Origin of the sequence: Rhodanobacter sp. OR92 (genome assembly GCF_000427545.1) — a bacterium.
Lineage (GTDB): Bacteria > Pseudomonadota > Gammaproteobacteria > Xanthomonadales > Rhodanobacteraceae > Rhodanobacter > Rhodanobacter denitrificans.
In genome coordinates, this window is record NZ_KE386556.1 from 473,100 (window position 1) to 560,754 (window position 87,655).

An 87,655-nucleotide genomic window follows, 5' to 3' on the forward strand; every position below is an offset into this window, starting at 1 on the left:
TGGTGCTGCGCGGCTGGACCCTCGTCAGCGACGGTTGGGACGCGCAGACCGATCTGCTGCACGCGATCAAGCGGCGGATCGACGCGCAGCAGATCAGCGTTCCGGCAGGGCCGCAGCAGGTCACCCTGGTGCGCGGCACCCCCGGGCCCGACGGAGTCTAAGGCAGCGTGACCGCGCGGCGATTGTCGCTGGAGACCTTGTCGATCAGCTCGTTGTAGGGATCGATGCCGGCCACGGCGGGCCTGCCATCGACGGTGACGGTGAGTGTGCTGTCGCCGTCGGGCAGCAGACGCTTTTCCAGGTACAGCGGCTTGCCGTCCATGCCGTCGCCCTTTGATGCGGCAAACACGCCCACCTCGATCGGGATGTCCGGCTTCGCCGCGGTTTCCTTGCCGGTGCCGTCGACGTGGACCTTGCCGGCGTGCACCTGCAGGGTCACCTCGTACTTGCCGTTCGGCAGCTTCTTCGCGGTGGCGTCGGTGAGGCGGTTGTCGAACAGGGTGATCTTCCAGAAGAAATCGTCCAGCAGCGGCTGCCACTTCGGGTCGAGCGCCTTGCCCAGCGCGTCCATGAATTCCTGCGAGGTGGTGTACGGCGGCTGCTGGAAACCCTTGTCGAGCAGGAACTGCTTCAGCACCGCGTTCAGCGTGCCCTCGCCGACGTAGTCCTGCAATGCGTAGAACACCAGCGAGCCTTTCTTGTAGTGGATGTATTGCTGGTTCTCCACCTTCGCCAGCGGTTCCTCGGCCAGCTTCTCGGTGGCACGCCCCGCCAGATAGCCGTCCAGTTCGTACTTCAGGAACTTGTGCATCTGGTCGGCGCCGTACTTGTGCTTCATCACCATCAGCGCGGAGTACTGCGCCAGCGATTCGCTGAGCATGGTCGAGCCCTGCATGTTCGCGCCGATCACCCGGTGCGCCCACCACTGGTGCGCCACTTCGTGCGCGGTGACGTAGTAGACGTAGTCAATCTTTGTCTTGTCGCGCAGGTCGGCGATGAAACCGATCGACTCGGAGTACGGGATGGTGTTGGCGAACGACTGCGCGAAGCTGGCGTAGTTCGGGAATTCCAGGATGCGCAGCTGCTTGAACTGGTAGGGCGTGAAGTTCGCGTCGTAGTAGTCCAGCGCATCCTTCGCGCCCTGGATCATGCGGTCCACGTTCCACGCATGCGCCGGGTTGTAGTACACCGCGATGTCCACGCCCTTCCAGGTCTCGTGCTTCACCGCGTAGCGCGCCGACAGGTACGAGAAGAACGGCAGCATCGGCTGCTCCATCCCGTCCTGCGTCATGGTGTAGTGGAAATAGCGCCTGCCATTGGCGGTCCATTCCTTCTGCAGCGTGCCCGGCGCGATGGCGATCTGGTCGGGCGCGGTGGACACGGTGGTGTCGAAGCTGATCCAGTCCGCGTCGTTGCTGATGTAGGTGTTCGCGCGCGCTTTCTCGTCGCCCAGCTTCGGCATCCGCGGCACCTCGGCGGAAAGCCCGTACTTGCGCCGGTCGTTGCGGTCGGTGAGCTGCGTCTGGGTCTGGTAGCCGAACTGCGGCATCACGCTGTTGTTGAAGAACGTGCCGTTGTGCACGAGGAACTCGCCTTCCGGTCTGTTGGCGAAACCCTTCGGCGCGTATACCAGGTCGAAATCGAATGCCATCGACGCGCCCGGCGCCAGCGGCGTCTTCAGCCGGTAGATGGTGTAGCCGAGCTCCTTGTCTGCGCTGACCGTATCGTGCGGCGCGAAGTCCAGCGACTTCACGGCGAACTTGTCGTCGAAGTTCACGTGCAGCTCGCTGATCGGCGCCGTGTGCTTGTTCACCAGGGTGTAGTGGCCGCGGATCTCCAGCCGGCGCCGGTACGGGAAGATGTCCACGTCAGCCTTCACCGCGGTGATGCGCGGCTGCGGCAGGTTCTTGTACTTCGCGTATTTCTTCTCGTAGTCGGCGCGCTGGATCGTCTTCGTGGTGCTGCTCTGGTAGTGGTTCAGCACGTTGGTGTTGTAGTAGATCCACGCGCCGCTGCCGACGAACGCGAACAGCGCCGCCGCCAACGCGAGCTTCGCCGGCGCGTGCAGCCGCGCGCGCGCCTCGCGCAGGCGCTCGCGCCATGACGGCTCGGTGCCGCGTACCCAGAACAGCGCCGCCAGCACCAGCAGCGCCACCGCGGCGCAGGCCCAGTAGAAGTCGAACCACAGCACGGCTCGGAGGAAATGCCCGAAGCCGTTCATGTCCGAATACGGCAGCTCCGGCGCGTTGCCATAGTTGTACAGGTTCTGTTCCCAGTGCAGCAGGTCGAAGCCGATCGTGCTCAGCACCAGCCACACGATGGTCAGCAGGTAACCGAGGAACTTGTTGTTCGACAGCACCTGCAGGAACAGCGCCAGCACTGCCAGCAGCACGAACGGGAGCGCATTCAATGCCAGCGTGGCTAGGTACAGCCCGGGCTCCAGGTGCGTATAGCCGTGGCCCAGCTGCCAGCCGAGGCCCACGATCGCGCCGATCAGCAGGAAGCTCGCGATCACCGCCAGCAAGGCACCCAGCTTGGCGGTCAGCGGCACCCAGTCCGGTACCGGGAACGCGTCGCTGACTTCGGCCGAGCGCTGGCTGCGTTCGCGCCACACCAGCTCGCCGGCGTAGAACGTGACGATGATGTAGAGCAGCCACTGGAAGCCGCCGCGCACGTTTTCCAGCACCTGGTGCGTCACCGGCCAGGTGGCGGTGCCGTAGATCTGGCTGGACAGCGCGAGCGCGAAGATCAGGTTGAACAGCCCGAGCGCCAGCATGATCAGGAACGGCACGCCGCGCAGCACGCCCAGGGCGTCGAACACGAACTGCGTGCGCAGTTGCAGCAGGTGCGCGCGCAGGTCGTCGGCCAGGCGCACCTTCGGCAGGGCCAGCGTGGCGGCGCCGGCCTGCGGGCGCAGCAGCGGCGGCTCCGCCCGCTTCCTGCGCCGCGGCAGCCGCAGGCCCTCGCGATTCGGGCGGAACAGCGCTACGGCGGCGCCCAGCATGACCGCGCCGACCGCGCTCCACAGCACCCGGTTGAACAGCAGCACGCCCGTCAGCGCGGGCAGCTCGTGGTTGGCCTGGTCCGCCGACCAGTAGCGGGTGACCAGGGCCAGGGTGCGACCGCCGAACGGATCGAGCATGGCGGCGATGAAATGATTGTTGACGTCGCGGGTCAGCAGGCCGACGACGGAGTTCAGCACGAAGTAGACGATCAGGCCGATGTAAGTGGCCAGCAGCGAACGCGTGGTGGTGGCGAGCAGGAACAGCAGCGCGGCGATGAACAGCAGGTCCGGCACCACCATCACGCCGAACGCCCATGCGTAGCCATGCCAGCTGGCCGGGCCCAGCCGCGTCGCATCGATCCACGGCATCAGGCCGCCGACGGCGACGCCCAGCGCGCAGGCCAGCATGACCGCCAGCGCGGCGAGATAGCCGGCGGCGAAGCGGCCGCCGAGATAGGCGCCGCGGCTCAGCGGCGTGGTGAAGAACAGCTCCGCGGTGCGATTGTCGAAATCACGCAGCGCCGCGCCGGCCACGAACACCGTCACCAGGAAGATGCTGAGCACGGTGAGCACGCCGAGCAGCCGCGCGATCACCAGCGGCGCGTTGCGCAACACGTTGCCGCTGGCGCCGCCGACGATCACCGCGTCGGTGCTGGCCAGCGCGAACGCCAGCGCGCCGAACACCGCCGCGACGATCCAGAACAGCGGCGCCTTCAGTTGCTGGCGCAGTTCGAAGCGAAGTATCTCGAAGAACATCGGTATTCCCGTCCGTGTTTCGGCAGCTGGTGTCAGGCGGCGCGGGCGGTGGCCTGCGCGCGCAGGCGGCCGAAGTAGACGTCTTCCAGGTCGGGCGCGACGGGTTCGAAGCCGTCTTCCGGCAGCGCATCGGCCAGCACGTGCAGCAGGGTGCGGCCGCCGGCGAGGCGGGTGGACAGGATGTTCATGCGGGCGCGGTAGCCGTCCAGTGCGGCCTTGTCGATCGTGCGCCGCCACACGCGGCCTTCCAGCGAGCGGATCGCCTCGGCCGGCTCGCCGCTGAGCAGCACCTGGCCCTGGCCGATGATCGCCATGTGCGAGCACAGGTCGGTGACGTCCGCCACGATGTGGGTGGACAGGATCACCACCACGCGTTCGCCGATTTCGGCCAGCAGGTTGAGGAAGCGGTTGCGCTCTTCCGGGTCGAGCCCGGCGGTGGGCTCGTCCACGATCACCAGCCGCGGGTCGCCGATCAGCGCCTGCGCGATGCCGAAGCGCTGGCGCATGCCGCCGGAGTAGGTGCCGAGCTTGCGCTTGCGCACGTCCCACAGGTTCACCTGGCGCAGCAGCGATTCCACCAGCTCGCGCCGCTCGGCCTTGACGGTGACGCCCTTGAGCACGGCGAAGTGCTCAAGCATCGCCTCGGCCGACACCTTCGGGTACACGCCGAACTCCTGCGGCAGGTAGCCGAGCAGGCGGCGGGTGGCCTGCTTGTCGGCGAGCAGATCCATCCCGTCCAGCCGGATCGCGCCTTCGTCCGGGTCCTGCAGCGTGGCGATCGTGCGCATCAGCGACGACTTGCCGGCGCCGTTCGGGCCGAGCAGGCCGAACATGCCGCTGGGGATGTCCAGCGACACGCTGCGCAGCGCCTTGACGCCGTTGGCATAGGTTTTCGACAGGTCGCGTATCGTCAGCATGGGTGTCTTCCGGCGCCGCGCGCGCGGCATGGTCATGCGGCTCAGACTACGGTAAGGGCCGGGGGCGCGCGTGCGCTCAAGGTCATGCATACGCTTGCGCATGGTGGCCGGAAAATCGGCGGAATCGCTTGATCCGGGCATACGGAATGGGCGTGCCTTCGTTATGATTGAGGTCTTGTATGCGACCGCCATCCCCGAGCGGCACGCCATCGCCAGCAGGAGTCACCATGGCCGACCTCAAAGAAGCCCGCGTTCCCGATATCGGCCACGCGGACGTTCCCGTCATCGAAGTGCTGGTCAAGGCCGGCGACCGGGTGGAGAAGGAGCAGAGCCTGATCACGCTGGAGTCGGACAAGGCGACCATGGAAGTACCCGCGCCGTTCGCCGGCACGGTGAAGGAAGTGAGGCTGAAGGTGGGTGACGAGGTTTCCGAGGGCGCGGTGATCGCCATCATCGAAACCGACGGCGCCGCCGCCGAGCCGGCCGCGGCCAAGCCCGCGGCGGCGCCGGCGCCGGCAGCTCCCGCCCCGGCGTCTGTACCCGCGCCTCCCGCAACGGCGCCCGCGTCGGCCGAGCCGAAGCCCGCGCCGATCGCCGGCCAGGGCGTGCACAACGCACCCGAGGGCGACGTGCCGCCGCAGGCGCGCCCGCCGTTCGACGCCAACATCGTGATGCCCGGCGACGCGCCGTACGCGAGTCCGGCGGTGCGCGCCTTCGCGCGCGAGCTGGGCGTGGACATCCAGCAGGTGAAGGGCAGCGGCCGCGGCGGTCGCATCCAGCGCGAGGATGTCAGTGCCTACGTCAAGCACGCGCTCGCTTCCGGCGCGCGCCCGGTGGTCGGCGCCGCCGCCTCGGTGGGCGGCCTGAACCTGCTGCCGTGGCCGAAGGTCGACTTCGCCAAGTTCGGCGAGATCGAGGAGAGGCCGCTGTCGCGCATCCAGAAGATCTCCGGCGCGAACCTGGCGCGCAACTGGGCGATGATCCCGCACGTCACCCAGCACGAGGACGCCGACATCACCGAGATGGAGGCGTTCCGCAAGCAGCTCGGCGCCGAGCAAAAGTCCGATAAGGGCGGGGACCTGAAGATCAGCCCGCTGGTGTTCCAGATCAAGGCGGTGGTGGCCGCGCTGAAGCAGTTCCCGCAATTCAATGCCTCGCTCGACGAGTCGGGCGAGAAGCTGATCCTGAAGAAGTACTTCCACATCGGCATCGCGGTGGACACGCCCGATGGCCTGGTGGTGCCGGTGATCCGCGACTGCGACAAGAAGGGCCTGCTCGACCTGGCGCGCGACCTGGCCGAGATCTCGAAGAAGGCGCGCGACAAGAAGCTCGGCCCGGCCGAGATGTCCGGTGGCTGCTTCTCGATCAGCTCGCTCGGCGGCATCGGCGGCACCTACTTCACGCCGATCGTCAACGCGCCGGAAGTCGCCATCCTCGGCGTCTCCAAGTCGGTGATGAAGCCCGTGTGGAACGGCAAGGAATTCGCGCCGCGGCTGCTGCTTCCCCTGTCGCTCAGCTATGACCATCGGGTGATCGACGGCGCGCTCGCCGCGCGCTTCGCCAGCTTCCTCGCCAACCAGCTCGGCGACATCCGCCGGCTGCTGCTCTGACGGAGGCGATGACCATGGCGAACACGATCGAGATCAAGGTTCCCGACATCGGCGGCCACGACAACGTGCCGGTGATCGAAGTGCTGGTGAAAGCCGGCGACACGGTGGCGAAGGAACAAAGCCTGATCACGCTGGAGTCGGACAAGGCGACCATGGAGATTCCCTCCAGCGCCGCCGGCGTGATCAGGGAGCTGAAGCTCAAGGTGGGCGATGAAGTGTCCGAAGGCGCGGTGATCGCCGTATTGGAAACCGTCGGCACAGCCGACTCATCGTCCCCCTCTCCCCTTCCGGGAGAGGGCAGGGGTGAGGGTGCGGGGTCACCGGGCAGCTCCAACGAAGAAGCGACCAAGAGCAACCAGCCCCCCGCAAGCCCCGTCCCCTCACCTCAATCCTCTCCCCGGGGGGGAGAGGAGGCGAAGGTGCCGCAAGCGGCAGCTTCATCTGGGAAGAAGCCCGACATCGAATGCCAGCTGGTGGTGCTCGGCTCCGGCCCCGGCGGTTACTCGGCCGCGTTCCGCGCCGCCGACCTCGGCGTCGACACCGTGCTGGTGGAGCGCTACGGCACGCTCGGCGGCGTCTGCCTCAACGTGGGCTGCATCCCGTCCAAGGCGCTGCTGCATGCTGCTGCGGTGATTGACGAAGCCGCAGCGATGGCCGCGCACGGTGTCGCATTCGGCGCACCGAAAATCGACCTCGACAAGCTGCGCAGCTTCAAGAGCAAGGTGGTCGGCCAGCTCACCGGCGGCCTCGCCACGATGGCGAAGCAGCGCAAGGTGCGCACGCTGGTGGGCAACGGCATGTTCGTGTCGCCGCATGAGATGGAAGTCCAGACGGCCGATGGCGTGAAGCTGCTGCGCTTCGAGCACGCGATCATCGCGGCCGGTTCGCAGTCGGTGAAGCTGCCGGCGTTCCCCTGGGACGACGAGCGCGTGATGGATTCCACCGGCGCGCTGGAACTGAAGGACGTGCCGAAGAACCTGCTGGTCGTCGGCGGCGGCATCATCGGCCTGGAAATGGCCACGGTGTACTCGGCGCTGGGCAGTGCGGTGACCGTGGTCGAGTTCATGGACCAGCTGATCCCCGGCGCCGACACCGACCTGATCAGGCCACTGGCCAAGCGTCTGGGCAACAAGCTCAAGGGCGTGCACCTGAAGACCAAGGTGGTCAGCGCCAAGGCCACCAAGAAGGGCATCGAGGTCGGCTACGAAGGCGACAGCATCCCCGAGACCACGCTGTTCGACCGCGTGCTGGTCGCGGTGGGCCGCTCGCCGAACGGCAACAAGATCGGCGCGGACAAGGCCGGCGTGGCGGTGACCGAGCGCGGCTTCATCAACGTCGACACGCAGATGCGCACCAACGTGCCGCACATCTTCGCCATCGGCGACCTGGTCGGCCAGCCGATGCTGGCGCACAAGGCCACCCACGAGGCGCACGTCGCGGCGCAGGCTGTGGCCGGGCAGAAGAGCCATTTCGACGCACGGGTGATCCCGTCGGTCGCCTACACCGATCCGGAAATCGCCTGGGTCGGCGTGACCGAACGCGAGGCGAAGGAGAAGGGCTTGAAGGTCGGCGTGGGCAAGTTCCCGTGGGCGGCCTCGGGCCGCGCCATCGGCATCGACCGCACCGAGGGTTTCACCAAGCTGATCTTCGACGAAGAAACCCACCGCATCGTCGGCGCCGGCATCGTCGGCGTGCATGCCGGCGACCTGATTTCCGAACTGGCGCTGGCGATCGAGATGGGCAGCGAGGCGGCCGACATCGCGCTGACCATCCACCCGCACCCGACCCTGGGCGAGTCGGTCGGCATGGCCGCGGAAGTCTACGAAGGCACCATCACCGATCTGTATCTGCCGAAGAAGAAGTGAGCGTCGCGCCGCGCTTCGGCGCGGCGTGCGCCTGACCCGCGAGGTGCCCATGTCGCTGAGGATATGTCTCGCCGGCGCCACCGGCTGGGCCGGTTCGGAGCTGGCGCGCGGCATTGCCGCCGCCGATGACCTTGTACTGGTCAGTGCCGTGGCGCGCCGGCATGCCGGGCAGAAACTCGGCGACGTGCTGAGCGAAGACGGGCTCGATGCAACGATCTTCGGCAGTGCCGCCGAGGCGCTGACGCAAGCCTGCGACGTGTTCGTCGAGTACACCCATCCGGACAGCGCCAAGGCGAACATCCTCGCCGCACTGGAACACGGCGCGCACGTGGTGGTCGGCACCTCGGGCCTCACCGACGCGGACTACGCGCAGATCGACGCACTGGCGCGCGAGCGGCGGCGTGGCGTGCTGGCCTGCGGCAACTTCGCGCTCACCGCGGTGCTGCTGATCAAGTTCGCCGAGATGGCGGCCAAGCTGATCCCGCAGTGGGAGCTCGTCGACTACGCCAGCGCGGGCAAGCCGGATGCGCCCAGCGGCACCGTGCGCGAACTGGCCACGCGCATGGGCAAGGTGCGCCAGCCGCAACTGGAGGTGCCGCTGGAGCAGACGGTCGGCCTGCGCGAGACGCGCGGCGGCACGCTGGCCGGCAGCCAGGTGCATGCGCTGCGCCTGCCCGGTTTCGTGATCGGTGCCGAGGCGATCTTCGGCATGCCGGACCAGACCCTGACGATTCGCCACAACGCCGGCAGCAGCGCCAAGCCCTACGTGGACGGTGCGTTGCTGGCGATCCGCAAGGTGTCCATGCTGACCGGCCTGCACCGCGGTCTGGATGCGGTGCTGGAGCTGTAACGGGGGTTTCCCGGCTCAGGGGCGGCTCGCCGCACTGCCGCCAGTCTGTCCGGGCAGCGCGTCCCGCAAGTGCTGCTGCAGCGTCTGCAGATTCTGCCGGGCCTGATCCAGCATCGTCGCCATCTGGCTGATCACGTGCAGGAACTCGCGTGGCTGCACGTTGCCGGCTTCGAGATCGGTCATCGCGTCGATCATCTGGGGGCCGTCCATCACCAGCGTGAGGTTCGCGCCCAGGCCGGCACCGACGTCGCGCTGGCTGGCATAGGCGGCGGAGTAGCGTTGCATGCGCTGCTTGTCGATCCAACTGGCGGACTGGTCAGCCACGGCCACGTCCCAGGCCTCGTGGCGCAGGGTCGGCCAGTTCAGGTTGAGGTTGAAGTGCCTGGCCGCCACCAGCGTCTGGATGTGCTGCGCGATCGCCGCTTCCGGCACGTGCGTCTTGAAGTCCTGCAGCAGGTTGTCGCGGATGGCGGCAAGCCGCTTCGCCTGCCGTTCGTCCTGCGCCAGCGAGGAATCGACGGCATCCAGGTTGGAGCGGATCTCCGCGTCGATCCGCACGCCGGCCGCTTCGGCCGCGTGGGCGTGGTGCGTGTACTCGATCCATGCCTCCAATCCGAGCGCGGTGAGAATGCTGAGCACGATCATCAGGTAGTGCTTGGCGAAGTCCTTGAAGGACTCCAGCCGAACCTTCGGCAGTTCGAGGTGCATGCGGTCTCCGGGGATGGCAGGCGAGGTGCGAAGGGTAGCGGATTGGCCGGCTCCGGCTTGGGCCGGGTGTCGGGCCGGTTCGGGAATTCAGGCGGTCGGGCCGTGAATATGCCGCTGCCACCGTCCCAGCAGCCACGACGCGCCGAGACAACCGGCAAGCATCAGCAACCAGTGGGTGGCCGGTGCGTGCGGGGTCGGCAGCAGTGCGGCGAACGACGGCAACCACGTGCTGCCGTAGATCGCCACCACGACGCCCGTGGCCACCACCAGCACGGCCGCCAGCGCCAGCATCAGCACGAATTCGAAACGCGTACCGGATGCCGCCCGGGCCGGACTGGCGGCAACCCGTGCGGCCAGCTGCCGTGCGAAATCTGCCGGCAACGCTTCCGGTGACGGCTCACGCAAGGCCCGTGCGATCAGGCGGTAGCGCCGGCCGCGCGCGTCGTCGCCGGCGGGGTCGAGCTGCAGGCGTTCGCGCTGCATGGCGCGTTCCTGCGCCAGCCATTCGCGCTCGTGCGCTGGGTCGTCGAAAGGAGGAATGGGGTCGTCGGTGTGCTGGGTCATGCTGCAACTCCGGTCCGCGTTTCGAGCGCGCCGCGCAGGCGCAGACGTGAGCGGAACAAGTGGCTCTTGATGGTGCCGCTGGCCAGGCCGGTGATCCGGGCGATCTCCGGGATGGTCGTTTCTTCGAGGTAGTACAGCGTCAGCAGCGTGCGCTGCAACGGCGGCAACGCTTCGATCGCCTCATGCAGGTGCCGCGCGGTTTCCTCGTCCGCGCAGGCCGCCTCCAGGTCGAAGCCGTCGCCGAGATTCTCCACCAGTGCGTAGCCGTCGTCGGCGCCATGGTCGACCAGCGCAATGCGCTTGTGCTGCAGGTGGCGCAGCGCGATGGTGTACGCCACGCGGCCGATCCAGGATTTCAGCGCGCTCTCGCCGCGGTACTGGTGCAGGCACTGGTGCACGCGCAGGAAGGTGTCCTGGCATAGCTCGCGCGCGTCTTCCGGGTTGCGCACCATGCGCTGGATGATGTGCCAGCACAGCCCCTGGTACTCGTGCACGAGCCGTTCGAACGCGCCCGGCCGCTTGGCCAGCACGGCGTCGACCAGTTCGCGGTCGGGGCTGCTGCGGATGTCATCCATGGCGCCAAGGGATACGCGCAGGCGCCCGGCGGTTGCAAGTGCGCGGCTGCAACCACCCCGGGGGCGGCTGTATCTATCTTCCCGACAGCCACCACACTCCCAAGGAGAGCACCATGAGCTTCGGCGAACTCATCCCGATCAGCCTGTTTGTCTGCATCGCCTATTCGATCAAGGTCTGCGTCGACGCCATGGTGCGCCGGCACATGGTCAATGCCGGCGGTTCGGAGCAGCTGGTCAATTCGATCCTGCGCGAGGAGGACCAGCGCCGCCGCCATTCCTCGCTGCGCTGGGGCGTCGTGCTGGTGGCGCTGGCGATCGGCTTCGGCCTGATCCAGTGGTTCGACTGGCACGAGATCACCCCCGGCCTGATCGCGGTGCTGGCCGGCACGACCGGGCTGGGCAACCTGGCGTTCTTCGCGATTTCGCGGCGGATCGGCTAGATTCGGCGGCGGAACCGCCGCCCTGTCGGCGCGCCATGAAGGAAGCGAGTCGGCGGCATGAACGAGCAACTGCTGTTCAACCTGGTGGACCTGGCCGGCACGTTCGCGTTCGCGATCAGCGGCGCGACCGCGGCCCGGCGCTGCAACCTCGACCTGTTCGGCATCCTGGCGATCGCCTTCATCACCGCCTGCGGCGGCGGCATCGTGCGCGACCTGTGCATCGGCGCGGTCCCGCCGGCGGGCTTGTCCGACTGGCGCTACCTGCTCACCGCGGTGGTCGCCGCGCTGCTTACCGTGGTGGCCTATCGCTGGGTGGAGCGGCTGACCTATCCGGTGCGCCTGTTCGACGCGATGGGGCTGGGCCTGTTCGCGGTGTACGGCGCGCACAAGGCGCTGCTGTTCGGCCACAACGCGGAGGTGGCGATCCTGCTCGGCATGGTCACCGCGATCGGCGGCGGCATGGCGCGCGACGTGCTGCTGGCGCGCGTGTCGATCGTGTTGCAGCAGGAGATTTACGCGCTGGCCGCGCTCGCCGGCGCCGCGCTGGCGGTGCTCGGCGAATACTTGCACTGGCCCGCGGTGTGGGCGACCTGGCTGCCGATCCTGTTCTGTTTCGGGCTGCGCTTCGCGTCGCTGCGCTACCACTGGAACCTGCCGCGCTTCGGCCGCGAACGCCAGGCGTGATGCGCTACGCGCTTCTTCCGGGCGAACCCGCGGCGGCCGATGCATGACGGACAAGACAGAGGGGCCGGATCCTGCAATCCGGCCCCTCGCCGCGCATGGGTGTGCGGAATGCTCAGTGCTGCTGGTGGGTCTTGGAATGCCCCTTGGCCTTATGCTCGCCCTTGTTCTTGCTGTTGGCGACCGGGCTGACGGTCTTGCCGACATTGGCGTCGTCGGCCTTTGCCGTGTGCACGGCGTCGGATACGGCGTCGCCATGCGCGTCCTGGTTCGTGTGCATGGACGGAGCGCTGGGGGGAGTGTGGCCACCCGCACCGTGTTGCGGAGCGGCGATGGCGAACGAAATCGGCAGGGCAAACGCGGCGGCAATCAGGACGGCGTTGATGGTCTTGGTCATGACGTACGTAACCTCGGTTGGGATGGGCCATGCGGCGCATGGCCTGGTTACGATAGGGCCGTGCCCGAGCGGCAGGATGAATGGCGGATATTCGCAAGAAATTGCGTGTGGATCGCGTCACGGGGCTGCCCGTTCGTACATCGACTCAGGCCTCGAACAGATCCGCCTGCGCCTGGTAGCTGTCGCGGTCGACGAAGCCGGCCAGGCCGACGCCGACCAGGCGGTAGCGGCTGTCGGCGGGGCGCTCGACACGCTCGCGCAACGCGCAGGCGATGTCGGCCAGCTCGGCGGCTGACATCGGCCGCGTTGGCGGGGTGAGGCTGCGGGTCAGCGTGTGGAAGTCGGCGGTCTTCAGCTTCAGCACCACGGTGCGCGCCACCCGGCCGTGCTCGCGCTGGTGGCCGGCCCAGGCCTTTTCGGCGAGCTGGCGGATGTGCGGTTCCAGTTCGTCGAGCCGCAGGTCGTGTTCGAACGTATCCTCGGCCGAAACCTGCAAGGTGGGGCGCTGCGGCTGTACCGGATGCTCGTCGATGCCCTGCGCCAGCTCGTGCAGGCGCCGGCCCCAGCGGCCGAAGCGCTGCTCCAGCTCGGCCTGCGCGAACGCGCGCAGCTCGCCCACGGTGGCGATGCCGAGCGCGGCCAGCTTCGCCTCCATCACCTTGCCCACGCCGGGCAGGCGGCCGACCGGCAGGGGAGTGAGGAACGCCTCGACCTGCTGCGGGCGGATCACGAACAGGCCGTCGGGCTTGCGGAAATCCGAGGCGATCTTGGCCAGGAACTTGTTCGGTGCCACGCCGGCCGACGCGGTCAGCCGGGTTTCCTCGCGGATCGCCTCGCGGATCGCCTCGGCGGTGGCGGTGGCCGAACCCAGGCCGCTTTTCGTCGTGGTGACGTCGAGGTAGGCCTCGTCCAGCGACAGCGGTTCGATCAGCTCGGTATGCCGCGCGAAGATTTCGCGCACCTGCCGCGACACCGCCTTGTAGCGCACGAAATCCGGCGGCACGAAGATCAGCTGCGGGCACAGCCGCTCGGCGCGGATCGCCGGCATCGCCGAGCGCACGCCGAACACGCGCGCCTCGTAGCTGGCCGCGCACACCACCGAGCGCGCGCCGCGCCAGGCCACCGCCACCGGCTTGCCGCGCAGCGAAGGGTCGTCGCGCTGCTCCACCGACGCGTAGAACGCGTCCATGTCGACGTGGAGGATCTTGCGCGACGGAGCGGGCACGCGGACGACCGTGGTGGGATGCATGGATTCTAGAACCCGCGGCCGCCGGAAAGTGTCAGCAGCGATGCCGCGCCGAGCGCCGCAGGCGCCACTCGAACACCGCCAGCGCGACGCTGCCCAGCACGAACGGCAGCGCGGTGTAGGTAAGCCGATAGCACAGGATCGCGGCGAGCAGGTCGGCGCGCGCCGCGGGCGGAAACGAGGCCAGCATGATCGTCTCGAACACGCCCAGCCCACCCGGTGCATGGCTGGCGATGCCGGCCAGCACGGCGGCCACGTAGATCGGCAGGAAGTCCACCAGCGGCGGCGCGCTCGCCGCCGGCAGCAGCACGTACAGCGCGCCGAGCGCGGCCAGCATCTCCACGCCGCCGACCAGCATCTGCATGGAGGCGATGCGCGCGTTCGGCAAGGCCAGCGTCAGTCGCCCCAGCGCGAGCGTGCGCGGGCGGGCCAGCCAGGCGAGCAGTGCGAGCAGCGCCAGCAGCAGCGCCGCGCCCGGCCAGCGGCCCCAGCCGCGGGTGATCTCCGGCTGCCAGCACAGCGCGCCGGTGGTCACCACGGTGAAGCCCAGCCCCACGCCGAACCCGGCCAGCGCCACGATGCGCGCGATGTCGCCGGCGCCGAGTCCGGCCGTGGCGTAGATGCGGTAGCGCAGCGCGGCGCCGGTGATCGCATGGAAGCCCAGCGTGTTCGAGATGCCCTGGGTGACCGCGCCGGCGAACGCGGCCAGCTGCGCCGGGATGCGCTCGCGCACCACGGTGCGCGCAGCAAGCACGTCGAACATCGCCAGCATCGCCAAACTGAGCAGCGCCGCCCCGGCGGAACACGCGATGCGCCAACCCGGCAACTGCGACCAGGCCGCTGCCACGTCGTGCCAGCTGAGGTGGGTGAGGTAGCGATGCAGCAGCCACAGCGCCAGGGCGAACGCCGCCAGCGAGCCCGACCACGACAGCAGGCGCAGCCAGCGCGCGGACGACCCGGCGGGAGCGTGCGGGTCAGCCATGCTCAGCGGGCGTCCGCCAGCGCGGCCGGCGACAGCCGGGCGGCCACGTCCCGGGCCAGCCGCTCGGCGGCGGCAGGGTGTGCGGCCAGGTGCAGGAACGGCTCGATCAGCTCCAGCTCCATCACCAGGAAACGCCCGCCGCTGACTACGCCGTCGACGCGCACGTAGGCATGGTCGCCATGGCCGATCGCGGCCACTGCCGCCAGTGCGCGGTCGGCCGCGGCCAGGATCGCGGCATCGGGCTGCGCCGGCTCGGCGCTGCCGCCGTACTCGCCCTGCACGCGGTAGTCGCCGGCGGCCGGGCGCTTGATCACCGCGTGGCTGAATGCGCCGGCGAAATACAGCAGCGACCATTCGCCGTCGCTGACCACTTCCGGCACGAACGGCTGCACCAGGTAGTCGTGGCCGCGCGGCAGTTGCGCCACCGCGGCGGCGAACGCCGCGTCGCCGGCGGTGCCGCGCAGCGTGCGCCAGGCGCTGCCGCTGATGTTGGGCTTGACCACCACCGACTGCCCGCTCATTGCCGCCAGCGCCCCGGGCAGCGCACTGGCCGTTGCGAGTCGCGTGGGAATGATCGCCACGCCGTGCCGCGCCAGTTCGAGCAGGTAGCGCTTGTCACTGTTCCAGCGCAGCAGCGCGCTGTCGTTGATGGTAGGAATGCCGAGGCGGTCGAGCCGATCCAGCCAGTCGAGGAACGCCGCGTGGTGCTTGAAGTAATCCCAGATGGTGCGGATCAGCACCGCGTCGAACGCCGACCAGTCCAGCGCCGGGTCGTTCCACACGCAGACCACCGGCCGGACGCCGAGCTGCTCCAGCGACGCCGCCAGATGGGCATCGTCGGGCTGGATGGCGGGATGGTCGGCGGACGTGGCGACGGCGAGCCGGCGCGTGACAGCGTGAGTGGACATGGCGACACCTCCAATAGCGGAAAGGGCGCCCTTGCCATGGAGTCGCCGGCCGAGCGTGGCGGGCATGGCCCGCTGCAGCACCCCTCGGCGGCGACGGCGCGGCTGAAATCGCCGCGCCACGAACCGGCACAGTCTTCCGGCGCGGCGGCGACTTGTCAATTTGCCGCATGGCATGTCGCCAGGCCCGAGGGCATGCCGCGCGGGACTGGTGGAAACGGCATCGACAATGGCAAGGTAGCCGGATGCTGACCGAACCTGCCAATGCCTATGCCCGTCGCCTGAACACCTGGGACGCCGCGATGATCGTCATCGGCGGCGTGATCGGGGCAGGCATCTTCCTCACTCCGGCCACGGTGGCGCGCCACACGTCGTCCGGCGCGGAGGTGCTGCTGCTGTGGGCGATCGGCGGCCTGCTGACTCTGGCCGGCGTGCTGTGCTACGCCGAACTGGGCGCGCGGCGGCCGCAGGCCGGCGGCATCTACGTCTACCTGCGCGAGGCGTTCGGCCTGCTGCCGGCGTTCCTGTTCGGCTGGACCATGGCGCTCATCAACTACCCCGGCAGCGTGGCCGCGGTGGCCACCATGTTCGCCGACTACTTCTGCACCGCGATCGGGCTGCCGCCGCTGCTTTACGTCAAGCCGGTGGCGGTCGGCGCGATCGTGTTCATCGTCGGCATCAACCTGTTCGGCATCCGCGCCGGCGCGTGGATGCAGAACATCTTCACCGTGCTGAAGCTGACTGCGGTCGCGCTGCTGGTGGTCAGCGGGCTGGTGCTGGCGCAGGGCCACCTGGGCCTGGCGCTGGCGCGCGACACCACCTACCCGGTGTCGTCGTGGGCATTTGCCGGCGCGCTGCTGCCGGTGCTGTTCACCTATGGCGGCTTCCACTACCTCAACGACCTCGCCGGCGAAGTGCGCAACCCGCAGCGCACGTTGCCGCGCGCGCTGGGCATGGGCATGGCCGGCGTGGTGATCTGCTACGTGCTGGCCAACTACGCCTACCTGGCGGGCCTGGGCCACGCCGGCCTGGCCGCCAGCGAGGCACCGGCGGCGGACCTGATGCGGCGGATGTTCGGCGAGTCCGGCGCCACCGTGATCGCGGTCGGCATCGCCTGCTCCACCTTCGGCTACTGCGCCATCGCCATCGCCGGCGGCGCGCGCGTGCTGCAGACGATGGGCGCGGACGGGGTGTTCTTCCGGGCCGCCGGCCGCGTCGATCTGCGCACGCGCGCGCCGCAGATCGCGCTGGCCCTGCTCGGCGCCTGGGCGGTGGTGCTGACCCTGTCCGGCAGCTTCAACCAGCTGCTCAACTACACCACCGTGGGCGAGTGGCTGGGCCACGTGTTCGGCATCGGCACGCTGTTCTGGTACCGCAAGCATTTCATCGACGACCCGGCGCCGTACCGGGTGCCGTTCTACCCGCTGCTGCCGCTGATCTTCGTGATCACCGTGTTCGGCGTGATCGTGACCAGCGCGATCCACGCGCCGGGCGACGCCGGCATGAGCCTGGCGATCATCGCGCTGGGCGTGCCGGTGTACTACGGTTGGCAGCGCTGGATGCACCGCCAGTCGGCGTGAAGCCCCCGCCTTGCAGGGCGGGCGGCGCCTGCCCTGCAAGACCGGTTCGCAAGAGGATGCCTTTGATGAAACGCCATGCGTGGATCTGGCTGTGCCTGGGCGGCCTCGGCACCTGCCACGCCTCGGCCATGCCGGGCGTGGCCGACCTGGCGGCACCTGATGCCGGAGCCCGCATCAGCCTCGACCACGTGCAACGTGCCGGCGGCACCGAACACGCCGGCGACGGCGTGGCGCAGCAGCGCTACGTGTTCCAGCCGGCGCCACGCCCGCAGATCGCGATCGCGCCGGCAGGCGGTGCATGGGACTGGTCGGGGCAGGGCGAGCTGCGCCTGCGCGTGCAGAACGCGATGCCGTGGGCGGTGACGCTCGAGGTGGCGGTCGACGGCGCGGCGAACCAGCGCCTGCAGGCGACCGTCGGCGTGCCGGCCGGGCCGGCGCAGACGCTGGTGGTGCCGCTGCCGGCGACCTCGCCGCGCGGCGAAGGCATGCAGGCAGGGCCGCCGATGCCGTTCGACGACCACGGCCGGCCGACCCTGCTGGCGACCACGGTGCAGGGTGCGCTGGATCTGCGCGATGTCCGCGCGATCCGGCTCGGCGTGCCCACGCCGCAGACCGCGCAGACCCTGCTGTTCGGTCGCCTCGACGTGGCGCCGGGTTCGGCCAGCGGGCACGAAGCCTACGCTGGCATCGTCGACCGCTACGGCCAGTTCACTCGCGCCGACTGGCCGGAGAAGATCGATACCGACGCCGCGCTGCGTGCGGCGGTGCAGGCGCGGCCGGCTACGGTGCGGAGCGCGGAACGGGACGCCTACGGCGGACGTCTGGACGTCCATGGCTGCGATCGCACCGGCTGGTTCCGCACGCAGAAGCGCAATGGCCGCTGGCAGCTGGTGACGCCCGACGGCCATGCGTTCTTCTCGCTCGGCGTCAACGCAGTGATCACCGACGGCGGGCGCAGCTACGTCGAGGGCCGCGAGTTCATGTTCCGCGATCTGCCGCCGAGCCGCGGCGAATGGGCGGCGTTCTACGGTCATGACGACAGCCGCAGCAGTGAGCAGGGCGCCAGCCGCGGCATCGACTACAACCACGGCCGCTGGTTCGACTTCTACGCGGCGAACCTGTATCGCGTCGACGGCCGCGACTGGCTGGCCGCATGGCGCCGTCGCGCGCTGGATCGGCTGCAGGCGTGGGGCTTCAACACCCTCGGCAACTGGAGCGACGACGCGCTGGGCCAGGCGCATCGGCTGCCATACACGCGCTCGATCGAGATCGCCGGCGACTACGCCAACGTTTCGAGCGGATACGACTACTGGGGCCGCATGCCCGACCCGTTCGACCCGCGCTTCGCGCAGGCCGCGGAGCGGGCGGCGGCGACAGCGAGCGCCGGCGTGCGCGACGATCCGTGGCTGCTCGGCTACTTCGCCGACAACGAACTGGCCTGGGCCGGCAGCGGTCCGCAAGGCCGTTGGGGCCTGGCGCTGGGCACGCTGGCTGGCACGGTGAGCAGCCCCGCCAAGCGGGCCTTCATCGCCGACCTCAAGGCGAAGTACCGCACGCCGGCGCAACTGGCCGCGGCGTGGGGCATCGCGCTCGCCTCCTGGGACACGCTCGACGCCACCGGCTTCGCCGCGCCCGCGCCGGATGAAGCGCATCCGGCGATCGCGCGCGACTACAGCGCGTGGCTACGCCGCTACGCCGACGCCTATTTCCGCACGGTAGCCGAAGCGATCCGCCACCACGACCCACACCACCTGTTCCTCGGCGGCCGCTTCGCGGTGCGCACGCCCGAGGCTGTCGCCGCCTGCGCGCAGTACTGCGACGTGGTCAGCTTCAACGTCTACGCCGACCTGCCGCAGCACGGCCTCGACCTCGCCGTGCTCCGCGCGCTGGACAAGCCGGTGCTGATCGGCGAATTCGCCTTCGGTTCCACCGACCGCGGCCCGTTCGGCGCCGGGCCGGTGGCGGTGTGGAACGAGCAGCAGCGCGGCGAGGCCTACGCGAAGTTCGTCGCCGCCGCCGCGAGTGATCCGAACATCGTCGGCGCGCACTGGTTCGACTACGCCGACCAACCGGTCACCGGCCGCCTGCTCGACGGCGAGAACAGTCACTTCGGGCTGGTAGGGATCACCGATATTCCGTTCGGCGGGTTCGTGCAGGCGGTGCGTGCGGCAAACGAGCAGGTGCGGGATCGGCGCTGAACGCAGGCACCGCGGCAGACGCCGGCGCGGCTATCGGTTAGGCTGGCGCCACCGCCGGGGAGAGCGGACGGCACGGGGGTGCCGCCGGGCGGTTTTCCTTCCACTGACTAGGGGGTTGTATGGGTACTTCGACGTTGGCCGCGCTGGCCGGCATGGGCTTGTTCGCGATCGTGGTGATGGCCGTCGTGGGTATCCTGCTGGCGGCGCTGGTGCTGAGCGTGGCGTTCCGGCTGGTGGTCGGCTACATGCCGTCCTACCTGCGCGCGCTGGGCGCGGTGGTGCTGACCTGGATCGCGGCGGCCGTGGCGATGGTGCTCGTGGGCATGGTCACGCACGGCAGCGCGGGCGGGCTGCTGTCGCTGCTGGTGCAGTTCCTGGTCGGCGCCGCGGTGGTGAACTACCTGCTGCTGGCGCAGAACGGCAGCCAGATCGGCTACGGCAAGGCCTGCGTGGTGCAGCTGATCTACCTGGTGATCTTCATCGTGCTGGCGGTGATCCTTGCTGCGCTGGCGGCGGTGTTCTTCGGCGGCATGCTGGCCCACGCGTGAGCTTGCGCGGGGGCGGAGCGATCCGCCCCCCGCGCCTCGAGCCGGCGCTCAGGCCAGGCTGGTGGCCACGCCAAAGCCGAGCGCCATGATCACCGCGGCCGCCATGCAGGCGCTGCCGGGACGGATGCGACGGGCGTCGACGCGCGGCACCAGCCGCCACAGCAAAATGGCGCCGAGCAGCATGTCCAGCACCAGCGCGACGCGCAGCAAGCCAGAGCTCAGCAACGCAGGGTAGGGCGGATGCAGGCGGCCTTCGTACGCGGCCACGCCGACCACCAGCAGCAGACTGGCCATGGCCCACAGCAGGCAGGCCAGGTAGATGCGGTTGAACACCACCGCGCAGCGTTCGGTCCAGCGCAGGACGGACCAGCCGAGCAGGGCGAACACCAGCGCAGCCATGCTGCTGTACAGCACCCACCACAGCAGGGTGCTGATCACGGTAAGCACGGTGGTCATGTGACTTGCTTGAACCCCAGTTTGCGCAGCAGCTTGGCCATCAGCCAGGCCGGGCCGATCAGCAGGTAGGAAAGATCGGTGAGGAAGCTCGGCTTGCGGCCCTCGAACTGGTGCCCGATGAACTGGCCGATCCAGGCCACCACGAACACGCCGAGCGCGAGCCAGCACAATGGCGCGGCGCCGAGCCGCCAGTACAGATAATTGGTGAACAGGCCGAGCAAGGCGAACACGAGCAGCAGGCCGAGCGCCAGCCGGTGCGAGCGCCGCCAGTACCAGTAGAACGCCAGCACCATCACCAGCACGGCCCAGGAACCGGGGCGCAGCCGGCTGAGCGGCACCGGCACGGCCCACAGCAGCGCGATCACCGACCACACGATCGGCGGCACGCAGCACCAGTGGAACACCTGGTTGGTCGGGTTCTGGTGGTCGCCGCTGTAGCTGTCGAGCCAGTCCTGCATGCTGCGCATGGCGTTCCCCCGGTGGAAGCTTCAGTCGAGCCGGATGCCGGCGAGCCGCTGCAGCGCCTCGGCGTACTTGGCGGCGGTGCGCGCGATCACCTCGTCCGGAATCACCGGGCCGGGCGCGGTCTTGTTCCAGCCCTGCGCCTCCAGCCAGTCGCGCACGAACTGCTTGTCGTAGCTGGGCGGGCTGATGCCCACCTGGTATTGATCGGCCGGCCAGTAGCGGGTGGAGTCGGGCGTCAGCATTTCATCCATCACGTACAGCTTGCCGTTCGCATCAGTGCCGAACTCGAACTTGGTGTCGGCGAGGATGATGCCGCGCTCGGCGGCATAGGCGGCGGCCCAGCGGTAGATCGCCAGGGTGGCGTCGCGGACCTGGTGGGCCAGATCGGCGCCGACGGCATCCACCACCGCGTCGAAGCTGACGTTCTCGTCGTGGTCGCCGACCGCGGCCTTGGTCGACGGCGTGAAGATCGGCTCGGGCAGCTGCTGCGCCTGCTTCAGGCCGGCCGGCAGCGCGATGCCGCATACCGCGCCGGTCTTCTGATAGTCCTTCCAGCCCGAGCCGATCAGGTAGCCGCGGGCGATGCATTCCACCGGCACCGGCTTCAGCCGCCGCGTCACCACCGTGCGCTTCTCGTACAGCTTCAGGTCGGTGCCGGGCGGCAGCACCTCGGCCAGTGGCACGTCGAGCAGGTGGTTCGGTACCAGGTGCGCGGTCTTGCCGAACCAGAAGTTGGAGATCTGGGTGAGCATCTCGCCCTTGCCCGGGATCGGGTTGGGCATCACCACGTCGAACGCCGACAACCGGTCGGTGGCGACCATCAGCAGCCGCTCGCCGGACAACGCGTACACGTCGCGCACCTTGCCGCGGTGGATCAGCTCGAGGCCGGGCAGGTTCGATTGCGGCAGGGTGGTGGGCACGGCGGCGGGTTCCACGTGGTGGCGAAGTGCCCATTCTAGCCGCTGCGGCCGTGGCGCCGGAAACGCCGTCTCGGGAAATCCGGGCGCGCTGCTAGAATTGGCGATCCTTGGCCCCATCTGTTGCCGATGCGCATTCCATTGATCGCGGCGCTGTGCCTGCTCGCTGCCCTCCCGCTCCGCGCCCAAGCACCGGCCCAGCCCGCCCGCCTGGGTCTGTGCGCGGCCTGTCACGGTGCCAACGGCCACGCCGGCATGCCGGGCGTGCCGCACCTGGCCGGGCAGCGGCTGGACTATCTGCGCGATGCGCTGAAGCAGTACCGCGACGGCCGCCGCAACATTCCGGTGATGCGTGCCGCGATCGGCCCGGTCAGCGATGTCGAACTCGATGCACTGGCGCGCTGGTACAGCGCACAAGCGCCGCAGGGGAACCCATGAGCTACACCTACACGCTGTGGTTCGCCTTCTTCGGCTTGCTGGTCGGCCACTTGCCCGGCGCGATCACCGGCGCGGTGATCGGCTTCATCTTCGACAACATGCGCTACAGCCAGCGCAAGCACGCCACGCCGGAAGCCGGCGGCTTCGTCGGCCCGCTGTTCACCCTGCTCGGCGCGGTGGCGAAGTCCGATGGCCGCGTGTCGGAGCAGGAGATTGCGATCGCCGAGCGGCTGATGACGCGGATGGGCCTGGACGCCGAGCAGCGTCGGCAGGCGGTGGCCAGCTTCAACGCCGGCAAGCAGCCGGAGTTCGACGTCACCCAGACCATCGCCGCGCTGCGCAACTGGGTCGGCCTGCGCCGCGACCACGCCTTCCCGGTGCTCGACGTGGTGATCGAGACGGTGCTGGCCGAGGGCAACCCGCCGCCGGAGAAGATGTCGATCCTGCGCCAGCTGGCGTTCGCGCTGCGCATCAGCGACATGGAGCTGATGGCGCTGATGGCGATGAAGGGCTACGCGTGGAACGCCGGCCCCGGCGGGTCGCGCGGCCACGCCTACGGCACCGGCGGCGGCTACGTGCCGCCGCAGCGCGCGCCGCAGGGGCCGGACCCGTACGCGGTGCTCGGCATCGACCGCAACGCCGACGAGCGCGCGATCAAGCGCGCCTACCGCAAGCTGATCTCCGAACACCACCCCGATCGCCTCGGCGACCTGCCCGAAGACATGCGCAAACGCGCCGAGTCGCGCGCCAGCGAGATCAACGCCGCGTACGACCGCATCAAGGAAGCACGCGGCTTCAAGTAGGAGCCCGCTGGCGGGCGATGCTTTTTCGCCTTGACGTCCCCCGTTGCACCAGAGCAGGAGCATCGCCCGCCAGCGGGCTCCTACAATCACGTCTCCGACATACCGGATTGCCGCCATGAGCAAGCAAAGCCCCGTCATTGCTCCGTCCATCCTCGCCGCCGATTTCGCGCGGCTCGGCGAAGACACCGCCGCGGCGCTCGCCGCCGGTGCCGACTGGGTGCACTTCGACGTGATGGACAACCATTACGTGCCGAACCTCACGATCGGGCCGATGGTGCTGCAGTCGCTGCGCAAGTACGGCATCACCGCGTCGATCGACGTGCACCTGATGGTCAAGCCGGTCGACCGCATCGTGCCGGATTTTGCCAAGGCCGGCGCCAGCCTGATCAGCTTCCATCCGGAGGCGAGCGAGCACATCGACCGCACGCTGGGCCTGATCAGGGAATCGGGCTGCCAGGCCGGCCTGGTGTTCAACCCGGCCACGCCGCTGGACTATCTCGACTACGTGATGGACAAGCTCGACCTGATCCTGATCATGTCGGTGAACCCGGGCTTTGGTGGACAGAAGTTCATCCCCGGTGCGCTGGAGAAGCTGCGTCAGGCACGCGCGCGCATCGACGCCAGCGGCCGCGCGATCCGCCTGGAGATCGACGGCGGCGTCACCGCGCAGAACATCGGCGCGATCGCCGCGGCCGGCGCGGACACCTTCGTGGCCGGCTCGGCGATCTTCCACGCGCCGGACTACCGCGCCGAGATCGCCGCCATGCGCAAGGCGATCGCCTGAGCATTCCCGCCGCCATGCGCAAGGCGATCGCTTGAGCATTCCCGCCGCCATGCGCAAGGCGCTCGGCTGAGCACTCCCTCGTCGTGCGCAAGGCGGCCGGCTGAGCGTCAACCGTCGGCGGCGCTCGCCGCGGGGCACGTGGGCATAAAAATCCCGACGCAGTGAACGGCTGCGTCGGGACAAAACGTCATCGGAGACGTGAGAGGGAACACCATTGATTGGTGTGCCGGCACGACCGCTTCACAGGGAGGATCGGCCATCGTGCCGGCACGTTCCACGGCAAGGGGAACGGTACCAATCAGTAATGTTGACCGGGGTGTTCCGGTTTGGTTCCCGGGAGATTCCTGAACGGCCCGAAGCCCGCTGCGACGCGGTTCCGGTCGAAAAAATCCCCTCGCGGGGAGGGGAAGGCAGCCACCATGCGGGACGGAATGCGTGTGGCGCGGCAGCTACAGCGGCAGCCAGTCGGGATCGGCCGGCTCTTGCCCCGCATCCGGCACGACTCCCTTCGTGCCGGATGCACGGTCGCCTTCCACGGAGAAGGGATTGAACGAGGATGGGTCGCGACCGGGTTGGTCCATGGCGTTCACCTCAAAGACTGAGCAGCAGCCCGAGCAGCAGCGCGCCGATCGCCAGCACGGCGCGCAGCGGCTCGAAGCCGTGCAATTCGGCGTTGGGATCGTGGTCGGGGGATGGGAGCTGCGGCATCGTTGAACGTCCTGCGGATGGCTTGAGGCACATCAAACCGCCGGCGCGGGCGCTGGCGCCGGCACAATCGGGCCGAGCGGCTGTCGCCGTATGGCAAAACGCGGGCAGCCGTGCCGCGCGGCTTGCGTACGCGCGATTCGCATAGCACGCTGCGCGCACCACCACAGGGAGCGCGCCATGGGCCGCAGCATTGCCATCGTCGAAGACGAACCGCTGATCCGCGCCAACTACGTCGAGGCACTGAACCGCTTCGGCTACGACGCGCGCGGCTACGGTTCGCGGCGGGAAGCGTCCAGCGCGTTCGCGATGCGCCTGCCGGAGCTGGTGATCATCGACATCGGCCTGGGCGACGAGCCGGAAGGCGGCTTCGACCTGTGCCGCGAGCTGCGCGCGAAGTCGGCCACGCTGCCGATCATCTTCCTCACCGCGCGCGATTCGGATTTCGACGTGATTTCGGGGCTGAGACTGGGCGCCGACGACTACCTCAGCAAGGACACCAGCCTGCACCAGCTGGCCGCGCGCATCGCTGCGCTGTTCCGCCGCATCGAATCACTGAAGGTGCCGGCGTCCAGCGAGACGGTGATCGAGCACGGGCCGCTGAAGCTGGAGTCCGAGCGCATGCGGATCAGCTGGAACGGCGAGGAGGTGCCGCTCACCGTCACCGAGTTCTGGATGGTGCACACGCTGATCCGCTTCCCCGGCCACGTGAAGAACCGCGACCAGCTGATGCGCGAGGCGGAACTCGTCGTGGACGACGCCACCATCACCTCGCACATCAAGCGCATCCGCAAGAAGTTCATCGCGGTGGCGCCGGAGTTCGACGCGATCGAGACCGTGCACGGCGTCGGCTACCGGTGGAAACCGTGAGCCGGCGCATCGGGCTGGCCTTGCTGCTGTGCGCGTTCGCCACGCTGGCGCAGGCGGCCGGCAAGGATGACGACGTGCTGGCGCGCGGCGCCCGCGACGGCAACGCACCGGCCTGGGCGGTCAGCGTCGCCACGCCGGCCGGCTGGACGCGCGACTGCTGCACCTATGCGCGCGCGATCGGCGTCAACGCCGTGCTGTACCAGGGCGAATGGAGCGGCAAGCCGCAGCGGGTGATGGTGCTCAACGTGTGGCCGCGCCAGCTGCCCGCGCTGGCCGACGAGGTGCAGGCCGACCGCCAGCGCTACCTGCAGCACGACCCGGCCGGCAAGGTATCCGGCTTCGCCGTGCGGCACCCGGCCATGCCGTGCGAGGCCTCGGTCTACCAGGGCAGCGACCATGTCGACGACGTGCTGGTGTTCTGCGATCCGGGCGCGGCTAGTGGCGTGCGGCTGAGCTGGTCGATGGCGTTCGACGACGCCGACCCGTCGCGCCGCGCGCTGCTCGACGACTTCATGCGCGTGGTGGTGGCCTCGCGCTGGATGAAGGATGTCGGGGCGCCGCCCGCGCATGGCCACTGACCGCCGGTTCCGATGACCCTGCGCCGCAAGCTGCTGCTGGTCGCGCTGTGCACGCTGGCGCTGCCGGTCGCCGGCTGGCTGTACGTGCGGCAGATGGAAACCCTGCTGCGCGAAGGCCAGGCACAGGCGCTGCTGGCGTCGGCGAATGCGGTGGCGCGCAGCCTGGTGGTGACCGGTGCGGTGGCGCCGACATCGGGCCGGGGCTGGTACGTGCAGCCGGCGCCCTCACCGATCACCATCGATGGTTACGGCGACGACTGGGCGCCGCTGACGCCGTGGAGCCAGTCGCTGGGCGCGCGCGGCAAGCTGCTGCTGGCCGCGGACGACGACGGGCTGTGCCTGTACGCCGACGTGCGCGCCACCCGGCGCACGCGCGCCGACGCCGACGACGCGAACGCGCTGGCCGCCGACCACCTGATCCTCGCGCTGGGCAATGCGGAGGGCCGGCGCCGCTACCTGCTGGCCAGCGCGGCACCGGGGCCGCTCACGGCGCGGCCGCTGGATCCGCCGGTCGACGGCCTGCCCGAGCTGATCACCGCGCAATGGCAGGAGGACGGCAGCGGCTATCGCGTCGAGTTGCGCCTGCCGCGCGGGCTGCATCTGCGCACGCTCGGCGTCGGCGTGTACGACGCGGCGGCCGGCGGCGACCGGCTGGCCGCCGATGCGCGGCCGCTGCTCAGCTACTCGGACAAGCTTTCCGGCGAACTGGCGCAGCTGGTGCCCGACCGCGTGCAGGCCCGCGTGCTGGCGCCGCAAGGCTGGTTGCTGGCGCGCAGCGGCCGCCTGAACACGGCGCCCGGCAGCGACGGCCAGCCGGGCTGGTTCGCCGCGCTGGTCTACCGTTCGCTGCTGGCGACCCGGCTGGAGGATGCGAACCTGTGGGCGCAGGACGTGCCGCGGCTGGATACCCGCGAAGTCGCCGCGGCAGGCATCGGCAAGCCGGTGTCGGTCTGGCGCAGCGGCGAGGAGCGCGGCAGCGTGGTGCTGGCCGCCGCGGTGCCAATCGAACATGCCGGCCAGGTCGACGGCGTGCTGCTGCTGGAGCAGGCCAGCCGCACGGTGCCGCTGCTGGCCAACCGCGCACTGTTCGGTCTGCTGCTGACCAGCTTCGGCGTGCTGCTGGTGGCCGGCGGCATCCTGCTGCTGTTCGCTACCCGGCTCAGTCTGCGGCTGGGTCGCCTGCGCAACGCGGCCGAGCACGCGCAGCTCAACGACGGACGTCTGGACGGCTTGTTCGAGCGCGGGAAATTCCCGATGACCGACGCGCCGGACGAAATCGGCGACCTGGCGCGCAGCTTCGAGCGGCTGTTCGAGGTGGTCGGCAGCTACACCGACTACCTGCGCACGCTGGCCTCGAAGCTCTCGCATGAACTCAACACGCCACTGGCGATCGTGAAATCCTCGCTGGACAACCTCGAACATGCCGCGTTGCCGGCCGAGGCGCAGCCGTACCTGGCCCGCGCCCGTGACGGCGTGGCACGGCTCGGCGCGCTGGTGCGCGCGATGAGCGAGTCGAGCCGGATGGAGCGCGCGATCGCCGCGGCCGAACCCGAGGACGTCGACCTGCGCGAAGTGGTGCGCGGCTGCGCCGACGCCTACCGCCCGCTGATCGGCGCGCGCCGGCTCGACTGCATGCTGCCCGACGCGCCACTGCACCTGCACTGCGCGCCCGAGCTGGTCGCGCAGGCGCTGGACAAGCTGCTCGACAACGCGCTGTCGTTCACCCCGCCCGACGGCTGGCTGCGGCTCACCCTGCGCGGCGCGCCGGACGGCGCCGAGATCGAGCTGGCCAACCAGGGCCCGCCGTTGCCCGCGGCGATGCAGGGCCGCTTGTTCGATTCGCTGGTCAGCCTGCGTGACAAGACCACCCCCGGCGGCGCCCCGCACCTGGGCCTGGGCCTGTACGTGGTGCGGCTGGTGGCCGAACGCCACGCCGGCGTGGCCAGTGCACGCAACCTCGACGACGGCAGCGGCGTGGCGTTCTCGCTGGTGCTGTGCAGCATGCCGCGCAGCAGGTTATGCAGCTGATCAAGCAGACTGCTTCATGAAGGGATCCGCTTAAGTTGGCCGGCAGAAGTTTTTTCCGGGCAACGAAAAAAATTTTAAGCAGAAAAGATTTTGAAAAACGGTACGAAAGTATTGGCAATATTTATTGCCATGCAGGCGAAGAACATCCTTGAGGCGATCACGTTTACAGTTGTCGTCGATAGCTTTTTGCATCGCTTGGCCATCAGGTAACTTACGACAAAAAGTGAACAAAAAAACAGTCCCGCAAGGGTGGCGTGCAAAAGATCCAGCTTGCCGGATGATGATAACCATCCAAAGCTCACGATTGATAATGCGAAAAAGAAAATAGCCCTAATTATCACCATGTTCTCCAGCTCAGCCATTTATGGCGTTGATGCTTTTAAGCTCTCGGCGATACCATCCGGTTTCTTTTGCCCATGAAATAGCTAGCCTTTACGGCCAGCTGCAAACGCCCTCAGAGAGGCCATGCCTCGCAGCGTGGGAGCTCATTGGAGACATTGCTGCATGCCAGCGTCCAGCCGGAGTGATATATGGCAACGGGAGTCCTGATCCCCATTCTTTCCAGATTTGTTAGCTGCGCAGATCCAGCAGCTGCTCCATTAGGACCCGCGGGGAAAATGTAAGTCTTGCTCCCTCCGCCCGAAACCTCTTGTGGCGTTTCTGGAATGGGGTTGCCGACGCCGTCTTTGGAGGATCCCTCAATGTACTCGAATTTCTGTTCATTGAAATTATATCGTATCACCGAGGTGCTGTGATCGGGAAATTCGAGGGTTATATCCATAATAATTGGGACTTTAACGAAGGGTACAACATTTACCACATTCAAAACAGTGCCTGCGGCAGCACGAACGACATTCGGGTAAGCGTCAAGGTGTGAAAAACTGGTCTGTGTGTCAATTGCCATTTGCCGATATACCGGCACTTGAACCATATCAAAGGCAGTCATGGGGCGTGTGCCACTCATTGCGGTAAGCCTCGAGTGCCGTGCATTCAAACCGAACTGTGTCTGGTTAATGCTGACGCTAACCTGTTCCTTGGCGGTTGCGTACACGCTATCATGATTTGACACATAAAAATTCTGAACGGCATTAAATACCGATTGTGTCGCCGAGTCGATGGGCACTATCGTAATATAGGTCGACGTTGCAGTCAAAGTCATGCCGGTAGAAGTTAATCTTGGTGTCAGGCCAGATATATTGTAATGTGTTATTTTTTGATTTACGAAGTCATATAAATAGTGATCTCCGTTGCCTTCATCGAGTGCCTCCTGACGAAGATCGGCTGGGCCGCATGCATTGCATACTGTTGCTGTAACGCTCGCGTTTGCTGAGAGGGGAAGTATGGATAGTGCGAAAAGTCCTGTGAAAAATATGGTTTTTCCCATTCCTTTGTTCTCCCGCATTAAGTTTTGAGAGGTTTGTTGTCGGATGCCGACATGACCTATCCTACATGATAGGCGCGGAAAATTTGGCTCGTTGATATGTAGGCAAGTGCTTACAAAATTCAAGTGGCGCGGATTAACAGACAAACTTCAGATTGAATTTTTCGGTAAGCGCAAGACAGCCGGTGACCACCCTGCTATCGTTTACGCTTCCATTTGACAGTACGGGTCCCACGTGATCTCCCGAGACGAATTCGACGCGCTGGTTGCCCAGGGCCACACGCGCATCCCGCTGGTGCGCGAGGTGTTTTCCGACCTCGATACGCCGTTGTCGGTGTACCTGAAACTCGCTGACGGCCCGTACACCTTCCTGTTCGAATCGGTCGAGGGCGGCGCCACCTGGGGGCGCTATTCGATCATCGGCCTCCCGGCGAAACGCGTATACCGCTTGCGCGGGCATGAGCTCGAAGTGGAGGACTCCGGCGAGGTCACCGAGCGCCGCCATCTCGACGACCCACTCGCGGAAATCGAAAACCTGCGCGCGCAGTACGACGTGCCGCGCTTGCCGCAGCTGCCCGCATTTAGCGGCGGCCTGGTCGGCTACTTCGGCTTCGAGACGATTGGCTACATCGAGCCGCGGCTGGCGCAGTGGGATCGCGCCGACGAGCTGGGCACGCCCGACGTGCTGCTGATGCTGGCCGAGGAAGTGGCGGTATTCGACAACCTCAAGGGCCGGCTGTACCTGATCGTGCACGCCGATCCTTCGCAGCCGCAGGCTTACGCCGAGGCGCAGCGGCGGCTCGACGCGCTGGTCTACCGGCTGCGTCAGGGCGGTGCCTCGTATCCGCAGCTCACCCAGTCGATCGCGCTGGACGAGGACGACTTCAAGTCCTCGTTCACGAAGGACGAGTTCGAGGCGATGGTGGAGAAGGCGAAGGAATACATCCGCGCCGGCGACATCTTCCAGGTGGTGCCGTCGCAGCGGCTCAGCGTGGGTTTCAACGCGCGGCCGGTCGATGTGTACCGCGCGCTGCGCGCGCTGAACCCCTCGCCGTACATGTACTTCGTCGACCTCGGCGAAACGCAGATCGTCGGTTCGTCGCCGGAAATCCTCGCGCGGCTGAAGGACGGCAAGGTGGTGGTGCGCCCGCTCGCCGGCACGCGCAAGCGCGGCGCCACGGAAGAAGAAGACCAGGCGCTGGAAGCCGAGCTGCTGGCCGACCCGAAGGAGCGCGCCGAGCACGTGATGCTGATCGATCTCGGTCGCAACGACCTGGGCCGGATCAGCGAGACCGGCAGCGTCGAAGTGAGCGACTCGTTCGCGATCGAGCGCTACTCGCACGTGATGCACATCGTGTCGCAGGTGCAGGGCACCGTGCGCGACGGGCTCAGCTACATGGACGTGCTGAAGGCCACTTTCCCGGCCGGTACGCTCAGCGGTGCGCCGAAGGTGCGCGCGCTGGAGATCATCCAGGAGCTGGAGCCGTACAAGCGCAACATCTACGGCGGCGCGATCGGCTGGATCGGCTGGTGGGGCGACGCCGACACCGCCATCGCGATCCGCACCGCGGTGATCCACGGCGGCCGCCTGCACGTGCAGGCCGGCGCCGGCATCGTCTACGACTCCGACCCCGCCGCCGAGTGGGAAGAGACCATGAACAAGGGCCGCGCGCTGTTCCGCGCGGTGGCGCAGGCGGCGAAGGGGCTGTAGCTCCCCCAGGCCGACCTCGATCAAGGGGCAGTGGAAACCCCGTGCGCTGCGTGCACCGGATGGTGCGCGAGCATGGCCGCATAGAGTGCGGCGCCGTAGTGAGGTACGTGCTGCGGGGGCCGCATGTCGAAATGCGGGCTGGCGGCGGAAAGCGCATCGCGCAGCGGCGCCAGCAGCAGTTCGCCGGCATTGAACGCGCCGCCGGACCAGGAAACCGGCACGGGTTCGTCCGCTTCGAAGCGCAGCGCCAGGCGCAGCGTGTCGCAGATTCGAGCCAGTTCCTGGCCGGCGTCGCGGAAAATGTTCGCGGCGACGGCATCGCCGGCTCGCGCGGCCTCCGCCACCTGGCACGACAGTTGAGCCAGTTCGCCGCGGGCGTAGGCCTTGCCGCCGTAAACATGGGCGCAGATGTCCAGGTCGTTGTCGAGCTGGAAATGTGCATTGAGGATGGCGTGCAGCGGACCCTTGGGCAGGCGTCCGTCGCTCATGCGCGAGTAGGCGTTGAGCCCGCGCATGGCGATCCAGTAAGCCGAGCCTTCATCGGAAAACGCCTCGCCCCAGCCGCCGGCGCGCGCCGCGATGCCGCGGCGCTGGCCGTAGCCGATCGAGCCGGTGCCGGCCACGATGTTGATGCCGTCGGTACAGGCCAGCGAGCCGGCCCAGCCGCAGACCATGTCGTTGTCGCAAGCGTAGCGATGGTGGCCCAGGACCGCCGCGGGACATGCTTGCAGCTGTGCCGTGGCGCGGCTGTCCTCGCCGTAGGCGGGCAGTCCGAAGAAGGCGTAACCGATGTCGGCCAGCGTCAGGCCGGCTGCGCCGAGCACGCTGGCCACGCCTTCAGCCAGGACGGCATGCACGCCATCCAGGCCGACATGGGGATGGTAAGTCGTGCCGAGCTCCGCCTCGCCAAGCAAGCGGCCGTCGCCGTCGATCAGGGCAAAGCGGGTCCTCGTTCCGCCGCCGTCCACGCCAAGGTAAGCCACCGGATTCATGCGTTCGTCACGTACAGGCGTACGCCCTGGACGACGCGGTTCACCACGCCCGCGGGGTTGGGATTGTCGGGGGCCACGCCCATGGCGCGTGCGCGGAGGAAGGCATGGATCTGCGCGATGGCGACGCAGGGCCACAGCAGGTCCAGATCGACGGCGCCGGCCATCGCGGGCACCGTGATGCCGTCGGCGCCCGACGCCGTGCGCGGCCGTGCGCTCACCTCGACGATGCGCGTCGCGCACCCGTCGCGCCGCAGTTCGTCCACCAGATCCAGATCGTAGCGGCGGGTAAGTTCGTCGTTGGACACGAAAACCATCACCAGGGTGCGCCCGGTGATGAAGGTCTTGGGGCCGTGGCGGAAGCCCAGCGGCGAGTCGAAGCAGGTCGCCACCGCGCCGTTGGTCAACTCGCCCAGTTTCAGCGACGCCTCGCGGGCCAAACCCTGCAATACGCCGCTGCCCAGATAGACGACACGATCGTACCGGCCGAGCGCCAGTTCGTGCAGCAGCGGCAGTGATTCCCCGATGACCCGTCCGGTGGCGCCGGCGATGGCGCCGATGCGCCCATCCATGGTGCCGGCCGGCAGTAGCGCGGCCACGACGGCGTACATCATGCAGCTGAAGCTGGAGGTCATGGCGAAGCCGGTGTCGTGGGTCTCGGCCGGCAGCAGCAGGGTCATTGCGTTGGCCGCTGGCACTTTGCCCAGCGCACCGTCGGCGTTGCAGACAATCAGCAGGTGGCGCACCTCGCGCACCAGCGATTCGGCGAGCTCCACCGCCGCCAGGCTTTCGGGGCTGTTGCCGGAACGGCCGAAGGAAACCAGCAGCAGCGGCTGCTCCGGGTCCAGGTACAACGACGGGGCACACACGATGTCGGTGGTCGGCACCGCGTCCACGCGCGCGGCCAGCATACGGTTCAGCAGCGGCGCCACGCACTGGCCGATATAGGAGGAACTGCCGGCGCCGGTCAGGATCACCCGTGCGGCAGGGTTGTCGATCAGCGGTGCGGCAAAGGCCCGGATCTTCGCGTGCAGCCTGGCCACCAGGGCATGGGTCCGCTGCAGCATCTGCGGTTGCTGCTCGATTTCGCGCGCGGTCCAGATCGCGCCGGTGGCGATCAGGTCGGGCTCGGTCAGGCCCAGGTACTCAGTGGGTGTCATGGTCATGGCATGCATGGTGGTAGTCGTCGAGTGCGGCACTGACGTGTGCCATGGTCAGGGACAGCGGGTCGCGCGTCGCGCTGCCGATGCGCAGGGCGTGCAGCGCATGCGGCAGGAACTGGCTGATCAGCGGGATCGGCGGCGGGTTCGCGCGCAGGTTGTCGAACAGGCGCTGGCGGGCCTGCTCGATCGCCGGGTCGGGCCAGTAGTAGCGGATGCGGTCGCTGAGGCTGTACTGCAGGTCCACGGTCAGCGCATGGTCCCGGCTGTGGTAGTAGCGCTGCCAGTAACCGGGCTGCTCGCGCATGCGCGCCAGCACCACCTCGCGCAGGCGCGCGCGGCGGGCATCCTCGATCCACTCCTGCTCGATCGCATCCAGTGCCCAGAATGCCTCGCGCAGGGCGAAGGTCAGGCCAGGCCCGACCTTGAGGATGGCGAAGTGGTCGCGCACCAGCGATCCCAAGGCATCGCGGGTCTGGTAGTCGGTCGAATGCGCCTCGAACACCATGCCCGGTGCGCCGGTGATGGCTTCGCTCAGCTCATGCGCTTTCTGCGGCTGGTAGTCCACCACGTCGTGGTGGTCGAACTCCACGCCGGGTTGCACCACCGAGGCAATCACCCGCTGCCAGGCCGATGCCAGTCCCGCGGCGATGAACGCCTGGCGATGCGCCTCGATCGTGGCCAGCGCGGCCTGCGGCTTAGTCACGGCCAGGCCATCGATGGACTCGGTCGCACCGCCCGGTACCGGCACCTCGGTGCCGATCACGTACACCGGCGCCTCGTCGCCCGCCCCGGCGTGGGCGGCTTCGGCGGCCCGGCACAGGCGCACCGCGCGGCGCACGATCTCGGCTTCCGGCAGCGGCTCGGGATCGCCGCGGCAGGCCATCGAGCAGTCCAGGTGGATCTTGCGGAAACCGGCGGCCACATAGGCGCCCACCATCACCTCGGCCTTGTCCATCGCTGCTGCGGCGTCCAGCGACGTCCACGGGTTGGGCCCCAGGTGGTCGCCGCCCAAAGCGATGCGCGCATGGTCGAAGCCGACGCGGTCGGCGATGGCGTGGACGAAGGCGACGAAGTCGGCGGGCGTCATGCCGGTGTAGCCGCCGTCCTGGTTGACCTGGTTGCAGGTCGCCTCGAACAGCACGAACGCCTGCCCGCTGCGTTGCGCGTGGCGCAGGCTGGCTTCGATGACGATGGGATGCGCCGAGCAGATCGAGGTCACGCCGCTGGCGTGTCCCTGCTTGTGTCGCGCGATGAGGTCGAGCAGAACATCCATGGGGACGAATCCATTCAGGGGAGTGGAGCGGGTGAGTCGCGCTCGGGCTCGGGTTCGAGCACCAGCAGCAGCGAGGCGATCAGGGCCAGCACCAGGCCAACCATTTTCAGCGGGCCCGGCACGACGCTGGCGAACAGCAATGCCAGCACGGCAGTCACCAGTGGGGCGCCGGCATTGGTCAGTGGCGCGATCACGATCGCCTTGCCGTAGCGGAAGGCGTAAACCAGGGTCAGCGCGCCGACGGCGTTGAGCAGCTGGATCGCCGCGGTCATCCACGGTCCGTCCAGGCCCATGTTGACCGGCTGCGCCCAGTCGGTCATGGCCAGCGCCACCGGCGCCAGCAGCAGTGCGCCCAGGGTCATGTAAAAGAAGATGCTCTCGGCGCGCACGGTGTTGTTGGCCAGGCGCATGAAGTAGGCCTGCAGGCCCCAGGCCAGCATGATCAGCAGCGATTGCAGGAACCAGCCCAGTCCTCCGCTCGTGCCGCCGCCGAACGACAGGTCCATCATCGGCAGCGCCAGCAGCGCCAGCGCGATGCCCAGCGTGCCCGTCCAGCCGGTGCGCTCGCGCAGCAGGAGGAATGACAAGGCGATGGTGATCACCGGCGACAACGCGATGATCGGGAACACGAAGTAGGCCGGCCCGATGGTCAGGGTGTGGAACAGCAGCATCTGTCCGCCGGCGCCAAGCAGGCCGATGGTCAGTCCGTAGATCACCGCGCGCGGCGAACGCTCCAGCACCCAGCCGCTGCGCCAGAGGATGTACAGCGCCGGCGGAATCATGGTCAGCGCCCACACGCAGTACACCAGCGTGTCGGGGAAGCCGTGCTGCGACGACAGCGGCGACAACGCACCCCACACGCCCCACAGTGCGACGGTCGCCAGGGCAAAAGCCAGCCACGGACGGCGGCTTGGCGCGGCGGCGGCATCGATCACCGAAGTGCTCATGCGTGAGCCGCCAGCGGCGTGGCCCGCAGCAGCACGAAGCGCTTGAACGCTACCCGCAGCGTCGCGTCGGACGCCGCCACTTCGCCCAGGTCGACCTCGTTGAACAGATCGCGCACGCGGTAGCGGCCGGCGCCGAGGCCGCGCAGTTGCACCGATCCATTGAAGCTCTCGGCGTAGAAGGCGTAGTACATCGCTCCGTCCTTGGCGATGGCGTGCGCCTCGGGCTTGTCGAAGCCGATGTCGTACAGCGTGCCCAGGTACTCGCCCTTGGGCAGCATGTGCTGCTTGTACAGGGCCACCCACTTGCGCCAGAGCATCTCCTTCTCGGTGGTGAGCTTGTAGCCGCCCGGTGGCAGGGGTTCGGCGGGATGCTCGGTGTCCCTTGGCCAGGTGAACTTGGAGGAGACCACCGCACCGATGCCGACGGTGGATGCGAAGTCGTCGCCACCATCGGACAGTTCCACGTGGTCGCCGGCATAGCTGCTGCGGGAGCCCATCAGCGCCTTCATGGTCTTGCCCTTGCTGCGCACCTGCCACGAGGACAACGGATCGGACGCGGGGTACTGGTCGGTGGCCGGCAGGTTGTGGAAGGCGAAGACGGTGCCGCAGGGACACAGCTCGACCACCGCCTGCGGGTTGGCCTCGTGCGCGGCCCGGTGGATGGCGCTCCAGAACGTGGCCAGTCCCTCGACCGAATCAGTGGGATGGGCATGCTTGTGTGCGGGGTTGTAGCAGGGCGCCACGGCGTTGAGGTGCTGGCCATCGAACTTGATGCCCTCGAAGCCCCAGTCGCCGATCACCTTCTTCACCAGCGCCACGTAGTAATCGATGGTCGGCTGGTAAGCCGGGCACTGGGTCAGCGCATTCCACCAGGTGATGGTCTGGTAAGCGCCGTTCTTGTCCAGCAGCAACATGTCGACGTGGTCGTGCAGCACGTCGCTGCCCGGGTCGGCGGCCAGCGGCGCTATCCACAGGCGTGGATGCATGCCCTGGCTGCGCACCTTCGCGGTGAAGTCACGCATGTCGGCGTCGCCGCGGGGGAACTTGCGCGTGTCGATGCGCCAGTCGCCCTCGTTGGTCTGCCAGCCATCGTCCAGCACCACCCACCCGAAGCCCAGTTCGCGGGCCTTGGGCACGGTGTCCATGATCTGCTTGATGTTGAAGTCGCGCCCGTAGCCCCACGTGCACCAGACCGGCGCGAAGGCCGATTCCGGCGCCAGCGGCGCGACGAGGCCCTCGGCCTGCATGTACTGCCGGTACTGCTGCAGCGGCGCGAAATAGTCGCCGGTATGCACGGCAAGCCAGGTGCGTTCGGTGACCAGCGTCTGGCCCGGGGCCAGGGTGGAGGCCTGCGGCGACTCGACCGCGATGTGCGCGCCGTCGGCGGTCCTGTGCACCGGCAGGTCCAGCGCACGCGCCACCGGTTCCACGTGGCCGACGGCCAGGCCGACGTCGCGGCGCCAGATATCGGCCATCGGGATGCCGCCGCCGTAGTCGGACGAGTCCATGCCCAGCGCGTTGCGCTGGTCGAACCCGTCGGCAAGCGGGCGTACCCAGTCGCGGCGGTCGGTGTGGGTCGCGCCGGCGAAGGTCCAGAACCCGCCGGGCGCGTCGTCCAGTTCATGCGCGGCGTTGCGCCAGCCGGCGACCTGCAAGGCGGCGGTACCGTGGTTGCGGTAGCGGGTCTGCACCACGGCCATGCCGGGCAGGTTGTCGAAGAATGTCACCGCCACCTCCTTCTCGAGGTGGCGGCTGGAGCGTCCGGTCGTGATCGACTGACGGCCAGTGCCGTGGCGCGCGTCCGTGATCGGCTGTTCCTTGTGGCCGGTGATGGCGAAGTCCTCGACCGAGCCGTCGGTCAGCAACAGGCTTTCGCTGGGTTGATAGGGCGTCAGCGGCTTGCCGTGGGTCACGAGGCTGGTGTGCAGCTTGCGGTCGAACGCAATCGCCAGGACCGCGTCCCGGACCACGACACCGGCACCGCCATCCCCGCTGGCGCGCTTGCTGCCGCGGAGCGGAGCTGCCAGCGCCTTCGGCAGGGAGGCCCAGGCCACGCCACCCGCCACGCTGCCGGCAAAGAGCTTCAATACGGTGCGTCGTCCAATCGGGGGCATGATGGGCTCCAGTCGAGGTGTTGTTCCGATTCTGCGTCAGTTCCAGGTATTGCTGCAAGCGTTTCGTTTCGATATGGTGTGAAATAGTTTCGTTATATTACTGGTGATAAGATGAGCATGGTGCTCCGCCGCATGATGATGGGCCTGGTCGCGGTAGCGATCTCACTTTCCGTTGCCGCCACTTCGCCTCTGTCGAAAACGGCGGACACCGCCGCCGTTGCGCACAGCTATTCCATGGCGGACTTCACCCGTGTGCGCAAATACGACGCCCACGTCCACGCCAACAACCCGAACACGGCGTTCCTCGAGCAGGCCCGCGCGGACGGCTTCGAATTGCTGTCGATCAACGTCGACTATCCGGACTTCCCCAGCCTGGAACGGCAGCACGCCATCGCCCTGACCCTTGCAGCGAAGGATCCGCAGCATTTCCATTGGGCCACCACGTTTTCCATGAAGGGCTTCGGTACGCCGGGCTGGACCGAACGGGTCAACGCGAGCCTGGCCCGGGATGTGGCCAAGGGGGCGCTCGCGGTGAAGATCTGGAAGAACGTGGGACTGGTGGAGAAGAACGCCGACGGCAAGCTGATCATGCTCGACGATCCGGGCCTGGCGCCCGTGGCCGAGCAGGTCCGCGCGCTCGGCGTGGCCCTGATCGACCACCAGGGGGAGCCGCGCAACTGCTGGCTGCCGCTCGACCAGATGACCACCGACAACGACCGCGAGTACTTCAGCAAGCATCCGCAGTACTACATGTACCTGCACCCGGATCAGCCGAGCTACGAAGAGCTGATGCGCGAGCGCGACCGCTTCGTCGCCGCGCATCCGAAGCTGCGCTTCGTCGGCGCGCACCTGGCCAGCCTGGAGTACGACGTCGACCGGATCGCCGCGTTCCTCGACCGCTTCCCCAACGCCACCGTCGACATGGCCGCACGCATGAGCCAGGTGCAATACCAGTCGGTGCGCGATCGCGAGAAGGTGAGGAACTTCTTCATCCGCTACCAGGACCGGGTGCTGTACGGCACCGACCTGACCTTTGCCGCGGACGCCGATCCCGCGGAATTCAGGCGCGAGGCGCATCGGGTATGGAGCTCCGACTGGCGCTATCTGGCGACCGGCGAAACCCAGCGGGTGGACATGATCGACGCCGATGTGCCGGGTCTCGCGTTGCCGCGCGCGGTGGTGGACAAGATCTACTACGCCAACGCCGTGCGCGTCTTTGCTGTGCCCAGGCCGGTCGACTGAAGGGCTTACGCCAGCTTCAGCTCGAAACCGAGTTGCTGGCTGGCCTGGATGATTTCCTCCGGCGCACCGGTGTCCGTGATCAGCATGTTCAACGCGGCAACGGGGATGATGCGATGCAGACAGATCTTGCCGAACTTCGAGCTGTCCGTGATGGCAATGACCAGGCGGGCGGTCTCCACCATCTTGCGGTTGAGCAGCGCCTCGGGCTCGTAATGGGTGGTGATGCCGCGCTCCAGGTCGAAGCCATCCACGCCGAGGAACAGCTTGTCTACATGCAGCGCGTCCAGCGCTTCGACGGTCAGCCCTCCATAGAACGCCATGCTGCGGCGTCGCAGCTCCCCGCCGAGCATGACGATGGTGATGTTGTTCTTGGGGGCAAGCGCAGTCAGCACGCCGTAGTCGTTGGTGACCACGGTGATGTCGATGTCCTGAACCGCTTCGGCCAATTGGATGGCCGTGGTACCCGAGTCGATGACGACCGTGTCTCCGGGCTTGATCAGTGCCGCGGCGCAAGCGCCTATGCGACGTTTCTCATCCAGGTGGGTGGTGCATTTCGCTTCGTAGTTGGGCTCGGCCGAGGCACCGTTCATCACGCCACTGTCGATCGCCCCGCCATAGGCCCGCGCCATGACTCCGCGTTCGGCCAGATAACGAAGATCTTTGCGCACGGTCTGCGCGCTCACACCGAAGCGGTGAGCAAGGCTGGTGACCTGGACGCTGCCATGCTGGCGGACGAGTTCGCTGATCTGGAGGCGTCGTTGACTGGTGTCGCGGGTGGCGGTCATGGGGGGATTCCTGCGGGTGTCCAAATTATGCCGTATTTCGTTGTATTTCGCTATTGATGTATAACGAAACATGATATAGGCTCGGTTTCGTTGTTTAGTCAGCAGGTCCGTCGCCTAGCCCCTGGAGGAGAGCCAGTGAATACCGCGCCCCTACACCGAAACACACTGTTTTATGCAGTTGCGTTTGCCCTGCTGATGCCTGCGACAGCCCTGTCCCAAGCCACGCCAGGCAGCGCGCCCGCAACGCAAGAGTCGCAGACAACACAAGAGTCGCAGACGTCACCGTCGGATAAAACGGCGCAGACGCGCGACAACGTGACCGATTTGGGAGCGGTGGTGGTCACCGGCGTGCGCGCCAGCCTGGCGCGCTCGACCGAACTCAAGCGCGACGCCGGTACCGTGCAGGATTCGATCAGCGCGCTCGAGCTGGGCAAGTTCCCCGACGACAACGTGGCCGATTCGCTCAGCCACATCACCGGCGTGTCCATTTCGCGTACTGCCGGTGGCGAAGGGCAGAGAGTCAGCGTACGTGGCCTGGGCCCGGAGTTCACGCTGACCACCTTCAACGGACGCATCCTGGCCACCGACGGCGCCGGCCGCGATTTTGCCTTCGATGTATTGCCGGCCGACGTGATCAGTGGCGCCGACGTGATCAAGGGCGCTCAGGCCTCACTGACCGAAGGGGCCATCGGCGGCCTGGTCAATCTGCGCTCGGCCAGTCCATTCGACCAGAAGGGCCAGCACGGCATCGTGCGCCTGGAAGGCGATCGCAACCTGATGTCCGAACTCAACGGAAGCAAGCTCTCGGCCACCTACAGCAACACCTTCGCCAACGACACCATGGGCGTGCTGCTGGGCGTGGTCTACGCCCATCGCAAGGATCGCACCGACATTGCCGGCAACGATGGCGGCTGGACCCGGAACCCGGATCCCAACGATCCCAACTGGTGGGGCAACGCCTGGGGCGGCAACATCGACCCCAACGGCAACGGCGTACTGGATCCGAACGAATACGGCCTGATCGCCCCGGGCCAGTTCCGGGTTGGCTCGATCATGGAGGACAAGAAGCGCAGCGCCTTCTCCGGCAAGTTCGAATGGCATCCGAGCGACAACGTGCGCATCGTGCTGGACGGCCTGAAAACCCGCCTCGACTCGCCGCACGTGGCCTACCAGCAATCCTACTATCCGCTGTTCGCGCCGGGCCGCTGGTCCGACATCACCGTGCAGAACGGCATCGTCACCGGCTTCACCATGAACAACCCGGATCCGGAACTGCGGCTCAATCCGGAACTGCTGAACCAGACCGAATACCGCGTGGTCGACACCGACCTTTACGGCCTCAACGGCGAGTGGAAGGTCACCCCCGACCTGACCCTGACCGGCGATCTGTACCGCTCCACCTCGAAGCGCCACTCCGGTGGCCAGGACACCTACGCCGTCCTGCGCATGAACCTGCCCAACACCGCCCGCATCACCCTGGGCCCGAATGCGGTGCCCAATGTCGATGTCCAGTTCAACGACGGCCGCAACCTTGCCACGGGCCTGGCCAACGGCCAGTTCACCGAGTCGGACTTCAACACGCATTACATGGAGTTGAGCGGCGACAACATCGAGGACAAGATCACCGGTGGCACGGTGGCTGGCAACCTGCTGGTCGGCCGCTGGGGCGTGGACCGCCTGCGCTTTGGCGCGACCCGCACCGACCGCAGGAAGTCGCGCGACCTGATCAACAACACCCTCAACGGCGGCGCCGACTACTACTCCGGAAACAATGCCATCAACGTGGCCGACCTGGGCGCCGGAGTGATCTCGCACAGCTTCCACCTGCCGCACTTCATGGATGACGTGAACAGCAGCTTCCCGCGCAGCTTCGTGGCCTTCGACGTGCCCAACTACCTGGCCCGGCTGCAGGCCTACGACGGCCACCTGCGTCCGGACGGCACGCCGTACAACTATGCCCTGGCCGGCCCGAAATGGAACCCGCTGCAAAGCTACCGGGTTCGCGAGAAGACCGATGCCTTCTACGTGCAGGCGGACATGTCGGGCGACCGCTGGGACGGCGACATCGGCGTGCGACTGGTGAAGACGAACACCAGGGCCCAGGCCTGGGATGCCAAGATCCTGAACATCACCAAGAACGGCGCGTTCAACTACACGGCAACGTACGCTGCCCCGACACCGGTCGTCCAGAACGCCGACTACACCTTCCTGCTGCCTTCGGCGAATTTCACCTGGCACTTCACCGACCAGTTGCAATTGCGCCTGGGTGCGGCCAAGACCATGGCCCGCCCGCCGGTCGACCAGCTCGCGCCGACCAACACCACCGCGAGCGTGTCGTGGGGCGAGTTCACCCAGGTCTACGGCGGCAATGCGCACCTGAAGCCCTATAGCGCGGCGCAGGGAGACATGTCGCTGGAGTGGTACTTCGCCGACCATTCCATCGCCAACGTGGCCGTGTTCTACAAGCGCATCAAGAACCAGATCACCACCAGCTGGGAGCCGGGCCAGGACATCGGCGTACCGGGTTACCTGTTCAACGTCATGCGTCCGATCAACGGCGATTACGCCAAGGTCAAAGGCCTCGAGGCCGGCCTGCAGCACTTCTGGGAAAGCGGTTTCGGCGTGAATGCCCAGTACACCCGCAACTGGTCGCGCAGCTGGGTGAATGGCGAGGAACGCCCGCTCGAGGGCATCGCCCCGGCGACCTATTCGCTGGGCGTGATGTACGAGAAGGGCAAATGGTCGCTGGGCGCCAACGCGGTCCGCACCGATGGCTTCGTCACGGCGATCAACGTAATCGGCACCGGCTACAACACCCAGGCCGCTGCGATCACCTGGTTGACCGCACACGTGACCTACGAAATCAACGACATGTTCAGCATCAGCCTCCAGGGGCAGAACCTGCTGGACGATGCGCAGACCTACAGCATCAACGGCAACCCGCTGCTGTCGCAGGGCTATAACCGATATGGCCGGTCTTTCAATCTGGGAGCAAGCTTGCGGTTCTAGAGCGTCGATGGGAACCGGTGGCTCCCGCGGAGGTATGTGGTTTGGGGCTGGCGAACGCTTCGGTATCAGTCCGGTTGCGGAACTGGGCCTGGCTTGTCGCTGGCTGTGATCTGCAGCGCGAGGTTGTACAGGATGCGCAGGTCCTCATCGTCCAGCACGTCACCCTGCATGCCGCGGAAGTGATGGTGGAACGCACGTACCGCGGCGGCGCGGTCGTCCAGCGGGTAGCCGATCGCGGCCAGCGCCAGCCATGGGTCGAAGCCGCTAGGCGGATCGATCAGTGCGCCGCGCGGCCAGCGGCCGTAGCCGGCGTCGGCCAGTTGCCGCCACGGGAAGCGCGGGCCGGGGTCGTCCTTGCGGCCGGGGGCGAGGTCCTCGTGGCCGATGATCTGCGTACGCGGGATGTGCAGCCGTGTGCTGAGGTCGGTCAGCAGGCGCAGCAGGCTGTCGATCTGCGGTTGCGCGAACGGCGTGGCGCCGTCGTTGTCCAGTTCGATACCGATCGAGGCGGAATTGATGTCGGTGATCGTGCCCCAGTGCCCGGGGCCGCCATGCCACGCGCGCAACTGGTCGGCCACCAGCTGGTAGATGTGGCCGTCGGCGCCGATCAGGTAATGCGAGCTCACCGGCCCGCCGCTGTTCGCCGTGCGCAGGGTGTCCAGGCTCTGCTGCACCGACTGCTGCTGGGTGTAGTGCAGCACGATCAGCACCGGCCGGCGGATGTCGTGGTTCGGCGACGGCACCCAGGTCGCCAGCGGGTTGCGCGGCGGCAGCGGCGCGCAGGCGGCGAGCAGCGCGAGCAGCGCCAGCAGGGCCGCGCGGCGCAGCTGGCGGGGCAGGGCGAACGGATCACGCATCGCTGACGGCTCCTTGCTCCATCACTGCAGGTACGGCGCGGCGATCGCCAGCGCGGTGCGGTACGGTTCCGGCTCGTTGCGGTTGCTGAGCAGGATCACCGTGAGGCGTTGCTTCGGCCAGCGCACGATCACGTTGCGGAAGCCGATGCTCTCGCCGGAGTGCCACAGCGTGTCGCCGGTGATGCGCCAGCCGTAGCCGTAGCTGGCCTCGTACGGCTCGCCGGTGACCTTCACGTGCGGGCTGAAGGCGAGCTTGCGCGAGGCGGCGCTGAGCAGGCGGTCGTCGTACAGCGCGGCGTCCCACTTGGCCAGGTCGTCGATCGAGGAATAGATGCCGCCGTCGCCGCGGGTGGCGCTGGTGACGCTCTGGTCGGTGCGCGTCCAGCCGCCGTTTTCTTCGCTGTAGCCGTAGGCGCGATTTTCCACCTCGGGGCCGCCGCGCTCATACAGCAAGGTGTGGTCCATGTGCAGCGGCTGGAAGATGTGCTGCCGGAGATACAGCGGCAGGCTGATGCCGGAGGCGCGCTCCACCACCAGGCCGAGCAGCACGTAGCCGGAGTTGCTGTAGCGGTAGGCCGTGCCGGGCGCGAAATAAGTCTTCGGCGTGGCGGACAGCAGGCGCAGCACGTCGTTGTCGCTGACCTGTCCGCTGGTGCCGGGCGGAATCAGGTCCTCGTAGTCGACCAGGCCGCCGGTGTGCGTCAGCAACTGGCGCAGGGTGACCGCGGCCGTCGTTTCCGGCAGCGAAGGTAACCAGCGGCGCACCGGATCGTCGAGCTTGAGGCGGCCGCTTTCGGCCAGCAGCAGGATCGCCGTGGCGGTGAACTGCTTGCTCACCGAGGCGAGCCGGTAGTTGGTGGCCGGCGTGGCTTTGCCTTCGTCCTCGAGATTGGCCAGGCCGTAGCTGCGGCGCACGATCGGCTTGCCGTCCTTGAGCACCAGCAGCGAGGCGCCAGGGACGTCGCCGCTATAGCGCTGCATCAGTGCGTCGATCGGGTCGACCGGCTTGATGCCGCTGGCGCAGCCGCCGAGCAGCAAGGTCAGTGCGAGGCCAGCAAGCAGTTTCGGCATGGCGGAATCCCCCCTGTTCGTGGTGCCGTCATTGCACCGGCACGTCGTAGATCGTGTGCGGCGTCGGCTCCGGCGAGAGCGTGTAGTGCCACCACTCCATCGGGTAGTTGCGGAAGCCTTCGCGCCGCATCGCGTCGCGCAGCAACTGGCGGTTGGCGTGTTGCTGCGCGGTGACGTCGGGCGCGTCGGTGTGTGCGCGCACGTCGAAGAAGTCGAAGTCGGTACCCATGTCCAGCGCTTCGCAGCGCTTGCCGTCGGCGGCGCAGCGCTCAAGGGTGAGGTCGATGGTGGCGCCGCGGCTGTGGCCGGAGACCGGCGCGATGTAGTCGCCGAGCAGTTTCGACTTGTCCGGCGTGGGGTAGTGCTGCGGCTTGGTGCGCTGATCGTCGAGGTCGTGCGCCCAGCGCACGAAGTGCGCCACCGCGCGGGCGGGGCGGTAGCAATCCCAGATCTTCAGGCGCCGGTGTTGCGTGCGCAGTTCGTGCTCGACCCGCGCCAGTGCCTCGGCGACCGGGCGCAGCAGCAGGCACTTCGGCGCCAGGTAGCCGTCCACCGGCGCACCCACGAAATTGTCGCTGCCGGCGTACTTGATGTCCTCGGCCATGTCCGGCACCAGGCTGCGGATATCGACCAGGTTGGCCGCGGCGGCAGTCGTCGCCGGCGACAGGGTGGGCGGTTGCTCCGCGGCATGGGCGCGGCCGGTGGCGCCGAGGGCGACGAGCAAGCCGAGCAGGAGCAGGGGACGGCGGGTCGAGATAATCATCGGTGGCAACCCCCACGACGCTGGAAAGCCAGGTCTTCGTAGTCGGAGCTGAAATCGCCTTGCGGGTCGAGCTTGGCCATGCGCAAGGTGATCGGCTGGCTGGCGGTGGCCGCGTGGAAATCCAGCCACGCGTCCAGCTCGCCGCTGTCCCAATGCACCAGGTAGCGGTCGCCCAGGCGCATCACCGTGCCGGTCAGCGTGGGCGACTTCGCGGCGGCGAAACGCAGCTTGCCGTCGCGCGGGCACAACGAGACATCGCCGAACCACGGGTCGCGGTATTCGCCGGTCCAGGAGGCCAGCTCCGCCGTGGTGGCCGGCCGTTGCGCCGAGGTATCCGGGGCGGTCGAGCCGGCGGGGCGCTGCGCGGCCTGCCGCTCCAGCGCGTCGGCATACCAGTTCACGTCGCGCGGTTCGTCGGGTGCGGTGAAGTGCTTGACCAGCATTTCGCCGAGCACGGTGCGCGCATCGTCCGCCTCGCCGTTGATCATGAACACGAAGCCGCTCTTGCGGTCCGGCAGCAGCGCCAGCATCGAATACATGCCGTTCAAGGTGCCGGTGTGCCAGACCAGCCACTGGCTGTCGACGTCGGCCATGCGCCAGCCGTGGCCGTAGGCCATCACATGGGTGTTGTCCCAGGCACGGCGCTGCTCGGAAACGGGGATCAGCATGTGCGGCGCCTGCAGCACGCCGCGTTGCACCGGCGACAGCCACTTCAGCTGCGCCGTGCTGGGCACCAGCCAGTTGCGCGCCCAGGCCAGCATGTCGGTGAGGTCGCAGCGGATGCCGCCGGCGGCGGCCGAGGTGATCGCGGGAATCGCGGCGTCCTCGGGTATTGCCACGTTGTGGCCGCCCTCGCGGCGATGCGGCGTGGCCACGTCGCCCACCGTGTCGCGGTTCCACGCGCCGACCTGGCAGCGGTCCAGGTGCAGCGGCTCGAACACTTCGCGGCGCATCAGCGTTTCGTACGGCGCGCCGCCCGCGGCGGCGGCGACTTCGCCGGCCACCACGTAGAGCAGGTTGTCGTACTGGTATTGCGCGCGGAAGCTGTAGCCGGGCTTGATGAAGGCGAGGCCGTGGATGATGTCGGCGCGGGTGAACGCGTTCGGTTCAGGCCACAGCATCAGGTCGCCGCCGCCTTCGGGCAGGCCGCTGGAATGGGTGAGCAGGTCGGCCACGCGCATGTTCGCGGTGACCCACGGATCGTTCATGCGGAACTGCGGCAGGTACTTCGTCACCGGATCGTCCCAGCGCAACTTGCCCTGGTCGACCAGCCGGCCGAGCAGGGCGGTGGTCATCGCCTTGCTGTTGGAGGCGATCTTGAACAGCGTCTGCGGGGTGATCGGCTGGCCGGAGCCGGCGACGGTCTCGCCGGTGGTGCGCACGTAGACGACCTGGCCGTGCTCGATCACGCCGACGGCGATGCCGGGCAGGTGATAGCGGGCGATGGTGGCGTCGACGATCTTGTCGAGCGCCCTGGTTTCAGGTGTTGCTGTGCCGGCGTGGGCGCTGGCGGCCGTCAGGACCAGCGCGGTGGCGAAGAGCCAACGGCGTCCACGTAGGTTGGGGTGAGCGAAGCGAACCCCAACATGCTCTCGGTGCGGCGGAATTTGTTGGGGTTCGCTTCGCTCACCCCAACCTACGAATGCGTCAACGGCGGCTGCGTCAGCGCTGCGCATGGCGCTCGACCTCACCCCACACGCGCAGCAGGTTGCCGCCCCACAGCTTGGCGATGTCGGCGTCGCTGAAACCGGCGCGGCGCAGCGCCGCGGTGACGTTGCGGGTTTCGCCGGCGTCCTTCCAGCCGGTGATGCCGCCGCCGCCGTCGAAGTCGGAGGCGATGCCGACGTGGTCGATGCCGGCCACCTTCACCATGTGCCGGATCTGCTTCACGTAGTCGTCCAGGGTGGCCAGCGGGTATTTTTTCTGGATCTCGGCCATGCCGGCTTCCATCTCCGGCCGGTAGTCGTCGCTGTCGCTGTCGTACTCCTTCTCGCCGGCCTGCTTGGCGATGGCGTTCTGCAGTTTCTTTTCGGCGGCCTCGCGGCCCGGGTCCTTCTTCAGGAATTCCTTGTAGGCCACGGCGTCGATCACGCCGCCCTTGGCGGCGATCGCGCGCAGCAGGTCGTCGGGCAGGTTGCGCGGGTGGTCGAGCACGGCGCGGGCGCCGGAGTGCGAGGCGATGAGCGGCGTGCTGGACAGCTTGAGCGCATCGCGCACGCAGTTGTCCGAAGCGTGGGAGATGTCGACCAGCATGCCGAGCTGGTTGGCGCGTTTCACCACGGCGCGGCCGAAGTCGCTCATGCCCTTGTCGCCGGCGCCGTTCATCGCCGGCTCGCCATGCTCGGTATCGGGCAGCGAGCTGGTGCACAGGTCGTTGTTGCCGACGTGGACCAGGCCGACGGAGCGCGCGCCGCGATCGAACGCGGCGTCGAGGCGGTGGATGTCGTGGCCGAGCGAGTAGGCGTTCTCGATCTCGATCGTCGCCGAGAGCAGGCCGGCCTTGTGGTTGGCGAGCAGCTGTTCGGGCGTGGTGGCCAGGCGGATGCGGTCGGGATACATCATCAGCATGCGGCCGATGCCGTCGTATTTCTGGCTGGCCTGTTGCACCGCCTTGGCGTAGCCGGCGGCGTCGAGCTGGTGCTGCGGCACCCAGACCACGAAGAACGCCGCGTTCAGGCCGCCGCGCTCCATCTTGCCCAGGTCGACCAGCAGGCGGGTATCGTGCCCGACGTCGAAGCGCGGCTCGCCCATGTAGTTGAACGGGATGTCGACATGGGTGTCGATGGTGATCGGCGGATCCTGCTGTGCTTGCGCGGGCAGCGTCCCGGCGACGCTCAAGGCGGCGAGGAGGGCGAGGCGGACAGTCGTGTTCATGGCGTTTCCCAGTTCCGGGCCGGCTGTTCACCGGCGATCATGTCCTCGAAGTGCTGGCGCCGCCGCACCACGGCGTAGCGGCCCCGCTGCAGCAGTACCTCGGCGGCCAGCGGCCGCGAGTTGTAGGTGGAGGCCATCGACGTACCGTACGCGCCGGTGGCCTTGATCAGCAACAGGTCGCCGGCGGCGCACTCGGGCAGTTCGCGTGCGCGGGCGAAAGTATCGCCGGTCTCGCACACCGGGCCGACGATGTCGTAGGTGGCCATCGGGCGCGGCTCGTCCGCTACCGGCACGATGTCGTGCCAGGCGTCGTACAGGCTGGGCCGCTGCAGGTCGTTCATCGCCGCGTCCAGCACCAGGAACGTGCGTTCGATGCCGGGTTTGACGCGGATCACCCGGGTCAGCAGCACGCCCGCCTCGGCGACCAGGTAGCGGCCCGGTTCCAGCAGCAGGCGGCCGCGGAAGCCGGCCAGCGCCTCGCGGATCGCGCCGACGTAATCGGCCGCGGCCACCGGCTGGTCCACGCCGGCGCGATAGCACACGCCCAGTCCGCCGCCGACGTCGATGCTGTTGACCGGATGGCCGGCCTGCTCGAGTTCGCGCCAGAACGCGGCGACCCGCTGCAGCGCCAGCCGGAACGGTTCGACGCTGAGGATCTGCGAACCGATGTGCACGTGCAGGCCGTCGAGCTGCACGTGGGTGAGCTGGCTGCGTTCGGCGAACCAACGGCGCGCCTCGTCGATGCTGACGCCGAACTTGTTCTCCGACTTGCCGGTGGAGATCTTCGCGTGGGTCTGCGCGTCCACGTCGGGGTTGATGCGCACGGCGGCGCGTGCGGTCGTTTCCTGCGCCTGCGCGACCCGCTGCAGGGTATGCAGTTCGTCCAGCGATTCGACGTTGAAGCGCATGATGCCGACGCTCAGCGCGCCGGCGATCTCGTCGGTGCTCTTGCCGACGCCGGAGAACACGATGCGCTCGGCCGGCATGCCGGCGTTGAGCGCGCGGCGCAGCTCGCCGACCGAGACGATGTCGGCACCGACGCCGGCGTTCGCCATCAATTGCAGGATGGCGAGGTTGGGGTTGGCCTTGACCGCGAAGCAGATGGTGGCGTCGAGGCCGGTCAACGCGGCCTGGAGTTCGCCGATGCGCTGGTGGATCGCGCTGGCGGAGTAGGCATGCAGGGGCGTGCCAATCCGCTGCGCCAGGGCCTGCAGGTCGACCCCGTCGAAGTGGCGGTGGGCGTCGTCCGCCTGCGTGGCAGTTGCCGTCGTCGTCGGGCGGCTGGTTGTTGGCGTGGACATGGCCTGGTGCCGTTGCTGCTGCGGTGAAACCGCAAAAAAAGAGCGGCCCGGCAGTTGCGCGGGCCGCGATCGGGGGAGGACGATCAGAAGTTGACGGACATGGTCAGCTGGGTGAAGCGCGGCGACTGGAAGCCCAGCGGCTGGCGGAACGTGTCGCTGGTGGAATTGGAGATGGACGTCTGCAGATCCTGATCCACCGCCGTGGTGTGCTTCTGGTTGAGCAGGTTGTAGACGGCCAGCTTCACCCGGAACTCGCCGCCATCGAACGGCTGGATGTAGCTGATGCCGGCGTTGAGCGTGAAGGTCCACGGCAGGCGGCCGTACTTGCCGCGCGGCGAGCGTTCGTAGACGCGGTTCTCGGACACCGGCGAGGCGCAGTTCTGCACGCAGATGAAGTAGCTGTGGTAGTTGGTGGCGTCGTAGGGGTTGCCCACGCCGAAGCCGGTGATCGGGCCGCCGGAGGCGGCGTTCACGTCGGCGCCGAGCTGCCAGTGCGGGGTGAGCGCATAGGTGCCGCGCAGCTTGAACTGGTGGCGGCGGTCGTTCGGCAGGTAGCCGTCACCGCCCAGGTTCACCCACGGGTCGTCGAAGTTCTCGGTGCGGCCGGTGTCGTCGAAGTCGGTGTCCGAGTTGACCGGGCCTTCCGCGTTGCCGCGGTTCCACGACATCGTGTACGAGGCGTTCATCGCCCACTTCTCGTCCCACGCGCGGTTCAGCTGCAGTTCGACGGCGGCGTAGGTGCGCTTGGGCTTCACCCAGCCGCGCTGGCCCAGGTAGTTGCCCTGGGCGTCATACATCGCCCAGCCTTCCTTGGAGGTGTCCACGGTGAGGTAGCCGTCAGGGGTGCCGTCGCAGTTGGTGTCGCCCCATACGGTGACCTTCTTGCCAGGGTTGGCCATCACCCAGCCGATGTAGCCGTTCTCGCCGCACTGCGTGGTGGCGCTGATCTCCATGTCGTCGATCGCGTTGTGCAGGCGCCGGTAGGTGGCGCTGACGCCCCACGACCACTGCGAGGTGATCAGCTGCTGGAAGCCCAGGATCGCTTCGTCCTGGTAGACCGGATCCATGTTCTTGTCGACCTCGGAACGCAGGTCGCCGACGGTGCCGTCGCCCTGCGAATTGTCGACCGGGCCGATCTGCGGGCCGAGCTTCGGGACGGCGTACTCGACGCCGTTGAGGGTCTTGTACTCCCAGCCGTCGAACGCGTAGTAGGTGCGCTCGTCGAGCAGGCCGCCGGCCTGCTTGATGTTGATCACGTTGGCCACCGGCAGGTAGTAGCGGCCGAGGTTGCCGAACAGCTTGGTGCTGCCGTCGCCCTTCATGTCCCAGGAGAAGCCCAGCCGCGGCGCGATCTGCCGGCTCATCTTGATGTAGCTGCGGCCTGCGGCGTCCTGGTTGTCGAAGCTGTCGTTGCGCACGCCGGCGTTGAGCACCAGGCTGGGTGTCACCTGCCAGTTGTCCTCGATGTAGTACGCGGCATTCTTGGTGGTGAAGGTGCCGGCGATCTCGTAGCGGCGTGCGCGCACGTAGGCGTCGTAGCCGGCCGGCACCACGCCGCCGTTGGAGATGGTGGAGCCGGCGCTGGCGGCGTACAGGTTGTAGTAGTACGCGCCCGGCCCGGCGTAGTGACGGTTGTAGTCGGAGGTGTCGTTTTCGTGGTCGTAGCCGAAGCGCAGCAGATGGTCGCCCAGCGTCCACTCGAAGTCGGCGCGGGCCTGCTTGCGGGTGTCGTTGCGTTTGTACACGGTGGAGCTGCTGGTGCAGCCCAGCTGCACGCCCGGATCGTGGATCGCCCGGAACGCATTGTTCGCCGAGACGTAGTTGCAGTCGATGTCCAGCTGCGAGCGGGTGAACGCCTCGCGCTCGTTGCGGCCGTACATCAGCTTCATCGACAGGTCGTTGGTGAGGTAGCTGGTCCAGGTCAGCGCCCAGTTCTTGCCGCCGGTATCGGTGAAGACCTTGTTGGTGCGGGTGCCGATAGTGCTGGTGTCGTAGTCGTAGCTGTAGACGTCGCCGGTGTTCTTGTTCTTGTCGGAGAACGCCATCAGCTGCAACACGTTGCTGTCGGTGATGTTCCAGTCGATCGTGGTGCCCCAGAAGCCGGTATCCGAGTTGTTGGAGGTCAGCGTGGTGCCGGCGTTGTTGGTGTTGCGCGGGCTGCTGCCGCGGGCCTCGTACATGGCGAAGATGAACAGCTTGTCCTTGACGATCGGGCCGGAGGCCCAGATGTTCGTCTTCACCAGCGAGTCCTGGTCGCGGCTGGCGGTGAGGTAGCGGTGGCCGCTGGCGTCATAGTGATCGTCGGCGCGCGAATGCCAGTTGCCGGGCTCCAGGGTGATCTCCACGCCACCCTTGAACTCGTTGGTGCCTGAGCGCGCCACCGCATTGACCACGCCGCCGGTAGTGCGGCCGAACTCGACCGAGTAGCCGCCGGTCTTGACCTGGAACTGGTCGTAGAACGCGAACGGCGCTTCGGAGAAGCCGTTGCGGTTGTAGAAGTCGGTGACGTTGAGGCCGTTGACGTAGAACGCGTTCTCGGCGATCGAGGAGCCGCCGAAGGAAATGCCGCCGAAGGCGGCGTTGCCCTTGACCACGCCGGGCGCCAGCAGCGCCACCGAGGTGACGTTCTGGTCGACCGGCAGGCGCACCAGGTCGGCGCGCGAGACGATGGTGGCCGACTCGGTGGAACGGACGTCGATCACCGGCAGCACCGAGCCGGTGACGTTGATGGTGGCCAGGCTGGTCGCGTTTGCCGCGCCCAGGTCCACCGTGGTGGTGGTGCCCAGCGCCACCGTGACGTTGCGCGCCGGACCCACCGGCTGGCCGCCGCTGCTGGCGCTGATGGTGTACTGGCCCACCGGCAGGAACGGGAAGCGGTAGTTGCCGTCGTTGTCGGCGGTGATCGTGCGGGTCAGGCCGGTGGCCGGATTGGTCACGACCACGGTGGCGCCGGCTTGGGTGCGACCGGCCACCGAACCGTCGTTGTTGGCCGCGTACGCCTGCGGGCCGCCGAAGGCGGCGAGCGCCAGTCCGAGCGCCGTGCCGAGCACGGTCCTGCGCAATGTCCGGGTGTTGCTCATGTTCCCCATCTCCCCATCGACGCCGTCGATGCCATGTTTATGAAAAGCTGCCGGTTAGTTGCCGCTGCGTCCCTGCGCCGCTGGCAGGACCTGCCAGTCGAAGCCGTAATCCAGTTGATCGAAATAGAGGTCGCCGCCGCGCCATTCGGCCTCGCCGCGTTGCGAGTCCACGTCGTCGGAGCGGAACTGCCGCTTGGACGGCTGGAAGCGGCGGCCGTAGTCGTCGTTGAAGGCGATGCGCCAGTTGTCGAGGCCGCCCAGGTAGAACCACTCCAGCGCCTTGTCGTCGCCCGCCGCCCGGTGCAGCCGGCCGGTGGTGACGTCCATCGGCACCCAGCCGTACGGCGGCAGGTACAGGTAGCCCCAGTCGTGGATGTTGCTGTAGCGGCTGCCGTCGTCCGAATACACCATGCCGGACTGCCAGCGCGCGGGGATGCCGTTCAGGCGCAGCAGGGTCATCAGCAGCAGGGTCTGCTGGCCGCAGTCGGCGTGGCCGGCGTGCAGCGCGTAGTCGCTGATGTTGCTGATGGTGGAGTACTCGCGCGCGCCGGCCCAGGGGATCTGGTCGACCGCGGCGAACAGTTTCTGCGCGATGCGGTACGGGTTCTTCTCCTCGCCCACGACCTTGCGCGAGAACGCGCGCATCGCGTCGGTGAACACGATATGCGGTGCGCGCTCGGCCACGAACGGGGCCAGTTCCGGCGTGATCTTCTCTGCCGTGACCCTGGCCGGGTCGATCGCGTGGTATTGCGCGAACAGGGTCAGCTCGTAGGTGACCGAGAACACCGTCTTCTGTCCGGCCACGGCCGGCTTCTCCAGGTACACCGTGCGCTGCGGCGCCGACGCGGGTGCGATCTGGTGCGTGGCCGGCACGCTGGCCACGTAGCGGATGTCTTCCTGCTGGCCCGGCACCGCCTGCGGGTACGGAATCCACGCGCGCACGGTCTCGCCGGCGGGCACGGCGTCGGCGTCGACGGTCAGCGTCTGCGTCATGCGCAGGCGCCGCGGCAGCACGCTGCTGCGGTGTTCGGCCAGCGCGGTCTGGTAGATCGCGCGCTGGTGGTCGTTCAGCGCTTCCATCGGACCGTCGCCGATCGGCGTCTGCACGGCGCGCCGCGCCACCGCTTCGGGGCTGAGCCGGAACAGGTTGCCGGGTGAGCGCTTGAAGTACAGCGTGCGGCCGTCGATCAGCTGGTGCTCGAACAGGCCGGCCGCGTTCCACTTCGCGAACTCGGCGTCGGTGAGGTCGGGAATCTGCTTGCGCACGCGCGCCTTGACCTCGTCGGCGCCGAGGGTGAAGTCGAGCAGGATGCGGCGCATGCGTTCGCGCTGGAACGCAAGCGCGTGGCGCGTGTCGGCGGACAGGCCGGGCTGCGCCAGGGCGTCGGTGATCGCCGCGTCGGCCGCCTTGAAGTGGCCGGCGTCGATCTGGGCGATGATGGGGGTGACCGCCTTGCCGCCGGGGCCGTTGGCGGCGAACGCGAACGGCGCGGCGAGCAGCAGGGCGAGCAGGGACGCGGCGACGCGCAGGCCACGTGCATGGCAGCGTACTTTGGGTGCGACAGGTAGCAACGTATCCATCGACAAACGTCCCCGCAACGAATCCCCTGAAACCGCTGTGTAACACGCTTGCAAATGCCGGTCAATAATTTATGCTTCAATTGAAGCATGTAAGAATCAGCTATTCCTTGATGGTGGAAACCAGCCAGCCTGCGAATGCCCGCGAACGATCCACGAGGGGATGCATGTGATCCACACGGTCTGGCCCTACCTGGCGCTGATGTTGCTGGTCGCCGGTTTGTTTCCGGCGATGGAACGCCGCTTCGGCTGGAAGCTGTTTTCGGTGCTGCCGCCGATCGTGCTGACCTACCTGCTGGTCACCGCGCTGGCGGTGTCCGGGCTGTGGCAGGTCAACGCGGAGATCAAGGCGGCGCAGTCGATGCTGGTCTCGCACCTGGTGCCGGCGTTGCTGTTCCTGCTGATGATCAACTGCGACCTGCGCGCGATCTGGCGGCTCGGCCCGCGCGTGCTCGGCGTGTTCGCCTGCACCTCGCTGAGCCTGTTCGTGGCCTTCATCGGCACCTACCTGATCTATCGCCACTGGCTGCCCGGCAACGACTGGCAGCCGCTGGCCGCGCTCTCCGGCAGCTGGGTCGGCGGCACCGCGAACATGATCGCGGTGAAGCAGGCGATCGGCATGTCAGACACGTACCTGGCGATGTCGCTGCTGACCGATGCGCTGGGCTACTCGATGTGGGTGGTGGTGCTGTTCTCGGTGGCGCGGCTGGCGCCGGCGTTCAACCGCTGGACCCGGGCAAAATCCAGCGGCGACACTCCGCTGGAGCCGGTGAAGGCCAAGGCGCCGACCACCTACGACAGCGTGCTGCTGTGGCTGGGCATGGCGCTGGCGGTGGCGGCGCTGTCGGGCTGGCTGGCCAACTGGCTGCCGGTGTCCGGCATGATCAGCGCGACCACCTGGGCCATCCTGCTGGCCACCGGCTTCGGCCTGGTGGTGGCGCACACGCCACTGGCGGAGTTTCCTGGCGCCAGCACGATTTCCAGCGCGATGCTGATCAGCGTGGTGGCGGTGCTGGCCTCGCAGAGCAACTTCCAGGGCATCGCTGCGGCCCCGCTGTACCTGCTGTGCGGCGTCACCATCATCGCGATCCATGCGGTGCTGCTGATCGGCTGCGCCAAGCTGTTCCGCTTCGACCTGTACCTGTGCGGGATCTCTTCGCTGGCGCATATTGGCGGCGTGGCGGCCACGCCGATCCTGGCGGCCAGCTATTCGGCCGCGCTGGTACCGGTCGGTATCCTGCTGGCCCTGCTCGGCTACATCCTGGGCACCGGTTTCGGCCTGCTGGTGGCGACGATCCTGTCCACGCTGGCGGGCGGGTGATGCGGTTTCAACATAGGACCAAGACGATGCGAATCCCCCTGCTTGCCGCCACCGCGCTTGCGCTCGCCTTCGCCGGCGCCCCGCTGCAGGCGCGCGAGGCGAACGCTGCGTTGACCGTGCCGCCGTCCGGCGTGCTCGGCGTCGGCGAGGCGCAGCTCACGCCCGCATTCTGGATCGGCCTGCAGGCCGAGCCCGATCGGGTGATCCTCGACCGCGCCGCGATCGAGGCGCAGAACGCGAAGTTGCTGCAGCTCGATCCGTCGATGCACGGCCTGCGCGCGTTGCCGAAAACCTTGAGCCGCGAGCAGGTCGCTGGCTGGATCGAGGCGCTGTCCGAACGGCCGGACCGTCCGCTGTTCGACGTCGACGGTCGGCCGGTACCGGCCGCCACGCTGGATGCCGTGGTCGGCAACCTCGCGCTCGATGCGATTCCCGCGCAGCAGCCGACGCGCTACGGCCTGGTGGTGCGCCGCGCCGCGCTGCGCATGTTCCCGACCACGCTGCGCGTATTCAGCGAGAAGGGCGACACCGATATCGACCGCTTCCAGGAAAGCGCCGAGTTTCCCGGCACGCCGGTGGCGATCGTGCACGCCAGCGCCGACGGCCAGTGGCTGTTCGTGGTCAGCCCGCGTTACGCCGCCTGGACCGAGAAGGAGAACGTGGCCGAAGGCAGCGCGGCCGAAGTGTTCGGCTACGCCGACAAGGCGCCGTACCGGGTGATCACCGGCGCGGTAGAGCGCACCGTGTTCACCCGCGAGCAGCCGGCGGTATCGCAGCTGCCGCTGGACATGGGCACGCGCGTGCCGCTGGCGACCGGCCTGGCGCCGGACCAGCCGGTCAACGGCCAGACGCCGTACGCCGCGCACGTGCTCGAGCTGCCGCTGCGCCAGGCCAATGGCTCGCTGGGGTTCAGCCCGGCGCTGCTGCAGAAGAACACCGATACCGCCGCCGACTACCTGCCACTGACCCGTGCCAACCTGATCCGCCAGGCGTTCAAGTTTCTCGGCGAGCGCTACGGCTGGGGCCACGCCTACGACGGCCGCGACTGCAGCGGCTTCGTCTCCGACGTGTACCGCAGCATGGGCGTCGAGATGCCGCGCAACACCAGCAAGCAGGCGATCAGCCCGGCGCTGGAACGCCGCGCGTTCACCGCGAAGGACAGCCGCGAAGAACGCCTCAAGGCGGCGCATGCGTTGCAGGTGGGCGACCTGGTCTACATCCCCGGCCACGTGATGATGGTGATCGGCCAGCTGCACGGCCAGCCCTACGTGATCCACGACGTGGGCGGCATGAGTTACCGCAAGGCGGACGGCAGCAAGGCGCACGTCAAGCTCAACGCGGTGTCGGTGACGCCGCTGCTGCCGATGCTGTTCAACGACCAGCAGACCTTTGTCGACCGCATGACCAGCATCGTGCGCATCCGCCACTGAGCGCGCCTGCACCAAGAAGAAAAAGGACACAGATTCCATGAAGGCTTGCCCATGAAAATCACCGACATCCAGTTCGGCATGCTGCGGGTGCCGCTGAAGACCCCGTTCAAGACGGCGCTGCGCACGGTCAACACGGTGGAGGACATCGTGGTGATGGTGCATACCGACACGGGCCAGGTCGGTTACGGCGAGGCGCCGGCCACCGCGGTGATCACCGGCGACACCCACGGCTCGATCATCGACGCGATCCGCCACTACATCTCCCCGCGGCTGATCGGCCAGGACATCGCCAACCTCAACCACCTCACCCAGCTGATCCAGTCTTCGATGGAGAAGAACACCAGCGCCAAGGCGGCGGTGGAGATCGCGGTGTACGACCTGTGGGGCCAGCTCTACGGCGCGCCGCTGTACAAGCTCTTGGGCGGCGGCGACCCGGTGATCACCACCGACATCACCATCAGCGTCGACTACATCGACAAGATGGTGGCCGACTCGGTTTCCGCGGTGGAGCGCGGCTTCGAGTCGCTGAAGATCAAGGTGGGCAAGGACATCGGCGTCGACATCGAGCGGGTCAAGGCGATCTACGCCGCGGTGGAAGGGCGCGCGCTGCTGCGGCTGGACGCGAACCAGGGCTGGACCGCCAAGCAGGCGGTGTACGCGCTGCAGACGCTGGAGGAGGCCGGCATCAAGCTGGAGCTGATCGAGCAGCCGGTGAAGGCGCGCGACCTGGCCGGCATGCGCTACGTCACCGAGCGCGTGCACACGCCGGTGATGGCCGACGAGAGCGTGTTCGGCCCGATGGAGGTGATCGAGCTGATCCGCCTGCGCGCCGCCGACATCATCAACATCAAGCTGATGAAGACCGGCGGCATCTCCAATGCGATCCGCATCGCCGATATCGCCGGCATGCATGGCATCGAGTGCATGATCGGCTGCATGCTGGAAACCAGCATCAGCGTGGCCGCCGCGGTGCACGTGGCGGTGGCCAAGTCGAACGTGATCACCAAGATCGACCTGGACGGCCCGTCGCTGTGCCAGTTCAATCCGGTCGACGGTGGGGTAATCTTCAACGAGTCGGAAATCTCGGTGACGGACGCCCCCGGACTGGGCATCCGCGAGATCCGCGGATTGGAGAGGATCGAAGCCTGATGTCGCCGCTGGTCAAAATCCGTTCGGAACGCGACCAGATGTCGGCAGTGGAGCGGCGCATCGCCGACTTCATCCTCGAAAACGCGCAACTCCTGCGCGACTACTCCTCGCAGCAACTGGCCAATGCGCTGGGGATCAGCCAGTCCAGCGTGGTCAAGTTCACCCAGAAGCTGGGTTTCAAGGGCTATCCGGACCTGAAGTATTCGGTCGGCGAGGCGATCGCGCGCGCCGACAACGGCGACACGCCGCAGGTCGCGGAGGCGAGCGGCGGTGAAGGCGGCGGCTCGTCCGCCGGCAACCTGTGGCGGCGCAAGTCCGAGGCGGAAGAGGCGACCCGGCTGATCAATCCGCCGGAAATCCTGCAAGCCGTGGCCGACGCGATCGAGCAGGCCGGCCGCGCCGGCAAGGTGTTCATCATCGGGCTGGGCGAGGACGACATTCACGCGCGCGGCTTTGCGCTGAAGCTGTCGCTGCTGGGCATCCTCACCGTGCACAACTTCGACACCGCACGGATGACCGCGAACGTCTCCGCGGCCAGCGCCGGCGACGTGCTGCTGGTGTTCTCCGAGCACGGCAACCATCCGGCGCTGTGCAAGATCGCCCGCTACTTCCGCGAGCGCCGCGGCCAGGTGATCACGGTGACGCGGCACACAGCGAACCCGCTGCGCGCACTGGCCGACCTCGCCCTGGTGGTGTCGGCGCACGACGAGCTGCCGTACGTCCAGCCGCTGCTGTACCAGTCGGCGCTGCAGCACCTGCTCGACGGCGTATTCGTGCAGCTGTGCGAGGGCCACGACGATCGCCACGCGCAGCTGCTGGCCAACCTCGACCGCATCCAGCTGATGCTGGAGCCGTGAGGGCCGGGAATGGGGAATCGGGAATTGTAGGAGCCCGCTTGCGGGCGATACTTTTGAGCCGGGATTCGGGATTCGGGATTCGCAGAAGCACCACCCGCAAGCGGGCTCATGTTGCGTGATGAAGAATTGCCGGATGAAAAGCTGATGACTGTTCGCCGCCGCACCCTTGCCCTGCTGACGTTTGCCGTTGCGCTCGCCGGAGCCGCGCATGCCGGCGACGCGAGCGCGCGCTGGCAGAACGCCCGCCAGATGATCGTGGTCACCACCGCCGACTGGAACGCCGACCAGGGCGAGCTGCGCGCCTTCGAGCGCCACGGCGATGCCTGGCGGGAAGTCGTCGCGCCCGCACCGGTGACCATCGGCAAGAACGGCGCCGGCTGGGGCCTGGGCCTGAACGCGCCGCAGACCGGCGGCCCGGTGAAGCACGAGGGCGACAACCGCAGCCCGGCCGGCGTGTTCCGCATCGGCGAGGCGTTCGGCTACGCCGCGCACGCGGCCACCGCGCTGCCGTACCGCGCGCTCACCGCCACCGACTGGTGCATGGATGTCAGCGGCACGGCGCAGTACAACCGCATCGTCGACGCCAACGTGGTCGGTGCCGACGCGGTGAAGGGTTCCAGCGAACCGATGCGGCGCGACCTGCATGCGAACGGCGACCAGCGCTACCGGTTCGGCTTCGTGATCGAGCACAACGCGCAGGCGGCGCCGCAGGGCGGCAGCTGCATCTTCGCGCACTTGTGGAAGTCGCCCGCCGACGCCACCGCCGGCTGCACCGCGATGACGCCGGCGCTGATGCAGCGGCTGCTGGCCTGGCTGAAGCCGCAGGACCACTCGGTGTTCGTGCTGCTGCCGCAGGCCGAGTACGAACGCCTGCGCGCGTCGTGGCGGCTGCCGGCGCTGGTCACCGCGGAGCCTGCGCAGTGAGTGCCACCAGTCGGGTGCTGACCGGGCTGGCCGCCGGCGCGCTGATCGGCCTGCTGCTGGCCGGCTGGGACGAAACCGTGGCGTTGCAGGTGGCGAACGTGGCGCAGCCGATCGGCAAGCTGTGGTTGAACGCGCTGCAGATGACGGTGGTGCCGCTGGTGCTGGCGCTGGTGGTGGTGGGCGTCAATACCGCCACCGACGCGGCCGCCTCGGGCCGCATCGCGCGACGCGCGATCGTGGTGTTCATCGTGGTACTGACCGGCGGCGCGCTGTTCGCCGCGCTGGCCGCGCCGCTGGTGTTCGCGCTGTTCCCGCACAATCCGGCGCTGATCACCGCGCTCGACCACGCCAGCGTGCCCGCGGCCGCGCAGGCGGCGCCGAACTGGATCGACACGCTGGTGGCGATCGTGCCGAACAACGCGGTCATGGCCGCGGCGCAGAGCGCGATGCTGCCGCTGGTGGTGTTCGCGCTGTTCCTCGGTTTCGCGCTGACCCGGATCGCGCCGGCGCGGCGCGCGCTGCTGATGGAATTCTTCCAGGCGATCAGCGATACGATGATCGTGATCGTGCGCTGGGTGCTGTGGATCGCGCCGCTGGGCGTGTTCGCGCTGATCCTTTCCGTGTGCGCTCGCTCGGGCTTAGGGATGCTCAGCGCGCTCGGCGTATACGTGCTGGTCGAGTGCCTGCTGTACCTGGCGGTCACCGTGATGCTGCTGCCGCTGGCGGTGGTGTTCGGCGGCGAGAAGCTGCGCCGGTTCGCGCTGGCGCTGGTGCCGGCGCAAGTGGTGGCGGTCAGCACGCAGTCCTCGCTGGCCTCGCTGCCGGCGATGTTGGAAAGCGCCGACCGTCGGCTCGGCTATCCGCAGCAGGTCGCCGCGCTGGTGCTGCCGATGGCGGTGAGCCTGTTCCGCCTGACCAGCCCGGTGCAATATGTGACCTCGGCGGTGTTCATCGCCTGGGCCTACGGCATCGACCTGTCCACCGCGCAGCTGCTTGCCGGCGCGCTGCTCGCGGTGGTGATCAGCCTGGGTTCGGTCGGCCTGCCGGGCCAGGTCACCTTCATCGCCACCAACCTGCCGGTGGCGCAGGCGATGGGCCTGCCGCTCAGCCCGCTGGGCCTGATGCTGGCGGTCGACACCCTCCCCGACGCGCTGGCCACGCTGGGCAACGTCACCGGCGACCTCACCGCCACCAGCGTGGTGACGCGGCAGTCGCGGCGCGATACGGCCTGAATTGCCGGCTCTTCCGTTGCGTAGGGTGGTACGGCTTGCGCTCCTTTGTCGCCGACTTTGCACCATACGCTCCAGGTTTCTGCTGGATCGCCATACAAGGCGGCGACGGCATCCACGCCAGCCTTGCCAGGGCGAAACCTGTGCCTGTCTGGTGGGCCTGTCGTTGCGCGCGCTGCAGGTCGATGTCTGGGTTGTCCACGGCGATGCGTGCCACCTCTTTCGTTGTAGTCGTCTGCGGCGCAAAAACGTCAATCTTTCGATTTCTACCCGGGTTTTACCCCGCCCTCGGCCCTCGAGGACGCCAAGGGCTTGCCGCAATTGCAAGCAATGCATAGAATGCAGTCAATGCTTAATCCGAGTACATTTTAATGACTACGACCATGACCATCCGCAACATCGATGATCAGCTGAAGGCCCGATTGCGCATGAAGGCGGCCATGCATGGGCGTTCGATGGAAGAAGAGGCGCGCGATATTCTGCGTGCGGCACTGTCTGTCCAGCCGGTACGCGCGACCACCCTGGTCGAGGCGATCCGTGCGCGCATCGCGCCCTTGAAAGGTATCGAGTTGACGTTGCCAGAGCGCGGCCCCTTGCGCGAACCGCCGGAGTTCGGCGTGTGATCATCCTGGACACCAATGTCCTTTCCGAAACCCTTCGGCCGGCGCCTGACGAGCGTGTATTGACCTGGCTCGGAGCCCAGCCCCGGCCAGCGCTGTTCACCACCACGGTTACACGAGGGGAATTGTTCTACGGCTTGCACCTGCTTGCGGATAGCCAGCGCAAAACGAGCCTGCTGAGCGCGGTTCTATCCATCTTCGATGCCGACCTGGCGGGACAGGTACTGAGTTTTGACAGCGATGCGGCGGACGCTTATGCCGAGATCGCCGCCAACCGCAGAGCCGCGGGTAAACCCATCAGCCAATTCGATGCGATGATCGCGGCGATCGCCCGATCCCGGGGGGCGGGTCTCGCCACACGCAACGTCAAGGATTTCGTGGATTGCGGTATAGCCGTCATCAATCCATGGGCGGCGTGATGGTGAGCGCGAATGGGCGGTCTCGAAAAGGCGCGCACGGTGCGATGGACTGAGCAGCATGACCCTGGACTTCGCCACGCTCGACGCACTGCGGACCCGCCATCCCGCATGGACGCTGCTGCGCTCTGACCACGCGGCGCTGGTGGCGAGTTTTCTGCACAGGACGTTTGTGGCGTCCAATGTACGGGTGATGGCGGCGGCCGATCTTGCCGAGGCACTGGAAGATGAGCTGTATGCCCTGCGTCAGCAGCTTGGCGATGGCAGCTTTCCCAAGCCGGCGCGAGACTATCTCAACGATTGGGCCGCTTCGGACAAGAGCTGGCTGCGCAAGTTCTATCAACCGGGTACCGACGAGCCGCAGTTCGATCTGACGCCAGGCACCGAGAAGGCCATTGCCTGGCTGGGCCAACTCGCCGAGCGCAGTTTCGTGGGCACGGAATCGCGGCTCCTCACGCTGTTCGAGTTGCTCAAGCAGATGAGCGAAGGCACCGAGTCCGATCCGGCCAAGCGCATCGCCGAATTGCACAGGAAGCGCGACGAGATCGATGCCGAGATCGCGCAGGTGATCGCCGGCAATGTGCCTCTGCTCGACGATGCGGCAGTGAAGGACCGCTTCCAGCAGTTCATGCAGCTCGCCCGCGAGCTGCTGACGGATTTCCGCGAAGTGGAGTCCAATTTCCGCCAATTGGACCGCAGGGTGCGCGAGCGGATTGCCCTGTGGGAAGGTTCGAAAGGGGCGCTGCTCCAAGAAATCATGGGCGAGCGTGACGCCATTGGCGATTCGGATCAGGGGCGCAGCTTTCGTGCTTTCTGGGATTTCCTGATGTCCAGCCGTCGACAGGAGGAACTGACCGAGCTGCTGGAACGAGTGCTGTCCCTTTCGCCGGTGGCCGATCTCAGACCTGATGCCCGCACCCGGCGGGTGCACTACGACTGGCTGGAGGCGGGCGAACACACGCAACGCACGGTGGCGCTGCTGTCACAGCAGTTGCGGCGCTTTCTCGATGATCAGGCCTGGCTGGAGAACCGCCGGATCATGGATATTCTGCACGGTATCGAGAGCAAGGCGTTGGCCTTGCGACAGGCGCCACCGCCAGGTGAAGTCATGGCCATCGCCGAGCCCGCGGCCTCGATTGACCTGGCGATGGAACGTCCGTTGCATGCGCCGGCGTTCAAGTCAGTGATCGCGGACATCGCGTTGCAGGAGGACGATGATGACGTGGATCCTTCGGCGTTGTACGAGCAGATCGTCATCGACAAGGCGCGCCTGGTGCGCCACATTCGTCAAACGCTGCAAGCGCGTGGGCAGATCACGCTGCGCGAGTTGATCGAAGGACAGGCATTGCAGCAAGGTCTGGCCGAATTGGTGGCCTACCTGCAGTTGGGCAGCGAAGCGTTCAAGACCGTGGTGGACGAGAGCGTCATCGAGCCGATTGCCTGGCAGGCGGTCGCGCGCGATGGTTCGGCCTTGCGTCGGCAGGCCCGGCTGCCGCGCATCCTGTTTGTGAGATGAGAATGTTCGTGAGGTAAGCATGGGCGACGAGCAATGCCTGGCCACGGATCATGCCGATTCCGTCGCGACCACGATCCAGTTCGATCTTTCGACGCTGGCGATCACCCTGTTGAAGGGTGTCGTTTATCGCGAGGGAGATGAGCGGCTCTGGGGCAGCCTGCTGAATCTGCAGGTGCGAGTGCGCGACTACGTGGGCGTGTTGGGCCTGGATCTGGTGCTGGATGAGGCCGAGGGCTACGCCTTTCTCAAGAGTCGCCCGGCACCGGCGGACGAGGATGCCAGCCCTCAGCTACCCCGTCTGGTGGTGCGTCGCCCGTTGTCGTTCCCGGTCAGTTTGCTGCTGGCGTTGCTGCGCAAGAAGCTGGCGGAATTCGACGCCGGCGGCGGCAACACGCGGCTGGTGCTGACACGCGAGGAGATCGTCGAGTTGGTGCGCGTGTTCCTGCCCGACAGCAGCAACGAAGCCCGGCTGGTCGACCAGATCGATGCGCAGATCACCAAGGTGGTCGAGCTGGGCTTTCTGCGGCGTCTGAAGCCCGCCAGTGGCCCGGTGTGGGAGGTGCGCCGCATCCTCAAGGCGTATGTCGATGCGCAGTGGCTGGCCGAGTTCGACGCGCGACTCGCCGCCTACCAGGCGCAATTGTCTGGCACGACGGCCATGGACGACGCGAAATGAACGAGCCGCTTTCCCCCAGCCTGAATTTCGTGGGCGATGACACCTTGTCGGGCTTTCGTCTGAAACGGCTCGAAGTGCTGAACTGGGGCACCTTCGACAAGCGGGTGTGGACGTTGCAGCTCGATCGACGCAATGGTTTGCTTACCGGTGACATCGGCTCGGGCAAGTCCACCCTGGTCGACGCGATCACGACCTTGCTGGTGCCGGCGCAGCGGATTGCCTACAACAAGGCCGCCGGTGCCGACAGCAAGGAACGCACACTGCGCTCCTACGTGCTCGGGCACTACAAATCCGAACGTCATGAGACCACCGGCACCGCCAAGCCGGTAAGCCTGCGCGGCAACGACAGTTACTCGGTCATCCTCGGTGTCTTCCACAATGCCGGTTACGACCAGACGGTGACGCTGGCCCAAGTTTTCTGGATGAAAGAGGCACAAGGGCAACCGGCGCGTTTCTTCGTGGGTGCCGAGCGGGAGTTGTCGATCGCCGAACACTTCGCCCAGTTCGGCTCGGACATGACCCAGCTGCGCAGAAAGCTGCGCAAAGCGGGTGCCGAAATCGAAGATGGCTTTCCGAAATACGGCGCGTGGTTCCGCCGCCGTTTCGGCATCGAAAGCGATCAGGCGCTCGAACTGTTCCACCAGACCGTGTCGATGAAGTCGGTCGGCAACCTGACCGACTTCGTGCGTAGCCACATGCTTGAGCCGTTCGAGGTGGCTTCCCGCATCCAGGCATTGATCACGCACTTTGACAACTTGAACCGCGCGCACCAGGCGGTGCTCAAGGCACAGCACCAGGTTGAACTGCTCACGCCACTGGTGGCCGATGGCGAGCGGCATGCCACGATGGTGGTTGAGGTGACGGCGCTGCGTGCCTGCCGCGAAGCGCTGCGGCCGTATTTCGCCGGGATCAAGCTCGGGCTGCTGGACAAGCGCATCACCGGTCTGACGAGCGAGTGGCAGCGGCAGGATGCCCAGGTAAGGCGGCTGGAAGCGCATTGCAGTGGCCAGCGCGGCGAGCAACGAGAACTTGAGCGCAGCATTGCCGACAACGGTGGCGAGCGTATCGCGCGTCTGGCCAATGACATTCGTCGCAAGGAAGCCGAGCAAGCGACCAAGCGGGGCAAATCCACGCAATACGAAGCGCTGGTGCTTGACGTCGGCGAAACACTGCCTGATGTCGAGCAGGATTTCCTGACCTTGCGCAAGCGGTTCGCTGCGCTCGATGAGCGGTCTCGGGAGCGCGAGGCGACGTTGCAGAACGAGCTTACCGAACATGCCGTCAGCCTGCGCCAGGGTCGGGAAGAACATGCGGCGCTGCGAACCGAGATCAATAGCCTGAAGGCTCGGCGCAGCAATATTCCCGAGCAACAAGTGGCGATGCGTTCCGCCTTGTGTCACGCCCTCGAACTGGCCGAAGAGGACATGCCGTTTGCCGGCGAGTTGCTGCAGGTACGCGATGACGAGCGCGACTGGGAGGGTGCCGCCGAACGGCTGCTGCGCAGCTTCGGCCTGTCGCTGTTGGTACCGAACGAGCACTACATCCAGGTCGCCGATTGGGTCGATCGCACGCACCTGAAAGGGCGTCTGGTCTATTTCCGCATACGGCAGGCCGCGCGCGGTGCGTTGCCGGGCCTGCACACCGATTCGTTGGCGCGCAAGCTGGCGGTCAAGTCCGATTCGCCTTTCTACGACTGGCTGGATCGTGAGGTGGCCCATCGATTCGACGTGGCCTGCTGCCTCACCCAGGAACAGTTTCGCCGCGAGACGCGCGCCATCACCCGCGCCGGCCAGATCAAGGCACCGGGCGAGCGCCACGAGAAGGACGATCGCCATCGGCTGGATGACCGCAGCCATTACGTGCTCGGTTGGACCAATGCCGCCAAGATCGCCGCGCTGGAGACCAAGGCCAGGGTGCTGGAATCCAGCCTGGCCGACGTGGGTGCGCAAATCGCGGGACTTCAGACGGAGCAGGATGCGCTCAAGAAGCGCCTCGCCACACTGTCCAAGCTCGACCTGTTCGTCGACTTTCAGGAGATCGACTGGCAATCGACGGCGCTGGAGGTGGCGCGTCTCATGCAAGAGAAGCAATCACTGGAATCGGGCTCCGACGTGCTCCGACAGTTGACCGATCAATTGAATGCATTGACAGCTGCCTTGCAGGTCGTCGAAAAGGAGCTGGAGGATCGCAAGGACAGGCGTTCCAGAACCGATCAGAAGAAGACCGACGCGCAGATCCTGCGCGAACAGGCGCAGACGGTGCTGAACGAATCGGACGCGGCCGCCCATGCGGTCCATTTTGCACGGCTCGAAGCTATGCGCGAGGGCGCGCTCGACGATCATCAGCTGACGGTCGAAACGTGTGCCAACCGCGAAAGCGATATGCGCAATTGGCTGCAGAACAGCCTTGACGCCGAGAACAAGAAGCTCGAACGTCTGCGCGATAAAATCATCGACGCCATGCGTGTCTACTGCACCGCCTTCCCGCTTGATACCCAGGAAGTCGACGTCGCCGTGGAAGCATGTGGCGAATACCGCACGATGCTGGACAAACTGAAGGCTGATGACCTGCCGCGCTTCGTTGCCAGCTTCAAAAAGCTGCTGAACGAGAACACGATCAACGAGATCGCCAACTTCAACGCCCAGCTGGCTCGCGAGCGCGAAACCATCAAGGAACGTATCGCGCGCATCAACGACTCGCTCACCCAGATCGACTACAACCCCGGCCGCTATATCGTGCTGGAATCCCAGCTCAGCCCCGATGCGGAGATTCGCGATTTCCAGACGGATTTACGCGCATGTACCGAGGGAGCGGTGATCGGCTCGGACGATGCCCAGTATTCCGAAGCGAAGTTCGTGCAGGTCAAGACCATCATTGACCGCTTTCGCGGTCGCGAGGGTCTGTCCGAACAGGATCGGCGCTGGACATCCAAGGTCACCGACGTGCGCAACTGGTTCCTGTTTGCCGCCAGCGAGCGCTGGCGCGAGGACGACACCGAGTTCGACCACTACTCGGACTCGGGTGGCAAATCGGGTGGTCAGAAGGAGAAGTTGGCGTATACGATCCTGGCCGCCAGTCTGGCGTACCAGTTCGGTCTGGAGTGGGGCGCGGTGCGCTCTCGATCCTTCCGCTTCGTGGTGATCGACGAGGCTTTCGGGCGTGGTTCCGACGAGTCGGCGCACTATGGCCTCCGGCTCTTTCAACAGCTCAACCTGCAACTCCTGATCGTCACGCCGTTGCAGAAGATCCATATCATCGAGCCCTTTGTGGCCCATGTCGGCTTCGTCCACAACGAAGCGGGCAGTTCATCGAAACTGCGCAACCTGACCATCGAGGAATACCGCGCGCAGAAGGTTGTGCATGCCATGGCGACAGCCCCACTGGAGACGGAGCGCGACGCTGAATGATCTGGACCACACCGGGTGATCTGAAGGCCCAACTTGCGCGCCTGTGGGACCGGGGCGTGCTGCCGCGCCTGCTGGTCACCGCGGAGCCCGGGTTCCCGCTGCGGCTTGTGCTGAAAGGGCCTGCGTCGTCCGACCTGGCCGACCGTTTCGAGGTTGTGCGCGCGTGGGCCGTCGAACTGGCGGCCACGCCCCATGTCCGTATCGAATGGCGCGAAGTCCGTCACCGTGTCCAGGGTGCGCAACGTTTGCCGGACCAAGTCTGGGTCGACACCATGGATGACGCCTTGGCCCTGCTGGGCAGGCGGCGTGACGCCGCGGGTCTTTCACGCGTGGTGGCGATGACGCATGCCGCGGCACCCCTGCTGCTGCCCTGGTTGGCCAGACGTCCCTTGCAGGCCATCGAGCTGGCCGACTCGTGGCCGCATCTGATCGCCGTGGTGCAATGGTTGGTCGAGCATCCGCGTCCCGGCATTTATCTGCGCCAGGTCGACGTTGCCGGTGTCCACAGCAAATTCATCGAGGCTCATCGCACCGTACTGTCGGAGCTGTTCGACCTGATGCTTCCTGCGCAGGCCGTGGCTTTGGACCGGACGGGCGCCAGCGCGTTTGCAGCTCGCTATGGGTTTGCGGACAAACCGGCCCGCGTCCGCATGCGTGTTCTGGACGAGCAGGTTCGATGGTTTCCCTGCGCCGCGCGGCCGGACATCACCCTGGATGCCGGCAGTTTTGCCAGCCTGGCGTTGCCGATCCAGCGTGTATTCATCACCGAGAACGAAACCAACTTCCTCGCGTTCCCGGCGACTCGTGGCGCGATCGTGATCTTCGGTGCCGGCTATGGCTGGGATGCCCTCGCCGGGGCTGCTTGGCTGAAGCGGTGCGCCATCCATTATTGGGGCGACATCGACACTCACGGCTTTGCCATACTCGATCAGTTACGCAGCCGTTTCGATCATGTCTCGTCGCTGCTGATGGATCGCACTACATTGGATGCGCACGAGGTGCACTGGGGCGAGGAGCACGAGCAGGTGCTCCACGATCTGCCCCGACTCAGCCCCGACGAGCGTGCGCTGTTCGATGATCTGCGCGACAACCGCATCCGGGAAAACCTGCGCCTCGAGCAGGAACGGATAGGATTTCACTGGCTGACCGAGGCCATTTTGGGCCTCCCCGGTATGCCAAGCCGCGAAGTCGAACGCTGATGAGCGGATGCGTTACCCGATTTTTGCCCTTCGTTTCAAGGCTGCGAGGGTGGTCATGTTCGCTGGATAATCGACAATAGGATGCCGAGCCGGCATAACGCATGCGGCCGGGTAGAAAACTCCCTCAACGAGGTTGGTGTAACCATGCTGCTGATGATCGACAACTACGACAGCTTCACCTACAACCTCGTGCAGTACCTGGGCGAGTTGGGGCAGGCGGTCAAGGTGGTGCGCAACGATGCGCTGGACGTGGCGGGCATCCGCGCGCTGAAGCCCTCGCATATCATGATCTCGCCGGGGCCGGGCACGCCGGATGACGCGGGCGTGTCGCTGGACGTGCTGCGCGAGCTGGCCGGCGAGATCCCGGTGTTCGGCGTGTGCCTGGGCCACCAGGCGATCGGCCAGGCGTTCGGCGGCAAGGTGATCCGTGCGAAGCGGATCATGCACGGCAAGACGTCGCCGGTGATCCATCGCGGGCAGGGCGTGTTTGCCGGCCTGCCGAATCCGTTCGAGGCGACGCGCTACCACTCGCTGGTGGTGGAGCAGTCGTCGCTGCCCGATTGCCTGGAAGTCACCGCGTGGACGGAAAACCCGGACGGCTCGATCGACGAGATCATGGGCCTCAAGCACAAGACACTGGCGGTCGAGGGCGTGCAGTTCCATCCCGAGTCGATCCTGACCCAGCACGGCCACGACTTGCTGGCGAACTTCCTCGGCCTGCCGCGGCGGAAGCTGGCGGCATGAGCGCGCGCGCCATCACCATCACGCCGCAGGAAGCCCTGCAGCGCACGATCGAGCACCGCGAGATCTTCCACGACGAGATGATCGCGCTGATGCGCCAGATCATGCGCGGCGAGGTGAGCCCGCTGATGACCGCGGCGATCATCACCGGGCTGCGCGTGAAGAAGGAAACCGTGGGCGAGATCACCGGCGCGGCGCGGGTGATGCGCGAGCTGTCGGCGAAAGTGGATGTGCCGGCCCACGCGCATTTCGTCGACATCGTCGGCACCGGCGGCGACGGTGCCTCCAGCTTCAACATCTCCACCACGGCGATGTTCGTGGCGGCGGCGGCCGGCGCGTGCATCGCCAAGCACGGCGGGCGCAGCGTGTCGTCGAAGTCCGGCAGCGCCGACGTGCTGGAGGCGCTTGGCGCGGCGATCGAGCTGCCGCCGGCACAGGTGGCTGCGTGCATGGCCGAGACCGGCATCGGCTTCATGTTCGCGCCGAACCACCATCCGGCGATGAAGGTGGTGGCGCCGGTGCGCAAGGAAATGGGCGTGCGCACGCTGTTCAATATCCTGGGCCCGCTGACCAACCCGGCCGGCGCGCCGAACATCCTGATGGGCGTGTTCCACCCCGACCTGGTCGGCATCCAGGTGCGCGTGCTGCAGCAGCTCGGCGCGCGGCACGCGCTGGTGGTGTGGGGGCGCGACGGGCTGGACGAGATCTCGCTGGGTGCGGCGACCCTGGTCGGCGAATTGCGCGACGGCGTGGTGCGCGAGTACGAGGTGGAGCCGGAGGATTTCGGCCTGGCGATGGCGTCCAGCCGCAACTTGCGCGTGGAAAATGCGCACGAGTCGAAGGCGATGCTGCTGGAGGTGCTGCAGGGTCGCCACGGCGTGGCGCACGACATCGTCTGCCTGAACGCCGGCGCGGCGCTGTACACCGCCGACGTGGCCACCTCGGTCGGCGAAGGCATCGATCTGGCCCGTGCCACGATTGCCAGCGGCGCCGCGCATGCGAAAATGCAGGCGTTCGTGGCTGCCACCCGACGGCTTGCCAATCCGCCGTAAGACGTACATGGTGCGCAAAGCTGCCGCAGACCGGCGCGCCGGTGCCCCTGCCGCGCACGGGATGCGCTCCCATACCACCAGTGAGATGCCATGACCGACATTCTCAATCGCATTCTTGCCCGCAAGGCGGAAGAGGTCGCCGAGCGCCGGGCCCGGCTGCCGGAAGCCGAACTGGTCGCGCGCATCGCGGAGCTGCCCGGCACCCGCGGTTTCGCCGCGGCGATCGAGGCGAAGATCGACGCCGGCCTGCCGGCGGTGATCGCCGAGGTGAAGAAGGCCAGCCCGAGCAAGGGCCTGATCCGCACCAACTTCGATCCGGCCGCGATCGCGAGGAGCTACGCGGCCGCCGGCGCGGCCTGCCTGTCGGTGCTGACCGACAGCGACTTCTTCCAGGGCAGCGAGGCGTTCCTGCAGCAGGCGCGCGAGGCGTGCTCGCTGCCGGTGCTGCGCAAGGATTTCATCATCGACGCCTACCAGGTGCAGGAGGCGCGGGCGATCGGTGCCGACTGCGTGCTGCTGATCGTCTCGGCGCTGGACGATGACGTGCTGCTGCAGCTGTCGCTGCTGGCGGCGGAGCTCGACCTGGACGTGCTGTGCGAGGTGCACGACGAGGAGGAACTGGAGCGCGCGATGGCGTTGCCGGTGCCGCTGATCGGTGTGAACAACCGCAACCTGCGCAGCTTCGAGACCTCGCTGGAGACTTCGCTGGCCCTGCAGGAACTGGTCGAGTACGACCGCGTGCTGGTGGCCGAGTCCGGCATCCACACGCCGGAGGACGTGGCGCGCCTGCGCGCAGGCGGTATCCAGGCGTTCCTGGTCGGCGAGGCGTTCATGCGCGCCGAGGACCCGGGGGCCGAGCTGCGGCGGCTGTTCTCGATCCCGTGACGGTGATGCCGGAACGCGAAGCGGTGATGCCGGCGGGCGCGGACGCGGCGTCGCCGCGCGTGGTGCTGTTCGATTTCGATGGCGTGCTGATCCGCGGCGATGCGTTCCGTCTGTTCATGCGCGAGCGCTATCGGCGTTCGCCGTGGCGCTGCGTGCTGGCCTTGCTGTGTTCACCGCTGTTGCTGGTGCAGCGTCCGTTCTCGCGGCGCTGGCCGATGTACACGCTGGTGCGCATCGCCTTGCTGGGGCTGGGCGAGCGGCGCTACCAGCTGGCGGCAAACGCGTTCGCCACCACGCTGGCGCGGCGGCCGAGGCAGTTCTGCCGCGACGGCCTGCAGGCACTGCGTCGGCACCAGCTGGCGGGGGATCGCGTGCTGGTGGTGACCGGCTGCGAGCACGCGCTGGCCAGCGGCATCCTGCAGCAGCTCGGTCTGACCGGGCTGGAGGTGCTGGCTTCGCAGCTGAGGCCGGGCTGGTTCGGCATGCGGCTGCTGCGGCACAACGTGGGCCGCCGCAAGGTGCAGTCGCTGACCGAGCACGGCGTCGGCGGCTGGCAGGTCGCCTACGGCGATTCGGTGTACGACGCGGCGATGTTGGCGCTGGCCGCCGAGGCGGTGCTGGTCAACGGCACCCCCGCGTTGTGCAAGAAGGTGGAGAAGGCGCTGGGCCGCGCGGTCACCCGCGTCGAGTGGTTCTAGCCATTACAGCAGCGTCTGCGCCAGTTGGCCCAGGCTGATCAGCACGATCAGGCTGCCCACCGCGGCCATCACGGCCTGCTCGGGCAGGTGGTGCACCAGCCAGGCGGCGAGCGGCGCGGCGATCACGCCGCCGGTGAGCAGGCCCAGCACGATCGGCCAGTGGCCGGCGCCGACGTGCCAGACCAGGGTGGCGGAGACGCACACCGTCACCACGAATTCGGCGGCGTTGACCGAGCCGATCGTGCTGCGCACGCCGCCGCCGCGCGCGATCAGGGTGCTGGTGGCCAGCGGCCCCCAGCCGCCGCCGCCGATGGCGTCGAGCAGGCCGGCGAAGAAGCCCAGCACGCCGCTGTGCTGTACCCGATGGCGGCTCAGCCGCTGGCCGAACGCGCGCAGCAGCACCATCGTGCCGAGGATCAGCAGGTAGGCATTGACCCAGGGCCGGATCGCTTCGCCCGGCACGCTGGCCAGGAAGGTCGCGCCGAGGATGCCGCCGATCGCGCCGGGGATGGCCAGTTGCCAGAACAACTTCCAGCGTACGTTGCCGAACCAGGCATGCGCCGCGCCGGAGACGCCGGTGGTGAACACTTCGGCAGTGTGCACGGTGGCGCTGGCCACCGCCGGCGGCAGCCCCAGCGCCAGCAGGATCGAGTTGGAGACCAGCCCGTAGGCCATGCCCAGCGCGCCATCGACCAGTTGCGCGAGCAAGCCGACACCGGCGAAGACGAAGAACTGTCCGTAATCCAAGCGTTGTCTCGCTGCCGGTGGCGGAGCGCCATCCTCGACCAGTCTGCGTAAAAAACCGGTTCAGACGTCGAACGTGGCGAACTCCACGAGGGCTCAGCGCGTGCCGCGCACCACGATGGTCTTGCCGGCGACGTCGATCATGCGCTGCTCCTCCAGCTGCTTGAGCACGCGGCCGACCATCTCGCGCGAGCAGCCGACGATGCGGCTGACTTCCTGGCGCGAGATGCGGATCTGGGTGCCGTCCGGATGGGTCATCGAATCCGGCTCCTGGCACAGGTCGAGCAGGGTGCGCGAGATGCGGTTGGTGACGTCCATGAAGGCCATCCGGCTGACCTGGCGCGAGGTGCGCAGCAGGCGGTTGGTCAACTGCGAGCCGATCGCGAACAGGATCTTCGGGCATTCCTCGCGCAGCGGGCCTTCCATCAGCTGGAACAGGCGCTCGTAGCTGACCTCGGCCATCTCGCACGGGGTGCGCGTGCGCACCATCGACTCGCGCTGGGCCTGCTCCACGAACAGGCCCATCTCGCCGATGAACTGGCCGCGGCTGATGTAGGCAAGGATCAGTTCGCGTCCCTGCTCATCCTCGGTGCACACCGCCAGCGAGCCCTCGATCACGTAGTACAAGGTGTTGGCCGGGTCGCCGGGGCGGATGATCGCGGTCTTGCCCGGGTAGCGTCGTCGATGGCACAGCGCCAGGAAGCGTTCCATTGCGGCCGGGTCCGGGGCAAAGCCCAGCGGCGCCTGCGAGCGTTCGAAAGCCTGTTGGAGCTGGTACTTGAGTTGCGCCACGATCATCCCCTACCGGTGGTTGTCATTGAACAGTGGCAACCGTTGCCACACGCCGTGCGTGCTCATGGACCATCCTTGCAAGCTGGCATTATGGCAAACCTGAGCGATTGTCGCAGGTTCAATTTCTTTTCTGTTTGCCGCATACTTCGCGGTCTTCCGGGTGCGACGGGGTCGTCGCATGCGGTTCACAAGGGTCGTGCAGGCTGTACGCCTGCGCTTCACACCAATCGCGGGGACCCTTGTCGCTAACCCGCCTCTGCTGCTGGCCGAGCGTTCGGCCATGGAGAGCCGCCCGTGGTCAAGCCACTCCCCCGTCTGCGCCTGCAGGGTTTCAACAACCTGACCAAGGCGTTGAGCTTCAACATCTACGACATCTGCTACGCGGTGTCCGAGGACCAGCGCCAGCGCTACATCGAGTACATCGACGAGCAGTACGACGCCGACCGCCTCACCCAGATCCTCACCGACGTGGCCGAGATCATCGGCGCGAACATCCTGAACGTGGCCCGCCAGGACTACGACCCGCAGGGCGCCTCGGTGACCATCCTGATCTCCGAGGAGCCGGTGGTCGAGAAGCTCGGCCGCGATTCCATCGCGGGCGCCGTGGTGGCGCACATGGACAAGAGCCACATCACCGTCCACACCTACCCGGAAACGCATCCGCACAACGGCATCGCCACCTTCCGCGCCGACATCGACGTGGCCACCTGCGGCGTGATCTCGCCGCTGAAGGCGCTGAACTACCTGATCGACAGCTTCGAGTCGGACATCGTGGTGTGCGACTACCGCGTGCGTGGCTTCACCCGCGACGTGAAGGGCAAGAAGCACTTCATCGACCACAAGATCAACTCGGTGCAGGACTACCTGGCCAAGCACATCCGCCAGAAATACGAGATGTTCGACGTCAACGTGTACCAGGAGAACATGTTCCACACGAAGATGCACATCAAGGACTTCGACCTCGACACCTACCTGTTCGAGTCGCACGCCGACGACCTCTCGTTCAAGGAACGCCAGCGCATCGAGTCGCTGCTGCGCCGCGAGATCGAGGAACTGTTCCACGGGCGCAACTTGATGTAACGGAAAACCCGCCGGGAGGCGGGTTTTTTCTCGACTTCCCGCCGGGATTTCCGTCGGAATCATGCCATGCCGCCCGTGCCGTTCAGCTTCCGCCGAACAACTGCTCGGCGCGCTGGAACAGTACCCAGCTCGTCGCGATGATCTTGTCGCCGCCTTGCGGGCGGTTGCCGCGGTGGGTGTGGGTGAACGAAGCCGGTGCCAGCAGCAGCGTGCCGGCGCGCGGAACGATTTTCCGCCGCTGATGGAGGAACTCGGTTTCCCCCTCGGTGAAGCCGTCGTTGAGGTAGATCGTCCACAGCAGGTGCCGGTGCAAGGTGTCCGCGCGCGGGTCGCGTGGGTACAGTTCGCAATGCCAATAGGGATAGCCGCCGCGCCCCGCACTGTAGCGCTGCAGGTTGATCGCACCCGGTCGGAAGACCATTTCCGCCATCGACGACAGCGCGTCGTCGTTCATGGCCCGGAGGCGCTCGGGTGTGAGTCGATGGCGGGTGCCGCCCGGTCCCGGAACCTCGAGCATCAGCGGGGCAATCAGCACGTGCGGATACCGCCGCAGGTACGCCAGCAGGCCGCGGAACACCGCCTGATTGAGCAACGCTTCCGCGTCACGCCAGTCGGCCTGTTCGCTGAGGGCGAGATCCTGGCTGTCCTTCAGTTCGGGCAGCACACCGCCGCCGACCCGGCCCGGGCGGGTTTTCCCGCTTGCCGCAAAACGTTCCACCAGCGCCGCGCACTGTGCTGCAGTCAGGGCGTCGGGGTACGTCTCGATGAAATCGGGCGAGCCATCGGCGGCATCAGGGGCAGTGGGCATGCGGGAAGCCGTTGGCACGCAGCGCGCGGAATGAGCAGGAAAAGTACAGGTGCCCATCATGGCACGCTGCAGGCATGTCTTGAACACGCCGGAGCGCGGCAAGCCGCGGCAGTGCCGTCCTGCGGATCTCTAGTCGAGCAATCCGCGGCGCAGCGCATATCGCACAAGCTCGGCGGTATTGCGTACGGCGATCTTGGTCAGCACACGGGTGCGGTGGTTTTCCGCCGTCTTGGTGCTGATCGACAGCCGGCGCGCGATCTCCTTGGTGGTCAGGCCCTCGGCAATCAGCCTGAAAACTTCGCGTTCGCGCGCGGTGAGGAGTTCGTAGCGATCGTCCGGCAGGCGCTCCGGGTGTTGCAGCTGCTCCGCCAGCGCGCGCGAGGCATGCGGTCCGAAATGCCCGCGTCCGGCATGGACGTTGCGTACGGCGGCAAGCAGTTCAGCCGCCGCGCTGTCCTTGACCAGGTAGCCACTGGCTCCGACGCGCACGGCCTGCAGCACGTACTGGTCCTCCTGGTGCATGGTCAGCACCAGCACGCGCGTGCCCGGCAACTCCTGGTTCAGACGGCGCACGAGCTCGATGCCGTTCAGGCGCGGCATCGACAGGTCGGTGATGACGATATCCGGGCGAGTGGCCAATGCCTTGCCGATGGCCTCGACGCCGTCGGCCGCCTGCGCGATGACCTCGATGTCGCCATCACTCTGCAGGATCCCGACGAGGCTCTCGCGGACCAGGTTGTGATCGTCCACGAGCAGGACGCGGATGGGCTTGGGCGGCATGTGGGATACCCTGCACGCCATCTCCGGTTGCGTCAAGCGCAACCGGGCGTGCATGAGTCAACGATTGTCCAGCGGCACGACTGCGCGCAGACGGGTGCCATGGCCGGAAGTGGAACGCAGCTCGAACTGGCCGTTGAACAATTGCAGGCGTTCGCGGATACCGCCCAGGCCAGTGCCGCCGGCAGCCTGTGTCTGCACCGGGTCAAAGCCGCATCCGTCGTCGACGATCTGCAGTTGCATGCGGCCGCTGCGCTCGACCAGATGCACCAGTACGCTGCGTGCACCGGCATGCTTGGCCACGTTGTTGAGGGCTTCCTGGGCGACGCGGAACAGCAGCGTCTGCAACTCCTCGTCGAGGGCGGGCAGCGGTTCGATTTCCACGGTGATCGCGATGCCGGCGGCTTCGCCGAGGCTGCGCGCCAGCCAGCGCAGCGCCGGTTCCAGGCCGAGGTCGTCGAGGATCGGCGGACGCAACAGCCGCGAGAGTTGGCGGGTGTCGTCGAGGGTATCGGCGCACAACGCGATCGCCTCGTCGAGGCTGGCACGCAACGTCCCCAGTTCCGCCGGCAGCGCGTCGCCGATCTGCGCGAGTCGATGCTTGAGCGCCGTCAGGTTCTGGCCGACGCCATCATGCAGATCGCGCGCGAGGCGGCGCCGCTCATCCTCCTGCACATGCAGCACCGAGCGGCCGAGGCGGCGGAATTCGCGCTCGCTCGCTTCGAGCCGCTGCAGCAGGTGCTGGTAGCGCAAATGGGCTTCGGCGGGAGGCGGCGGGGTATCGCGGGTCATGGCGTGGTGTCCGCTCCCACGCGGCGGACGGGGGATGAACTTCCCGCATCGCGCAGTTGCGTGGGCAGTTTGGCCCGGAAGGCAGCCTGCGCGGCAGCCGCGGCTTGCTCGGCAGCTGCCGCTCCGGCGGCGTCGCCCGCCAGCCGCTGGGCGCTGGCGCCCAACGTGTATATCTGCGGCGCTCCCAGCACCTCGCTGCCGTGCATCAGGCTGATCGCTTCGCGGTAGGCGCGCCGTGCCGCCGTCGCGTCGTGCGCGGCGAGCGCATGTTTCATCGCCAGGGTCAGCCAGTCCAACCGCAATTCGGCATTGCCGAGCATCGCGGTTGCGCTATCCAGCCCGGTATCGGCACGCGGGTCGATATGCGCGCGCAGCAGCGCGACCCGCAGCTGAAGTTCGCGCACTCCCGACGCCTTGGCCAACGGCTGTGCGTTGTCCAAGGCTGCGACCGTGCTCTCCAGGTCACCCGCATGCAAGGCCAGTTGCGCACGCACGATCTCGACCCCGGCACGCTGCTCGACTGAGGTGCCGGGGTCGGCACTTTCGAGCGGTTTGAGTTCGCGCCGTGCCGTGGCCTCAGCGCCCGCGGCGAGCAGTGCCTGCACGCGCAACAGGCGCGTGTCGGCTTCGCCACGCCGATCGCTGCGCTGGCTGAACAGGGCGATGGCCTTGTCGGCCTGGGCGAGCGAATCGGCCACATCGCCCTGCATCAACGCGAGCTTGGCCAGATTGCGCCGGCTCACGGCCGCCTCCTCGGGCATCTGCTGCCTTTCAGCTTCGGCCAGCGCGCCTTCCTGCAGTTTGCGCGCCTCCTGCCAATGGCCACGCGCCGCCGCCAGCAGCCCCAGGTTCTGCCCGGTGCGGATGCGGCCGGTGTCGCCGAGGCCAGCCTCACTTTCCGCGGTGCGTTGCCAGTAGCTCTGCGCGTCGTCGTACCGGCCGAGCTGGAAGTTGGCGAAGCCAATATCGTTGAGTGCCTGGGCCAGTCCATGTGCGTCGCCGACCTGCTGCCAGCCCTGCAACGCACGACGGTAGGCTTCGAGTGCCCCGAGGTAGTCGCCGCGTTCCTCGGCAAGCACGCCGAGTTCGTTGTCCACGGCAGCCAGCCCCTCGCGGTCGTCGAGTTCGACCGTCAGCGCACGGGCCTGCGCAAGTGCGTTGCCGGCTTCGTCAAAGGCCCCGCGAAGGCTCAACACGTTGGCCAGATTGCGCAGGCTGGTGGCCACGCCACGGCGGTTGCCGACATCGCGCTGGAGCGTCGCGGCCTTGCGGTATTGCTCCTCGGCATTGGCGGTCTGGCCGAGGCGGCCGTAGCCGATGCCGAGCGCATTGGTTGTTTCCGCGACTCCATAGGGGTTTCTGCCGCGCTTGTAGAGCACCAGCGCGCGCACCAGATAATCGTCGACGGCGCGCCTCGCCTCACCTTGCATGATCGAGAACTTGCCCAGCTCGAACCAGGCGCGCGGGTCGTCGCCGTCGCGAGCGGTAAGTTGTGACAGTCTGGCCATGGCGGCACGAAAATCCCCGCCGCCGCCCTGGGCTCGCGCGAGTTGCAGGTCGGTCAGGGTGTCGTCGGGTGTTTCAGCCAGTTGCGCACGCCATTGCGCGATCGCAGCCGGAACGTCGCCATCGTACAGCGCGCGCTCCGCGGCGAACACGCGTTGCAGGCGGACAGGCGCGGCGTTGGCCGCACGCTGCCCCTGTTCGATGGCGTCGAGCGCCACATCGCGCTCGCCGACCGCCTGCGCAAGGCGCAGCTGGGCGTGCCACAGCACAGGGTCGTTGCGCTCGCGCCGGGTGATGGCGCGCAAATCCGCCAGTGCGGCAGGGATGTTGTCGTTCTCACGCACCTGCAGGACCGCGCCAAATGCATCCAGCGTCGCGACTTCGGCGGGCAGTTTCAGCTCGGGTGCGGGCGCAGGTGCGCCGAGTGCCTTGGCCAGGGCCGGCTGGGCGAGCCAGGCATGCAAGGCGGTGGCCGCGTCGGCGGCTGGCGGACCGTCCAGGGTCTGCGTCGCGGCGTCGTCCTTGCGCAGCTCGGCGTGCACGTACCAGTGACCGTTGCGTTGGCGCAGATCCGGGGACAAGGTGCGATCGGCAGCAGCAAGGCGGCGCAGCGCGGCCGGGTCGGGGGTGCTGCCGGCCGCGTCCAGCTGGCGCAGCGCCTGGAAGGTCCGGTCGGTATCGACGCTGGCGACACCGGGCAGCGCGAACAGGGTCGCGCGCAGGTAGGCGTCCAGTGCGATCACGCGCGGTACCGGCAGTGCCGCGCCACGCAACGGCAACACCAGAACCCGATGGAGCGGTGGCGAGGCGTCGTTGCCGGTCGTCTTGTCGTGTGGCATCCACCAAAGCGTGCCCGTGATGCCGATCGAGGCCAGCAAGGCTACCGTTGCGAGCCAGGCGCGACGATGCGCACGCAGATCGCGCGGCATCGCGCGGCGGTCTATGGCCTGGATCACGGCGGCCGCATCCGGCAGTCGGTGCGCCGGACGCGGTCGCAGCAGTCGTTCGATCAGTCGGGCGACCCAGGCCGGCACGTCGGGGCGTTCGCGGGTGACCGGCGACGGGGTGCGGACCAGTCGCTGGACGATTGCCTCGGCGGCAGTGGCGCCCTGGAACGCAGGCGCGCCCGTCAGCATCTCGTGCATGATCAGGCCCAGTGCATACAGATCGCTGCGCGTATCGACCGGATCACCGCGGGCTTGTTCCGGGGAGAGGTAATCGGGAGTGCCGATCACCGCGCCCGTACCGGCGAGGGTGAGGCCGCTGCTGGCGAGCGAACGGGCCACGCCGAAGTCGCTGATGTACGCGTTGCCCTCGCGGTCGACGAGCACGTTGGCCGGCTTCAGGTCGCGATGTACCACCATCCGGGCATGGGCAGCCTGCAGGCCGAGAGCGATCTGCCGTGCGATCCGCAACGCGTCCTCCAGCGGCATCGCGCCACGGTCGATGCGCTGGTCCAGCCCTTCGCCGTCGACATAATCCATGCTGATCAGCCAGTGGCCATCGTGCTGGGCGAGGTCGTGGATGCGCACCACATGCGGGCTGGAAACCTGGCGCGCGAGCAACAGCTCCTGGCGAAATCGTTCAAAGGAATCCGATCGGACCGCCAGCTCGGGCCGCAACAGTTTGAGCGCGACCGGCACGTCCAGCGCAGTGTCGTGGGCACGATAGACCACGCCCATGCCACCCGCCCCGAGCAGCGCCTCGATGCGAAAACGCCCGGCAAGCATCGTGCCGGGCGCCAGGTTCATGTGCGCATAGATGCCAGTGGCGGTCGGCTGGCTCGTCATGTCTCCAGAATCCTCTCGGTGAGGATGCTGTTCCAGTCGAGTGGCGGCGTGGATGGATACATGGCCAGGTCCTCGCGCGCGCGACGCGCGATGAGCCACAGCGCGGTGCGGTCGGCAAACGCCTCCAGCAGTTCCAGGTCGAGCGTGGTCAGGGGCGGACCCGGTTCGCGGCGATCGGCGTAGATCGCGCCGAGCACCTGGTTGCCGTCGAGCAACGGCAGACAGACCAGCGTGCGCAACCCGGCCTGGACTACCGAGGCACAGGCGCCGGGCCACACATCGCCGCCGATGTCGTTGAAGACGACCGGGCGGCGTTGCTCGATGGCGCGGGTGACCGCACTGAGGCTGCCGGCGAATTCGCGACCGATCATCTGCGACGGATCCAGCGCGAGCGCGGCGAGGACGCGGTAGCGGCCGTGCGTGTCGACCAGCAGGAAGCCACGGCTGCAGCCGGCGAGCTCGGCCACCGCGCGCAGGCTGGCGTCGGGCAGCGACTGGCCGGGGGCATCATCGCTACGGTCCTTGCGGGCAATCGTGTCCAGGTGGGCCGTGCATGCGGTAGCCGTGCGGTGACGTTCGTTGCGGCGCCTGGCGTCGGCTTCCGCCGCGGCGCCGTCGAGCAGCGCCAACTCGCAATGGACATCGCCGAAGCGCAACCAGCAGGACGTGTCGATCGAGGCAGAGTCGATCCGGGCGCCTTCAACGAAGCTGCCGTTCTTGCTGCGCAGGTCGGCCAGCTGCCAGCGTCCGTCGTCGCTGGCGAAAAGTTCGGCGTGTGCGCGCGATATCGAGGGGTGTTCCAGCAGCAGCCCGCAGTCGTCGGCACGACCAATCCGCAACCGGTCACCCGGGCTCAGAGAGCGGGTGAGGGCGGCGTGGTCCGGGACAAATGCGGTCAGCCGTGCCTGCATGCAGGCATATTAGCGCACGGCATTCGCGTGCACAGACGGCCCCGCGCAAGGCCCGGCCAAGCAGCTTGGCCGCCATGTACCGCCCCCTGCACCCACCTTCGCGCGGTCAGACCCTTCAGCGGCCGAAGTCGCGCTGGTAACCGATACTGAAAGCCAGTGTGGAGGTGGCGGCCAGTAGTTCGCCAGCCTGGTTATCGGTATCGCGGGTGGCCCGCCATTGCGAGGGAATCGCCGTGCCGGCCCGGCTCACCACGCGCGCGCGCAGCTGATCGAGTGAGCTCAGGGCGTCGCCGAACTGTCCCTGATTGACGGCGCTCTGCGCCGCGTCCGCGTTCATCTGCAGCGGTCCGCGCTCGGACAGCGGCAGCGCCGCGATCAGCGACTGCAGCCGGCCGAACTTGTCCGTCACCACCTCGCTGCTGGAGCGGAGATCGGTCAGTACCAGGAACTGCGAGAAGCCCCCGGTGGTGCCGCGTGCGCGCACGCTGCCGGGCGCAATCTCATCGGTGATGTCGCGGAAGCTTCCATTCAGCGGTGCCTTGAACAGGCGCAACTGGCTTCCTGCCGTGTAGGCGAGCGCATGGGTATGCACCTCGACGTGCACGGTGCGCTGAAAGCTGAGACCACCGAGTGCCGGCGGCTCGATCGTGACCATCAGCGCAAACGAAGGATCGAGCCGGTTCAGGCTGGCATTGGGCAGTCGCCCCAGCAGCGCTGGACTGGACAGGTCCACCAGCTGCGCACTCACGCCGAGACTGCCCGGAGTCAGGCCCAGGCTGTCGTCGAAGGTCAGGATCACTTCGGCCAGCATCTGCTGGGTAGGCAGGTCGACCCGCACCGTCGCCACGTTGCCGGCGACCGCGACGGTGACAGGCAAGTTCTGCGCCAGGGCCAGCGGGGCGCACAGGCAAAGGGCCAGGCCGAACACCAGCTTGGCGGTGAGAGCGAATTTCGGCATGACGGACTCCTGCAATGCGACGCCGATGACGGCAGGCGTTCGGAAAATCGTGCGGACGCCTGAACCTAGCCGATCCGGTGCGGTGGCGCCAATAGGGGAGTTCACTCAGTACGGGCGCGTCTGGTGCCCGGTGGCACACTCGCCGGAGTGCGGACAATCGCGGGCGGCGCCCTCCGCTGATCGACATGCGCGCTGCTGCCAATCGGCCGGGGCGTGGATATCGGGATGCCAGCGGAATGGAGGCGTGGGTGATTTCCCCTGTGGCGGGTGGGTGCAATCCCGGATGGAGAAGCCGCCATGTCGGTCGGGATACTCCGGGGGCGCCCCATTTCCGGCGGGCGAATCTCCGGGGCCATCACTATGTCGTCCATGTTTGTTCCAAACGTCAAACGCAGGACCTTCCGCCTCTGTGCCGTGGCGGCAGGCCTGCTGGCCAGCGGCGTTGCGCTGGCCGATGCCCAGCTCGACCCGCAACTGCTGACGAAGATGGGTGTTGCCGCCCCCACGGACCAGTTGCAGGTCGTCATCAGCTACCAGCAGTCCGGCCCGGTGACGGCCGGGCAGGTGGCCGAGCTCAATGCGCTGGGCATCAGCAAGGGCGTGACCATGCACACGCTGCCGATCGCCGGCGCGCTGGCCACCCCGGAACAGATCCGTGCGCTGGCCCGGCACAGTGATGTGGTCTCGATCTTCTTCAATTCGCCGCTGGAGTATCTCAACCAGGAGGCCCGCGAGATATCCGGCGCCGCGCGCGCGGTCGAGAACCCGGCCGACTACCGTCGCGCGATCCCGTTCAGCGGCAAGGGCGTGAGCGTGCTGGTCAACGACTCCGGCGTCGACGGCACCCATATGGACCTGCAGTATGGCCCGCATCTGGTGCAAAACGCGCAGGGCGCCACCAACCTCGCCGCGTACGACTCGATGCTGCCGATCACCTACGTCGAGGGCGTGCCCAATACCGACTGGGGTTCGGGCCACGGCACCCACTGCGCCGGCACCATCGGCGGCACCGGCGCGCGCTCGAATGGCCTGTACCGCGGGGTGGCGCCGGGCGCCGATTTGGTCGGCTACGGTTCCGGTGCGGTGTTGCTCATCCTCGACGCGGTCGGCGGCCTCGACTACGCCGCGACCAACCAGTTCAGTTTCCACAACCCGATCCGCGTGACCAGCAACTCCTGGGGCAGCTCGGGCAAATTCGATCCGGCGAACCCGGTCAACATCGCCACCTACGAGCTGTACAAGCGCGGCATCGTCAGCGTGTTCGCCGCCGGCAACGACGGTCCGGGTGAAGATACCCACAACCCGTATGCCCAGGCTCCCTGGGTCATTTCGGTTGGCGCCGGCGAGAAGAACGGCGTGCTGACCGGTTTTTCCTCGCGCGGCAAGCGTGGCGAGTCGGGTACTTTCAGGATGCCCGACGGCGTGCAGTGGACCTACGTCAACCAGCCGACCATCGTGGCCCCTGGCGTAGACATCGTCTCCACCCGCGACAGCACGGGCACGCTGCCGGCACTTGCGGCTGAAAAAGACGCGGCGACTCTTTCGCCGGCCAACTTGCCGTTCTACACCGTGATGAGCGGTACCTCGATGGCCACGCCGCACGTGGCGGGCATCGTCGCGCTGATGCTCGAGGCCAACCCGAACCTCACCCCGGCGAATGTCCGCGACATCATCGCGCGTACCGCCACCAACATGACCGGTCGACTGCCGTGGGAAGCCGGCGCGGGGCACATCAACGCCTATACCGCCGTGGCCGAAGCCGCTGGCGTGCGTAACGGTTTCGGCGCGACGGTGAACGCGCTGAACAGCTTCAACAGCAACCAGGTGATCGTCGCCGGACCGCCGCCGGTGCCGTTCTCGGTGAACTTCGCGCCGGTGGGCCCGGTGGGCGAGCAGTCCTTCACGGTCGGGCCGGAGACGGCCTGGGTGAGCGCGCGCGCCACCATCGACGCCAATACCCTGGCGCTGGTGCTGATCGACCCGGACGGCGTGCGCTATGGCTCGTCGATCGCCCTGCCGGTCATCGGCGATACGGTCACCACCGGCGCGCCGGCCAAGCCGGGCGTGTGGCGGGTTACCGTGCGCGGCATCGGTTCGGTCTCCGGCGTCGGCCTCGATCCGGCCAAGGTCACCAACGGCTATGCGGCGCCTGGCACGGTGACCGGCGAGGTCGGCTTCCTGAACAGCGGCGGTTACACCGGGCTCAGCGACATCGCCAATCATCCGGCCAGGTCGGCGATCCAGTTCGCCGTTGCCAACCGCCTCGTCGACGGTTATCCGAACGGGCAGTTCCGTCCCGACCAGTTCCTCAAGCGTGGCGAACTGGCGCAATACCTGCTGATGGGCGCCAGCGTGCGCCAATACCTGCCGTTCTCCGGCAAGCCCAGCTTTACCGATGTCGGTGCCAGCGACAGCATGTATCCGTTTGCCGAATCGGCCATCGCCCGTGGGGGTGCCTTGCGTGATCTGAGCAATGGCCAGGACGGCGTGATGACCCTGCAGCCGAACGGCGCGTTCCGGTCGAACGACAGCGTCAGTCGACTTGGCCTCGCCTACTCCCTGGTGCAAAGCCTGGCGTTGCAGAATGAGGCGCGCTCGTTTACCGGCACTCTCACCGCGTTCTACGATGGCCGGCGCATCCCGCTCGACGATGCGGCTTCGATTCCGGCCAACCTGCGTGGTTACGTGCAGTTGGCGCTGGATCGCGGCGTCATCAATGCGCGTTTCACGGTGGTCCAGGGGCCGTATGACTTGCAGCCGACCCTGCACGCCTACTTCGATCCGAGTCTCTCGGTCACCCGCGCTGCCTATGCCGTCGCAGCCGGTCGCTACTTCTCGCTTTACCAAAGCGGCAAGTAAGCTGGGAAAGCCGAGCAAGCGTTGGATTCGCAATGCGGCCCGGGGAACCGGGCCGCATTGTTCGTTGGGTGTCGACCGTTTTCCGGAGTTTCAATTCCGCGCCGAACGCCATTCGGCAGATTACCGGCTTCTGGGAATGCGCCGCCGGGCCTCGCGCATTATCCGGCAGCAAAGTGCCGCCACGTTCGCGGGAAGCCGGGCCTATATGCGATAAGCCACCGCTTTCATCACCAACGAGCTGAGCCGCATCAGTGTTGGCAGCGGCCCGGGCAGCTCGACGCCGCCGCGTGCCTGCGCGGCCTGCGCGTGGCGAATCTCGTCCGACTGCATCTGGGTCAGCACCGCGCGCGAGCGCGCGTCCTGCATGGGCAGCTTTTCCAGGTGCTCGGCCAGGTGTGCCTCCACCTGGCGCTCGGTCTCGACCACGAAGCCCAGGCTGAGCGGATCGCCGGCCAGCGCGGCGGCGGCACCGATCGCGTAGCTGCCGGCGTACCACAGCGGGTTGAGCAGGCTCGGGCGGCTGTCCAGTTGCTGCAGGCGCTCGGCGCACCAGGCCAGGTGGTCGGTTTCCTCGACGGCGGCATGCAGCAGGTGCTGGCGGTTGTCGGCATGGCGTGCCAGCGCGGCCTGGCCGAAGTACAGCGCCTGCGCGCAGACCTCGCCGGTGTGGTTGACGCGCATCAGGCCGGCGGCGTGGCGGCGGTCGGCGTCGTCCATGTCCGTCTCGGCGATGCCGCGGGCGGGTGAGCGCCGATGCGATTGCGGTGAACCGGCGATCGCCTCCAGCGCGCGTTCACAACCGGCGAGCAGGCGGTCGAGGGGGCTCAGTGTGCGCACGGTCATGGGCTTTCCTGGTTCGGGGGAGCTGTTCGAGTTGTTGGGCCGGCAAGGCCGGCAGGTGCCGGGGCCAGTCCCGGTGCGTCGATACCGGCGGCAGAGACCCGCCACCGACGCCTCGGGCAGCCAGCTCGGCGATACGCCCAGCGGGCGCGTGCTGGGGGCTTTTCAAGCACCCTGCCGGTCATGCTATCATTGCCAGCTCACAGCTTGCCGACCGGCAGGCTTGCGCCGTGGATGACGGCTCCGCTATCATCTCGCGCCTTTGTTCCACCGAAGCATGCTTTCCTGAATCATGCGTACCGCCTCACGGCGGCAGACAGGTATTCTGAAATGAAAACGTTTAGCGCCAATGCCGACAACGTCAAGCGCGACTGGTTCGTGGTCGACGCCACGAACAAGACGCTCGGTCGCCTGTCGACCGAAATCGCCCGTCGTCTGCGCGGCAAGCACAAGCCGGAATACACCCCGCACTGCGACACCGGCGATTATATCGTGGTGATCAACGCGCAGAAGGTGGCGGTCACCGGCGCCAAGCTGGACGACAAGATGTACCACCGCTTCACCGGTTACGTCGGCAACCTGAAGACCACCAGCCTGAAGGACCTGCTGGCGACCTACCCGGAGCGCGTGATCGAGATCGCCGTCAAGGGCATGCTGCCGAAGAACCCGCTGGGCCGCGAGATGTATCGCAAGCTCAAGGTCTACGGCGGCGCCGAGCATCCGCATACCGCACAGCAGCCGCAGGCGCTGGAGATCTAAGGAAATGAGCATGGCAACCCAGCAGAATTACGGCACCGGCCGCCGCAAGACCTCCGCCGCCCGCGTGTTCCTGCGCAAGGGCAAGGGCGCGATCGAAGTCAACGGCAAGTCGCTCGAACAGTTCTTCGGCCGCGAGACCTCGTGCATGATCGTGCGCCAGCCGCTCGAACTGACCCAGAACACCGACAAGTTCGACATCAAGGTGACGGTCGCCGGCGGCGGCATCACCGGCCAGGCTGGTGCAATCCGCCTGGGCATCGCCCGCGCGCTGATCGAGTATGACGAAAGCCTGAAGTCGCCGCTGCGCAAGGCTGGCTTCGTGACCCGCGACGCCCGCGAGGTCGAGCGCAAGAAGGTCGGTCTGCACAAGGCGCGTCGCGCCACGCAGTTCTCGAAGCGCTAAACTAAGCTTCCTAGCCCCGTCGCCAAGCGGTAAGGCACCTGACTCTGACTCAGGCATTCGGTGGTTCGAATCCATCCGGGGCTGCCAAAATCCAGATGCCGACACCCGCAGTGATGCGTGGCGGTCCGGCCGAGAAGCCCGCCTCATGGCTAATGCCAGTCAGTTAAGACAGACTGGCATTTTTCGTGGGGTATTTGTGGGGTCGGCGTTTGACTTCACGGGGGCAAGATCGTTGTCGTCGTGCGGGCAACAGATAGATGTGGGCTTGCTGTCGGAGGCGGGCGAGTCGTTTGGGAAAGGCGCCGGGTGTTTCCAGCGGGGCGTATCGCAACTCGGCCACGATGGCGCGCGTGAACCCCTGGAAGCTGAGCCGGGTCGGTGGCACGCCCAGCTCACCAGCGGTTTGGTGCATTTCCCAGCGCAGCAAGTTGTAGGCGATCAGCAGCCCCCAGATTTCCTGCCGCACCAGCTCCGGTCGCTTGCTGCGCAAGACGGTGTCGTTGGCTTG

Annotated in this window: 75 protein-coding genes, 1 tRNA gene, 1 pseudogene and 1 riboswitch (1 of these 78 running past the window's edge); of the genes and pseudogenes, 39 read left to right on the plus strand and 38 right to left on the minus strand. The window is 67.2% G+C overall.

The features are described from left to right. A protein-coding gene (locus tag RHOOR92_RS0113780) for a mechanosensitive ion channel domain-containing protein (protein WP_027490515.1) crosses the window boundary here: on the plus strand, positions 1-161 show its 3' end. It extends 694 nt beyond the left edge of the window; only the last 161 of its 855 coding nucleotides appear in the window; its start codon lies off the left edge, out of view; its stop codon occupies positions 159-161. Here RHOOR92_RS0113780 and RHOOR92_RS0113785 read toward each other — a convergent pair. Both RHOOR92_RS0113785 and RHOOR92_RS0113790 read right to left on the minus strand, forming a co-directional pair. Beyond that, entirely contained in the window at positions 158-3,760 is a 3,603-nt protein-coding gene (locus RHOOR92_RS0113785) for a M1 family aminopeptidase (protein WP_027490516.1), read from the minus strand. The two genes, RHOOR92_RS0113780 and RHOOR92_RS0113785, sit on opposite strands and share 4 nt — an antisense overlap. A gap of 32 nt (positions 3,761-3,792) precedes the next feature. Beyond that, positions 3,793-4,677 (minus strand): ABC transporter ATP-binding protein, encoded by an 885-nt coding sequence (locus RHOOR92_RS0113790; protein WP_027490517.1) that lies wholly within the window; start codon positions 4,675-4,677, stop codon positions 3,793-3,795. A gap of 179 nt (positions 4,678-4,856) precedes the next feature. On the opposite strand from RHOOR92_RS0113790, the gene aceF reads away from it, so the two are divergent. From aceF to dapB, 3 genes are read left to right on the plus strand one after another with little or no spacing between them, the layout of a single operon-like run. Next, positions 4,857-6,287 (plus strand): dihydrolipoyllysine-residue acetyltransferase, encoded by a 1,431-nt coding sequence (aceF, locus tag RHOOR92_RS0113795; RefSeq protein WP_081660243.1) that lies wholly within the window; start codon positions 4,857-4,859, stop codon positions 6,285-6,287. A 14-nt stretch (positions 6,288-6,301) separates the two neighbouring features. After that, positions 6,302-8,152 (plus strand): dihydrolipoyl dehydrogenase, encoded by a 1,851-nt coding sequence (gene lpdA / locus RHOOR92_RS0113800; RefSeq protein ID WP_027490519.1) that lies wholly within the window; start codon positions 6,302-6,304, stop codon positions 8,150-8,152. Between the two features lie 49 nt (positions 8,153-8,201). Beyond that, on the plus strand, positions 8,202-9,002 hold the full coding sequence (dapB, locus tag RHOOR92_RS0113805; RefSeq protein ID WP_027490520.1) for a 4-hydroxy-tetrahydrodipicolinate reductase: 801 nt from the start codon (positions 8,202-8,204) through the stop codon (positions 9,000-9,002). Positions 9,003-9,017: 15 nt separating this feature from the next. On the opposite strand, the gene RHOOR92_RS18840 is transcribed toward dapB, so the two are convergent. The 3 genes from RHOOR92_RS18840 to RHOOR92_RS0113820 all read right to left on the minus strand — a co-directional run bounded on the left by RHOOR92_RS18840 (position 9,018) and on the right by RHOOR92_RS0113820 (position 10,849). After that, positions 9,018-9,710 (minus strand): hypothetical protein, encoded by a 693-nt coding sequence (locus RHOOR92_RS18840; RefSeq protein WP_051281224.1) that lies wholly within the window; start codon positions 9,708-9,710, stop codon positions 9,018-9,020. A gap of 87 nt (positions 9,711-9,797) precedes the next feature. Next, on the minus strand, positions 9,798-10,274 hold the full coding sequence (locus tag RHOOR92_RS0113815; RefSeq protein ID WP_027490521.1) for a hypothetical protein: 477 nt from the start codon (positions 10,272-10,274) through the stop codon (positions 9,798-9,800). Continuing rightward, positions 10,271-10,849 carry a sigma-70 family RNA polymerase sigma factor gene (locus RHOOR92_RS0113820; RefSeq protein ID WP_027490522.1) on the minus strand — a complete coding sequence of 193 codons (579 nt, stop codon included), beginning with the start codon at positions 10,847-10,849 and terminating at the stop codon, positions 10,271-10,273. Before RHOOR92_RS0113820 ends, RHOOR92_RS0113815 begins: the two co-directional genes overlap by 4 nt. A gap of 113 nt (positions 10,850-10,962) precedes the next feature. Between RHOOR92_RS0113820 and RHOOR92_RS0113825 the strand changes: the two genes are divergently transcribed. After that, positions 10,963-11,289, plus strand: coding sequence for a DUF6249 domain-containing protein (locus tag RHOOR92_RS0113825; RefSeq protein WP_007509698.1), 327 nt, complete (start codon positions 10,963-10,965; stop codon positions 11,287-11,289). A 57-nt stretch (positions 11,290-11,346) separates the two neighbouring features. Beyond that, on the plus strand, positions 11,347-11,973 hold the full coding sequence (locus RHOOR92_RS0113830; RefSeq protein WP_015448826.1) for a trimeric intracellular cation channel family protein: 627 nt from the start codon (positions 11,347-11,349) through the stop codon (positions 11,971-11,973). A gap of 112 nt (positions 11,974-12,085) precedes the next feature. Here RHOOR92_RS0113830 and RHOOR92_RS0113835 read toward each other — a convergent pair whose 3' ends face one another. From RHOOR92_RS0113835 to RHOOR92_RS0113850, 4 genes are all read right to left on the minus strand, one after another. Beyond that, on the minus strand, positions 12,086-12,367 hold the full coding sequence (locus RHOOR92_RS0113835) for a hypothetical protein (protein WP_027484621.1): 282 nt from the start codon (positions 12,365-12,367) through the stop codon (positions 12,086-12,088). A 145-nt stretch (positions 12,368-12,512) separates the two neighbouring features. Further along, a complete protein-coding gene (dinB, locus tag RHOOR92_RS0113840) occupies positions 12,513-13,616 on the minus strand; it encodes a DNA polymerase IV (RefSeq protein WP_027490523.1) in 1,104 nt (367 codons plus the stop codon). A gap of 31 nt (positions 13,617-13,647) precedes the next feature. Next, a complete protein-coding gene (locus tag RHOOR92_RS0113845; RefSeq protein ID WP_027490524.1) occupies positions 13,648-14,595 on the minus strand; it encodes a UPF0104 family protein in 948 nt (315 codons plus the stop codon). A gap of 2 nt (positions 14,596-14,597) precedes the next feature. Then, on the minus strand, positions 14,598-15,503 hold the full coding sequence (locus tag RHOOR92_RS0113850) for a hypothetical protein (RefSeq protein WP_027490525.1): 906 nt from the start codon (positions 15,501-15,503) through the stop codon (positions 14,598-14,600). Between the two features lie 16 nt (positions 15,504-15,519). Continuing rightward, a riboswitch (S-adenosyl-L-homocysteine riboswitch) is annotated at positions 15,520-15,595 on the minus strand. A gap of 150 nt (positions 15,596-15,745) precedes the next feature. Here RHOOR92_RS0113850 and RHOOR92_RS0113855 point away from each other — a divergent pair. The 3 genes from RHOOR92_RS0113855 (at position 15,746) to RHOOR92_RS0113865 (ending at position 19,826) form a co-directional block, all read left to right on the plus strand. Further along, positions 15,746-17,080: an amino acid permease gene (locus RHOOR92_RS0113855; protein ID WP_027490526.1), complete on the plus strand. Its 1,335-nt coding sequence runs from the start codon at positions 15,746-15,748 to the stop codon at positions 17,078-17,080. Positions 17,081-17,145: 65 nt separating this feature from the next. Next, positions 17,146-19,278 (plus strand): beta-agarase, encoded by a 2,133-nt coding sequence (locus tag RHOOR92_RS0113860; protein ID WP_027490527.1) that lies wholly within the window; start codon positions 17,146-17,148, stop codon positions 19,276-19,278. 119 nt (positions 19,279-19,397) lie between these two features. Then, positions 19,398-19,826: a hypothetical protein gene (locus tag RHOOR92_RS0113865; RefSeq protein ID WP_015448821.1), complete on the plus strand. Its 429-nt coding sequence runs from the start codon at positions 19,398-19,400 to the stop codon at positions 19,824-19,826. Positions 19,827-19,874: 48 nt separating this feature from the next. On the opposite strand, the gene RHOOR92_RS0113870 is transcribed toward RHOOR92_RS0113865, so the two are convergent. The 3 genes from RHOOR92_RS0113870 to RHOOR92_RS0113880 are packed head-to-tail and all read right to left on the minus strand — an operon-like array spanning position 19,875 to position 21,667. Further along, positions 19,875-20,282, minus strand: coding sequence for a hypothetical protein (locus tag RHOOR92_RS0113870; protein WP_007509684.1), 408 nt, complete (start codon positions 20,280-20,282; stop codon positions 19,875-19,877). Beyond that, complete coding sequence (locus tag RHOOR92_RS0113875; RefSeq protein ID WP_015448820.1) at positions 20,279-20,749, minus strand: Mpo1-like protein; 471 nt, start codon at positions 20,747-20,749, stop codon at positions 20,279-20,281. The genes RHOOR92_RS0113870 and RHOOR92_RS0113875 overlap by 4 nt, the downstream gene beginning before the upstream one ends. A gap of 21 nt (positions 20,750-20,770) precedes the next feature. After that, positions 20,771-21,667: a phosphoribosylaminoimidazolesuccinocarboxamide synthase gene (locus RHOOR92_RS0113880; protein ID WP_007509682.1), complete on the minus strand. Its 897-nt coding sequence runs from the start codon at positions 21,665-21,667 to the stop codon at positions 20,771-20,773. A gap of 126 nt (positions 21,668-21,793) precedes the next feature. On the opposite strand from RHOOR92_RS0113880, the gene RHOOR92_RS0113885 reads away from it, so the two are divergent. The 6 genes from RHOOR92_RS0113885 to RHOOR92_RS0113920 all read left to right on the plus strand — a co-directional run bounded on the left by RHOOR92_RS0113885 (position 21,794) and on the right by RHOOR92_RS0113920 (position 27,870). After that, positions 21,794-22,102, plus strand: a complete 309-nt coding sequence (locus tag RHOOR92_RS0113885; protein ID WP_007509681.1) for a c-type cytochrome — start codon at positions 21,794-21,796, stop codon at positions 22,100-22,102. Then, a complete protein-coding gene (djlA, locus tag RHOOR92_RS0113890) occupies positions 22,099-22,905 on the plus strand; it encodes a co-chaperone DjlA (RefSeq protein ID WP_007509680.1) in 807 nt (268 codons plus the stop codon). The genes RHOOR92_RS0113885 and djlA overlap by 4 nt, the downstream gene beginning before the upstream one ends. Positions 22,906-23,020: 115 nt before the next feature. Then, positions 23,021-23,689: a ribulose-phosphate 3-epimerase gene (gene rpe, locus RHOOR92_RS0113895; RefSeq protein WP_007509679.1), complete on the plus strand. Its 669-nt coding sequence runs from the start codon at positions 23,021-23,023 to the stop codon at positions 23,687-23,689. Positions 23,690-24,574: 885 nt separating this feature from the next. Beyond that, on the plus strand, positions 24,575-25,264 hold the full coding sequence (gene pdsR, locus RHOOR92_RS0113910) for a proteobacterial dedicated sortase system response regulator (protein WP_007509678.1): 690 nt from the start codon (positions 24,575-24,577) through the stop codon (positions 25,262-25,264). Continuing rightward, positions 25,261-25,842 (plus strand): hypothetical protein, encoded by a 582-nt coding sequence (locus RHOOR92_RS0113915; protein ID WP_007509677.1) that lies wholly within the window; start codon positions 25,261-25,263, stop codon positions 25,840-25,842. The genes pdsR and RHOOR92_RS0113915 overlap by 4 nt, the downstream gene beginning before the upstream one ends. 12 nt (positions 25,843-25,854) lie before the next feature. After that, positions 25,855-27,870 carry an ATP-binding protein gene (locus RHOOR92_RS0113920; protein WP_027490528.1) on the plus strand — a complete coding sequence of 672 codons (2,016 nt, stop codon included), beginning with the start codon at positions 25,855-25,857 and terminating at the stop codon, positions 27,868-27,870. Positions 27,871-27,944: 74 nt separating this feature from the next. Here the strand turns inward: RHOOR92_RS0113920 and RHOOR92_RS19720 are convergent, their stop codons facing one another. Together RHOOR92_RS19720 and RHOOR92_RS19725 are read right to left on the minus strand one after the other, a co-directional pair. Continuing rightward, the gene (locus tag RHOOR92_RS19720; protein WP_155950253.1) at positions 27,945-28,232 is read right to left on the minus strand and encodes a hypothetical protein; all 288 of its coding nucleotides are present in this window, start codon (positions 28,230-28,232) and stop codon (positions 27,945-27,947) included. A 92-nt stretch (positions 28,233-28,324) separates the two neighbouring features. After that, the gene (locus RHOOR92_RS19725) at positions 28,325-29,254 is read right to left on the minus strand and encodes a hypothetical protein (protein ID WP_155950254.1); all 930 of its coding nucleotides are present in this window, start codon (positions 29,252-29,254) and stop codon (positions 28,325-28,327) included. Positions 29,255-29,486: 232 nt separating this feature from the next. On the opposite strand from RHOOR92_RS19725, the gene trpE reads away from it, so the two are divergent. Next, a complete protein-coding gene (gene trpE / locus RHOOR92_RS0113930; RefSeq protein WP_007509675.1) occupies positions 29,487-30,962 on the plus strand; it encodes an anthranilate synthase component I in 1,476 nt (491 codons plus the stop codon). Between the two features lie 20 nt (positions 30,963-30,982). Here trpE and RHOOR92_RS0113935 read toward each other — a convergent pair whose 3' ends face one another. Genes RHOOR92_RS0113935 through RHOOR92_RS0113955 form a run of 5 tightly spaced genes read right to left on the minus strand, consistent with a single transcriptional unit; the run spans position 30,983 to position 37,448 of the window. Beyond that, positions 30,983-31,954: a BadF/BadG/BcrA/BcrD ATPase family protein gene (locus tag RHOOR92_RS0113935; protein ID WP_007509674.1), complete on the minus strand. Its 972-nt coding sequence runs from the start codon at positions 31,952-31,954 to the stop codon at positions 30,983-30,985. Then, positions 31,951-33,111 carry an SIS domain-containing protein gene (locus RHOOR92_RS0113940; protein WP_007509673.1) on the minus strand — a complete coding sequence of 387 codons (1,161 nt, stop codon included), beginning with the start codon at positions 33,109-33,111 and terminating at the stop codon, positions 31,951-31,953. Before RHOOR92_RS0113940 ends, RHOOR92_RS0113935 begins: the two co-directional genes overlap by 4 nt. Continuing rightward, on the minus strand, positions 33,098-34,387 hold the full coding sequence (locus tag RHOOR92_RS0113945) for a D-tagatose-bisphosphate aldolase, class II, non-catalytic subunit (protein WP_027490530.1): 1,290 nt from the start codon (positions 34,385-34,387) through the stop codon (positions 33,098-33,100). Before RHOOR92_RS0113945 ends, RHOOR92_RS0113940 begins: the two co-directional genes overlap by 14 nt. Positions 34,388-34,401: 14 nt before the next feature. Next, positions 34,402-35,334, minus strand: coding sequence for a DMT family transporter (locus tag RHOOR92_RS0113950; RefSeq protein ID WP_027490531.1), 933 nt, complete (start codon positions 35,332-35,334; stop codon positions 34,402-34,404). Beyond that, positions 35,331-37,448 (minus strand): glycoside hydrolase family 36 protein, encoded by a 2,118-nt coding sequence (locus RHOOR92_RS0113955; RefSeq protein WP_027490532.1) that lies wholly within the window; start codon positions 37,446-37,448, stop codon positions 35,331-35,333. The genes RHOOR92_RS0113950 and RHOOR92_RS0113955 overlap by 4 nt, the downstream gene beginning before the upstream one ends. A gap of 111 nt (positions 37,449-37,559) precedes the next feature. Here RHOOR92_RS0113955 and RHOOR92_RS0113960 point away from each other — a divergent pair, with 111 nt between their 5' ends. Continuing rightward, the gene (locus tag RHOOR92_RS0113960; RefSeq protein ID WP_007509669.1) at positions 37,560-38,690 is read left to right on the plus strand and encodes an amidohydrolase family protein; all 1,131 of its coding nucleotides are present in this window, start codon (positions 37,560-37,562) and stop codon (positions 38,688-38,690) included. A gap of 5 nt (positions 38,691-38,695) precedes the next feature. Here the strand turns inward: RHOOR92_RS0113960 and agaR are convergent, their stop codons facing one another. After that, positions 38,696-39,475 carry a transcriptional repressor AgaR gene (gene agaR / locus RHOOR92_RS0113965; RefSeq protein ID WP_007509667.1) on the minus strand — a complete coding sequence of 260 codons (780 nt, stop codon included), beginning with the start codon at positions 39,473-39,475 and terminating at the stop codon, positions 38,696-38,698. A gap of 315 nt (positions 39,476-39,790) precedes the next feature. Here agaR and RHOOR92_RS0113970 point away from each other — a divergent pair, with 315 nt between their 5' ends. Next, entirely contained in the window at positions 39,791-42,484 is a 2,694-nt protein-coding gene (locus tag RHOOR92_RS0113970; RefSeq protein ID WP_231378393.1) for a TonB-dependent receptor, read from the plus strand. 65 nt (positions 42,485-42,549) lie between these two features. Here RHOOR92_RS0113970 and RHOOR92_RS0113975 read toward each other — a convergent pair whose 3' ends face one another. The 8 genes from RHOOR92_RS0113975 to RHOOR92_RS0114010 all read right to left on the minus strand — a co-directional run bounded on the left by RHOOR92_RS0113975 (position 42,550) and on the right by RHOOR92_RS0114010 (position 54,011). Then, entirely contained in the window at positions 42,550-43,341 is a 792-nt protein-coding gene (locus RHOOR92_RS0113975) for an N-acetylmuramoyl-L-alanine amidase (RefSeq protein ID WP_027490534.1), read from the minus strand. Positions 43,342-43,362: 21 nt separating this feature from the next. After that, a complete protein-coding gene (locus tag RHOOR92_RS0113980; RefSeq protein WP_027490535.1) occupies positions 43,363-44,412 on the minus strand; it encodes a serine hydrolase domain-containing protein in 1,050 nt (349 codons plus the stop codon). Between the two features lie 28 nt (positions 44,413-44,440). Next, entirely contained in the window at positions 44,441-45,175 is a 735-nt protein-coding gene (locus RHOOR92_RS0113985; RefSeq protein WP_027490536.1) for a M15 family metallopeptidase, read from the minus strand. Continuing rightward, complete coding sequence (locus tag RHOOR92_RS0113990; RefSeq protein ID WP_027490537.1) at positions 45,172-46,851, minus strand: serine hydrolase; 1,680 nt, start codon at positions 46,849-46,851, stop codon at positions 45,172-45,174. The genes RHOOR92_RS0113985 and RHOOR92_RS0113990 overlap by 4 nt, the downstream gene beginning before the upstream one ends. Continuing rightward, positions 46,838-48,049, minus strand: a complete 1,212-nt coding sequence (locus RHOOR92_RS0113995; protein ID WP_027490538.1) for a dipeptidase — start codon at positions 48,047-48,049, stop codon at positions 46,838-46,840. Before RHOOR92_RS0113995 ends, RHOOR92_RS0113990 begins: the two co-directional genes overlap by 14 nt. Beyond that, the gene (gene lysA / locus RHOOR92_RS0114000) at positions 48,046-49,350 is read right to left on the minus strand and encodes a diaminopimelate decarboxylase (protein WP_027490539.1); all 1,305 of its coding nucleotides are present in this window, start codon (positions 49,348-49,350) and stop codon (positions 48,046-48,048) included. The genes RHOOR92_RS0113995 and lysA overlap by 4 nt, the downstream gene beginning before the upstream one ends. A gap of 83 nt (positions 49,351-49,433) precedes the next feature. Then, entirely contained in the window at positions 49,434-52,430 is a 2,997-nt protein-coding gene (locus RHOOR92_RS0114005; protein WP_027490540.1) for a TonB-dependent receptor, read from the minus strand. A gap of 54 nt (positions 52,431-52,484) precedes the next feature. Next, on the minus strand, positions 52,485-54,011 hold the full coding sequence (locus tag RHOOR92_RS0114010; RefSeq protein WP_027490541.1) for a transglutaminase domain-containing protein: 1,527 nt from the start codon (positions 54,009-54,011) through the stop codon (positions 52,485-52,487). 160 nt (positions 54,012-54,171) lie between these two features. Between RHOOR92_RS0114010 and RHOOR92_RS0114015 the strand changes: the two genes are divergently transcribed. The 16 genes from RHOOR92_RS0114015 to RHOOR92_RS0114090 all read left to right on the plus strand — a co-directional run bounded on the left by RHOOR92_RS0114015 (position 54,172) and on the right by RHOOR92_RS0114090 (position 72,128). Further along, positions 54,172-55,329: a DUF819 family protein gene (locus RHOOR92_RS0114015; RefSeq protein ID WP_027490542.1), complete on the plus strand. Its 1,158-nt coding sequence runs from the start codon at positions 54,172-54,174 to the stop codon at positions 55,327-55,329. Positions 55,330-55,355: 26 nt separating this feature from the next. After that, the gene (locus RHOOR92_RS0114020) at positions 55,356-56,759 is read left to right on the plus strand and encodes an SH3 domain-containing protein (RefSeq protein WP_027490543.1); all 1,404 of its coding nucleotides are present in this window, start codon (positions 55,356-55,358) and stop codon (positions 56,757-56,759) included. 51 nt (positions 56,760-56,810) lie between these two features. Further along, positions 56,811-57,908 (plus strand): dipeptide epimerase, encoded by a 1,098-nt coding sequence (locus RHOOR92_RS0114025; RefSeq protein WP_027490544.1) that lies wholly within the window; start codon positions 56,811-56,813, stop codon positions 57,906-57,908. Further along, complete coding sequence (locus RHOOR92_RS0114030; protein ID WP_027490545.1) at positions 57,908-58,765, plus strand: MurR/RpiR family transcriptional regulator; 858 nt, start codon at positions 57,908-57,910, stop codon at positions 58,763-58,765. Before RHOOR92_RS0114025 ends, RHOOR92_RS0114030 begins: the two co-directional genes overlap by 1 nt. A gap of 144 nt (positions 58,766-58,909) precedes the next feature. Then, positions 58,910-59,689 carry a transpeptidase gene (locus tag RHOOR92_RS0114035; protein WP_037115446.1) on the plus strand — a complete coding sequence of 260 codons (780 nt, stop codon included), beginning with the start codon at positions 58,910-58,912 and terminating at the stop codon, positions 59,687-59,689. Beyond that, positions 59,686-60,921, plus strand: coding sequence for a dicarboxylate/amino acid:cation symporter (locus tag RHOOR92_RS0114040; RefSeq protein WP_007509636.1), 1,236 nt, complete (start codon positions 59,686-59,688; stop codon positions 60,919-60,921). The genes RHOOR92_RS0114035 and RHOOR92_RS0114040 overlap by 4 nt, the downstream gene beginning before the upstream one ends. A 380-nt stretch (positions 60,922-61,301) precedes the next feature. Then, positions 61,302-61,541 carry a hypothetical protein gene (locus RHOOR92_RS0114045; protein WP_007509634.1) on the plus strand — a complete coding sequence of 80 codons (240 nt, stop codon included), beginning with the start codon at positions 61,302-61,304 and terminating at the stop codon, positions 61,539-61,541. Continuing rightward, the gene (locus tag RHOOR92_RS0114050; RefSeq protein WP_007509632.1) at positions 61,538-61,957 is read left to right on the plus strand and encodes a type II toxin-antitoxin system VapC family toxin; all 420 of its coding nucleotides are present in this window, start codon (positions 61,538-61,540) and stop codon (positions 61,955-61,957) included. The genes RHOOR92_RS0114045 and RHOOR92_RS0114050 overlap by 4 nt, the downstream gene beginning before the upstream one ends. 58 nt (positions 61,958-62,015) lie before the next feature. Continuing rightward, the gene (locus tag RHOOR92_RS0114055; protein WP_007509629.1) at positions 62,016-63,470 is read left to right on the plus strand and encodes a DUF3375 domain-containing protein; all 1,455 of its coding nucleotides are present in this window, start codon (positions 62,016-62,018) and stop codon (positions 63,468-63,470) included. A gap of 19 nt (positions 63,471-63,489) precedes the next feature. Next, positions 63,490-64,146: a DUF4194 domain-containing protein gene (locus RHOOR92_RS0114060; RefSeq protein ID WP_027490546.1), complete on the plus strand. Its 657-nt coding sequence runs from the start codon at positions 63,490-63,492 to the stop codon at positions 64,144-64,146. Next, positions 64,143-67,553, plus strand: coding sequence for an ATP-binding protein (locus RHOOR92_RS0114065; protein WP_027490547.1), 3,411 nt, complete (start codon positions 64,143-64,145; stop codon positions 67,551-67,553). The genes RHOOR92_RS0114060 and RHOOR92_RS0114065 overlap by 4 nt, the downstream gene beginning before the upstream one ends. Further along, on the plus strand, positions 67,550-68,752 hold the full coding sequence (locus RHOOR92_RS0114070; protein WP_027490548.1) for a Wadjet anti-phage system protein JetD domain-containing protein: 1,203 nt from the start codon (positions 67,550-67,552) through the stop codon (positions 68,750-68,752). Before RHOOR92_RS0114065 ends, RHOOR92_RS0114070 begins: the two co-directional genes overlap by 4 nt. A 144-nt stretch (positions 68,753-68,896) precedes the next feature. Next, positions 68,897-69,496, plus strand: coding sequence for an aminodeoxychorismate/anthranilate synthase component II (locus RHOOR92_RS0114075; protein WP_007509622.1), 600 nt, complete (start codon positions 68,897-68,899; stop codon positions 69,494-69,496). Beyond that, a complete protein-coding gene (trpD, locus tag RHOOR92_RS0114080) occupies positions 69,493-70,545 on the plus strand; it encodes an anthranilate phosphoribosyltransferase (protein ID WP_037115449.1) in 1,053 nt (350 codons plus the stop codon). The genes RHOOR92_RS0114075 and trpD overlap by 4 nt, the downstream gene beginning before the upstream one ends. Before the next feature lie 90 nt (positions 70,546-70,635). Next, positions 70,636-71,430, plus strand: a complete 795-nt coding sequence (gene trpC / locus RHOOR92_RS0114085) for an indole-3-glycerol phosphate synthase TrpC (RefSeq protein ID WP_007509618.1) — start codon at positions 70,636-70,638, stop codon at positions 71,428-71,430. Positions 71,431-71,435: 5 nt separating this feature from the next. Then, positions 71,436-72,128: a haloacid dehalogenase-like hydrolase gene (locus RHOOR92_RS0114090; protein WP_037115501.1), complete on the plus strand. Its 693-nt coding sequence runs from the start codon at positions 71,436-71,438 to the stop codon at positions 72,126-72,128. Between the two features lie 3 nt (positions 72,129-72,131). On the opposite strand, the gene RHOOR92_RS0114095 is transcribed toward RHOOR92_RS0114090, so the two are convergent. Both RHOOR92_RS0114095 and crp read right to left on the minus strand, forming a co-directional pair. Further along, positions 72,132-72,875 (minus strand): sulfite exporter TauE/SafE family protein, encoded by a 744-nt coding sequence (locus tag RHOOR92_RS0114095; RefSeq protein ID WP_027484587.1) that lies wholly within the window; start codon positions 72,873-72,875, stop codon positions 72,132-72,134. A 93-nt stretch (positions 72,876-72,968) separates the two neighbouring features. Continuing rightward, positions 72,969-73,670: a cAMP-activated global transcriptional regulator CRP gene (gene crp, locus RHOOR92_RS0114100; protein ID WP_007509612.1), complete on the minus strand. Its 702-nt coding sequence runs from the start codon at positions 73,668-73,670 to the stop codon at positions 72,969-72,971. Between the two features lie 288 nt (positions 73,671-73,958). On the opposite strand from crp, the gene speD reads away from it, so the two are divergent. After that, entirely contained in the window at positions 73,959-74,744 is a 786-nt protein-coding gene (speD, locus tag RHOOR92_RS0114105) for an adenosylmethionine decarboxylase (protein WP_007509610.1), read from the plus strand. Between the two features lie 82 nt (positions 74,745-74,826). Here speD and RHOOR92_RS0114110 read toward each other — a convergent pair whose 3' ends face one another. The 6 genes from RHOOR92_RS0114110 to RHOOR92_RS0114135 all read right to left on the minus strand — a co-directional run bounded on the left by RHOOR92_RS0114110 (position 74,827) and on the right by RHOOR92_RS0114135 (position 82,286). Further along, positions 74,827-75,552, minus strand: a complete 726-nt coding sequence (locus RHOOR92_RS0114110; protein WP_007509608.1) for a 2OG-Fe(II) oxygenase — start codon at positions 75,550-75,552, stop codon at positions 74,827-74,829. 129 nt (positions 75,553-75,681) lie between these two features. Beyond that, positions 75,682-76,332: a response regulator transcription factor gene (locus tag RHOOR92_RS0114115; protein WP_007509606.1), complete on the minus strand. Its 651-nt coding sequence runs from the start codon at positions 76,330-76,332 to the stop codon at positions 75,682-75,684. A 57-nt stretch (positions 76,333-76,389) separates the two neighbouring features. After that, positions 76,390-77,121, minus strand: a complete 732-nt coding sequence (locus RHOOR92_RS0114120; protein WP_027490550.1) for a sensor histidine kinase — start codon at positions 77,119-77,121, stop codon at positions 76,390-76,392. Continuing rightward, positions 77,118-80,417: a serine/threonine-protein kinase gene (locus RHOOR92_RS0114125; protein WP_015448785.1), complete on the minus strand. Its 3,300-nt coding sequence runs from the start codon at positions 80,415-80,417 to the stop codon at positions 77,118-77,120. The genes RHOOR92_RS0114120 and RHOOR92_RS0114125 overlap by 4 nt, the downstream gene beginning before the upstream one ends. Continuing rightward, entirely contained in the window at positions 80,414-81,256 is an 843-nt protein-coding gene (locus RHOOR92_RS0114130; protein ID WP_027490551.1) for an FHA domain-containing protein, read from the minus strand. Before RHOOR92_RS0114130 ends, RHOOR92_RS0114125 begins: the two co-directional genes overlap by 4 nt. Positions 81,257-81,443: 187 nt before the next feature. Further along, complete coding sequence (locus tag RHOOR92_RS0114135; protein ID WP_015448783.1) at positions 81,444-82,286, minus strand: DUF6689 family protein; 843 nt, start codon at positions 82,284-82,286, stop codon at positions 81,444-81,446. A 414-nt stretch (positions 82,287-82,700) separates the two neighbouring features. Between RHOOR92_RS0114135 and RHOOR92_RS0114140 the strand changes: the two genes are divergently transcribed. Further along, complete coding sequence (locus RHOOR92_RS0114140; protein WP_027490552.1) at positions 82,701-85,145, plus strand: S8 family serine peptidase; 2,445 nt, start codon at positions 82,701-82,703, stop codon at positions 85,143-85,145. Between the two features lie 201 nt (positions 85,146-85,346). Here RHOOR92_RS0114140 and coq7 read toward each other — a convergent pair whose 3' ends face one another. Beyond that, the gene (gene coq7 / locus RHOOR92_RS0114145; protein WP_007509591.1) at positions 85,347-85,988 is read right to left on the minus strand and encodes a 2-polyprenyl-3-methyl-6-methoxy-1,4-benzoquinone monooxygenase; all 642 of its coding nucleotides are present in this window, start codon (positions 85,986-85,988) and stop codon (positions 85,347-85,349) included. Positions 85,989-86,315: 327 nt separating this feature from the next. Here coq7 and rplM point away from each other — a divergent pair, with 327 nt between their 5' ends. The 3 genes from rplM to RHOOR92_RS0114160 all read left to right on the plus strand — a co-directional run bounded on the left by rplM (position 86,316) and on the right by RHOOR92_RS0114160 (position 87,234). Continuing rightward, positions 86,316-86,744, plus strand: coding sequence for a 50S ribosomal protein L13 (gene rplM, locus RHOOR92_RS0114150; RefSeq protein WP_007509589.1), 429 nt, complete (start codon positions 86,316-86,318; stop codon positions 86,742-86,744). Between the two features lie 10 nt (positions 86,745-86,754). Further along, the gene (rpsI, locus tag RHOOR92_RS0114155; RefSeq protein WP_007509587.1) at positions 86,755-87,147 is read left to right on the plus strand and encodes a 30S ribosomal protein S9; all 393 of its coding nucleotides are present in this window, start codon (positions 86,755-86,757) and stop codon (positions 87,145-87,147) included. Between the two features lie 12 nt (positions 87,148-87,159). Further along, positions 87,160-87,234, plus strand: a tRNA-Gln gene (locus RHOOR92_RS0114160). A 76-nt stretch (positions 87,235-87,310) separates the two neighbouring features. Here RHOOR92_RS0114160 and RHOOR92_RS19870 read toward each other — a convergent pair. After that, positions 87,311-87,655, minus strand: a pseudogene (locus RHOOR92_RS19870) (DDE transposase); the annotation flags it as partial.

Excerpts from the sequence above, each read along its gene's own strand:
- RHOOR92_RS0113785 (WP_027490516.1), bottom strand. The coding sequence starts at position 3,760 with ATGTTCTTCGAGATACTTCGCTTCGAACTGCGCCAGCAACTGAAGGCG.
- RHOOR92_RS0113790 (WP_027490517.1), bottom strand. The coding sequence starts at position 4,677 with ATGCTGACGATACGCGACCTGTCGAAAACCTATGCCAACGGCGTCAAG.
- aceF (WP_081660243.1), top strand. The coding sequence starts at position 4,857 with ATGCGACCGCCATCCCCGAGCGGCACGCCATCGCCAGCAGGAGTCACC.
- lpdA (WP_027490519.1), top strand. The coding sequence starts at position 6,302 with ATGGCGAACACGATCGAGATCAAGGTTCCCGACATCGGCGGCCACGAC.
- dapB (WP_027490520.1), top strand. The coding sequence starts at position 8,202 with ATGTCGCTGAGGATATGTCTCGCCGGCGCCACCGGCTGGGCCGGTTCG.
- RHOOR92_RS18840 (WP_051281224.1), bottom strand. The coding sequence starts at position 9,710 with ATGCACCTCGAACTGCCGAAGGTTCGGCTGGAGTCCTTCAAGGACTTC.
- RHOOR92_RS0113815 (WP_027490521.1), bottom strand. The coding sequence starts at position 10,274 with ATGACCCAGCACACCGACGACCCCATTCCTCCTTTCGACGACCCAGCG.
- RHOOR92_RS0113820 (WP_027490522.1), bottom strand. The coding sequence starts at position 10,849 with ATGGATGACATCCGCAGCAGCCCCGACCGCGAACTGGTCGACGCCGTG.
- RHOOR92_RS0113825 (WP_007509698.1), top strand. The coding sequence starts at position 10,963 with ATGAGCTTCGGCGAACTCATCCCGATCAGCCTGTTTGTCTGCATCGCC.
- RHOOR92_RS0113830 (WP_015448826.1), top strand. The coding sequence starts at position 11,347 with ATGAACGAGCAACTGCTGTTCAACCTGGTGGACCTGGCCGGCACGTTC.
- RHOOR92_RS0113835 (WP_027484621.1), bottom strand. The coding sequence starts at position 12,367 with ATGACCAAGACCATCAACGCCGTCCTGATTGCCGCCGCGTTTGCCCTG.
- dinB (WP_027490523.1), bottom strand. The coding sequence starts at position 13,616 with ATGCATCCCACCACGGTCGTCCGCGTGCCCGCTCCGTCGCGCAAGATC.
- RHOOR92_RS0113845 (WP_027490524.1), bottom strand. The coding sequence starts at position 14,595 with ATGGCTGACCCGCACGCTCCCGCCGGGTCGTCCGCGCGCTGGCTGCGC.
- RHOOR92_RS0113850 (WP_027490525.1), bottom strand. The coding sequence starts at position 15,503 with ATGTCCACTCACGCTGTCACGCGCCGGCTCGCCGTCGCCACGTCCGCC.
- RHOOR92_RS0113855 (WP_027490526.1), top strand. The coding sequence starts at position 15,746 with ATGCTGACCGAACCTGCCAATGCCTATGCCCGTCGCCTGAACACCTGG.
- RHOOR92_RS0113860 (WP_027490527.1), top strand. The coding sequence starts at position 17,146 with ATGAAACGCCATGCGTGGATCTGGCTGTGCCTGGGCGGCCTCGGCACC.
- RHOOR92_RS0113865 (WP_015448821.1), top strand. The coding sequence starts at position 19,398 with ATGGGTACTTCGACGTTGGCCGCGCTGGCCGGCATGGGCTTGTTCGCG.
- RHOOR92_RS0113870 (WP_007509684.1), bottom strand. The coding sequence starts at position 20,282 with ATGACCACCGTGCTTACCGTGATCAGCACCCTGCTGTGGTGGGTGCTG.
- RHOOR92_RS0113875 (WP_015448820.1), bottom strand. The coding sequence starts at position 20,749 with ATGCGCAGCATGCAGGACTGGCTCGACAGCTACAGCGGCGACCACCAG.
- RHOOR92_RS0113885 (WP_007509681.1), top strand. The coding sequence starts at position 21,794 with ATGCGCATTCCATTGATCGCGGCGCTGTGCCTGCTCGCTGCCCTCCCG.
- djlA (WP_007509680.1), top strand. The coding sequence starts at position 22,099 with ATGAGCTACACCTACACGCTGTGGTTCGCCTTCTTCGGCTTGCTGGTC.
- rpe (WP_007509679.1), top strand. The coding sequence starts at position 23,021 with ATGAGCAAGCAAAGCCCCGTCATTGCTCCGTCCATCCTCGCCGCCGAT.
- pdsR (WP_007509678.1), top strand. The coding sequence starts at position 24,575 with ATGGGCCGCAGCATTGCCATCGTCGAAGACGAACCGCTGATCCGCGCC.
- RHOOR92_RS0113920 (WP_027490528.1), top strand. The coding sequence starts at position 25,855 with ATGACCCTGCGCCGCAAGCTGCTGCTGGTCGCGCTGTGCACGCTGGCG.
- RHOOR92_RS19720 (WP_155950253.1), bottom strand. The coding sequence starts at position 28,232 with ATGGCTGAGCTGGAGAACATGGTGATAATTAGGGCTATTTTCTTTTTC.
- RHOOR92_RS19725 (WP_155950254.1), bottom strand. The coding sequence starts at position 29,254 with ATGGGAAAAACCATATTTTTCACAGGACTTTTCGCACTATCCATACTT.
- RHOOR92_RS0113935 (WP_007509674.1), bottom strand. The coding sequence starts at position 31,954 with ATGAATCCGGTGGCTTACCTTGGCGTGGACGGCGGCGGAACGAGGACC.
- RHOOR92_RS0113940 (WP_007509673.1), bottom strand. The coding sequence starts at position 33,111 with ATGACACCCACTGAGTACCTGGGCCTGACCGAGCCCGACCTGATCGCC.
- RHOOR92_RS0113945 (WP_027490530.1), bottom strand. The coding sequence starts at position 34,387 with ATGGATGTTCTGCTCGACCTCATCGCGCGACACAAGCAGGGACACGCC.
- RHOOR92_RS0113950 (WP_027490531.1), bottom strand. The coding sequence starts at position 35,334 with ATGAGCACTTCGGTGATCGATGCCGCCGCCGCGCCAAGCCGCCGTCCG.
- RHOOR92_RS0113955 (WP_027490532.1), bottom strand. The coding sequence starts at position 37,448 with ATGCCCCCGATTGGACGACGCACCGTATTGAAGCTCTTTGCCGGCAGC.
- RHOOR92_RS0113960 (WP_007509669.1), top strand. The coding sequence starts at position 37,560 with ATGAGCATGGTGCTCCGCCGCATGATGATGGGCCTGGTCGCGGTAGCG.
- agaR (WP_007509667.1), bottom strand. The coding sequence starts at position 39,475 with ATGACCGCCACCCGCGACACCAGTCAACGACGCCTCCAGATCAGCGAA.
- RHOOR92_RS0113975 (WP_027490534.1), bottom strand. The coding sequence starts at position 43,341 with ATGCGTGATCCGTTCGCCCTGCCCCGCCAGCTGCGCCGCGCGGCCCTG.
- RHOOR92_RS0113980 (WP_027490535.1), bottom strand. The coding sequence starts at position 44,412 with ATGCCGAAACTGCTTGCTGGCCTCGCACTGACCTTGCTGCTCGGCGGC.
- RHOOR92_RS0113985 (WP_027490536.1), bottom strand. The coding sequence starts at position 45,175 with ATGATTATCTCGACCCGCCGTCCCCTGCTCCTGCTCGGCTTGCTCGTC.
- RHOOR92_RS0113990 (WP_027490537.1), bottom strand. The coding sequence starts at position 46,851 with ATGCGCAGCGCTGACGCAGCCGCCGTTGACGCATTCGTAGGTTGGGGT.
- RHOOR92_RS0113995 (WP_027490538.1), bottom strand. The coding sequence starts at position 48,049 with ATGAACACGACTGTCCGCCTCGCCCTCCTCGCCGCCTTGAGCGTCGCC.
- lysA (WP_027490539.1), bottom strand. The coding sequence starts at position 49,350 with ATGTCCACGCCAACAACCAGCCGCCCGACGACGACGGCAACTGCCACG.
- RHOOR92_RS0114005 (WP_027490540.1), bottom strand. The coding sequence starts at position 52,430 with ATGAGCAACACCCGGACATTGCGCAGGACCGTGCTCGGCACGGCGCTC.
- RHOOR92_RS0114010 (WP_027490541.1), bottom strand. The coding sequence starts at position 54,011 with ATGGATACGTTGCTACCTGTCGCACCCAAAGTACGCTGCCATGCACGT.
- RHOOR92_RS0114015 (WP_027490542.1), top strand. The coding sequence starts at position 54,172 with ATGCATGTGATCCACACGGTCTGGCCCTACCTGGCGCTGATGTTGCTG.
- RHOOR92_RS0114020 (WP_027490543.1), top strand. The coding sequence starts at position 55,356 with ATGCGAATCCCCCTGCTTGCCGCCACCGCGCTTGCGCTCGCCTTCGCC.
- RHOOR92_RS0114025 (WP_027490544.1), top strand. The coding sequence starts at position 56,811 with ATGAAAATCACCGACATCCAGTTCGGCATGCTGCGGGTGCCGCTGAAG.
- RHOOR92_RS0114030 (WP_027490545.1), top strand. The coding sequence starts at position 57,908 with ATGTCGCCGCTGGTCAAAATCCGTTCGGAACGCGACCAGATGTCGGCA.
- RHOOR92_RS0114035 (WP_037115446.1), top strand. The coding sequence starts at position 58,910 with ATGACTGTTCGCCGCCGCACCCTTGCCCTGCTGACGTTTGCCGTTGCG.
- RHOOR92_RS0114045 (WP_007509634.1), top strand. The coding sequence starts at position 61,302 with ATGACCATCCGCAACATCGATGATCAGCTGAAGGCCCGATTGCGCATG.
- RHOOR92_RS0114055 (WP_007509629.1), top strand. The coding sequence starts at position 62,016 with ATGACCCTGGACTTCGCCACGCTCGACGCACTGCGGACCCGCCATCCC.
- RHOOR92_RS0114060 (WP_027490546.1), top strand. The coding sequence starts at position 63,490 with ATGGGCGACGAGCAATGCCTGGCCACGGATCATGCCGATTCCGTCGCG.
- RHOOR92_RS0114065 (WP_027490547.1), top strand. The coding sequence starts at position 64,143 with ATGAACGAGCCGCTTTCCCCCAGCCTGAATTTCGTGGGCGATGACACC.
- RHOOR92_RS0114070 (WP_027490548.1), top strand. The coding sequence starts at position 67,550 with ATGATCTGGACCACACCGGGTGATCTGAAGGCCCAACTTGCGCGCCTG.
- RHOOR92_RS0114075 (WP_007509622.1), top strand. The coding sequence starts at position 68,897 with ATGCTGCTGATGATCGACAACTACGACAGCTTCACCTACAACCTCGTG.
- trpD (WP_037115449.1), top strand. The coding sequence starts at position 69,493 with ATGAGCGCGCGCGCCATCACCATCACGCCGCAGGAAGCCCTGCAGCGC.
- trpC (WP_007509618.1), top strand. The coding sequence starts at position 70,636 with ATGACCGACATTCTCAATCGCATTCTTGCCCGCAAGGCGGAAGAGGTC.
- RHOOR92_RS0114090 (WP_037115501.1), top strand. The coding sequence starts at position 71,436 with ATGCCGGAACGCGAAGCGGTGATGCCGGCGGGCGCGGACGCGGCGTCG.
- crp (WP_007509612.1), bottom strand. The coding sequence starts at position 73,670 with ATGATCGTGGCGCAACTCAAGTACCAGCTCCAACAGGCTTTCGAACGC.
- RHOOR92_RS0114110 (WP_007509608.1), bottom strand. The coding sequence starts at position 75,552 with ATGCCCACTGCCCCTGATGCCGCCGATGGCTCGCCCGATTTCATCGAG.
- RHOOR92_RS0114115 (WP_007509606.1), bottom strand. The coding sequence starts at position 76,332 with ATGCCGCCCAAGCCCATCCGCGTCCTGCTCGTGGACGATCACAACCTG.
- RHOOR92_RS0114120 (WP_027490550.1), bottom strand. The coding sequence starts at position 77,121 with ATGACCCGCGATACCCCGCCGCCTCCCGCCGAAGCCCATTTGCGCTAC.
- RHOOR92_RS0114125 (WP_015448785.1), bottom strand. The coding sequence starts at position 80,417 with ATGACGAGCCAGCCGACCGCCACTGGCATCTATGCGCACATGAACCTG.
- RHOOR92_RS0114135 (WP_015448783.1), bottom strand. The coding sequence starts at position 82,286 with ATGCCGAAATTCGCTCTCACCGCCAAGCTGGTGTTCGGCCTGGCCCTT.
- coq7 (WP_007509591.1), bottom strand. The coding sequence starts at position 85,988 with ATGACCGTGCGCACACTGAGCCCCCTCGACCGCCTGCTCGCCGGTTGT.
- rplM (WP_007509589.1), top strand. The coding sequence starts at position 86,316 with ATGAAAACGTTTAGCGCCAATGCCGACAACGTCAAGCGCGACTGGTTC.
- rpsI (WP_007509587.1), top strand. The coding sequence starts at position 86,755 with ATGGCAACCCAGCAGAATTACGGCACCGGCCGCCGCAAGACCTCCGCC.